General features: G+C 40.7%; 101 protein-coding genes, 1 tRNA gene, 1 pseudogene and 3 riboswitches (2 of these 106 running past the window's edge). Of the genes and pseudogenes, 18 read left to right on the forward strand and 85 right to left on the reverse strand.

Translation table 11 applies throughout. From position 1 onward, the window contains the following. The 3 genes from dnaN to KJS58_RS04520 all read right to left on the reverse strand — a co-directional run. Positions 1–438, reverse strand: the start of a protein-coding gene (gene dnaN / locus KJS58_RS04510) for a DNA polymerase III subunit beta (RefSeq protein WP_213530831.1). Its footprint begins 711 nt before the window's first position; 438 of the gene's 1,149 nt are visible here — the first part of the coding sequence; the start codon lies at positions 436–438; its stop codon lies beyond the left edge, outside the window. Between the two features lie 23 nt (positions 439–461). Beyond that, positions 462–701: a ribbon-helix-helix domain-containing protein gene (locus KJS58_RS04515; RefSeq protein ID WP_213530833.1), complete on the reverse strand. Its 240-nt coding sequence runs from the start codon at positions 699–701 to the stop codon at positions 462–464. Between the two features lie 170 nt (positions 702–871). Then, the gene (locus tag KJS58_RS04520) at positions 872–1,420 is read right to left on the reverse strand and encodes a C40 family peptidase (RefSeq protein WP_213530835.1); all 549 of its coding nucleotides are present in this window, start codon (positions 1,418–1,420) and stop codon (positions 872–874) included. A 95-nt stretch (positions 1,421–1,515) separates the two neighbouring features. Here KJS58_RS04520 and KJS58_RS04525 point away from each other — a divergent pair, with 95 nt between their 5' ends. Further along, positions 1,516–2,430: a phosphatidate cytidylyltransferase gene (locus KJS58_RS04525; protein ID WP_213530837.1), complete on the forward strand. Its 915-nt coding sequence runs from the start codon at positions 1,516–1,518 to the stop codon at positions 2,428–2,430. A 46-nt stretch (positions 2,431–2,476) separates the two neighbouring features. On the opposite strand, the gene KJS58_RS04530 is transcribed toward KJS58_RS04525, so the two are convergent. Continuing rightward, on the reverse strand, positions 2,477–3,304 hold the full coding sequence (locus tag KJS58_RS04530) for a hypothetical protein (protein WP_213530840.1): 828 nt from the start codon (positions 3,302–3,304) through the stop codon (positions 2,477–2,479). A gap of 202 nt (positions 3,305–3,506) precedes the next feature. On the opposite strand from KJS58_RS04530, the pseudogene KJS58_RS04535 reads away from it, so the two are divergent. Continuing rightward, positions 3,507–4,213, forward strand: a pseudogene (locus KJS58_RS04535) (Dph6-related ATP pyrophosphatase). 61 nt (positions 4,214–4,274) lie between these two features. On the opposite strand, the gene KJS58_RS04540 reads toward KJS58_RS04535, so the two are convergent. Beyond that, complete coding sequence (locus KJS58_RS04540; RefSeq protein WP_213530844.1) at positions 4,275–8,771, reverse strand: NPCBM/NEW2 domain-containing protein; 4,497 nt, start codon at positions 8,769–8,771, stop codon at positions 4,275–4,277. 157 nt (positions 8,772–8,928) lie between these two features. After that, a riboswitch (cyclic di-GMP riboswitch) is annotated at positions 8,929–9,012 on the reverse strand. Between the two features lie 315 nt (positions 9,013–9,327). On the opposite strand from KJS58_RS04540, the gene KJS58_RS04545 reads away from it, so the two are divergent. Further along, positions 9,328–10,773: a DEAD/DEAH box helicase gene (locus KJS58_RS04545; protein WP_213530846.1), complete on the forward strand. Its 1,446-nt coding sequence runs from the start codon at positions 9,328–9,330 to the stop codon at positions 10,771–10,773. Here the strand turns inward: KJS58_RS04545 and KJS58_RS04550 are convergent. The 6 genes from KJS58_RS04550 to KJS58_RS04575 all read right to left on the reverse strand — a co-directional run bounded on the left by KJS58_RS04550 (position 10,662) and on the right by KJS58_RS04575 (position 19,248). Beyond that, the gene (locus KJS58_RS04550) at positions 10,662–12,107 is read right to left on the reverse strand and encodes an ATP-binding protein (protein WP_213530848.1); all 1,446 of its coding nucleotides are present in this window, start codon (positions 12,105–12,107) and stop codon (positions 10,662–10,664) included. The two genes, KJS58_RS04545 and KJS58_RS04550, sit on opposite strands and share 112 nt — an antisense overlap. Before the next feature lie 192 nt (positions 12,108–12,299). Further along, positions 12,300–13,421: an SGNH/GDSL hydrolase family protein gene (locus tag KJS58_RS04555; RefSeq protein ID WP_213530850.1), complete on the reverse strand. Its 1,122-nt coding sequence runs from the start codon at positions 13,419–13,421 to the stop codon at positions 12,300–12,302. Positions 13,422–13,534: 113 nt separating this feature from the next. Then, complete coding sequence (locus KJS58_RS04560; protein WP_213530852.1) at positions 13,535–15,094, reverse strand: tetratricopeptide repeat protein; 1,560 nt, start codon at positions 15,092–15,094, stop codon at positions 13,535–13,537. A gap of 195 nt (positions 15,095–15,289) precedes the next feature. Then, positions 15,290–16,765, reverse strand: coding sequence for a protein adenylyltransferase SelO (locus tag KJS58_RS04565; RefSeq protein ID WP_213531069.1), 1,476 nt, complete (start codon positions 16,763–16,765; stop codon positions 15,290–15,292). Positions 16,766–17,128: 363 nt separating this feature from the next. Further along, entirely contained in the window at positions 17,129–17,905 is a 777-nt protein-coding gene (locus tag KJS58_RS04570; RefSeq protein ID WP_213530854.1) for a 3-hydroxybutyrate dehydrogenase, read from the reverse strand. 56 nt (positions 17,906–17,961) lie between these two features. Continuing rightward, positions 17,962–19,248: a GntP family permease gene (locus KJS58_RS04575; RefSeq protein ID WP_213530856.1), complete on the reverse strand. Its 1,287-nt coding sequence runs from the start codon at positions 19,246–19,248 to the stop codon at positions 17,962–17,964. Between the two features lie 198 nt (positions 19,249–19,446). Between KJS58_RS04575 and KJS58_RS04580 the strand changes: the two genes are divergently transcribed. Beyond that, on the forward strand, positions 19,447–20,325 hold the full coding sequence (locus KJS58_RS04580; RefSeq protein WP_213530858.1) for a LysR family transcriptional regulator: 879 nt from the start codon (positions 19,447–19,449) through the stop codon (positions 20,323–20,325). A 110-nt stretch (positions 20,326–20,435) separates the two neighbouring features. Here KJS58_RS04580 and KJS58_RS04585 read toward each other — a convergent pair whose 3' ends face one another. Both KJS58_RS04585 and KJS58_RS04590 read right to left on the reverse strand, forming a co-directional pair. Next, positions 20,436–20,855: a MarR family winged helix-turn-helix transcriptional regulator gene (locus KJS58_RS04585; RefSeq protein WP_213530860.1), complete on the reverse strand. Its 420-nt coding sequence runs from the start codon at positions 20,853–20,855 to the stop codon at positions 20,436–20,438. Positions 20,856–20,924: 69 nt separating this feature from the next. Beyond that, complete coding sequence (locus tag KJS58_RS04590) at positions 20,925–21,659, reverse strand: SDR family NAD(P)-dependent oxidoreductase (protein WP_213530862.1); 735 nt, start codon at positions 21,657–21,659, stop codon at positions 20,925–20,927. Between the two features lie 202 nt (positions 21,660–21,861). Further along, positions 21,862–21,962: riboswitch (purine riboswitch) on the forward strand. Between the two features lie 211 nt (positions 21,963–22,173). Between KJS58_RS04590 and KJS58_RS04595 the strand changes: the two genes are divergently transcribed. Together KJS58_RS04595 and KJS58_RS04600 are read left to right on the forward strand one after the other, a co-directional pair. Continuing rightward, positions 22,174–23,373, forward strand: coding sequence for a NupC/NupG family nucleoside CNT transporter (locus KJS58_RS04595; RefSeq protein WP_213530864.1), 1,200 nt, complete (start codon positions 22,174–22,176; stop codon positions 23,371–23,373). A gap of 39 nt (positions 23,374–23,412) precedes the next feature. Continuing rightward, positions 23,413–23,934, forward strand: coding sequence for a cupin domain-containing protein (locus KJS58_RS04600; protein WP_213530866.1), 522 nt, complete (start codon positions 23,413–23,415; stop codon positions 23,932–23,934). Positions 23,935–24,215: 281 nt separating this feature from the next. Here the strand turns inward: KJS58_RS04600 and KJS58_RS04605 are convergent, their stop codons facing one another. The 8 genes from KJS58_RS04605 to KJS58_RS04640 form a co-directional block, all read right to left on the reverse strand. After that, complete coding sequence (locus tag KJS58_RS04605; RefSeq protein ID WP_213530868.1) at positions 24,216–25,721, reverse strand: malate:quinone oxidoreductase; 1,506 nt, start codon at positions 25,719–25,721, stop codon at positions 24,216–24,218. A 275-nt stretch (positions 25,722–25,996) separates the two neighbouring features. Continuing rightward, positions 25,997–29,155, reverse strand: a complete 3,159-nt coding sequence (locus KJS58_RS04610) for a glycosyl hydrolase 53 family protein (protein WP_213530870.1) — start codon at positions 29,153–29,155, stop codon at positions 25,997–25,999. 228 nt (positions 29,156–29,383) lie between these two features. After that, entirely contained in the window at positions 29,384–31,117 is a 1,734-nt protein-coding gene (locus KJS58_RS04615; protein WP_213530872.1) for a sensor histidine kinase, read from the reverse strand. Continuing rightward, complete coding sequence (locus KJS58_RS04620; protein WP_213530874.1) at positions 31,114–31,881, reverse strand: response regulator transcription factor; 768 nt, start codon at positions 31,879–31,881, stop codon at positions 31,114–31,116. Before KJS58_RS04620 ends, KJS58_RS04615 begins: the two co-directional genes overlap by 4 nt. Before the next feature lie 100 nt (positions 31,882–31,981). Next, positions 31,982–33,082 (reverse strand): peptide-methionine (R)-S-oxide reductase MsrB, encoded by a 1,101-nt coding sequence (gene msrB, locus KJS58_RS04625; protein ID WP_306433054.1) that lies wholly within the window; start codon positions 33,080–33,082, stop codon positions 31,982–31,984. 29 nt (positions 33,083–33,111) lie between these two features. Beyond that, positions 33,112–33,633, reverse strand: coding sequence for a redoxin family protein (locus tag KJS58_RS04630; RefSeq protein WP_213530878.1), 522 nt, complete (start codon positions 33,631–33,633; stop codon positions 33,112–33,114). A 14-nt stretch (positions 33,634–33,647) separates the two neighbouring features. Then, positions 33,648–34,367 (reverse strand): cytochrome c biogenesis CcdA family protein, encoded by a 720-nt coding sequence (locus tag KJS58_RS04635; RefSeq protein ID WP_249716891.1) that lies wholly within the window; start codon positions 34,365–34,367, stop codon positions 33,648–33,650. Positions 34,368–34,526: 159 nt separating this feature from the next. Continuing rightward, positions 34,527–36,257, reverse strand: coding sequence for a methyl-accepting chemotaxis protein (locus KJS58_RS04640; RefSeq protein WP_213530880.1), 1,731 nt, complete (start codon positions 36,255–36,257; stop codon positions 34,527–34,529). Between the two features lie 384 nt (positions 36,258–36,641). On the opposite strand from KJS58_RS04640, the gene KJS58_RS04645 reads away from it, so the two are divergent. After that, positions 36,642–37,244 carry a DUF2238 domain-containing protein gene (locus KJS58_RS04645; RefSeq protein ID WP_213530882.1) on the forward strand — a complete coding sequence of 201 codons (603 nt, stop codon included), beginning with the start codon at positions 36,642–36,644 and terminating at the stop codon, positions 37,242–37,244. A 118-nt stretch (positions 37,245–37,362) separates the two neighbouring features. Here the strand turns inward: KJS58_RS04645 and KJS58_RS04650 are convergent, their stop codons facing one another. The 5 genes from KJS58_RS04650 to KJS58_RS04670 all read right to left on the reverse strand — a co-directional run bounded on the left by KJS58_RS04650 (position 37,363) and on the right by KJS58_RS04670 (position 44,216). Next, complete coding sequence (locus KJS58_RS04650) at positions 37,363–37,782, reverse strand: DUF3237 family protein (RefSeq protein ID WP_249716893.1); 420 nt, start codon at positions 37,780–37,782, stop codon at positions 37,363–37,365. A gap of 1 nt (position 37,783) precedes the next feature. Further along, positions 37,784–39,133, reverse strand: coding sequence for an amino acid permease (locus tag KJS58_RS04655; protein WP_213530884.1), 1,350 nt, complete (start codon positions 39,131–39,133; stop codon positions 37,784–37,786). Positions 39,134–39,293: 160 nt separating this feature from the next. After that, positions 39,294–39,375: riboswitch (glycine riboswitch) on the reverse strand. A gap of 247 nt (positions 39,376–39,622) precedes the next feature. Then, positions 39,623–41,818, reverse strand: coding sequence for an alpha-galactosidase (locus tag KJS58_RS04660; protein WP_213530886.1), 2,196 nt, complete (start codon positions 41,816–41,818; stop codon positions 39,623–39,625). A gap of 73 nt (positions 41,819–41,891) precedes the next feature. Continuing rightward, on the reverse strand, positions 41,892–42,917 hold the full coding sequence (locus KJS58_RS04665) for a LacI family DNA-binding transcriptional regulator (protein ID WP_213530888.1): 1,026 nt from the start codon (positions 42,915–42,917) through the stop codon (positions 41,892–41,894). A 66-nt stretch (positions 42,918–42,983) separates the two neighbouring features. Continuing rightward, complete coding sequence (locus KJS58_RS04670; protein ID WP_213530890.1) at positions 42,984–44,216, reverse strand: MFS transporter; 1,233 nt, start codon at positions 44,214–44,216, stop codon at positions 42,984–42,986. A 456-nt stretch (positions 44,217–44,672) separates the two neighbouring features. Between KJS58_RS04670 and KJS58_RS04675 the strand changes: the two genes are divergently transcribed. Next, positions 44,673–45,563, forward strand: coding sequence for a hypothetical protein (locus KJS58_RS04675; protein WP_213530892.1), 891 nt, complete (start codon positions 44,673–44,675; stop codon positions 45,561–45,563). Between the two features lie 92 nt (positions 45,564–45,655). On the opposite strand, the gene KJS58_RS04680 is transcribed toward KJS58_RS04675, so the two are convergent. The 8 genes from KJS58_RS04680 to KJS58_RS04715 all read right to left on the reverse strand — a co-directional run bounded on the left by KJS58_RS04680 (position 45,656) and on the right by KJS58_RS04715 (position 54,874). Further along, positions 45,656–46,363, reverse strand: coding sequence for a polyphosphate polymerase domain-containing protein (locus KJS58_RS04680; protein WP_213530894.1), 708 nt, complete (start codon positions 46,361–46,363; stop codon positions 45,656–45,658). Positions 46,364–46,386: 23 nt separating this feature from the next. Next, on the reverse strand, positions 46,387–47,787 hold the full coding sequence (locus KJS58_RS04685; RefSeq protein WP_213530896.1) for a glycosyltransferase family 2 protein: 1,401 nt from the start codon (positions 47,785–47,787) through the stop codon (positions 46,387–46,389). Continuing rightward, on the reverse strand, positions 47,756–48,940 hold the full coding sequence (locus KJS58_RS04690; RefSeq protein WP_213530898.1) for a HEAT repeat domain-containing protein: 1,185 nt from the start codon (positions 48,938–48,940) through the stop codon (positions 47,756–47,758). The genes KJS58_RS04685 and KJS58_RS04690 overlap by 32 nt, the downstream gene beginning before the upstream one ends. Before the next feature lie 12 nt (positions 48,941–48,952). Beyond that, on the reverse strand, positions 48,953–51,016 hold the full coding sequence (locus tag KJS58_RS04695; protein WP_213530900.1) for a hypothetical protein: 2,064 nt from the start codon (positions 51,014–51,016) through the stop codon (positions 48,953–48,955). A 92-nt stretch (positions 51,017–51,108) separates the two neighbouring features. Next, positions 51,109–52,575 (reverse strand): CotH kinase family protein, encoded by a 1,467-nt coding sequence (locus KJS58_RS04700; RefSeq protein WP_213530902.1) that lies wholly within the window; start codon positions 52,573–52,575, stop codon positions 51,109–51,111. Positions 52,576–52,586: 11 nt separating this feature from the next. After that, a complete protein-coding gene (locus KJS58_RS04705) occupies positions 52,587–53,258 on the reverse strand; it encodes a DUF4956 domain-containing protein (protein ID WP_213530904.1) in 672 nt (223 codons plus the stop codon). A gap of 277 nt (positions 53,259–53,535) precedes the next feature. Continuing rightward, positions 53,536–54,117: a DapH/DapD/GlmU-related protein gene (locus KJS58_RS04710; RefSeq protein WP_213530906.1), complete on the reverse strand. Its 582-nt coding sequence runs from the start codon at positions 54,115–54,117 to the stop codon at positions 53,536–53,538. Positions 54,118–54,139: 22 nt separating this feature from the next. After that, positions 54,140–54,874 (reverse strand): SDR family oxidoreductase, encoded by a 735-nt coding sequence (locus KJS58_RS04715; RefSeq protein WP_213530908.1) that lies wholly within the window; start codon positions 54,872–54,874, stop codon positions 54,140–54,142. Between the two features lie 300 nt (positions 54,875–55,174). Here KJS58_RS04715 and KJS58_RS04720 point away from each other — a divergent pair, with 300 nt between their 5' ends. Further along, on the forward strand, positions 55,175–55,930 hold the full coding sequence (locus KJS58_RS04720) for an SDR family NAD(P)-dependent oxidoreductase (protein ID WP_213530910.1): 756 nt from the start codon (positions 55,175–55,177) through the stop codon (positions 55,928–55,930). Between the two features lie 85 nt (positions 55,931–56,015). Here KJS58_RS04720 and KJS58_RS04725 read toward each other — a convergent pair whose 3' ends face one another. The 3 genes from KJS58_RS04725 to KJS58_RS04735 all read right to left on the reverse strand — a co-directional run bounded on the left by KJS58_RS04725 (position 56,016) and on the right by KJS58_RS04735 (position 58,498). After that, positions 56,016–56,723 (reverse strand): DNA alkylation repair protein, encoded by a 708-nt coding sequence (locus tag KJS58_RS04725; protein ID WP_213530912.1) that lies wholly within the window; start codon positions 56,721–56,723, stop codon positions 56,016–56,018. A 48-nt stretch (positions 56,724–56,771) separates the two neighbouring features. Further along, positions 56,772–57,755 carry an alpha/beta hydrolase gene (locus KJS58_RS04730; RefSeq protein WP_213530914.1) on the reverse strand — a complete coding sequence of 328 codons (984 nt, stop codon included), beginning with the start codon at positions 57,753–57,755 and terminating at the stop codon, positions 56,772–56,774. A gap of 197 nt (positions 57,756–57,952) precedes the next feature. Further along, complete coding sequence (locus KJS58_RS04735; RefSeq protein WP_213530916.1) at positions 57,953–58,498, reverse strand: 50S ribosomal protein L25; 546 nt, start codon at positions 58,496–58,498, stop codon at positions 57,953–57,955. A 320-nt stretch (positions 58,499–58,818) separates the two neighbouring features. Here KJS58_RS04735 and KJS58_RS04740 point away from each other — a divergent pair, with 320 nt between their 5' ends. After that, on the forward strand, positions 58,819–59,331 hold the full coding sequence (locus KJS58_RS04740; RefSeq protein WP_213530918.1) for a DUF421 domain-containing protein: 513 nt from the start codon (positions 58,819–58,821) through the stop codon (positions 59,329–59,331). Positions 59,332–59,610: 279 nt separating this feature from the next. Here KJS58_RS04740 and KJS58_RS04745 read toward each other — a convergent pair whose 3' ends face one another. The 3 genes from KJS58_RS04745 to KJS58_RS04755 all read right to left on the reverse strand — a co-directional run bounded on the left by KJS58_RS04745 (position 59,611) and on the right by KJS58_RS04755 (position 62,527). Beyond that, a complete protein-coding gene (locus KJS58_RS04745) occupies positions 59,611–60,708 on the reverse strand; it encodes a hypothetical protein (protein WP_213530920.1) in 1,098 nt (365 codons plus the stop codon). Between the two features lie 405 nt (positions 60,709–61,113). Next, complete coding sequence (locus KJS58_RS04750) at positions 61,114–61,737, reverse strand: NAD(P)-dependent oxidoreductase (protein WP_213530922.1); 624 nt, start codon at positions 61,735–61,737, stop codon at positions 61,114–61,116. 106 nt (positions 61,738–61,843) lie between these two features. Next, positions 61,844–62,527 carry a TetR/AcrR family transcriptional regulator gene (locus KJS58_RS04755; protein ID WP_213530924.1) on the reverse strand — a complete coding sequence of 228 codons (684 nt, stop codon included), beginning with the start codon at positions 62,525–62,527 and terminating at the stop codon, positions 61,844–61,846. Positions 62,528–62,657: 130 nt separating this feature from the next. Here KJS58_RS04755 and KJS58_RS04760 point away from each other — a divergent pair, with 130 nt between their 5' ends. Beyond that, positions 62,658–64,010 (forward strand): MATE family efflux transporter, encoded by a 1,353-nt coding sequence (locus tag KJS58_RS04760; protein ID WP_213531075.1) that lies wholly within the window; start codon positions 62,658–62,660, stop codon positions 64,008–64,010. Positions 64,011–64,254: 244 nt separating this feature from the next. On the opposite strand, the gene KJS58_RS04765 is transcribed toward KJS58_RS04760, so the two are convergent. From KJS58_RS04765 to KJS58_RS04780, 4 genes are all read right to left on the reverse strand, one after another. Then, on the reverse strand, positions 64,255–64,626 hold the full coding sequence (locus KJS58_RS04765; RefSeq protein WP_213530926.1) for a hypothetical protein: 372 nt from the start codon (positions 64,624–64,626) through the stop codon (positions 64,255–64,257). A gap of 61 nt (positions 64,627–64,687) precedes the next feature. Beyond that, on the reverse strand, positions 64,688–65,167 hold the full coding sequence (gene rlmH, locus KJS58_RS04770) for a 23S rRNA (pseudouridine(1915)-N(3))-methyltransferase RlmH (RefSeq protein ID WP_213530928.1): 480 nt from the start codon (positions 65,165–65,167) through the stop codon (positions 64,688–64,690). Between the two features lie 187 nt (positions 65,168–65,354). Then, positions 65,355–65,522: a CxxH/CxxC protein gene (locus KJS58_RS04775; RefSeq protein ID WP_160035581.1), complete on the reverse strand. Its 168-nt coding sequence runs from the start codon at positions 65,520–65,522 to the stop codon at positions 65,355–65,357. Between the two features lie 290 nt (positions 65,523–65,812). Further along, positions 65,813–67,060, reverse strand: a complete 1,248-nt coding sequence (locus KJS58_RS04780) for a S1C family serine protease (protein WP_213530930.1) — start codon at positions 67,058–67,060, stop codon at positions 65,813–65,815. Positions 67,061–67,529: 469 nt separating this feature from the next. On the opposite strand from KJS58_RS04780, the gene KJS58_RS04785 reads away from it, so the two are divergent. Then, the gene (locus KJS58_RS04785) at positions 67,530–67,736 is read left to right on the forward strand and encodes a hypothetical protein (protein ID WP_191802428.1); all 207 of its coding nucleotides are present in this window, start codon (positions 67,530–67,532) and stop codon (positions 67,734–67,736) included. Here KJS58_RS04785 and KJS58_RS04790 read toward each other — a convergent pair. The 25 genes from KJS58_RS04790 to rpsF all read right to left on the reverse strand — a co-directional run bounded on the left by KJS58_RS04790 (position 67,705) and on the right by rpsF (position 94,314). Then, the gene (locus KJS58_RS04790; RefSeq protein WP_213530932.1) at positions 67,705–68,511 is read right to left on the reverse strand and encodes an MBL fold metallo-hydrolase; all 807 of its coding nucleotides are present in this window, start codon (positions 68,509–68,511) and stop codon (positions 67,705–67,707) included. The two genes, KJS58_RS04785 and KJS58_RS04790, sit on opposite strands and share 32 nt — an antisense overlap. 6 nt (positions 68,512–68,517) lie before the next feature. Then, positions 68,518–69,264, reverse strand: coding sequence for a two-component system regulatory protein YycI (gene yycI / locus KJS58_RS04795; protein WP_213530934.1), 747 nt, complete (start codon positions 69,262–69,264; stop codon positions 68,518–68,520). Positions 69,265–69,324: 60 nt separating this feature from the next. After that, on the reverse strand, positions 69,325–70,608 hold the full coding sequence (locus KJS58_RS04800) for a YycH family regulatory protein (protein ID WP_213530936.1): 1,284 nt from the start codon (positions 70,606–70,608) through the stop codon (positions 69,325–69,327). Continuing rightward, a complete protein-coding gene (walK, locus tag KJS58_RS04805; RefSeq protein WP_213530938.1) occupies positions 70,605–72,431 on the reverse strand; it encodes a cell wall metabolism sensor histidine kinase WalK in 1,827 nt (608 codons plus the stop codon). Before walK ends, KJS58_RS04800 begins: the two co-directional genes overlap by 4 nt. Then, entirely contained in the window at positions 72,432–73,157 is a 726-nt protein-coding gene (yycF, locus tag KJS58_RS04810) for a response regulator YycF (RefSeq protein WP_213530939.1), read from the reverse strand. Positions 73,158–73,327: 170 nt separating this feature from the next. After that, entirely contained in the window at positions 73,328–74,809 is a 1,482-nt protein-coding gene (locus tag KJS58_RS04815) for a peptidoglycan DD-metalloendopeptidase family protein (protein WP_213530940.1), read from the reverse strand. 246 nt (positions 74,810–75,055) lie between these two features. Then, positions 75,056–75,652 (reverse strand): hypothetical protein, encoded by a 597-nt coding sequence (locus tag KJS58_RS04820; RefSeq protein ID WP_213530941.1) that lies wholly within the window; start codon positions 75,650–75,652, stop codon positions 75,056–75,058. 274 nt (positions 75,653–75,926) lie between these two features. Beyond that, complete coding sequence (locus tag KJS58_RS04825) at positions 75,927–77,213, reverse strand: adenylosuccinate synthase (protein WP_213530942.1); 1,287 nt, start codon at positions 77,211–77,213, stop codon at positions 75,927–75,929. Positions 77,214–77,576: 363 nt separating this feature from the next. Continuing rightward, entirely contained in the window at positions 77,577–78,938 is a 1,362-nt protein-coding gene (gene dnaB, locus KJS58_RS04830; protein ID WP_160035559.1) for a replicative DNA helicase, read from the reverse strand. 1 nt (position 78,939) lies between these two features. Then, the gene (rplI, locus tag KJS58_RS04835; RefSeq protein WP_213530943.1) at positions 78,940–79,383 is read right to left on the reverse strand and encodes a 50S ribosomal protein L9; all 444 of its coding nucleotides are present in this window, start codon (positions 79,381–79,383) and stop codon (positions 78,940–78,942) included. Further along, entirely contained in the window at positions 79,380–81,371 is a 1,992-nt protein-coding gene (locus KJS58_RS04840) for a DHH family phosphoesterase (protein WP_213530944.1), read from the reverse strand. The genes rplI and KJS58_RS04840 overlap by 4 nt, the downstream gene beginning before the upstream one ends. An 11-nt stretch (positions 81,372–81,382) precedes the next feature. After that, positions 81,383–82,303 carry a DUF2232 domain-containing protein gene (locus KJS58_RS04845; protein WP_213530945.1) on the reverse strand — a complete coding sequence of 307 codons (921 nt, stop codon included), beginning with the start codon at positions 82,301–82,303 and terminating at the stop codon, positions 81,383–81,385. A 6-nt stretch (positions 82,304–82,309) separates the two neighbouring features. Beyond that, entirely contained in the window at positions 82,310–82,612 is a 303-nt protein-coding gene (locus KJS58_RS04850; RefSeq protein WP_213531077.1) for a MazG-like family protein, read from the reverse strand. 119 nt (positions 82,613–82,731) lie between these two features. Continuing rightward, on the reverse strand, positions 82,732–83,163 hold the full coding sequence (locus KJS58_RS04855; RefSeq protein ID WP_160035551.1) for a CBS domain-containing protein: 432 nt from the start codon (positions 83,161–83,163) through the stop codon (positions 82,732–82,734). Positions 83,164–83,323: 160 nt separating this feature from the next. Beyond that, positions 83,324–84,364 (reverse strand): LCP family protein, encoded by a 1,041-nt coding sequence (locus KJS58_RS04860; protein ID WP_213530947.1) that lies wholly within the window; start codon positions 84,362–84,364, stop codon positions 83,324–83,326. Between the two features lie 281 nt (positions 84,365–84,645). Continuing rightward, positions 84,646–85,581 (reverse strand): D-alanyl-D-alanine carboxypeptidase family protein, encoded by a 936-nt coding sequence (locus tag KJS58_RS04865; RefSeq protein WP_213530949.1) that lies wholly within the window; start codon positions 85,579–85,581, stop codon positions 84,646–84,648. A 350-nt stretch (positions 85,582–85,931) separates the two neighbouring features. Then, entirely contained in the window at positions 85,932–86,897 is a 966-nt protein-coding gene (locus KJS58_RS04870; RefSeq protein WP_213530951.1) for an ABC transporter ATP-binding protein, read from the reverse strand. After that, complete coding sequence (locus KJS58_RS04875) at positions 86,894–87,871, reverse strand: ABC transporter ATP-binding protein (protein WP_191802398.1); 978 nt, start codon at positions 87,869–87,871, stop codon at positions 86,894–86,896. The genes KJS58_RS04870 and KJS58_RS04875 overlap by 4 nt, the downstream gene beginning before the upstream one ends. Positions 87,872–87,882: 11 nt before the next feature. Further along, positions 87,883–88,806: an oligopeptide ABC transporter permease gene (gene opp4C, locus KJS58_RS04880; protein WP_213530953.1), complete on the reverse strand. Its 924-nt coding sequence runs from the start codon at positions 88,804–88,806 to the stop codon at positions 87,883–87,885. 12 nt (positions 88,807–88,818) lie between these two features. Next, positions 88,819–89,781: an ABC transporter permease gene (locus KJS58_RS04885; protein WP_191802394.1), complete on the reverse strand. Its 963-nt coding sequence runs from the start codon at positions 89,779–89,781 to the stop codon at positions 88,819–88,821. 75 nt (positions 89,782–89,856) lie between these two features. Continuing rightward, on the reverse strand, positions 89,857–91,599 hold the full coding sequence (locus KJS58_RS04890) for an ABC transporter substrate-binding protein (RefSeq protein WP_213530955.1): 1,743 nt from the start codon (positions 91,597–91,599) through the stop codon (positions 89,857–89,859). A 795-nt stretch (positions 91,600–92,394) separates the two neighbouring features. Beyond that, a complete protein-coding gene (locus tag KJS58_RS25605) occupies positions 92,395–93,018 on the reverse strand; it encodes a M15 family metallopeptidase (RefSeq protein ID WP_283771239.1) in 624 nt (207 codons plus the stop codon). Positions 93,019–93,203: 185 nt separating this feature from the next. Further along, positions 93,204–93,473 (reverse strand): 30S ribosomal protein S18, encoded by a 270-nt coding sequence (gene rpsR, locus KJS58_RS04900; RefSeq protein ID WP_160035535.1) that lies wholly within the window; start codon positions 93,471–93,473, stop codon positions 93,204–93,206. A gap of 19 nt (positions 93,474–93,492) precedes the next feature. Further along, positions 93,493–93,978, reverse strand: a complete 486-nt coding sequence (gene ssb, locus KJS58_RS04905) for a single-stranded DNA-binding protein (protein ID WP_213530957.1) — start codon at positions 93,976–93,978, stop codon at positions 93,493–93,495. 51 nt (positions 93,979–94,029) lie between these two features. After that, on the reverse strand, positions 94,030–94,314 hold the full coding sequence (gene rpsF / locus KJS58_RS04910) for a 30S ribosomal protein S6 (RefSeq protein WP_160035531.1): 285 nt from the start codon (positions 94,312–94,314) through the stop codon (positions 94,030–94,032). 200 nt (positions 94,315–94,514) lie between these two features. Here rpsF and KJS58_RS04915 point away from each other — a divergent pair, with 200 nt between their 5' ends. Next, positions 94,515–94,709, forward strand: a complete 195-nt coding sequence (locus KJS58_RS04915; RefSeq protein ID WP_213530959.1) for a YjzC family protein — start codon at positions 94,515–94,517, stop codon at positions 94,707–94,709. A gap of 461 nt (positions 94,710–95,170) precedes the next feature. Here the strand turns inward: KJS58_RS04915 and KJS58_RS04920 are convergent. The 4 genes from KJS58_RS04920 to KJS58_RS04935 all read right to left on the reverse strand — a co-directional run bounded on the left by KJS58_RS04920 (position 95,171) and on the right by KJS58_RS04935 (position 96,788). Next, positions 95,171–95,262 (reverse strand) — tRNA-Ser (locus KJS58_RS04920). Positions 95,263–95,327: 65 nt separating this feature from the next. Then, positions 95,328–95,537: a DUF951 domain-containing protein gene (locus KJS58_RS04925; protein WP_191802385.1), complete on the reverse strand. Its 210-nt coding sequence runs from the start codon at positions 95,535–95,537 to the stop codon at positions 95,328–95,330. Continuing rightward, positions 95,527–96,495, reverse strand: coding sequence for a mechanosensitive ion channel family protein (locus KJS58_RS04930; RefSeq protein ID WP_213531081.1), 969 nt, complete (start codon positions 96,493–96,495; stop codon positions 95,527–95,529). Before KJS58_RS04930 ends, KJS58_RS04925 begins: the two co-directional genes overlap by 11 nt. A gap of 44 nt (positions 96,496–96,539) precedes the next feature. Beyond that, entirely contained in the window at positions 96,540–96,788 is a 249-nt protein-coding gene (locus KJS58_RS04935) for a putative Se/S carrier protein (RefSeq protein ID WP_213530961.1), read from the reverse strand. A gap of 107 nt (positions 96,789–96,895) precedes the next feature. Here KJS58_RS04935 and yyaC point away from each other — a divergent pair, with 107 nt between their 5' ends. Next, a complete protein-coding gene (gene yyaC, locus KJS58_RS04940; protein ID WP_213530963.1) occupies positions 96,896–97,504 on the forward strand; it encodes a spore protease YyaC in 609 nt (202 codons plus the stop codon). Here yyaC and KJS58_RS04945 read toward each other — a convergent pair. The 12 genes from KJS58_RS04945 to rpmH all read right to left on the reverse strand — a co-directional run bounded on the left by KJS58_RS04945 (position 97,476) and on the right by rpmH (position 108,992). Next, complete coding sequence (locus KJS58_RS04945; protein ID WP_213530965.1) at positions 97,476–97,976, reverse strand: DUF4446 family protein; 501 nt, start codon at positions 97,974–97,976, stop codon at positions 97,476–97,478. The genes yyaC and KJS58_RS04945 overlap by 29 nt on opposite strands. A 24-nt stretch (positions 97,977–98,000) precedes the next feature. Then, positions 98,001–99,155 carry an aminotransferase class V-fold PLP-dependent enzyme gene (locus KJS58_RS04950; RefSeq protein WP_213530967.1) on the reverse strand — a complete coding sequence of 385 codons (1,155 nt, stop codon included), beginning with the start codon at positions 99,153–99,155 and terminating at the stop codon, positions 98,001–98,003. A 156-nt stretch (positions 99,156–99,311) separates the two neighbouring features. Continuing rightward, positions 99,312–100,154 carry a ParB/RepB/Spo0J family partition protein gene (locus KJS58_RS04955; RefSeq protein WP_213530969.1) on the reverse strand — a complete coding sequence of 281 codons (843 nt, stop codon included), beginning with the start codon at positions 100,152–100,154 and terminating at the stop codon, positions 99,312–99,314. After that, positions 100,147–100,908: a ParA family protein gene (locus KJS58_RS04960; protein ID WP_213530971.1), complete on the reverse strand. Its 762-nt coding sequence runs from the start codon at positions 100,906–100,908 to the stop codon at positions 100,147–100,149. The genes KJS58_RS04955 and KJS58_RS04960 overlap by 8 nt, the downstream gene beginning before the upstream one ends. Positions 100,909–101,021: 113 nt before the next feature. Continuing rightward, complete coding sequence (noc, locus tag KJS58_RS04965; RefSeq protein WP_213530973.1) at positions 101,022–101,840, reverse strand: nucleoid occlusion protein; 819 nt, start codon at positions 101,838–101,840, stop codon at positions 101,022–101,024. A 377-nt stretch (positions 101,841–102,217) separates the two neighbouring features. Next, entirely contained in the window at positions 102,218–102,943 is a 726-nt protein-coding gene (rsmG, locus tag KJS58_RS04970) for a 16S rRNA (guanine(527)-N(7))-methyltransferase RsmG (RefSeq protein WP_213530975.1), read from the reverse strand. Between the two features lie 2 nt (positions 102,944–102,945). Then, positions 102,946–104,832 (reverse strand): tRNA uridine-5-carboxymethylaminomethyl(34) synthesis enzyme MnmG, encoded by a 1,887-nt coding sequence (mnmG, locus tag KJS58_RS04975; RefSeq protein WP_213530977.1) that lies wholly within the window; start codon positions 104,830–104,832, stop codon positions 102,946–102,948. A 229-nt stretch (positions 104,833–105,061) separates the two neighbouring features. Then, positions 105,062–106,438 (reverse strand): tRNA uridine-5-carboxymethylaminomethyl(34) synthesis GTPase MnmE, encoded by a 1,377-nt coding sequence (gene mnmE / locus KJS58_RS04980; protein ID WP_213530979.1) that lies wholly within the window; start codon positions 106,436–106,438, stop codon positions 105,062–105,064. 150 nt (positions 106,439–106,588) lie between these two features. Next, positions 106,589–107,317, reverse strand: coding sequence for an RNA-binding cell elongation regulator Jag/EloR (jag, locus tag KJS58_RS04985; RefSeq protein ID WP_213530981.1), 729 nt, complete (start codon positions 107,315–107,317; stop codon positions 106,589–106,591). Positions 107,318–107,380: 63 nt separating this feature from the next. Further along, on the reverse strand, positions 107,381–108,268 hold the full coding sequence (locus KJS58_RS04990; protein ID WP_213530983.1) for a YidC/Oxa1 family membrane protein insertase: 888 nt from the start codon (positions 108,266–108,268) through the stop codon (positions 107,381–107,383). Positions 108,269–108,337: 69 nt separating this feature from the next. Then, positions 108,338–108,694, reverse strand: coding sequence for a ribonuclease P protein component (gene rnpA, locus KJS58_RS04995; RefSeq protein WP_213530985.1), 357 nt, complete (start codon positions 108,692–108,694; stop codon positions 108,338–108,340). Positions 108,695–108,857: 163 nt separating this feature from the next. Further along, positions 108,858–108,992: a 50S ribosomal protein L34 gene (gene rpmH / locus KJS58_RS05000; RefSeq protein WP_091159838.1), complete on the reverse strand. Its 135-nt coding sequence runs from the start codon at positions 108,990–108,992 to the stop codon at positions 108,858–108,860. A gap of 591 nt (positions 108,993–109,583) precedes the next feature. Between rpmH and KJS58_RS05005 the strand changes: the two genes are divergently transcribed. The 4 genes from KJS58_RS05005 to dnaA all read left to right on the forward strand — a co-directional run. Beyond that, a complete protein-coding gene (locus KJS58_RS05005) occupies positions 109,584–110,252 on the forward strand; it encodes a GntR family transcriptional regulator (protein ID WP_213530987.1) in 669 nt (222 codons plus the stop codon). 312 nt (positions 110,253–110,564) lie between these two features. After that, on the forward strand, positions 110,565–111,926 hold the full coding sequence (locus KJS58_RS05010) for a GntP family permease (RefSeq protein WP_213530989.1): 1,362 nt from the start codon (positions 110,565–110,567) through the stop codon (positions 111,924–111,926). Between the two features lie 55 nt (positions 111,927–111,981). After that, positions 111,982–113,529: a gluconokinase gene (gntK, locus tag KJS58_RS05015; RefSeq protein WP_213530991.1), complete on the forward strand. Its 1,548-nt coding sequence runs from the start codon at positions 111,982–111,984 to the stop codon at positions 113,527–113,529. A 596-nt stretch (positions 113,530–114,125) separates the two neighbouring features. After that, positions 114,126–115,343: the 5' portion of a chromosomal replication initiator protein DnaA gene (gene dnaA / locus KJS58_RS05020; RefSeq protein ID WP_160035495.1), read on the forward strand. It continues 129 nt past the right edge of the window; 1,218 of the gene's 1,347 nt are visible here — the first part of the coding sequence; the start codon lies at positions 114,126–114,128; its stop codon lies beyond the right edge, outside the window.

Genomic DNA, 115,343 nt, shown 5'->3' on the forward strand with positions numbered 1-115,343 from the left:
AAGAGATTTGTTAGATACAAAGAACCTAGTCTTATCGTCACCTGCATTGTGCCGTAGTAAAGGAAAACATTCTGCCGATTCTGTCCCCCTTATACGAAAATGGGCTTTATTCGAAGAAATTATAAGAGTCGATTTATCACTCGCCTTTAACGTAACGAGCCCTGTACCTAGCTTCCGTATAACTTCGTATAAGTACATCGCTGGAACCATTATGCTTCCTGTCTGCTCTATGGAACAGATGCGATCATCACGGTCTCCAATAATAACCGTATGTTCAAAGATGAAAGTGGAGTTGCTTGCTGTAAATGTAAGTTGATCCTTATTAGCCTGAATATGTACACCTGGGATTCCCAGCATCGTATCTTGAGATACCGCTCTCATGACAAGCCGAAGTGCTTGGTACAATTCCTCCCGTTCTACTACCAGAAGCACATTCATCACCTCAGCCTCTCTAAACTATGTTATTTAGATAAAAAATACTGCTCCATCATGGTGCGTATCGCTTCTGATTTAGATAATTCTAATTCTGCACAATGTTTTTCGAACTGCTCCCACATTTCCTCCGTTAAGGTCAGCGATACCTTTTTGGTTACACCTATACTTTTTCGTCCTGCACCTTCACGAAGCCCGCCTTTGGTAAAAAGAAATCCTAGCTGACCTTCTTTATTTGAAACGCCTACTTTAATATTGTCATCGGTCAAATCTATCCCCCCCTAAAATTGAATTAAGTAACTTAAATCATATGCATAATTCAATCATATCACTACTCTAATCTATTTACAATATTTTCAAGTCGGTAGAGGCATAAATAAAAGAGACCTCTTCTAAGAGATCCCTTTCGCTGCTGTATTTTCAGATCATTTCTTCGCTCTCACACTTCATACTCAGGTTCATACTCACTGAGCTTTCCTTCGTAGATCAGTTTCATGCGATCGCTTTGCCGGAAATCATCGGGGGTGACGAGTGCAGGCAGCTTATCCCATATTTTTATCCCGGATCGTTGCAGGATCTCTGCCACAAACTGTGAGCAAAAGTAAGAGTTACTGAATTCCACAGGTTCTTTGAGCGCAATGCCGATCACTCCAAGAATGTTATATAAATACTTCTCGCGTTTCTGGATAAATACTTGCAGGACCCGCTTCATCTTCTCCACTTCACGTTCCGTCACCTTTAGCTCATAGATAACACATGTCGTATTCGGATATTTACTGAATGTGCCTGTCTTCAGATTCTCTTTTACAAAGCCGCCATTCAAGGGATTATTCGGGTTCTTCCTCCCAAAACTATACATCTCCGAAAGCTCTCGGTTAAAAGAGATGGAGGCATGATTGTAAGGTGCTCTTGTGTACGTTTGAATGATCTGTGTAAACAATGTTCCTGTATTGGTAAGTAAGATAAAGATAGATGGATTCGATGCCATTACGAAATTTCCCCTTATCAAATGTGAAGGTTTCCCTCATAATAACATATGATTCTTTTAATGGAATTTTACTTCAAGTTAAGTTGGTGATTTTCGTGAACCGTTCGTTTCTTACCATTGTCCTTATCTTTGCAGCCTTACTGGCCATACAACTCGTCTATTATTTGGTCGACAAATATGAGAAAAGCAAAGATTATACCGCTATTGGCACACGTCTTAAAACGTGGTGGGGTATGTTTTTTATCTTCTGTTTAGCTACCCTTTTTAACCCGGTGGTGTCTCTCCTATCTCTGATGGCCCTCTGCTTCTTCACACTAAAAGAATACTTTTCCATGATCCGCACGAGAAAAGCAGACCGCCGGCTGTTTTTATGGGCTTACTTGTCCATCCCGGTACAGTTTTACTGGATCTATATCGGGTGGTACGGCATGTTCATTGTCTTTATACCGATCTATGTGTTCTTGTTCATTCCGCTGCCACGCCTCATTAACAAAGGAACCGTTGGTTTCTTACGCAGTGTTAGTTCGACCCAGTGGGGACTCATGTTAATGGTGTTCGGTCTGAGTCACCTCGCGTACTTCCAGTTTGCTACTCCGGAATATGGAGCAGGACTGGTGTTATTTCTTGTTGTGCTCACCCAGCTGAATGATGTCGTCCACTATTTAGCATCGATTTATTTTGGTAAACGGAAAGTGGTTCCTACCGCGAACCCTTATTTAACCTGGGAAGGTTTTGCCTTCGCGTTTGTCGTAACTACTCTGGTCTCATACTTCATCCATCCTTACCTCACACCGCTCGGTGTCACGTTTGGTGTGATTTCAGGTATGCTAATCAGCCTCAGCGGGTTCTTCGGCAGTTTGACCGTTTCCGTGCTCAAAAGAGATTTGCTCATCGGAGATGATAACAAGTTTCAAGCGCTCAAGAAGAGCTACCTTAGCCGGGTCGATAGTTTAACCTATACCTCACCGGTCTTATTTCATTTCATTCGATATTTCTTTGACTTTATGTAAGTCTATTTTCATTTTCCGAGATGATATTGTAGGCTCCATCTATTGTTTAGTAACTAGTGAACAAAGCAACAACCAGAATGAGTAACCAGATAAAAAAGGTCGATCCACATATGATGATTTCAAAAAAATGAAGTCGCATTACTTTATAATCACTCTGTTTGGCTTGGCGAATCCCTAAGAAGTCACCATGCTGAAAAATATAAATAAAACCACAAGCAAAAACGAAACCACCCGTTATAAATGTCCCTGAAGGTAAACTCATCACATAGTAGGGATTCCCGCTTGTCTCTAAGCCCAAGGTAAATCCAAATTGCTTAGATAATAAAAAGGTGAACACAATCAGAGTGAACAGAATCAGCGGTATACTAAAGGGATGTGTTCGGTAATCAATTCGTTTCAGTAGATCTTGAACTCTACGACTTTTCGGTTCAAGATCCGCCGTTACTTGATCTTCCGTTTCCTCTTGCACAATCTCCAAAAACCAATAACCGGTCATCCCTATGAAAATAACAGGATTCAGCAGGCGTATTGCCAACCCAAAATCATAAATAGCAAGGAGAATAAAGAAGACAAGCAAAATTAAAAATGCTCTATTTGCTAATTTCTCACCATCTGCCCATACTTTTTGGAGAAAAACTCGGTGATTCTTACCTCCTTCTGCTTTGCTGTTTATTCCATTCGGAGTCACCTGCCGCTGTCCAAACAGAATGATCAGATGAGCAGCCAAAGTTAAGCTAAGTCCGAGAATAAGGTAGATGAACGCTTCTGCCGGATACGTAACATATGTATCGTAATGTTCCACAATCCAGAGACCATCCACAACGATACAGGTGAGTCCAATGAACAAGATATAAGGAGCTGCCCTTCTAATCATGCTTCTTCACCCCCTTATGCTTCATCATAATAAATTCGTATATGTTAACATACTAGAATGATATGAAATGTAAGGATTCCAATTCATATCATATATTGTATTATGAGGAAATTCTAGCATAGACAAGCTTATTCTCAAGCCCACTTGTTATAACGTGATAGAATCTAACACATAGAATAGAAATCAAGAGAGGACGAGCACGGTGGAGGAAATAAAAGATTGGAAAAACGGTGCAGTCGGTCGCCCCTTTATTGCCTCGTTTAGCGGCGGCAAAGACAGCGTTCTAGCTCTGTATAAAGGCATGAAAACAGGCAGAGCTATTGGGCTCATTGTCATGTTAGAAGAGGAGGGAAAACGATCCCGATCTCACGGCATGCCTCCCACGCTTATTCAAGCTCAAGCTGAATCGATTGGACTACCGGTATTTACGGCTGCTGCAAGCTGGGAAGGGTACGAATCTGCATTTATGGGACTCCTTATACAAGCTAAGAATCAAGGAGCAGAAGTGCTGGTCACAGGAGATTTAGATGTGCCTGCTCATGGTTGTTGGCATGAGAAAGTGACGCAAAATGCGGGTTTAGGGCTTGGGATGCCGTTATGGGAGATGGACCACAAGGAGGCGGTGAAAGAATTCATCGACCTTGGCTTTACTACCATTGTAGTTACGGTCAATTTATCTTTAGGCATGCGAGAAGAGGATTTAGGAAGAACCTTAACTCATGACTATATAAAAGAACTGGAGGCCCGCGGTATTGACCCATGCGGGGAAGGTGGAGAGTTTCACACCACGGTAATTGACGGCCCTATATTCAAGCAACCTATTCCTGTGCGAAAATGTGCGATTCGTAAAGAAGGCGTATATGCCTTTTACCATTAGAGCTCAATAAAGCTGTAGAGTTCAATTCATAAATACTGCAAAAAATAAGAGCACCCTGCGGGGTGCTCTGGGTGCTCTTTTTTTTGAATTACCTTACTTACTATTATTGATGATATACATTAATTGTACCAGGCTGCCCTCTACTTTGTAGGCCACTACAAACGTATAGTATCCCTTCTCTTCATTCGTTAAATCAAAGGTGAATTTTTCAGGGGATTGCGACCATTCACTAACATCAAGCGCTGTCTCTTTGAATGTTTTATTGTTTCGAATTACTGCTGTTTCAGGGATTACTTTATTACCATCTATCCCTGTAACGAGATTATCCACTTCAACAACAGGTCCATTTAATTGTGCTACTTCCACGTATTGAGGATCCAGAGTGAAGTTATTGAGTTTCACCAAGCCGCCGAGCGGAGAGTAATCTGTGACTTCATTTCCACTGATATTAAGGGTCTCCAGATTTATGGCATACTCTAATCCTTCAAGAGAACGAACTCGATCTCTTCCCCCAGGCACACAGGTTAATGAAGTAAGATGATACATATCACCTAGTGTTAATTCCCCGGTAACGCCTAACATTTTCTTAATCGTGTCACTTAAATAGCTGTCTTTTACCGTTATGACTTGAGTGAGGTCTATTCGTGTTAAACCTTCTTTTGCGCTCTTCAAAGCTGCTATCGCTGCTTCAACTTCATTTTGAGTAGCTCCCTGATTAGCGAGGACCTCTTCTGCTCTAGTCAAACTGGATGCAAATACCTGGGTGCTCTCTGGAGTATACCCTTCTAAAGAAACCGCTTTTGCTTCTTGGATTGCTTGTTCAAGCTCATCCGTAAACAAGCGATTGGCATTAGCAAAATGCAGCTTCGTATCTCCCCAAGTTGCATGGTCAGACCCATTTCCATTTCCACCGTCAGTAACGACTAACCTAAGTTCTTTTGCTCCATTAATATCAACTTGAGCGAATTTCTGTGGAGCTTTTGAATTCATGATCCCGCTGTCAAATTTCTTCTCTCCATCTACAAACACCTCGAAGCTGATGGAACCTACTGAGCCATACATCTGACGATCCACCCCGACAAAAGAGGTGAAGTAATCAAAATTCTTATCCGTTAGATCATACACAATAGTGGAATTAGAGTGTGCACCAATGCCTCTTGTGTAGGAAACTTCGCTGCTATTCTCATCCGTCAATCGTAACGCCTTCGCACTAATAGAGATATCTTTCAACGGTGCTGTATAACTATTCTGCGTGGAACTCCAGTCGTAATCGGTTAGATACGTATAATCTTCCATGTCCACAACAGCTATGGTTCTTGTCTTCATCGCCGTATTGCCATCACGATCGGTTACCGTGTAAGTAATCGGATATTCTCCCGCTCTATGAAAGTTAACTTTATCTTCTCCTGTAACGATGACCTCAGAAGTTATATCACCATCTTCTGCGTCAACAGCTGAATACTCGGCACGAATTGCAATTTCTTGACCTACTATAGTAGATACCGATTTAGGTATGGAAAGCTCAGGTGCACTTGAATCCGTTGTAAATTTAGCATCAGCCCATACGGTATGGTCTTGTGCATTACCATCACCTGCATCCGATGTTACAAGTTTCACCTTTTTCGCTCCTGTAACCGGTATTTTTATGAATTTATGCTCTGTGCTTGCTTTCATTACATCACTGGAAAATTTCTTCTCACCATCTACGTAAACCTCAAATATTGCTGATGCCCTTGTTCTATCCATTGCGTAATCAAGGCCGATATAACTTTCGAAGAAATCATACCCTTTACCTTCCAAATCGTATACTACCTCAGAGTTAGCATGTACTCCGATGCCTTTTGCGTATGTCGCTGCAAGCCCCTGTCTGAGAAGAGTAATTGCATTACCGCCTGGCGCTGTATCTTTTTTGAACTGACCATAACCTACTTTAGTCGATTCGGCAGTCAGATCAGAAACATACTCCAAGTTACTCGTTACGATAACATTCGCTGCTTTCGTCAAAGTCGTTCCTTCGCTCTGAACTTCGTACACAACTTCATAGCTTCCTTTTTTCGTAACATCAACATTGCTTGATTTAATAACGACTTCACTTGTAATCTCTTTTCCTTGATAATTTACGGCTTTTACATAACCCATTGGATCAAACGTTTGGTTTAATTTCAGGGTTACATGCTCTTCTACTGATAGTTTAGGCTGAAATGCATTACATTCAATCGGGTTTAATGAGTTCAGCTTTTTATCATATACAATAATCTGATAGGTATGGTTGACGCTTGTATCTACATTTGAATCAATGAATTGACTTGTGCTTGTGAAACCAACCAGGATATCATCTCTATAAATTTCATAACCCAAGATATCATTCTGATATTTCTCATCTATACCCATGTTTAAGGTGTTCGTCTTAGCTGAAGCATTTACAGCAATACTGACCTGCACTGAATCCGATGCATCTTTATTTTCAATTCCTGTTCCTTCATATTGAAGGACCGAATTGTTTAAGTACCAAAGTTTCTTAGGTTCTGGATACTTAGCTGTCTTTACTCTAGTCTCATCTGTAACAGTGAAACCATGTCTAGCAAAATGACTGCTAACGTCATAGCCCAGTAGTTCAGAAGAAAATTCCACATAATACTGCTGTTTAGAAATATCTCCGTTTGTAAGAGAAACCTTCCGTTCACGGTACATCTTGGACAGTTCGCTCCAGTATCCTGGATGAGCAAGCTCCAATTGCCAGTAAGCACCGAGCTGTGCAGCAAGCCCTTGCTCACTCATCACCACTTTATTTTCTTCAATTACGTAGCTATAGATCGTTTCAAAAGGAATCCGATTATCAATTGCATAACTAGGATTCATGTTGTGGGCTTCTACTGACATCAACATGGATACCATATTGTTGGTCACTTCCCCATACTCACGTTCTCCTATTGCAAGACGGTGTCCGATTTCATGGTTAAGTCCCCACCCTGGAGCCACCTTACTGAAATCAGACAGCATTAATGCGACAGTTCCATTTTGAATTCCCGTATGATCACCGGCTGCATACATCGCGCCATAAGGCTGCATCAGACGGATATTTTCACGCATCAATTTTGGATCGTTCGTCTCACTGCTTCCATCGAGACCATAAGTATTAAAAATCTGACTCATCCATACGTCATAACCAGTTACTGTATCCATTGGGTTATTGCCTTTAGTAATAAACTGGTTATAAGCCTCAGCAGCCGTCCCTGTAAAAATTACATGGTCGCTGACCATCTCCACAACATCGACTACTTGGCGATCAGCCACATTAGGATGTGCTGCTTTATCCTCATCGAGTCTTTCTTTATAAGCGATCAGCTCGCCTTTAAACTGTTCTGGATCTGTATCCGAAGTCATCATCGGAATCTTTTCTACACCTTCAAAACGAAGTACTGGAGCTTCTCCCTGCTCTTCAGGTGTATAGGGATTAACAATATAGATTGTGCCGCCTTTCGTAACACTGCGGGAATAGGAGCTTGTCGCAATTTCGGGTACGGTTATTGTATTTTTCCCTGGCTTAAGCTGTACACCTTTGGCCCAACTCGACCAGGAACCTTCTTGCTGTGTGAAGACTAAGGAAGGGACTTTGGCAGCTGACTCTACCTCCAAATAGACATGGATCGTATCCCCAGGTGTAGCTGTGAATCCGGTTGGCTGGTTGTTAGTACCAAAGCTCATTCGTAAGTTTTGCTGTGCATGCTTTCTCATATCGCCGCGCTGTTCAGCCTTTATTAGTGCACTCTGCAAATCCACTTCTCCACTAACTAGCTTTCTAGCTAAGCCGAGCTGATCTTTAAAAGCAGCGTATAATGGGTGCCCATTTGCTTCTTGCTCAAGTTGATTCAATTTGTCTATTTGATTATATTCGGGTGCAACCCTACTCATCGTACCATCGGTAAAAAGGTTACCCATGGCATCTCTAACCTTATCTTCTTTATAAAAAGAAAATTCAGCTGCACTTGCCCAGTTTTGATTTGCTTTTTTGTATACAAATTTCATTCTCTTAAACGCGGTTGGGGCAAATTTAATTTCTACGATGTTCCCCGTGGAACCTATGTATTCCCCTGTAGTTACTAATGTGAAATTGCTTCCTTCATCTGTAGTCGATCCATAAATCTCAAATTCTTGCGCAAACCCTTTACCTTTAGCGCCGTCCTGTCTAGCTGCATATACGATCCGATCTAACGTAGTTATTTCACCCAGCCGAAAAACAACCTCATTCGTAAACGTTGCACTATTTGGTTTTCCGGTTTCCCATTGAGTACTCATATCTCCATCTATTGCTTTATTGATTTGAGAATTAGGGTAGTTTCCGCCATTACTTGTGATGGAGGCAATGTTCGCGTTGTCCATTTTATAAACACGATTGTACGTATGTAGTAAATCTTGCCCATATAAATCAAAAGGAACTACCGCTGCTTTGCTTACTGAACCAACCTCACTTTGTGCTGCGCTTTTTGCTAGATTAGAATTTTGCACTTCACTTGCCATAACATAACTCGTCTCACTTAACACGCTGAGAAGCATTGCCGCTGATGCAGCGATTGCTATCATTTTCTTCATACTCTCTACCTCCTGATGTGATGTGCGTACTTCTCCAACCCTTAAAACTTGCACAAAAAAAGCTACCCTTAAAGAGCAACTTATACGCATCTAAAAAAGCATAAGAAATAAACTCTGCATTCTTATACATTCTTATATCAAAAAGCGAAATACACTCTTTGGCAGCTGGCTGACAATAGTTTTGGCCGTAGTCCCTATAGCTTTGCGTCCCTATGTTTCCATAGGTTTGCCTATTAAGTTTTGGTCTTACAAAAGAAAATATGTACGGTTCTCTTTTATTATCGGAACGGATCGTATGATTTCCATATAGGTCATTAACATTAAATTTTTTTGAAATATGCAGGGTATTTGTATGTTATCCCTGTAACTTTTCATTCTTATGGACTATGACGATCAAAAGTTTATATGACTCTAGTTCTGTTTCTTATGCAAGACTGACATTTGCGTGAAATTAGAGAGAAATCAAACAATAGAGTATACTGGATAAGTACAGGTTAGATTAGAGACAAAATTCTATATGTATATGAATTGAAATATAGTGCAGAAGAGGTTGAGAATGAGTCAGAAGCAATTTACAGATTACCCTTTAGGTGAAGAAATTATAAGAGCACTTCATAGCTTAGGTTATGAAACGCCAACAGAAGTACAATCGGAAGTCATTCCTGTCGTACTTCAAAATAAAGATTTGGTAGCCAGATCACAAACAGGCAGCGGTAAAACCGCATCCTACGGTATTCCCCTTTGCGAGCAAGTAGAATGGAACGAAAATAAGCCGCAGGCTCTCATTCTGACACCAACTCGCGAACTTGCCCTGCAGGTGACGGAAGATATCACGAATATTGGCCGCTTCAAACGGATCAAAGCTACCCCGCTTTATGGGAAACATCCGTTTCATATGCAGAAAGCTGAATTAAAACAACGGACTCACATGGTGGTCGGTACACCTGGACGCGTACTTGATCATATTGAACGAGGAACACTTGCGCTAGAAAGAATCGCTTATCTCGTTATTGATGAAGCCGATGAAATGCTGAACATGGGCTTTATTGAACAAGTTCAGTCCATCATTCAGGCACTGCCGAAGGATCGAGTTACGATGTTATTCTCCGCTACTTTCCCAGAAGATGTAGCCAAGCTATCTCGTAAGTATATGAACAGTCCCACCGAAATTGAAATTAAAGCAACCGGGATTACCACATCAACGATTGAACATGCTCTTATTCAGGTACAAGAGGGAGACAAACTCGCTCTGCTGGAAAATGTACTTGTAACCGAGAACCCAGACAGCTGTATTATTTTCTGCCGTACTCAAGAGCATGTCGATTCCTTGTTCAGAGAACTTGCTGATCTCGAATATCCATGCGATCGGATTCACGGCGGTATGGAACAAGAAGAACGGTTTGAAGTGATGAACGCTTTCAGAAGAGGACAATTCCGTTACCTGATTGCTACAGATGTAGCAGCTAGAGGGATTGATATTTCGAATATTACACATGTTATTAACTACGACATTCCGCTGGAAAAAGAGAGTTATGTTCACCGTACAGGGCGTACAGGGCGTGCAGGAAAGACAGGAAAAGCGATTACCTTCGTTACTCCTAGAGACGGCAGACGATTAGCGGATATTGAGTCCTATATTGGGTTTGAGATTCCTAAGATCAAAGCTCCTTCCGAAGAGGCCGCCAATCTTCGCAGAGAAGAATTCGAACGAAAATTACATGTTCGTACCGAACTTAAGAAGAATAAGCGTGAGCTGTTAAACGAACAGATCATGAAGCTCAACTTCAATGGCGGCAAGAAGAAAAAGTTCAGAGCGGTAGACTTCGTGGGAACCATTGCGAAATTAGATGGAATCACTGCGGACGATATTGGTATTATTACCATTCATGATCATGTAACGGATGTGGAAATTCTGAATGGCAAAGGACCGTTAGTGCTTGAGATGATGAAGAATACAACCATAAAAGGAAAGCAATTGAAAGTCCGTAAAGGAAACAAATAGAGCTTTAGCCATATAAAAAGACGAGAGAAAACGCGCTGCTGTAGCGTTCCTTTCGTCTTTTTATATTGATTATCCATTTCAAAAGTCTCTGCGGTTGATGCGGGTATCGTTAATAGAAAGGTAGTTCCCTTGCCCTTTTCACTATGTACCTCAATGTTACCCTTCACCTTATTCAAGGTACTGTAAACCATCAGCATTCCAAGACCGGTTCCTTCTTCTTTCGTCGAATAACTAGGCTTATACAGGCGCGTAATTTCTTCATTAGTCATGCCATTTCCCGTGTCTTCAATTCGGACCATAATATTCTGTTTCTTTTCCGAGATGTCGATGGAAAGTGTACCGCCGCCCTTTTCTGTCATGGCATGAATCCCATTTTTGTATAGATTAATAAGGCACTGCGTGATTTGATTCCGGTCATAATGTGCCTTTAATGTGTTATTAAATGTAAGCCTCACATCGACCTTATGTAACAAGGCATAGGGCATAATCATTTCGTGGGTGTAATCTACCTCTTCTCTCATGTTGGAATAAACCATATTCTCCGATTGTGGTTTAGCAAAAGAGAGATAATCACTGACAATCTTCTCTGCCCGCTTCAGTTCCAGCAAAGATAAATTAATATATCTTCTTTCTTGCTCTGTTATGGTTTTGGATTTCGCTAATAATTGCAAGAACCCATTGGTTACCGTAAGCGGATTTCTTATTTCATGAGACACGCTAGCCGCCAGCTCACTGGCAACATTTAATTTTTCTGAGTAAAGGATTCGGTCGCGTCCCTTAATATTCGTAATTATTTTCTCGATAAGAATCATAATGATCAGCATCATCACAATATGTGTCCCTAATGCATTGATAACCAGCACCCAGAACTTATGATCTAAATCTCCGATAATACAGCCTAAGATGATAAGATAACATCCCATCGTTAAGAAAGAAAAAAGAGTTGCAGCTATAATGCGGCCTCTCGATTCCAATCGATTAAACGTCTTACTGAATAGCGGAATCAGAATCAGCACACCAGTAGAAAAAAGAAAGGAATGAAGCATACCTTCTCCTCCCACATAGAGTCGAAAAATATTTAGCAGAACATACAAAGGAAAGACATTCTTGTACCCACCGAATAAAGCAACAATAATAAAAGGGATATATCGCAGATCAAAAATAAAGCCGGTTTCTAAGCGAATCGGCATGATGATACAAAGACTCATGGTTACTGCCGAGAGAGCCACAAAAACGTAACGATTGTTACAAAAGGGCCTGTTTTCAAAAAAGATCAAAAATAAGAGGACGGGAAAGAGTAAAAACAAGAAATTAAGCAGCAAGATTTGAAACAAGCGTTACCTCCTCTTCTAACCTTTACTATAAAAGATATTAGTTGTAATATTTTTGGATTAATTTAGCACATGCACTAATTTATTATTATAAGTAAATTCGAATCTGCTGACTATATAATGCACGCCATTTCACCCATCCAATTTTATACAATTGAGAAAAGCATCCGTGAGGATGCTTTTTAGTTAAAATCTTTATAGGAGATTTCGGATATAAGCGGATAACTCTTCAGCGGCTTTTTCATGAGCAGTTGCTCCTGGGTGGCTTCGAGCGCCCATTGTTTCTTCTGTCATATTTGGCAGTTGGAAAATAGAGACGTTCTGATCTCCTGTTTTCTGCTTAAATGCATCAACCGCTCGGTATATGGCTGGCATCATCGGTATCCCTAACATTCCGTAAGCCCATACGATCTTTGCCTGTTTGTTATACTTTCTAATCTTCATGAGAAAACGCACCGAGGCATCCTCAAAGGATTGTAAATCTTCCTCATGAAAGGAACCATCCTCATGCAATCGTTGTTTATGGATCTCTCCCGTTACTTCATCCTTCCATTCAGGAGAATAGAATGCTCCACCATCGTTCGTGCCGAGATTCACCACTACAACATCCGGTTGCCATGATTCAAAATCATTTTCCTCAAAGGCTCCTAAAGCTTCATTTTTCTTCCCCGTGAGAATGCCGCATACTTTCTCATAATAATCGGGCATATTTGCACGCGGATTATTATCCCAACTTGTAAGAACACCCCATCCGCTTTGAGAGAGAATCCGGTAATCCGCTTGTAACTTACTTGCCGTCATCGTGCTGTAATTGTGAATTGCACTGCACCACATCGGGATCCAGTCCTCTTCGGTTCTCGCACCAATGGCTCCTTCTCCCGATGTAATGCTGTCCCCAATAAATTCAATTTTGTACGGTTTCTCTTCCACAGGCAGAAAATCGCCGTCAGACTTCACGGCGTGAATCTGCAATGAATTACCGGGATCTCCACTCATCGCTTGCATATCTCTCACAATGCGCACATTTTTCACAACATCTTTATTCATCCCTCTAAATACACAAATAAAGCTTCTTCCCGCTGTTATCATTTGTCTGCTTACAGGAACCGAGTTAATCAGAATACTGATCCAAGGCTCATATGTATCGTAATCTGCCTCTACTTCTACCCATAATTCTGATCCTCTGACATTGAATTCAACTGCACTTCCTGTCCAGAATAACGTGAGCGGAGAAAGCCGTCCTGTCGTTCTCCCGTGAACTTTCAAATTTCCGATTTCAGATAAGGGATGTAATTCTAGTTTAGCTAGCGTCTCCATGTATATATCCTCCTAAACATTCCTCTTTATTTATATACATTTCGCCGGATGTAAAATATACCCTTTTAAATAGCAAAAGACAGATCCAAAAAGGACCTGTCTTTTCAAAAAATCTATTGATCAAACCCTTGCAATAAGGCTAAAGCTTCTTCATGATCTGGTTCAAGTTCTAACAGTTTTCTGAGGTAATGAAGTGCTTCTTCAATCATTTCTAACTCAAAGCAGCAAATGGCTAAACAATAGAAGACGGTAGATACGATCTCTTCCTCATCTTCGCTTAACTCGATCGATATTTCTAAGTAATGTTTGGACTCTTCATACATCTCCATCTCGAACAATACTAATCCTGCATCCAGCGCTAAGTCGTAGCGCTGTTCCATCACATAGTACGATGACCACATGATCTCTATACCTCTATTGATATCCAGCAGTTCTTCATCTCTTGCCTCCGGCAGCAGACTGCTAATCTGTTTTGCACTCTGAATGAAGAATTCTGCATCGTATCCACCGAGACGCCAGAAGCTTAAAATTTGCTGCATTCCCATGCTGTCTATTCTTTGATCGACCCATTCTTTCATACTGTAAAATTCATCTGGACCAAACCGCTCAATAAACCGGCGATAAGCCAGCCTTGTATTTGAATATTCCTTTGGATGATCCAGCTTAAGAATACATCCCACATTAATATTACGATAGTGGTGCGGAGAGAATAATGCCTCGGCTCCTCTCTGTTCAAAAACTTGCTGAAGTGCATGATAATTAGCCGTTAATGAAAAACTTCCGTGCATTATGAGTTCCGGCGGTTCTGAGAATCTCCAGTAGTCGAGTAAATGCTCCCCTTTATCCGCCGTAATTAATACAAAACCTTCCTGTGACAACTGATTCAAACGTTCTAAACAAGTGAGTCCCGCAGCAGGAAATAAAATATGCGATTCTTCTAATTCTTCTTGATAAACAGCAATGACATCACGATAAGGATAAGCTTCCTGCTCATACTCAGGTGCTCTTCTATGTTCATAACGCAAAGATATTTGATCTAATACTTCAGACGGTTTCAGTGTATCCATATGTTCAGGATATTCCACAAAAACATCAGCTTCATATATTTTTCCATCCTGAATATAAAGTAATTCCTGAGGAATTCCGCAGAAGAAGTAGTTAGCCACAACCAGTAAAGGTTGTTTAACATCTCCTTTACTAATGGTGATGCCTGCCATTACTAGGTTCAGTTCCGTGTCCTGAACAGCATCAAATTTTGCAAAATCAAGTACACCATCCTGAATAAAAGATTGCAGTGCCGGATGCTCTTTCCAAGCGAGTACATTACTCATGGCAAGATCCGTCATTACATAGCGGAATGGCGGCAGTGATATCCCTGCATAGTCCCTGAGTTTATATAACTCGAGAAGTACATGGTAAGCAAGACGTCCTGCTCCAGCTCCCAGCTCTACGATCGTAACCGGTTCTGTGATATGACCTTGAGTGGCCCGATCTTGGAGAAAGCCAAATATCATTTCTGCATAAGCAGTAGCAATCATCGGATTACTCGTTATATATTGAGGGACCTGGTCATTATTCCATGCCTTCATTCCCTTTTCCTCATAATAAGCTCGCGATAAGTCCCATATTGGTGCTTCGCTAAAGCGGTAACGTTGTTTTTTGTTCTCTATCATTTCCATTGTATCCTGCTCTCTACCCGTTATTTATTGCTTTGTATCATGCATCTTTCTTCTTACTCTATCATACTCTTTTTTTCCTTCTGTCACGAATTCTACAGCAAAACAGGATACATTCCCATCTAACATGCGGGTCACATATCCTGTTTCCTTAAGCTTCATATGATGATCGTACTGTCTTGGTGTTTACCGTCAGGTCCCGCAATAGGTCCGGTACGGTACAGCTGATTTCGGCGGAAGTGCAGCAAATTCAGCTTGTTCAGTTGTATAAGCATAAGGGTCTTTAAGAACATCTAGCAGCTGCTCCATAACGCTGTAGTCTGCTTGATTTACTGCTGCCTCTAATGCAGCTTCTACCCGGTGGTTACGAGGAATCACGGCAGGATTACTGCGGCGCATCAGCTCATAGGCTTCAGCCTTTTCTTCTGGTTGTCTGTCTAGTCTTGCCTGCCACTGCTCAAACCAAGAATTGAATTCGTCACTTCCGTACATGGCCACATCTTCAGGCTGCTGCAAAGTTAGAGAACGGAATGTGTTGGTGTAATCGGCATCTTGCTTGTACATCATCGTAAGCAGATCTTCAATCAGGGTTTCATCCTCCTGCTCTTCCGTATATAACCCTAATTTTGCTCTCATTCCCGCCAGCCAGTGCTGACGATATAACTTAGGAAATTCAGCTAGTACATCCTGGGCTAGACTCACCGCCTGCTCCGTATCCTCATGCAGCAAAGGTAATAAGGCTTCTGCTAATCTTGTGAGATTCCATCCCGCAATACTTGGTTGATTTCCATATGCATACCGTCCCTCCCGATCAATGGAACTAAATACAGTTGCCGGGTCATAATCATCCAAGAATGCACAAGGACCATAATCAATGGTCTCTCCGCTGATCGTCATATTATCGGTATTCATCACTCCATGAATAAAGCCGACTAACTGCCATTTACTTATAAGAAGGGCCTGTCGTTGAATTACTTCCTGAAGCAGACGGAGATACGGGTTCTTTGCATCAGCTGAATCTGGAAAATGTCTTTGTAAAGCGTAGTCGGCCAAGGATTTTAGATCCTCTTTCGTCCCCCAATTCGCAGCATACTGAAATGTTCCTACACGCAGATGGCTTGCTGCTACTCTGGTTAGAATAGCGCCCGGCAGATAGGTTTCACGAATAATCAGCTCGCCTGTCTTCACCACAGCAAGACTACGGGTTGTCGGGATTCCAAGACCATGCATCGCTTCACTAATGATATACTCACGCAGCATAGGTCCAAGCGATGCCCGGCCGTCTCCCTGTCTTGAATATGGCGTTCTGCCTGATCCCTTCAGCTGGATATCAAATCTCTCACCTGATGGTGTAACCTGCTCCCCGATGAGCACAGCTCGTCCATCCCCAAGCATGTTGAAATACCCAAACTGGTGACCTGCATAAGCTTGAGCGAGCGGGTAAGCTCCCTCTGGGATCTCGTTACCTGCGAGTAGGTTCGCACCTTGATCACTATTCAGCACCTGTTCATTTAGTCCAAGAGACTTCGCTAATTCATCATTAAATACAACCAAATGTGGTGAACGTACCAGTTCAGGGTCTTGGCGGGTATAGAATATTTGAGGCAGACGAGAGTAACTGTTGTCATAATTCCAGCCTGCGTCTGAGGTTTCTTTTTTATTCATGATTACATCTCCCTCTTTTGGCCTGTAGAACACTTCTTGTTTTGTAGTATACCCTTTCCACCCATTTCTTGCTTATCAAGCAAATAATCTACTGTTCTTTTACCCTCGGCTTTAAAGCTCCACTGAACTGGTACGGGAGCTTCACCATTCTCAGTTCCTGCTATGTTCCAATCCCCTCGCTTTCATACACTTCTTCCTATTTGCCAATTCACCAAAGAATTCGAAAGGACATATATCCCTTATTATCTTACCGAAACGGTAACAGTATGGTTAAAAAAACAAAAGGGAACCTTTCTATCAACAGCTTTCAATTGACAGAAAGGTTTCCCTTATATTCTATGGTCTATCTTCTATTTTTACCCTTTATTATTGAACAGTATAACCACCGTCAATAACTACTGCTTGACCTGTAACACTCTTCGCCTTATCACTTGCCAAGAACAAAGCATAATCTGCAATTTCACTAACATCTAACAAACGTTTTTGTGGAACGAGAGGAAGAAGAACTTCGGATAGCACATCCTCAAGAGGCACATTACGCGTTTTAGCTAGATCTGCCATCTGTCCACGAACAAGTGGAGTATCTACATATCCTGGTGCAATCGCGTTTACAGTAATACCATGCTCAGCACCTTCCAATGCTGCTACTTTTGTCAAACCAATAACCCCGTGTTTGGCACTGTTGTAAGCTGCTTTTCCTGCAAATCCAATGAGACCATTAATAGAAGCGATGTTGATAATACGTCCAAAACCTTGTTCTTTCATAATTGGGAAGACGTGTTTAGTAAGTATAAACGGAGCGGTAAGCATGATTTTTTGCATCAATTCAAATTTTTCAGTTGGGAATTCCTCAATCGGTGCTACGTGCTGCAAACCAGCATTGTTAATTACGATATCTACACGCCCATACGTATTTTTCGTTTCAGTAATTAGATTTTGAAGATCTTCTTCTTTCGTTACATCGGCTTTGATACCGATTGCTTCATAACCCAGTTGTCTTAGTGATTCAGCTGATTCTTGCAGCATCTCGTTATTAATGTCCGACAGTACAACTTTCGCTCCATCTGCAGCAAAGTATTTCCCGATTTCAAATCCAATTCCACGAGCCGACCCTGTAATAATAGCAACTTTATTCTTAACCATAATAAAAACCTCCATGTAATTTTAATAGTATGTTTGGTGTCTTCTTTAACAAATTTTCAAACAATCCCCATTCCACCGAGTATAATTCCGACGATTACTGCAATAGTAGGTATTAATAGAGCTACCATGAATACATCTTTGTATGTTTCTTTATGAGACAAGCCTGTAACAGCAACAAGTGTTAGTAGAGCTCCGTTATTAGGTAGAATAGATGCACCCGAAGCAACGGCAGCCATTCTATGGAATACATCTGGGCTAATTCCTGTTGTTTGAGAAAGATTATAGAATGTATCCCCCATTGTACTCAGTGCAATCCCCATCCCGCCAGAAGCAGAACCTGTGATAATAGACATGATTTGAACAGCGAGCGATTGAGCAATTAATGGATTGTCTGAAACATTAAGAAGCCAATTCGTAATGCTATCAAATGCTGGTACAATAGCGATAACAGCTCCAAAACCAACTGCAGCACTCGTGTTTAAAATAGCCATTACAGACCCTTTTGCTCCTTCGTTAATGGAGAACACAAACTTTTTATAATCCTTTATGTTAATAAGCATGATGCTTAGGACACCCAATATTAAAGCGTATACAGGCTCCAATTTCACAACGTTCAGTAGTATAACTACTACAAAAAGAGGAACCAACGATACCAGCCAATTCGGCGTTTTTTCATTTTCTTGCTTCTCGTTTGATGCGACGACACTAGGTTCAGTGAACCCTTCGCCCTTAGCAGAGAGCTTTTTCTCTCGGAATGACAACCAAAGATATCCACCAACGGCCATGATTAAAGTAGTGACTATACCAATGATCGGCCCTGCAGTAGGCGTTGTATGAAAGTAATCTATAGGAATCAAGTTTTGAATTTGTGGCGTTCCCGGCATGGATGTCATGGTGAAGGTAAAAGCTCCAAGAGCAAATGTCGGAACAAGTAACTTTCTCGTCACATTGGCTTCACGGAATAACTCAAGAGCAATCGGATAGACTGCAAATACAACGACGAACAAGCTAACTCCACCATAGGTTAATAAAGCGGAAGCAATGAGTACGCCAAGAATAGCTCTCTTTTTCCCAATTAATTGGGTTACTTTTTGAGCAACAGCCTTAGCTGCTCCTGTTTCTTCCATCAACTTCCCGAAAATTGCTCCCAATAGGAAGATCGGGAACCAGCTTTGCACGAAACCAACCAATCCACCCATATAGGTTCCTGTATATGCATCTAATACATCTAACCCACTCATTAATGCTACGACTCCGGCAGCTATGGGAGCTACCCAAATAATGGACCATCCCAGATAAGCTAAAGCCATCAACAGGATTAAACCAACAACAATACTTAACATTTGAATTCACCTTTTTTTCAATTGGAATATAAACCTTTATTTGTTACCCGATTTTATGTGTTATGTACTATACTGTAACCATCTTATTAAAGGTAACCAGGTAACTTAAAGTAAGTTTACATCCAGAACTATCATTTGTAAAATGAATAAATTGAATAAAAAGTATGCCAATAACGAATAAATAGGAGTTACTACAACATGGAATTAAGAGATCTAAAATCATTTATGGAGGTTGCTAAATATAAAAGCTTTACGAGTGCCGCCGAGCACTCATACTTAACCCAACCTTCTTTAAGTAAAGCAGTCAAAAAACTTGAAAAAGAACTCGATGTGGAACTTTTTGACCGTTCGACTAGACATTTATATCTGACAGATGCAGGACAAATTGTATACCAGCAAAGTCAGAAGGCGTTTTCTGCATTATCTGAGTTAAATGTTCTTCTAGATGATCTTAGAAATATTGCTGTCGGTGATATCAAGATCGGGGTACCGCCGCTGATTGGCACTTTATTTTTTCCGGAAATCGCAAAAATTTTTACTACGCGTTACCCAAATGTTTCTCTAGAGTTATTTGAACATGGAGCAAAGCTTATTGAGCGACTTATCGAAGATGCGCAGATTGATGTGGGGATTATTGTATTGCCGGCGAATGAAGAGAAGTTTCATATCTATCCGTTTATTCAAGATGAATTCTATGTATTTCTCCATAAGGATCACAGACTATCTCATAGAACATCTATTTCTTTGAATGAGTTAGCTGAAGAGAAATTTATTTTATTCAAAAAAGACTTTACTCTACACAATTACATTATTCAGGCCTGTCAGAGGGAAGGATTCACTCCTAAAGTCTCATATCGAAGTTCACAGTGGGACTTAATTATTGAACTCGTATCTTCTCAGCTAGGCATCACCCTGCTTCCTAAATCAATTTATGATAAACAAAGTAACGATAATATCAAGATCGTACGATTAGAAAACCCAACGCTTTACTGGAATCTTGGAGTAATCACAAAAAAAGATGCCTACCATTCCTACGCATTAAAGAAATTTGTAAATATGTTAGTAGAAGGATACTAAAGGGAAGCGCTATCATTTTATTATTTCGAAATATTCTTTCAGGGGAATTGAAATACAAGAAAATACAAAGGTTTACAGTATATTACTGAGGGGTAAATGAGGTTCTAGCATTACTCTTCACTATTTAGCTTTCGATATAGACTAATTAATTGCTCCCGTTCTTGCTCTGTTAACTTCTTAAATAGATTCATACGCAGTTTCTCACCTGCTTGGGTTGCTCTATTCAAGACATCTATACCATCGTCTGTAATATCTAAATAAATCACTCGACGATCGCTCTCATGCGTCAATCGATTAGCGAACTTCCTCTTTACCAATTTATCTGATAAATAACTGAGCGTAGGAGGAGTAAGTCCCAATGTTTTTGCAATGTCCGACGGCCGGCTTTTTCCATTCATTTTTAAATGACCGAGCACAATAATCTGCGAAATACCAAGGTCTTCGTTAAATGTTTTATTCCACTCAATAATTAATTGATTGGTTACCTTATCCATACTATGTATAAGTTCAAAAAAGGGTTGTCTTTCCATAAAATCCTCCTTGGTTATACATGACAGCTCTTAAATAAAGATGTAAGAGCTGTCACACTGGTTACTATATTATTGAGCAGAGAATCCACCATCAATAACTAACTCAGCACCTGAGATATAAGAAGAATCATCAGAAGCCAGGAACAGAGCAGCTTGTGCAATATCGCTAGGTTGACCCAAACGTTGCAGCGGAGTTGCTTGTACCAAACGATCTAACAAATCTTTTGAAGTACTCAAGTTTTTAGTCATTGGCGTTTCAATGATTCCTGGGAACAAAGCGTTTACGCGAATACCTTGACGTCCAAAAGTCGTAGCTGCTGCTTTAGATAAAGCACGTACGGAACCTTTGGATGCAGAGTAATGGTTAAATCCTTGACCGATGAGTGCTGTGTAAGAAGAGATATTAATGATCGAACCTTTCTTTTGAGCAGCCATGTAAGGAGTTACATGTTTCATACCTGCAAATGGTCCAAAACCATTAATGGAAAGCATTTTTTGCCAATCTTCTTCGTTGATCTCTGCGAAAGGTTTCTCAGAAGAGATACCTGCATTGTTAACAAGGATATCAATTTTGCCAAAGCGATCATTTACTTCTTTAGCTAGTTCTTTCCAACTTTCATCAGAAGCAACATTTAATTTCAATCCATATACATTTTCTTTTTGGCTTGCTTTTTCCAGCGCTGCCTCATTGATATCTGCAGCAATGACGATTGCACCTTCTTGTACGAAAAGATCCACCATGGACTCTCCAATACCAGAAGCACCACCCGTGATAATCGCTACTTTATTATCTAATTTGCCCATTTTAAAAGCCTCCTATAACCCAAATATTTATCTTTATATTCAATATTTAGACGTCTAAATATTAACTATCTAAACTTTACCAGAGAATCTGAGAGAAAGCAATGGGAAATGTAAGGGGATACAATGCAGAATGTCACTATAATTAATTAAACTTGTTTATTAATTTTTAATATTTTGCTATAATTCACCCAGACATTAAAATTATAAATTAATAATTTTCTCTCATATAATCGCAGGGATATGGCCTGCAAGTTTCTACCGAGCCCCATAAAGGTTTCGACTATGAGCAGTGATATGTATTGGTGTTTCATTCTCTTATATATATTTTAGGAGTCTGATTTTGTGCAGAAACCCAGGAACTATTATCTACTCGTGGAAGAGTATGGTAGTTTCTGGGTTTATTTGTTTTATTATACAAATAAAGATAATGCCGGGCGTTAATTTCTCCCTTTTATTTTCAGAGAAAAATATTTTAATGTTACAATCTTAGATCATCAGAAGGAGCAAAACCAAAATGTATTTATTGATAAACCTCGTTGGAATTATTGTCTTATTAGGGCTAAGCTATCTTTTGTCATTCAATAAAAGGGAAATCACCTTTAAGCCCATTATCATCCTGTTCATGCTGCAATTAGCTACAACTTGGTTTATGTTATCGACCGATATTGGTGGGCAAGTGATCACCTGGATCTCTGACTTCTTCTTATGGTTAATTGATAGTTCCATGTCTGGGGTAAATTTTGTGTTCGGAGATTTTGCTCCTCTTGACGGATCTGCTTATACGTTCTTTATGAATGTGCTCATGCCGATTATCTTTGTTGTTGTATTTTTTGATATCCTAACCCATTATGGTATTTTGCCAGCTCTGATTAATGCGGTCGGTTGGGCATTCTCCAAAATAGCAAAAACGCCGCGTTTCGAAAGTTTCTATTCAATACAAGTTATGTTTCTTGGGAATAATGAGGCTTTGGCCGTAACACGTACTCAGCTCAATAAAATGAGTGACAAACGGCTGCTAACCGTTGCAATGATAAGTATGTCCTGTGTTAGTGCACCGATGCTAAGTTCCTACTTGCAGCTGCTAGACGCTAAATATGTACTGACTGCCATTCCACTGAATGCAATTGGCGCACTTATCATCACCTCTATCATTAATCCGTATCGTGTTACGGCTGAAGAGGATATTGTATATACTCCATCCAAAGAGGAAAAAGGTAATTTCTTCGATATGATCTCAAAAAGTATGATGACAGGCGGTAAACTCGCATTGATTATTGCGGTCATGCTTATTGGTTTTGTCTCCCTGATTACCGCAATCAACACGATTTTGGGATTATTTCATGATCAGCTCACGCTTCAAAATATCTTTGGTGTCATCTTCTCACCAATTAGCTTCTTAATGGGTGTAGATTTCTCACAGATCTTCACTGTAGGTCAATTAATGGGCGAGAAAATTGTTTTGAATGAATTTGTTGCTATGACGAGTTTAAGTGAATTTATGTCCAGCTTAACTCCACATACAGAAGCAGTCATTTCTACGTTTCTTGTATCTTTCTGTAACTTTACAACGATTGGTATTATTCTTGGGAGTATGCAGGCCCTGTTCGGAGATGTAAGAGCAAAATTTATATCCAAATATACATGGCTGCTGTTAGCAAGCGGTATGCTCGTATCCAGTTTAACGGCAATGGTTGTTGGGCTGTTTGTTTGGTAAAATGAAAAATAGTACAGATCTTATAGGAGGTATACAGCTATGCAAGGACAAGATGCGCAGTATTATGTATCCAAGCTGGGACTCGAACCACATCCAGAGGGCGGATATTATAAAAGAACTTTTGAATCTCAAGAACAGACTTCAGATCAAGAACTGAGTGTAAATTTTGAAGGAACTAGAAAGCTTTATACTAGTATCTACTTTCTCCTCGGTTCCAATGATATCTCTCATTTCCATCGTTTGAAATCAGATGAGCTATGGTACTATCATGCAGGAAGTCCGCTTACGATTCATGTCATTGATGAGAATGGTGAATATAAAGCGCACAAATTAGGAATTAATTTGGAGCAAGGCGAAGTTCCTCAAATTCTCGTTCCTAAAAATTCAATCTTCGGTTCCTCTGTGATGGACGAAGATACCTTCTCTCTCGTTGGATGCATGGTTTCACCTGGATTTGAATTCCGAGATTTTGAAATGTTTACACAAGATCAGCTCTTGGCTACATACCCTGAGCATAAAGAAATCATCATGAAGCTAGCTTATGAGGTACTCCCAGAGTAGGTATTCCTTATAATGGTTTCATAATAAACACCTTTAGTTAAAAGATGGGCACCAAGCCGATCCTTTAATAAAAGGTGTTTTTTTCTTAGGAATATTTATATCAAGTTTCTTCTATCTAGAACGGCGTATGTCGATTTTATCAAAGTAGAGACCCGCTAACCAAATAAGACCTTAATATATAACAACAGGCATCGTTCTCCGCTTCTTAGCGGGAACGATGTTTGTGCATGATTTGATCGAACCGATTTATTTACTCTGTAGAGCCTTATATGAAGCAGATACTACTTGATGGACGATTGCAATTCACCATTGTTTAGACCAAGTGTCCGTGCAGTGGAAGTGTGAATTTGACGGATGAGATCAGGGTTTTTCATTAAAGACATTCCGTAGGAAGGAATCATTTCTTTTAATTTCGGTTTCCAATTGTTCAGATGCTCAGGGAAACATTTCTCAATAACTTCAAGCATAACAGGAACAGCGGTAGAAGCCCCTGGAGAAGCACCCAGTAAAGCGGCAATTGAGCCATCGGAGGCACTTACCACTTCGGTACCAAATTGCAGTGTTCCTTTGCCTCCAGCCTCGGTATCTTTAATGACCTGGACGCGTTGCCCCGATACAAGCAAATCCCAATCTTCGCTTTTGGCATCCGGAATGAATTCTCGGAGCTCTTCCATCCGTTTTTCTTTGGATAACATCACTTGTTGAATGAGGTATTTTGTTAAAGACATATTTTTAGCTCCAGCTGCGAGCATCGTGAGTACATTGTTTGGTTTTACTGAACCGATCAAATCGAACATAGATCCAGTTTTTAAAAATTTTGGCGAGAAGCCGGCAAAAGGCCCAAAAAGTAATGATTTTTTATTATCGATAAATCTTGTATCCAGATGCGGAACTGACATGGGTGGTGCACCCACTTTCGCTTTGCCATACACTTTAGCATGATGTTTTGCGATAACTTCTGGGTTGTTACATACCATGAATAGTCCGCTGATTGGGAAGCCGCCAATATGTTTGCCTTCGGGAATCCCTGACTTTTGTAGTAATGGAAGACTGCCGCCGCCGCCGCCAACAAAAACAAACTTAGCTGTATGGCGCTCGACCTGACCGCTGCCATTTCGTACTTTTAGTTCCCACGATCCGTTACTGTTTCGTTTTATATCTTCGACACTATGTTTATATTTGATATCAACGTTTTTGTTCTTTAAGTGGCCAAATAACATGCGCGTTAAAGCGCCAAAGTTCACATCCGTACCCGTTTCCATCTTTGTGGCAGCAATAGGCTCATTTGTTTTGCGATCTTTCATAATAAGCGGAATCCATTCCTCTAATTTCTTCGGATCACTGGAAAATTCCATACCTTGAAACAGAGGATTGCCTATCATTGTATCATAACGTTTTTTCAAAAATGCTACATCTTTTTCGCCATGTACTAGACTGATATGGGGTAATGGCATAATAAAATCATGCGGATTGCGAATCAAATTACTTTTTACTAGATAAGACCAAAACTGCATAGAGACTTGAAACTGTTCATTCACATTTACTGCTTTATTAATATCGATCGAGCCGTCTGCTTTTTCAGTTGTGTAGTTAAGCTCACAGAGTGCGGCATGACCCGTTCCTGCATTGTTCCACTCGTTAGAGCTTTCCTCACCTGCACTTGCTAACTTTTCAAATACTTTAATGTTCCAGTTCGGTACTAATTCTTTTAGCAATGTCCCTAAAGTCGCACTCATGATTCCAGCACCAATTAAGATTACGTCTGTTTCGGTTTGTCTGTTGCTCATAATTACCGTCCTTATACGCTAGTATTTGAAGAAAAGATGTATGCGCTATCATGCACGGGATAATACAGCCTTTTTGCACACCTTTTCTAGATGAATTAAACCTACACCTAGCATATCACTATTTTATCTACTTTTAAATAATAGAAAACTGTGTAAATTTTACTGGTTGTTAGGATTATAATTCCATTAAGAATATAAAGAATACGGCACAGTGGATGTCATCCCTGTACCGTATCTTAACGTACACCGAAGGTGAACGTTCTACCTCTATTCTTTTACTTCTTTATCATATCCTGAGTAGAATTATGACTCACTGTGGCTTCTTCAATATCTTGCGAGGCCCAGTGATCTAGTGACACATCAGACCACGATGAAGCAGTGATGCCGGATAGCGGTCCTCTTTTTAATACTCTATTGATTAGAGTTACCGCCTCTGCTCGGCTTAGATACTGATTCGGTCCAAAACTTCCATCCGGCATTCCTTTCATATAACCTGTCTTTTGTACCAAGGCTATATTTTGTTCTGACCAATGACCTTTGGTATCCATGAATGGTGAAGAGGAATCTCCACTCAAATCCATCCAGCGCACCACAACTGCAGCCATCTCTGCTCTAGTTATCATCTTATTCGGTCCAAAGGTTCCGTTTCTATATCCTGTCATTAAACCTGCTGAAGTCACTTCATGTATCTCTTTTGCTGCCCAGCCGAGATCATCCGTATAATTTATCGCTTGAGCGGTTACCTCTTGTCCTGCATGAAGCCTTGATAAAACTGTGGCCATTTCCGCTCTAGTCATCGCTTGATCAGGTTTAAAGGTTCCATCCGGATATCCTGTCATATACGGTTGATGTACATCAGGCTGTGAATCTGCAGGCGGAGCAGGATTCTCAGGAGTTGGAGCTGGATTAGCAGGAGTCTCTGGCTGAGACTGCCCTCCTCCAGGACTCTCCGGCGTTGTTCCCGTGCCTGAATCAGGAACGGATCCCACCTCTTTTACATAGCCCAGATAAAAATCATCCATGGTTCCCCAAGCACCGCCGCCTGCTTTGATATTCGCTCCGATTGTAATGGTTCCATCGGTAACTAAAATGTTCTGAATCTCTGGATTTCTCCACTGCGTCCATCCATCTACTTCTGTAGCCACTTTCACTTCTTTACCGCCGGATATAGCAAAAAGATTCATATCGGAACTAGACGCATCGCCTCCTTGTATAAACATAGAGAGATTATAATAGCCGGATTTCAGTCCCGATATTGTCTGCTCCACTCTGAAATCCACTGCTTCTGCTGAGTAGAAATGCAGAGAATAGCTGCCCGATTTTGCATCTGTAACTTTATCCTGATATTTCGTATGCGGCTCTCTTCCTTCTCCATATGTGATTTTCCACATACTCCGGTCATCACTCTCGAAGCTTCCATTACTGGCGTGATTCTCTTTCTTAATTTCAAGAATAGCTTTTACTGTCATTCCACCTTCTGCCGTTCCACTGATCACATAACTGCCTGCACCTTTACTTTCGGCTTGTTCCAGCTCACTTTGATTCCACACAACCGATAACGTCCTTGTACTTCCATCATTGTAAGTAACATTTACAACGGTCGGCAAAGTGATCTTCTCTCCTGCAATCGCCGTCACAGCTACATCCTTAACTTCATCAATGGCAACGGGAGCAACAGCCCCTGTATCGACATATTTGAACACATTCAGTGAAGGAAGCGGATGTCCATCAAAATCAAATAGTGCCTGGTTATCGACGGCACTTCCGCCGTACCATTTTCCTGCATCATCAGGATCATATTCTTTTGAATAGCTGGATGCCCAGCCCGATCCATGCTCTTCCCATTTGATTTTATTCTGCTCCAAGCTTTCTTTCGGACCTACCGGAAGCCACGCAGGTTCCCAGTAGAAAACACCGATTCCTGCCTCACCAACATCCGCCACTGCTTGGATAACGTCTCTAACGGAATTGGCCTGACCTTGTGGAGTAATGGAATAGTTTAATGTTTGACCAGAGCCCGGTGCCGTATTTCCATGTCCGTCACCATCTTCTTTCGTATATGCATAAGAAGTTTCTGCAACCATGACTTTTTTTCCATAGGTATCGGCAACTTGATTTAAAACCGAAGTTAAGTTACTCAGTGTACCGTGCCAGAATGGATAATAGGAGCTCGCAAACACATCATAGTCCACTTCGTTTTGCTTTAATTCTTTTGCATATGAATCATACCTGCCCGATGCCTCTGGATTCGCAAAATGCAGAGCGACCAGAATATTCGAATCAATCTCTCGAACTGCACGGCTTCCCTCATTAAACAACTCACTCATCTTTGTCCAATCTGATTCACCAACAAATTGCCCATTGGTTTCATTACCGATCTGCACCATGCCAATATCAATGCCTTGGTTGATCATTTCTTGCAAGCTATCCTTTGTATATTCATACAGTTTAGTCTTCTTCTCTTCAAAACTTAAATTTGCCCATGCCTTAGGTGTATGCTGTTTGGCAGGATCGGCCCAAAAGTCAGAATAATGGAAGTCCACCAGTAGCTTCATCTCATTTTCAGTAGCCCTTTTACCGATTTTAATCGCAGTGTCCAGATCATTATTACCGCCGCCATAACCTTTACCCGCGGAATCAAATGGATTGTTCCATACACGTACCCGAATATAATTGACTCCTGCTTCTTTTAACGTTGTAAATATGTCCTGTTCAATGCCCTTCTCACTATAGAACTTTACTCCGCTTTTTTCTAAAGAAATAATGCTGGAGATATCAACACCCTTAATAAAATCAGGTGAGAGTCCTTCCACCTTTTTCACAAAAATATTTGCATCTACCGGCCGGGTTATATCGGTACTTACTTGCTTCAGTTCAAAATGGTCTACATATCCCCATGCACCTGGAGCGCCGCTTATATTGGCCCCAATGACAAAATCAGAAGTATCTTGTTCTAGGACAAATTTCAGGCTAGCTGTTCCCCAAGTATCAAATCCCGTGGTAGAAACTGCTGCTGACTTATCATTTCCCGCAAATAGTTCAACGCTTCCCGCCGCCTTATCAGCTCCGCCCATCGACTTCAATGACAGCTCATAAGTTCCTGCTGGAAGGGACTTAATTGACTGTTTTAACGTGACAAGTTGGGTATTAGTAGCCTTTGTATTATCAATCCAGTATTTAAATGCATACTCCCCTTCTTCAGCTGTGATCGAGGAATCATCGGCATACGCGAAACGTTCGATAACCACTTGATCCCACAATTCCGTTTCCACCGTCCAAGACTTGTCCTTCCAAAAATCAGATTCAAATCCCCCGTTCTTGATATATGTACTGTTTACATCTTCCGCCTTCGCTGTCCCCATGTTGAACGAAAACGTGCTTAACACCAAGATCAATACCATGAATAAAGATATCTGTTTTTCTTTTCTTCTCATGTTTAGACCACCCTTTAACCCTTTTTTTCACTACAAAAGCGACTTTCTCCTCTTGTAAGCACTTACATCTAAATATACAAGAGAACATATGGCGGGTAACGTATGTAAATGAAATATTTTGTATCCTTATGCAAGCATTCGTCTCACATGAGCCACTCCTGACAAACGGCAAAAAGCCGTTCCCTTTTTAAAGAGAACGACCTTTCGCAATGAATATATAAGTTCATTTCAATCCAGTGTCTTTGATATTACGATACGTACAGTTGTCCCATTATGATCTGAATGGATGTTTACTCCATACTTCGGGCCGTAATACAACTGAATACGCTCATCCACGTTTTTAATTCCGACACCCCCAAGTTTTGTCGATTGATTCACTCGATTTTGCACAAGTAGGTCTTTATCAAATCCCTCTCCATTATCCCGAACTGTAAAAATAACCTGGTCCCCATCCGTTTCTGCACGAACCTCGATTACACCTTGGCGATCCAGCCCCCGTATCCCGTGATACAGTGCATTTTCAACAATCGGCTGTAAGATAATCTTAGGCATCTGCACTCTTAATAAGGATGGGTCACAATCAATGGTATATACAAGCCCATCGCCGTAACGTTCTTTTTGAATAAATAGATACTGCCTTACATGATCAAGTTCATTCTCTACTGTAGTCAGCTCATTGCCTCCGCTTAAAGATAAACGGAAAAATTGTGCCAACGCTTTCGTCATTTCAATGACCTTCTCACTATCATTAAACTCAGCCATCCACACGATGGTATCAAGCGTATTATAGAGAAAATGGGGATTAATCTGACTATGCAGAGTACTGATTTCCAAGCGCCGTAAATCCTTTTCTTTGTCCGTAATCTCCTGCATTAGTTTTCTGATCTCCATCATCATACCGTTAAAGTGCCGAGAAAGGCTCTGCGCTTCATAACATCCTCTGCTATCAACCTTTATCTCTGTAAGTCCTTTTTCAATATCTTGCATGGCTCGCTCTAATTTACGAAAAGGTGTGGTGATCCTGCCTGTAAAAAGAACCACACTGACGGTGGCGATGATGAGAAATCCAAAGCCGAAGAGGACGAAAATGTTAAATAGTTTGTTTTTAATTGCTGTCAGTTCATCTTGGGATGATACCCCTGCAAAAATCCAGTCTGCGTTCCGTAAAGAATACAAATGTGTAAAGGTCTGCTCGGTCTGATCATATGCTGCTGGATCTAGAGCAATTTCATACAGTTCCTGCTGTTTGATTTCATTTTGAAAATAAGCAGGATCTTCATGATATACGACCTCATGGTTGGCATTTAAAATAAAGGAAAAGCCCGCATGTCCTAAATCTAAATTCTCCAGGTAGTCTTCGATTACTTTATACTGAACATCAATGAGAAGAACACCGATATTTCTGCCCTGTTCATTTTTAATTTCACGGCTGAGCGAGATGACCCAGTTATCTTTATCCATACTAAAATCCTGCATGCGCGCCGAAGTGAGAACAGGAACGTTCCCATTATCAATGGCAGATACATACCACGCTTCTTTCATCATGTTGCTCGACATACTCATCGATAAACCCGATTCATTCGAGATAATTTGCCCGTCCTTACTGACCATGACAATCGACTCAATGAACGGATCTGTAGCTATGGAGGTATCAATCATGCTAAGAATCTTTTCTTTATCTGCTTGCTGCCGATCTGTACTTGAAAAATAATCGACAAGCTGCGGATTCTCCGCAAGCAACCGCGAGAGAGCTTTTAGCCGGTCAATATACAAATCAATGTACATTCCGCTCTGTTCCACTGCATTCTCCGTATTCGTTGTTGCTTCTTTCTGAACAATGGATGCAATACTAAAGTATAAAATAATTCCGATAAACAGCAGGGTCAGCACACTTGCAACAATATAGTGGAGAGCAATTTGAACGCGCAGTTTCTTAAAAACATAGAAGCGTGACATCCTCATTCCCGTGCCTTTTCCCGGAATTGGTTAGGGGATAGCATAAACTTTCGTTTGAATGAGGCACTCAGATAGTTCGGATCTTCAAAACCAACCGCATCTGCAATTTCATAAACCCGCATATGAGTGCTAAGCAGCAGAATCTTGGCGCGTTCTAGGCGCATGGTTACCATGTACTCTTGAAAGGTTTGACCGTACAGACGTTTAAAAAGACTGCTGAGGTAGGAAGTGCTGAGAGCCAGCTGTTTTGCTAGATATGTTAAGGAAAAATCCTTATTCGCAATATTGTCTTCAATCTCTTTTTGTATTTTCACTTTATAACCCGTATCGTCTGCTGTATCTGTATTCTTCTTCAAATCTTGTACAAGTCGCGATACCTCTATGTATTTGTCCGCTTGTTGTCTTTTTTCAATGAGTTTCTTTAGCATTTGCTCAATATCTTTTTTAGAAACGGGCTTTAGTACATAATCATCCACACCTGCTTTTAAAGCAGAAACTGCGTAATCAAAATAATCATAGCCTGTCACCAGGGCAATTTTTACGTCTGGTTTTAGACTCTTAACCGCAATGGCAAAATCAAGCCCATTCATCTTCGGCATATTAATATCAGCTAAGATAAAATCAGGTTCGTGTTGTTTGAAAATATCTAGCGCAGCTTCCCCGTTTGAGGCTTCAAATACCTCAGAGATGGACAATGCTTCAAAATCAACAAAGGAACGAATTCCTCGAATGATGATGGGTTCATCATCAACTAGAAGTAGTTTATACATTGTCTCCTCCTTCTTAAGGCTTGGACCATATGTCCATCGCAAAGAAGATGGCTTTCACCATCTCCCTTGTTCACCTTATATATATTGTACAATACTGTATCTATTTTGTAAGATGTTCCAAATATCCATAACCGGCCGCTTCCATATCTGCTTGCGGGATAAAAGTAATGGAGGCACTGTTAATACAATAACGCAGGCCCCCACGGTCCTCTGGTCCGTCTTCAAATACATGACCTAAATGGCTGTTTCCCGTACGGCTTCTTACTTCGGTGCGAATCATGTTATAACTGGTGTCTTCATATTCAAGCACAACTGCCGGATCGATCGGTTTCGTAAAGCTCGGCCATCCGCACATCGAGTCATACTTATCTGCAGATGAGAATAAAGGCTCGCCTGTTACTACATCCACGTAAATCCCTGGTTCGTAGTTATCCCAATAAACATTTGAGAATGCTCGTTCTGTTCCTTTCCCTTGCGTAACTTCATACTGTTCATCCGTGAGTTTTGCTTTAATCTCTTCCTCACTTGGCTTTGGATATAGAGCCGGGTCGATCAGAGAAGGAATCTCCTGATTTTCTAATGAATCAAACTCAACGTGGCAGTATCCGTCTGGATTCTTCTCTAGATAATCTTGGTGATATTCTTCTGCAAGTGTATAACTGGTCAGCTTCTCAACTTCCGTAACAATGGGATCATCATAACGTTCTTGTTCCGCTGCCATGACTTTATCTATCACTTTTCTATCTTCCTCATTTATATAATAAATACCTGTACGGTATTGCTCTCCGCGATCGTTTCCTTGCTGATTTAGAATCGTTGGATCAATGATTTTAAAATAATAAGTTAGCAGCTTCTCTAAATCAACGCGCTCTGGATCATACGTAACATGAACGGTTTCCGCATATCCTGTATTACCGCGAATCACCTGCTCATAAGTGGGATTCTCCGTATGACCATTGGCATAACCAGATGTCACATCATAGACCCCGTACACACGGGCCATATAAGCTTCGACTCCCCAGAAGCAGCCGCCAGCCAGCCAAATCTCCTCTAGATTATTCTCATCAAAAGCTAAATTTACATTTGGATTCTCCGGGTACTTTGAGTCTGCCTTCAGAGATAAACCCGATCCGCTCGTTGCTTTTACTGTTCCGCATCCTGCGATTACAATAACCAGTCCCAAAAGCAGAAACCATCCCATCTTCTTCATTCGTCTTCACAGCCTTTCCTTTACTTTATTGATGCGAATTTTTCGATGATTTGTTCGTTACCTGCATGACCGGGCAGGGTTTGAATGAGCTTTCCATCCGAGTCAATATACGCAGACGTTGGATATCCACGAACCCCAAATTCATCGGCTACTTTACCGCCTTCATCAAGCAACACCGTTGTATTCGCTGCTTCTTCCACACCACTGAACCATTTTTTAAAAGCCCCTGTTTCTTTTTCATTCTTATAGCCTGGAGAAACAATCGTTAAGACAACAAAATCTTCATCGTTCTTTGCGAGTAGGTCTACCTCTTCAAGACCTGCTAAGCAGATCGAGCACCAGGATGCCCAGAACTTCACATATACTTTTTTTCCTGCATAGTCGGATAAGCTGTGAGTCTTGCCGTTAGTGTCAGTTAAAGTGAAATTGGGTGCTTCTGCACTTGCAGTCCCCCCTGCTTCTGTTGCCTTCGTTCCAGATGAACATGCAGCAAGCAAGGAGATCATGGTTACTGCGAGCAGAATAAGTATCATCTTTTTCATTGTTTTCACTCCTCTTACTGCGGGATCAGTGTAGTAAACCAGTTTAGATTATTGGTCATAAGGAACAGACCCATAATAATAATGATGACACCGCCAGCAATCTTCATTTTGTTCATATGCTTATTTAATTTTTTTACCTTACGCAGCAAAACATCGGAAAATAAAGCTAGAACTAAAAACGGAATAAGTAAGCCAAGTGCATAGATGAACATAAGGAATGCTCCGTATAATGCCTGACCTTCATTTGCAGATAAGCCTAGTACGGCACCTAAAATAGGTCCAATACATGGAGTCCAACCGATACTAAACGTAAATCCTAATAAATAAGTACCAACGAGATCACGCTTTTCACTTCGATTCATCTGTACTTTTTTCTCACGATTTAAAATATTAACCTGAAACAAACCCACTTGATGTAATCCAAGCAATACCACAATGGCACCACAGACAACGATAAACCAGCTTGTATTCAGTACAGCACCCAGAAAGCCCGCTCCAAAGCCGAGTATAATAAAACTGGTGGATAAGCCGGCTACAAAAATAAACGTTTTCAGCAACAAATGAAGGTTCAGCTTTCCCTTAGACAGCGAGCCCCTGCTATTTGTTGTTTGTCCCTGTTCATTCGTAGATAGAATGGAGATATATACAGGAAGCAACGGTACTATACACGGAGAGAAAAAGGACAATAAACCTGCAATGAAGACAGAGCTTAAAACCAGCTGTTCAATAGCCAACAGGAACACCTCCTTTATACTTGCTTCATTCATATTACAAGTATTTTCCTGTTTATGACATAGAATGAGATGTTGTAAATCTTGAAAATGATCATGTATATATCCCGAAAAACACGAAAAACGCCAGATACGGAGAGACCGTATTCTGACGCTTATCCATTATACTTTGAATTTTCCTACGAGTTCTTGCAAGTCCTCCGCCATCGTAGACAGTGAAGCAGCAGATGCTGTTATCTCTTCCATGGAAGCTAACTGCTCTTCCGTCGATGCAGCAAGATTCTGCGATTCAGCAGCCACTGTCTTCGAGCCATCAGATATAAGTCCTATGGAGTGAACGACCTGCTCTGTACTTACTGATATTTGCTGAGAAGCTGCCGAGATTTCCTGGACTTGATTAGAAACCTCTTCTATATTTTGCTTAATCACCTCAAATAAATCGCCCGTCTTATGAACAACCCCAATTCCATCGCTGACTTCCTTCACACCTGCTTCTGTGGTCTCCACTACATGATGTGTCCGCTCTTTAATTGTTGTTACGAGCTCTGTTATTTGTCCTGCCGACTGCGATGATTGTTCCGCTAATTTTCTTACTTCATCAGCAACCACTGCGAAACCTCGCCCATGTTCACCTGCCCTAGCCGCTTCGATCGCTGCGTTTAGGGATAACAGATTCGTCTGAGCAGCAATTTCTGATATCACTTCAATGATCATTTCTATTTTTTCTGATTGTTCTTCCATGTCCGTCACGGCATCCACTAAGTTGTTCATGGTGAGCTGGATGGACTCCATCTGGGATACCGTCAATTGTATGGACTGGTTACCTTCAATAGCCTTGCTTGCCGTCTCCATCGTGAGCGAGGAGGTCATTTGTGCATTAGAAGCAATTTGCTGAACACCAGATGACATTTCATGAATCGCCTGAAGACTTTCATCTACACTACGGGATTGCATTTGAGCATTGCTCGATACTTCTTGGATCGTTATTGTAATCGATTCGGATGCTTGACTCGACTGCTCTGAACTTGCCGTTAACTCTTCAGACGAGGATGCTACATGCTCTGAACTAATACTGATTTGGCGGACTAAATCCTGTAGATTATCTCTCATTTGATGAAAGGAACTCGCCAAAGTTCGGATCTCATCTTTACTTTTCACTTTGACATCTTCGATTGCTAGATTTCCAAGCGCAATCTGCTCAGCAGCTGAGGTGATTGCCACTACAGGCCTCGATATAGAACGTGAACAGAAATATCCAATAAGGATAGATACAATAAATGCAAAAACACTAACGTTCCTAACATTGGTTACGGCTTTTCTGACTAACACGGAGCTTTTTTCGCTTGCTTCATTCATCGATTTCATTTGGTCACTTGCCAGTTGATCGACTACAGGGTCAAGGTTAGTTCCTAATGGAAATACATCACTCATGAAGTACTCCGTTATTTGTTCTGAAGATGCATTCTCCCCTATCATCTGAATCAATTGGTCATTCTTTTCTTTAAATTCATCATTTCCTTCTTGGAGCTGCTGTAATGTTGCTTTAAACTCTGGGATATGAGTTAAATTTATGGTATCTGCAATCAGTTGGGTTGCTGTATTGTATTCATTTGTTAATTTTTCTAAAAACTCAGTGTCCTTCGTAACAATATAAGCTCTGATCAAACTATTTTCCTTCGAAATTTGCACTTGAACTTTTAAGATATTTGATAATATAACTGCTCTTCTATCTATTAAATCTGTATATTTACTATCAAGTGTCGTTAGATATAAAGTCGATATAAATCCAGTAACACCCAATAATAGAGCTACAACTAAAAAACAACTAATTAACTTTCTGCTAAGGGTCATTCTATATTTAAACTTGTTTCTAAACCTACTCACAAATCCCATATCATTACACTCCTTTATGAATTCACCTATCTTTTTAACAGCAAAAAAGCCACTCATTTAACTACACGAGATGGTTGAATAGGACCTTTTTCATTTTTCAGCTGAATTTATTGCTATGTAAAATATGAAGCCCTCCTACTTGTCCAATTTGTTCTAAACATTTCAATTTCTCAATACATTTTATATCGGCATCCTATGTCCATGGATGAATAGGTGACATCCCTTTGTTAGTTTGTAAAGTTAGTTTGTAAAATAGCTTATATTCTCCATAGCTTCTATAAAATATGTGAAGAATAATGACTGTGTATGAGGCAACTTTGATCTGGTGATAATACATTTGTTAAGATAGTTACTTACTATCATATAAGTCAGAAAGGAACTTCGATGCGAGAAATGCGAGATCGTTCTAGAACTCATAAGTTTCATTACATTTTTGAATTGGTGTTGTTCGTTATATGTGGAGTATCGGTTATCTACTTTGCTATGGTTGGCGCTTATGACAAGACCTTTCAAGCGGGTCTTATTATTTTTGTTCTGTTATTTTTAAGAGGAATAATGAAGTGGACCAAAACGAAGTTGCCTCCTGCACTGTACTTGTCAGTGCTGATCTTTATCACCATTACGATGATGCTTGCCAATCTCTTCGGTATGTATGGCGTCATTCCTTATTTGGACAAAATTGAACATCTGCTGTCTGGCGTTATTCTATTCTTCGTTGGCCAGTTCATCGTGAATAAGATGGTAAAGCGTAAAGGGATGAATAGCTTGCCCACCAACATTATCATTTGGTTCTCTTTATTCTTTGCTGTTGCCATGGCTGGAATGTGGGAAATCTATGAGTTTTCCGTGGATCATCTATTCAGGCTCAATTCTCAAAATGGCAGTTTGACGGATACGATGTGGGATATCATCTGCGGAACGGTTGGTGCTGGCGTTACTTCCCTCTATTTAATGACTAAACACGTAAAAACAGACAAGGTGCATTAACATCACGCACTAAGCCTATAAAAAGAACTTATAGAAAAGACCTCTTTTCTGCGACTCAGTCATGCACTTCGCTGACTTCATTCAACAAAAAAGAGGTCTCACTATGGGAAGTTTCAGTTTAGACCCACCTGTATATCTTAATATCTACCCCGATTTGGGTTGGAAAACCTTCTGCTACAAATACTTCATTATTCAAATAAGACAGTGCTTTACTGTTCGTTATTAATTTAGGATAGGTTTGAAACAAAGATTCCTTCTCATTTTTATGAAAGTTTCCATTATTCTCAATATAAATCTGACAGGTTTCTCCCGTATAATCCTGGCCGTGAAGCATGTATCTAGCAGATAGACTGTGGCTGCCGGACTTACTGATGATCTGAGTATCCACTCCTCCGTCTAATACTTTCCCTTGAAACAGATCCCCTTTTACTTGGCCTGTAAAAGAAATCATAATTACGGTATCTCCATCATTATTCTGAAGCTCGGCTGACTTATCAATCTTAACTTGTACGGTGAATACCTCTTCCCATGTCAGCATATTAGTCCGCAGTCCCCTTCTTTTTCAAAGTGTACAGAATATATAACAAAACAAACCATAGAGGAGTTAATAGTAATGCCGGACGTGTTTCATCCGCAAACAGCATAATAACGAGAATAAATGCAAAGAGTGCTAAGACAACATAATTCACAAAAGGTGTGAACGGTGCTTTAAACTTTGATTTTGCATGTAACTCAGGCTGTGTTTTCTTATATTTGATATGACATATGAGAAGTACACCCCAGACCCAAATAAAACAGATGGCGCTAATTGTGGTGACGACCCCAAAAGCTTGTTCTGGAATCAGCTTGCTAAGCAAAGCTCCCACAGATAGGACAAGCGTTGATACCAATAATCCGTTTCTGGGTACATGATGTTTATTTAGTTTAGAGAAAAAGGAAGGTGCCTGCTTATTGCCTCCTAAACTATATAAGATTCGGCTGGTTGAGAACATCCCGCTATTACAAGCAGAAGCAGCGGAAGTTAATACAACAAAGTTAATCACTCCTGCGGCAATGGGAATCCCAACTAAACTAAATGTTTTAACAAAAGGGCTTTCGGCTGCGCTAAGCTCTGTCCAAGGACTAATGCATAATAGGGCAATAATCGCACCAACGTAGAAAAACAAAATTCGTAAAGGTATTTTATTAATGGCCGATGGAATATTTTTTTCTGGATTCGATGTTTCCGCAGCCGATACACCGACTAGCTCCACGCCGACAAAGGCAAACACAACCATTTGAAACGAAAGTAAGAACCCAGATATTCCGTGTGGAAAAATTCCGCCATGCTCCCAAATATTTTTTACCGTAACCATTCCTGTATCTGTTTTAAATCCAATCACGAGCAAGATAACGCCAATCCCAATTAAAGCAAGAATGGTGACTACCTTAATGAGTGCAAACCAAAATTCGAGTTCCCCAAAGTTCTTCACCGTTAACAGATTGAGCCCTAATAAGATAATTAAGCAGATCATTTCGGGTACCCACTGGGGAATATCAAACCAGTATTGTACATACACCCCAACCGCAATCACATCCGCCATAGCGGTCATGATCCAGCAGAACCAATAAGTCCATCCTGTTACAAATGCTGCCCGCGGACCAAGATAATCTTCGGCAATATCCGTAAAAGACTGATAACCCGCTTTAGATAACAGCAGTTCTCCCAGTGCTCTCATTACAAAAAAAATGGCGATACCTATGATTAGATAAGCAATGATGATGGAGGGGCCTGCCAGTTGTATCGCTTTACCAGATCCTAAAAATAATCCAGTACCAATCGTTCCGCCGATCGCGATGAGCTGTACATGGCGATTCTCTAAACCCCTCTGTAACTCTTGTTGTGCCATACGTATCTCTCCCTTACCGTCCTAAAGATTCTTTACATCCAACTGAAAATAAAAATGAAAATAAAAAAAGAGATCGGATATTCTCCAATCTCTCAAGGTCATTAAAAGTAATAAATAAGCTTTGTTACTATACATAAATATGTATAACAAATAAGTTATTTAGTACTCTTCTGTCCTTTTGCCTGAGATTGTGAACCCTTCGGCGCCATGAACGATTTCATGGTCTCTCCAGAAGCTGCTCCTGCTATAGTGTGATCCATAGCAATCATAGCCTGCTAGTTATTCAATTTTTTAAGTGTGTTCACTCTTTTAAATATGTTCCCAATATTAATCACAGTAAAATACTTTGTCAATGACATTCACACAACTGTAAAACCCGTACATCGATCGTTATTGTCCGGTTTTCGGTTCTCCCTACGAATCTCAGTACCTCATCAACAAAAAAAGGAGGCAAGAGATTCTATCTCTTGCCTCCTTCTCCATAAAGAACTACACCGCTTTTAAATGCCAAACTAAGCTTTGGAAGTCCCCTTTTATCTCAACGGGAATATGCAAACCAGCATACATTAATTCATCCCCGCCGAATACTTCACCATCTCCAGCTAGTGCATACTGTTTCGCAGGATCGATTCCTTTTAGTCTTAAGAAGGTGCTAGGTGCAGCTGCCTCATCTAAAACACGGAAATAGAATACAATGGCTTCTGACTTATCTTTATTCGTGAACAGCCAAGACGTAATATTACCTTCAAAAGGACTTTCCAGTCGATAGAAGTCTCCAAATTGAATTAATCCACGGATTTCTTTGTAATTGGAAACTTGCTCTTTGACAATCTCCTTCTCCTCATCCGTCATTTGAGTCAAATCAAGCTCATACCCCAAATTACCGGATATAGCTACATCTCCTCGCATTTTCAGGGAAGTGATTCGGTGCACTTGATGATTGGGAACAGCCGAAACATGAGCCCCCATTGAAATAATCGGATATACAAGACTTGTACCGTATTGAATTTTCAGTCTGGATATCGCGTCTGTATTATCGGAAGTCCACGTCTGCGGCATATAATACAGGATTCCTGGATCAAATCTTCCACCGCCGCCGGAGCAGCTTTCAAATAAGATGTTCGGGAAGGAAGACGTGATGGCATCCATTACTTTATATAGACCCAGCATATAACGGTGTGCAGTCTCTCTTTGCCGATCTGCCGGAAGAAGAGCCGAACCAATTTCCGTCATGTGTCGGTTCATATCCCATTTCACATACGAAATGGGAGCACTCGCCAAGATGTCGCAAACCCGTTTCGTAATTTCTTCACACACATCATCTCTCGAAAAATCGAGTACAAGCTGTCTGCGGCTTTCCGAACGGCTACGATTAGGTACATGAAGACACCAATCAGGGTGATCACGATACAGGTCGCTGTCAACAGAGATCATCTCCGGTTCAAACCACAGCCCAAACTGCATACCTATATTGTTTACACTCTCTGCAAGATGATCAAGACCTTCAGGGAGCTTATTGCGATCAACAAACCAGTCTCCCAGCGAGGTAGTATCATCATCGCGCTTGCCAAACCAGCCGTCATCAAGAACGAATAATTCAATCCCTAAGTCTTGTCCTACTTTAGCAATATCCATAATCTTCTCTGCATTGAAATCAAAATAAGTAGCTTCCCAGTTATTGACTAATATCGGACGTTCTTTGTCCCGGTAAGTACCCCTAACTAGACGGGTACGATATAACTCATGGAATGTTCGAGACATTCCGCCAAGCCCTTCGGATGAATACACCATAACAACCTCAGGAGTTTGGAAGCTATCGCCGTTCTCCAGTTTCCAACTAAAATCAAATGGATTAATCCCCATCGTTACACGCGTATTTCTAAATTGATCCACCTCAGCCTGAGCTAGAAAGTTCCCGCTATAGACAAAGTTAAATCCATATACTTCTCCATGATCTTCAGTTGCATCTTTTCTGAGAAGCGCCATAAACGGATTATGTTGATGACTGCTTGCCCCTCTTGTACTTTCCACAGACTGGATTCCATGACGCAGCGGCTGACGTGCAATATGTCTTTCTTTTACGTGAGCGCCATGCAGGTGTAAAAAGTCGAATTCGGCATCTCGAAAATCAACGGATGAGCTTAGTGCACTGAGTAATTTGATAGAATGAGCTCCTTCATTCACAAAACGGACAGACCGAGTTATCACATTGAATTGTTCAAAGACGGTATAAGTTAAAAACACCTTCAGACCAATCAACGAATCCTCCATGAGGATCTCAAGAGTTTCTGCCTCATCCTCTTGTTCAACATAGGTGGAAGGAAGCCCCTCTAGCGGCGCTTTTCCTTTACTAATTTTATGATCAACATACCGTAAGTCTGTAATGGTTGAGCCATTACCCAGTTGAACTTGGTAAGCAGGCTTTCTAAAATCTGTATTCCCATACTGCGGATATTCCTGCGGCAATGTATCCAGAGAAAACGTACGATCATGTCTATGATCATAAGGATTTCCCGAGAATCCCCGGTCTACATATTGAATAGCATTAGAATGCCGGTAGTCGCTAACACCTCTGCCCCAGTAATAATGTGCAAGGTATCCATCACGTAATACACCCATTACATAGCTGGTATCTTTAGCCCTCAAATGGAAGGTCTTATTTTCAGAATTATAATGAATTCCCATTGTAATAAAACAACTCCTATTTCAATTTGATTGCTCCTTTATAACCGTGCCTATAATAGGTCAATTGATCTTTCTAGCGTGTTTTTGGTTTAACACTATCTCGAATGACCAACTCCGCAGGAAGGATTACCTTTAGTGGAATGGTTCTTCCTTTTAAACGATCATAAAGAAGTTTCACTGCTGTTTTTCCCATTTCATCACCGTACACTTTTACGGTGGATAACGGAGGATTCATATACGCCGCAGCTTCGATATCGTCATAACTAAATATAGATACATCTTCAGGAACCCTGATATCTGCTTCATGGAGCGCCCGAAGCACTCCCACTGCTGTAGGATCACTTCCGACAACAATCGCACTTGGCAGATCATTCATTTCAATTAGCTGTTTCGTTAACGTATATCCGCTCGCTGTACTCCACTCACCGATCAGGACTTTCTCCGGATTATATAATCCTTTTTCCTTCATCGCTTTTTCAAAAGTACTCTGTCTGGTATCTTCTTTATCGCTCGTCTTAAACTTGCTGACGCCAAAAATTTCTCCTTTTCCGCCGATATAAGCAATATCGGTATGCCCAAGTTCGAGTAAGTAAGAAATAACGAGCTCTGTAGCGCCTTCAAAATCAGAGATCACAACATCCACGTTTGTATCTTTTGGTAAATAGTCAACAGCGATTATATGGTTGTTATGAGCATAAACTTCTTTTAAATCCGCGATATCTACATCTCCGATGACAATTAATCCATCTAACCCGCTTACACTATCAGCTGTGATTTGACTTTTCCCAACGATCATCGTGGAAACGATACGCAAGGGATACTGATTACAGGCATCTTCTGCCCCAAGTCGAATGGACTGAAAATAGGGATCAATCGTTTCATCATTCAACATAATGACGCCAATGTTGTAGGCTTCTTCCTGTTTTTTCACCTTCACACTCTTTTTTCGTAACGGTTTATAATCTAACTCATCAACGATAGCCAAAACCCTTTTTCTCGTTTCATCAGATACGGAAAGGGACGGATCGTTATTCAATATTCTTGAAACGGTAGCAGTAGAAACTTGGGAATGTCTTGCTATATCTTTAATAGTTACCATGGTATCACCTATACTTTTTAAGTTAATTTTACTTAAATATCATACCATGAATATTAACGTAAGAGACTAGGAAAGACTTACTTCACCCAGTTTCGCCCTCTTCTCTCCAGACAGCGTAAATATAGATACAAGAGTAAAGACGAGTGCAACCGTACCTAAGAGCAGGTAAGCGCTTTTAAACCCGACAGTATCGTACATATTACCAGCGATGGTGGATAAGAAGATGGCTCCTACTTGCTTTGAAAACTGGAAGCCAATCAAATAAATGGTTGCCGATAATCTCATATCAAAATTAGCTGAAATGTATTTAAATACACCCACAAGTAAAATAGGCACTTCTGCGGCATGCATTAATTTTAATAGACTGATCGCAACAGGGCCGTCTGCAATACTGGAACCCAGTATTCTGAATGACATAATAAATCCAGCATAGATTAGTGCTTGTTTTGCACCAAACTTATTGATGATAAATGGTGCGAGAACCATGACGATCGCTTCAAGGAATACTTGGAGAGTGACAAGGTTTCCAAACACCTCCGTACCCTGACCTTCTGATGAGAAGAAGTGGGTAAAGTAGACTGGAAATTGCTGATCATATACATCATAAATACAGCCAACACCAAGGACATAGATTACAAAAAACCAGAACTTCTTGTTTTTAAAGAGAGAAACCGTTGATACTTTAGGTGCTGAGGGCTGATTCTCGTTATAGAGCGCTTCAGAATTGTTTCCGCCCATTTTTGCAAAGCTTAATACGAGCGCTAATAAAATCGCTGCAATGGAACAAATCCAAAAAATAATATTTGGATTAGTGGCAAATAAATGACCGGTTACAAAGGTACTAATTGCAGCACCGATATTACCAAACACTCTGACGCGACCATACTCAAAATTATTTACATGGCTGACTTTTTCAATGTATGCTTCGATTACTCCTACCCCGCCATTAAAAATAGCACCAAGGTAAGCGCCTCCAACGATGGCAGCAAGAATGATATTGGTTTTAAGTAAAGCAGGGAAGAGATAGACGAAGAAAGGACCAATCAAAACTAACAGTCCTACGAAAACCCATAATAAATTTTTCTTTAGTCCCAATCGATCTGAAATAATTCCAAAAAACGGTTGATAGCAAATGGCTGCGATGGAGATTGCAGAAAAGACAATTCCTGTACTTGTAGAGCTTAATCCCCCTACTTGTGACAACCACAAAGATAAAAACATATTACATGCAGCCCAAACAAAGAAATACAGTAAAAAGAAACATCCAAATAGCCAATAGTTCTTATTAAGCGTCTTCATTTCAATCCTTCTTTCATCTTTTTTCAAGAAAGCAGTAAAACGATTACATAAAGCGATTACATAAATAACTAGTTATCTTAATGTTGTTTTAGTAAATTTAGTGTATCAAAAAAGTTGTAAAACTACAATAGAAGACTTTTTTTATTCATAATCTCTAAAAAAAGCGGATATTTTATGATTTATCTTATATTATCTCAGTAAAATTAGTTAATATATCAATCTGTTTTACTAAAACAAGGTGTGAAGCAAGCTAAGCTAAATACTTTTAAATTATAAATAGAGATATAAAAAAGGCCTATGTTTGCACCCTACCTCTTCCATTAGGTGCACACAAAAGCCTTATCATACCTTATCTTACCTATATTATTTATTCACAAAATTTTACCGACACAGAAAAACTATTTTCCGGGATAATAGTCAATGGACATTTCCATATACTCATCATTATTAAAGAAGGTGTTTTTTATTAGTTCTTTTAAATCTAAAATTTGTATTCTGTCTGTTGTTTTAATCATATTCTTTATTGCAGCACTAGGTAAATGGCTTTTAAACAAGGATGCTACATCCTATTCAACATGGCTTTGGGATACTTCTGTTATAGAGACGGATATGGAGCGTACGGTGGAGTCCATTCATAACATGAACATTGATTCTGTTTATTTACAGTACTCTTCAAAGGTCAGCAACGAAACCTATAGAAACTTTATTTCTTCATTGCAAAAAGAAGGGGTAGATGTATATGCATTAGATGGTGCACCTGACTGGGGTATTACAGACCATGAAAGTAAAGATCAGTTTCTGGATTGGTTTCATAACTACCAAGCAGATGCGCCTCTTCATGAGCAATTTAAAGGTATACATCTGGATATCGAGCCTTACTTGTTAGAAAACTGGGAAGCAAACCAGGAGGAAATCATCTACCAGTTTCAAACCCTCCTCTTGCAACTAAAGAATTTCGCTGAAAATAGGAACACAAGCTTAGGAGTGGATATCCCTTTTTGGTTTGATGAGATACCCTTTGATAATAAATACGGACAAGGTTACCTATCACAGTGGCTGATACAAAATACAGATGAAACTACGATCATGGCATATCGAAATTTTGCAGAAGGCAAAAACGGGATTATCGACATCAGCACACAGGAAGTGGACTGGGCCGAGCAAGAAAATAAGAAAATAACAATTGCCCTTGAAACTGAAAAAACTCCTGAAGAACATATCTCGTTTTATAATAAAAATAAACACACCCTTGATTCCGAGATTAAACATGTACAGGACCATTACAAGGGCCGTATAGCGGGAATCGCTATTCATTCCTTCGAGAGTATGAAAAAGCGATCGCAATAAATCCCTAACCTACGTATCTGAGGAATATAAAAAAATGGTGTCTAAAAGAAAGAACAACTCCTTCTTAAGACACCATTTTTATACTCTGATTCTTATGACATGTAACTCTCAAAAAAGCCCCGTGATAAACTATATTTACTAACGGATTGCTGCTTAACATCACATCTTCCTAGGATGTCACTAAGCCACCGATATAAAAATTTATTATATTTCACTTCTAGAACTTTTGTGTCGAAATCAAATAGCGGATACAGAATCGTATCTGGGTTAAAAAAATCTAAATCAATCTCATTGCTGCGGATCTCTGAATCGAGCGTGATCCGAATATCATTGGTCGGATGTATAAATGCTTTTCTTCGATATTCAATGATAACTGCAGGACGATAATGATCAATTTTCATAATATTATAAATAGTATTCGCTGCCTTACTATTATATTTTAATAAAACATCGTAATCACATTCTATTAATCTTTGGGCATCTTCGCGATCAATAACGACACTATCTTTTCTTTGCGCTGTGCCAAATTTCCGTTTAATCTCTAACTTTACCTTTGGATGATTCACATCATACGTTCTTATTCTAATTTTTTTGCGATTTTCTATTCCATCTACTCGTTCATAGAAATCCTTATGATAAGGGGTATCAAAATATAAAGAACGAATGAGGTATCCAAAAGCTTTATTGTTTTTATCGGGGATAAGAACATCATTCAACACGCTTGATAACTCAGCATACTGAAAAGAATTGATCACATACTTCATTTCTTTTCTTGATACATTCAAAGTTGTTTCACTCATTAGTAAGAAATCCTTTCGTTCCCTTATTCCATTGAAACACGCTCCATATTTCCCCACTTGTGCTTTCCTTTTCGTGTACCCACAAAAGCACCAATTCGAAATAGGGAACACATTTGTCTATAACCGATACATTCAAATACCGATACAGCAAGAAGTTTAAATACAGCTTTTAGAGACAGAGAATCACTAAATAAATAATGACAGAAAATAATTGAAATCCAGGATGCGACAATATTAAACACCATATAAAAAATCAAAAAGAAAATAAGGAATTCCAGATTAATCATATGAAAGAAAAAGGATAAAGTAACCGTCAATATCCCGAGAATCTCTAATATAGGGGTTATATACTCGAATAAAACGAAATACGGATAAGAAATCATACCCACCGTTCCATACATCGGACGAAAGAACATAAAGGAGTGAGAAAAGAGCGCTTGTCCCATGCCTATATGCCAGCGTCTCCTTTGCGATTTCAGCACTGATATTTTCTCAGGGACTTGCGTCCAACAGATCGCATCGGGTACATATTCAATATGATAAGGGAGGTTATTTTTTCGATAATAACAGTGCAGCTTTACAATCAAATCCATATCTTCGCCCATTACATCTGTGGTATATCCCCCCACTTTGATTACTGCTTTTTTATTATATAGACCGAATGCTCCAGAAATAATTAAATTTGAATTCAGTCCATTCATTGCTACACGTGACATCAGAAACACACGGAAGTATTCAATCATTTGGAACATAACAAGCCATTTTTTGGGTGGATCAATCTTTACAATTCTACCATCTTTAATCGTGGCCTGATTTGCAACTTTAATATTACCTCCAACTGCAACGACATCATCACTTTCCAGGAATGGTACCACAATTTTCTCCAAAGAATCGTACTGTAAGATAGAATCAGCATCCATACATATAAACAGAGGATATCTACTTACATTAATTCCGGTATTAAGAGCATCGCTCTTTCCCCCATTTTGTTTATCTACAAGTACAAGTCGCTTTCCTTCAACATCACCTTCGTAAATACGATTGATATCTTTGCAGTCTATTTGTTTATGAATAGGGCGTTTCACTTCTTTTAACTCAAAGTGGTCCAGCACTTTTTGCATGGTGGAGTCTTTCGAGCCATCATTAACAATGATAATCTCAACTTTTGGATACCTTAAGTGTAATAAAGAGGTGATAGAACTTATAATCGTTACCTCCTCATTGTAGGCAGGAACAATAATAGAAATAGGGATATAATTCTCCCTATTATTAAGCTCTGAGTAACCCATATGGCTTTTCTTTATAAAAAAGTCATCAAGATGAAAGGAAGCCACCATGGTATTTAAAAACACATAAGTCGCATATAGAAACATATAGACCAAGAAAAAGAAATTAATGAACAAGATGATTTGTTTTAAATCCATTACTTCTCTCCTCCTTTTCCACGTTCTCGATCTGGAAGCAGGCTAATTTAACTTGATCATTATCAGAGTTGATTAGACCTTTGGAATAGAGAGTGTAAATCATGATATCTCTAGCAAAAGTGTCCTTTTCAGAAATGACTTTTCTGATGGAACTATCCTTATTAAAAATGTTCTCTTCTTCCAAGTGAAAGAGGGTAAAAGCACAATTGTACCGCACGAACCAATTCGCATCTTTTATATATTCATTGAGTAATGTAATCGTTTCTTCACATGGATATAAACCAATAGCCCTAGCACACACGGCTCTAATTTCGTAGTGTTTACTTTTGAATTTTTCAACAATAAATGGGTATGCCTCTTGTTTATGAACGACTCCAAAATACCGGATTCCAGCAATGATTATTTCTTTATCACTAGATGCCTCAATGAATTGTAGAATCTCATCAGCATATTCACTGATTCTACGGTTTGTAAAATGGTCCAAGATACCCCGCTTTATTTTTGGGCAGAATTCGGCCATATGACTAGCTAAAGATTTATTTAACTCTTGCATATCCCCACAAAAACTACCCATAAAATCGACAATCACTTTATTATTAAAATACAATTTCCCTTTTGAGATTCTGCGATATGCCTCAATAATGGCATCCACATTTCCTGTATTTCTAAGGACTCGGAGTGCATTATTCCTCACATATAGCGAAGGATCATCTAGACTTTCTAGTGCGAATTTGGTAACCTCTTCCGAATTCATATAATATTCAGCACACAAATATAAGACATAGCTCTTTCGATACTTATTGTGCACGATGCGATTGTTATTTAACATTTGGAAATCAATAATAAGAGCGACCAACTGATGCAGCTTCTCAGTTAAACCATCCTGTTTCACTCTGGCAAAATAAATAGAATTAAATGCCTGAAGGCCTGCCTTGGTTTGAACCTTTTTCCGCAGATCTACCATTTCATTTTCTGAAATGATAGATCCACTTTGTGATTCTAAATACTTGTCAACAATCGGCTGCATTTCAATTTCCAATTGGCTGACTTTTCTATGGTCCATTCCTTGTTTCACTTTTGAAAAAACAAGATATAAAATAACAAGAAGTAAAATAACCAAGAAAAAAATAATAGAGAAGTATATCAGATCCATATTCGTCCTTTCTTAAGAGTCTTCTACATTTTCAAAATAGGCTTGAAGCACTTCATAAGATTTTTTAGTTCTTTCCTGATAGTGAATGTCATTATTTTTTAAACGTATATAGCTAGGAGAAGTAACTTTCGTTATTTGCCCATCGCTCTCCGTTACAACCTGTACCCCGATTTGATCTATTTTTACTTTGGCATTGATTCCATCCTTATAAAAATCTCCTAATGCTGTCCCACCAATCGGGTCAATCACATTAATTAACAGCCACGGAATTCGAAGTTCTATCACATCTTCTTTTACATAAAAATCGGCTAGTGAATTATATTGATCAGAATCATAATCTGAGTTTCCAAATACAAGTGTGCCTGTTTCCATATATTTCGGCGGTACTTTCTCCATCGTTCCGTCATTCTGAAATACATTCCGTGTTAATAGATAGATTGGATCAAATATATCTGTATTTTCGTTAGGGATCGTTGTCATTTTATCCACGATATTAGAGTAGTACTTATAACGAAAATCAAAAATATTGTACCGAGAATGAACCTGAATATCTGAATCGTTTTTCCCTTGTATTCTTGCAACGAAATCAGCATTCATATCAAACATCCCATCATATCCTTCATAGTTCTCAGTACCCATCGATGGGTTAACATCAATAGCTATACGCAGATGATCCTTCGTAAAATGAAATTTGTCCTTTTGAATCATCAGATATAAATAGCTGGAGTCATATTTGGCGTACAATTGTCCATTTTCATTATCGTATAGTAAGTTTTCTTTACTCCAATCCGTGGTGATCCCATCCACTTTAACAGCCTGCTCATCGCTTGGAACAAACTGCATAATTCCAAAATGTTGTTCACTCGATTGTACGTCTAACCAATTTTCTGTATTATCTATGTTTTTTATATGACGTGTATTCCAGGTTCTGCTTCGCTGCCACTCATCCTGCCAATTATATACAATGGCCCCAGCATATTGATTTTGATAAATATCATCGAGCAACTCTGTTAAATACTCGCCCTGTTCCTCTTCGGTCACTCCTCCACGACTGTAATGATTATATTCATCTTCTTTGGACATGGCCCTAGAAGTAGATAATCCAATACTCGTAATTACAATCGGTTTCTGGTGAATGCTTTTTAATTGTTGTAAATAACCTTCAAAGGATCCTTCCTTTTCTGAGGGGAGAGAATTTTCTAAGCTAATGTTTAGAAAGTCGGTATCGTTTGGTGATGCCTGATAACTAGCAAAAATTCCAGTATGAAAATCATTTGTTACCTTGAGTTTCTCAATATTTAATTCCGTATTACGAAACACACTGGATTGTGCCGAATGTATAATAGGGTCAAGCTCAGTGGTGTTTAAGAAGGAAACCAATCGCTGCTGATTATATTTTTCAGTTTCATATTGGACCGTATAATCGAGTGCCTCAGCCATTATATATTCAAACCCATTTAGAGAATCGGCCGTAACATATCTCCCCGCATAAGTTGTATGCTCTTGATCCCTTTTATTCATAATTTTTATTAACGTAGGGTCCCACGAGTTACCGATAACGTAGCCTAATACATAAGGAGAAACATCATTTGCATACCATTTACTTGTAAAAATATCTTTATTCCACATCATCTTTCTGCCATGGACAACATCAATGGTATTTTTAATATTTGCTCGTAACTGTTTCGATATTTCTTCACTCGTTTGTTTATATTCACCATCAATTACATCTTCATCTATAGGAATATCATGAATGATATATATAGGATTTTGATTATTCTTATTAAATTCGTAAACTGCATTATACAAAGCGGGTGACTGAATAGAAGGAATTCGAATGGTGTTGACATTCATCTTGCTGATTTGATCTAGCCAAGCACTCATTTTCTCTTCCAGTTCGTCTGAACTTAGTTGCTCTTTATTAGGTAGACTGTCACTTAAAGATATCCCTTTTATTAAAAAGGCACTCCATTTTTCACCATTATAATGTTCAATCTGATCTTCCCCGACCCTTACTGCATAATGAACACCATTTTCTTCAGTCGAGTTTTTAAAAGCACTCTTTTTAAAATGCAAACCACCTGAAAAAAACAAATATATCAATAACATGATGATCAATATCATACTAGAGACAATTAGCATAAATTTACGCAAGTTACATCAATCCCTTACAAATCACTCTCGTTCATTCTGTATAAGATAGCTGTATTTTGATCAATCCAGCTTGCCCGTTTCGCAATATAGTCTTTCATTTGTTGAATCTCTTTTTCATACTCTTCTGCTTGCGAAGTAGTACCGTTCCATTTCGCATGATTTCGCTGGATCGCATCTCCCAGTTCTTCAACCGCACGATCTATCAAATCATATAAGTATTCTTCTGATAATACATTCTTTCGAAGGAACTGATATCTTTCTATATACGTATCAACAAAATAAGGATCCTTAAAAAGCTGATCAAACCAAGTGGTGTTGAACATTTTAAATCCTTCTGCACTAGAATATGGGGAATTTTGAGGTAAACCGAGGATCAAATCAAAATCCCAAACCGGTCCTGCATGTAGACGACCACCTATATCTCTGTAAAAATATGTACTTACATCACCACCATCCACATTATTAAAAAAGTCGTTAATGATCGCATAATCTACAAAGGACTTCACATCAATGTATTTTCGATATCCGCTTCTTTTGTTAGTAAAGTCACGAGAATACAAGGTCAATTCAAAATCATTAATATAGTCATCTATGATTTGTTTTTGGTTGTCCGTAATTCGTGCCTTGCCAGGATACACATACGTAAGTCTACTTCTTTTCTTGACTGTACCATCTGCACTTACAATTTGGTCTGTTAAGACACTACTCCATAAACTGTCTATAACAGGCTCTCCTACTTTAATCTTGTCCCTAGCAATGATAAAGCTCGTGTCTGTGTAACGCTCATCGGTTTTTGTTATATTCACCCGATCAGAACTACGTGTGATTTTCTCCATCAGCATATATACACCACGGTAGCTTACATCGTTGATCTCATTTGTTTGATCATCAAGGATGTACACTTCAACAAACCGTGTTTCGGGTGCAAATGCCATGATTTCACCCGAAACTTGGTAAGCTAAATGATTTCGAATCAGGGAACTGTCTGCGGAAACCCCATTTAATACCCACTCATTATCTTTGGGCATATTTAATAGGGATACATCTTTTTCTCCCCCGGTCTCATTCATAAATTTTAGAGAGAACTGTTTTTTGGGATTAATGCGTGAAGATTGTCCTCTGATACCAATCTCCACCTTTTCTTTCATTGCTGGTTTTGTTTGCGGATCCATACAGGTGGTTCCATCAGAATTAACATCATATAAGGCGAAATCCACATTATACCTATCCGTCTTTTCATTGATTGAAGAATCCGATATGGTTTCAATATTTTGACCATCGGTATCAATAATAACAACCGGTAAATTGTGATCTCCTTCACATGAATGTACATCAGGATTTGAGGTTGCCTTTTTCTCGGAATTTTCGTTTCCATATTCAGAAGTGTAGGTCAATCGAGGAATTGCAACAATAAAACTAGCAATCAATAATATGACCATAATGAACAACAACGTTTTTCTTCCATTATTTCTTTTGTTCATATGTCATACACCTATTCTAGTGTTTCTCCATTTTGAGAAACGACGTTAATTGAAATAACACCTTTAATCTTTTTCATATATTCATATTCCTTTGTTGAAGCATTGCCTTTTAGCTTGATTTGATAAACAAGTTCAACAAATTGGTCATTTACCGTTTCTGAACGTAATTTATAACCTCTGCACACTTTAAACATATGCGCTCTTATATTTTCTAAAGATTCGTCTATATTTTCAGAGCGGATAATAATTAAATAACGTTCATCACTTCCAATACCATAGTTAAAAACAAAGCATACTAAGGAGATGATAACTGTCCCGATAATAGTAATCGCTAAACTGCCTGAACCTGCTCCTAATCCGATAGCAATGGTCCAGAAGATATACGCTGTATCACGTGGATCTTTAACCGCCGTACGAAAACGAACAATAGAAAGCGCCCCGACCATCCCTAAGGATAGAGCGATATTTCCGCCAATAATGCTCATAATTACGGTTGTAATTAATGTTAGCATAATGAGAGAAATATTAAATTTCTTACTATACAGAATGCTTCCATAAGTGAACCGATATGTAATAAATACGATTAAACTCAGTGCTAATGCGACTAACGTATTCCCGAGTAGCTGCGTAGTCGTAACATCAGCGGTACTACCATACAAAAGTTCATATAACGCATCTTTCATCAATCACAACTCCAAACAATAAAAATTAATTAACAATAGACCGGTGTAAACTACCAATCCTTTATAACTAGTAGTTAAGATAGCATCATCAATAAATGTCGTCAAGAATAGAGAATGCAAATGAAAAACGATGTGAAATTCGATGTAAAATATACACAAAAATACTGCTGATATCCTTATATCAGCAGTATTTTTACTGGTTGAGATTATTGAAAATTGTCTGGGTAAATCAATTTCATATATCGTTCCGATTAAAGCAACAAAAAGTATGATGAAATTAATTTAGATTTGTATCTATTTTCTTAATTACTTTTGCCGGCACTCCTGCAACAACCGTGTTTTTGGGCACATCCTTAGTAACAACGGCTCCCGCGGCAACCACAGCATTGTCCCCAATCGTTACCCCGGGTAATATCGTTGCGCTCGACCCAATCCATACATTTTCTCCAATCACAACAGGAGAAGGATACGTTCCATTTCTTGTTTCTATAGATAATCCATGATTCAGGGTAGCAATGGTGACGTTCATACCGATCAGTGAACCATCCCCTATTCTAATCCCGCCTCGATCTTGAAACGAACATCCCGTGTTAAAAAACACGTTTTTTCCAATGGTGATATTTTTGCCGAAGTCTGTATAAAACGGTGGAAAACACGTAAAAGATGAATCTACTTCCGTACCTGTCAGTTCACGAAAAATCTCTACAATTTCTTCTTTCGAGTGGTAGGACGTATTCAACTTCATGGTTACCCTTTGGGCTTCGTAGCTGCACTCTATTAATAGCCCATGCAATTCTTTATCGCTGGCTAAAATGGGTTTGCCTTCCTTACAAAATTCGATGAAAGCTTTCATATCCATAGCTGAACCCACCTGACCTTTATTATACTTCTTGTTTTGTTGGACGAATAATCATATCACTAACCGATACTCTCTCCGGTGTATCAATAACATAAGCGACTGCTTGCGCAATATCCTCTGCAGATAGACCCCATTCCTTTTGGGCTTTATGTAACTCTTCTCCCACTTTTTTATCGCTTATTGTCTTGTAAAGCTCTGTCTCGACGGCTCCTGGTGAAATAATGGTCGATTTGATATTGTTTTCCCGTTGCTCTTGTCGTAGTCCTTCCATAATTGCTCTTACAGCAAATTTCGTACCGCAGTATACGGCAGAATCCGGATAGACAACATGGCCAGCTACTGAATCAGTTGAGATAATATGTCCTGATCCTTGTTCAACCATTCGAGGCAGGGCAGCGGCAATTCCATTTAGTACGCCCATTACATTGATATCGAGCATCTTTTTCCACTCATCACGTTTTGTCTCAATTAGTGGTGCCGTCGGCATGATCCCTGCATTATTAAAAAGCACATCGATTCTGCCAAATTCGGTAAGGGCTAAATCAATAACCTGCTGTACGTCATCATAATTTGAGACATCCGCTTTTTTATAGACAATGGATGCATCAGGAAGAGATTCTTTGATTCTCTTTAGATTTTCCTCTCTACGTGCTGCTAATACTAATTTAGCGCCTTTATTCGCCAATATTTTTGCGGTTGCTTCTCCAATCCCACTAGACGCCCCCATGATAATAATCACCTTGTCTTGTATAGCCATCTATAATTCCTCCCTCATCCATTTAACCGTTTTCAATAAAATCATAGGATGATAGGAACTAAATATCCAATGCCTATATAAAATAAACTCTTATGCTTTTTAGGCATACCAACAGAGAAACAAAGGATTACTCTCACAATATTTGACATAAGCGTATGGGCAGCGTTATTGTTGTGGAATATACAACTTTATAAAAGTAAGTGTATTTTAAGATTTCGAATAAAGTGGATATCATTTATGTTGAGAGATAAGGCATCTTTTTTTATGAAAACCTTATTTCTACAAAAGGAGACGACAACGATGAGAAAACTGGAAGGAAAAATCGCCATCATTACAGGAGCAGCCGGTGGTATTGGTAAAGGAATAGCAACTGCCTATGTTAAAGAAGGAGCAACCGTAGCCATTATCGATTTGAATGCGGAAGCTGGGGAGCTAACAATTAAAGAATTGCAAGAATATGCTCCTGAATCTATCTTTATTGAAGCGAATCTAACAGAACATGATAAATTAGCTGATATCGTTAAAATGATAGCTGAAAAATTCGGAAAAATTGATATCTTAGTCAATAATGCACACGCCTCCCGAATGAATTCGATTGCAGATACAACACAGCAAGATTTCGATTTATCTTTTGGAACCGGTTTCTACCCAACATTCTACTTGATGCAAGCCGCACTTCCTTATTTAAAAGAAACAAAAGGCAATATCATCAACTTTGCTTCCGGTGCTGGTATTAATGGGGACGTTAATCAAGTGTCATACGCAGTTGCAAAAGAAGCCATTCGTGCAGCTACTCGCGTAGCGGCAAATGAATTTGGTCCATTCGGTATCAATGTGAACATCATTGCACCGATCGCAAAATCGCCTGGATTGATTGAGTGGGCAGAAGAGAACCCTGAGTACTATCAAGGCATGCTTGCTAAGATCCCGATGAGAAGACTTGGCGAACTCGAAAATGATATCGGACGAGTAGCGGTATTCTTGGCAAGTGAGGATTCTGCTTATATTACAGGTCAGACTATTATGGTCGATGGCGGATCTATTAAATTACGTTAATTATCATCGGTGGCGGATCCTCTGCCCAATAATATGTGAAAAGACAGTCCTCAAACGTAATGAGGGCTGTCTTCTTATTAGAACACTAGCACCTTACATATTTTCGTTTAAAACCGAGTTGCCCCTTATCTATCGCCTTTTGCAGATTAACAGAAGCATCCAAAAGCTTGGTTTTATTGTTGTTACCATTAACCTCCACCGGTCCTACTTCCTTCGCGATTGTGACCGCCTTCTCATGAAGAGGCAGATAGGATACTCCCACAGTATAAATGAAATTGTTCATCGCATATTTTGTACGTTCAGGTGCATCATGAATGGTGCTTGCCACAAGATCCAACATAGCAGCTATTTTCTCTTCCGAAAATTCACCATCTGGACGATTGCCGAGCAGCCAACAGTAGCAGCTCCACCCTGCCGACATTTTTAGCTCTACATCGCTTGCAATCCACCTATCAGCAACTTCTTGTGCAATATCCGTTTCTGCCAAAGTTACGGCGACTACATAATCCGATAGCATATAAAAATAAGCTCGGTCTATCCAACGCTCAAAGTCCTTCTCCGTCATCACTTTAGGATCAGCAATCATCCCTGCAAAATACATAGCATCGTAATTTCCTGTAGCATAAAGTTCCTCAGCCAATGGCTGGTTACGTTTTATTTTTCTAAAGAGCGGCTTCATCGCTCCTGTCGCCACACCAAAAAGCGGTTCGTGCGCACCATTCGACTGATATATTTTCTTGGTTCGTTCCTTGCCGAGAGCTTCAAGCTCTTGCATGACCATTTCTAGATCCATTGTCCGCACTTCCTTTTTTAAAGGTTTATATGATTGTATATGTTCCATTCAGACTCTGTCCGTTGGCTGCTTCGCAAAATAATGCTTCACCGCATATTTGAATGCGTTGATGTAAAAGGAATGAGCCTCCCTGCTCACTTGCGCTTTCGGATGGATGATATCAAAGCCATGATAACAGCCTTGGAACATTTTAAATTCGACCGGTACTCCAGCACTCCGCAGGTTTTCTACATATTGAATAGTTTCATCCCTGAACGGTTCGATGTCTCCAACAAAAGTAACGGTTGGCGGCAAATTGCTGTAATCCGTTGCCCTTGCGGCAGCTGCATATGGAGGCACATCTCCACCGTATAACTTCCCAAGGTACAGCTTCCATGCCCACAGATTATAATCAGAATTCCAGATTGGCGCATGATTAGCTTTGGCAGATTCGGTATCCATTCGGTCATCGATCATCGGATAGATCGGCATTTGAAAAGCGATACTGACCTCTTCCTGGTCTCTTGCGTACAACGTAAGAGCAGCCGTAAGTCCGCCACCTGCGCTTTCTCCTCCAACCATCAGCTGGTCTTCTCTTATACCGAGCTCCTTGGCATGACTTTTCATCCACAAAAGCGTGTCGTAACAGTCATCCAGTGCAGCAGGATATGGGGCTTCAATGGATAGACGGTAATCGGGTGCAACAACAACACACGGACTGGCATGGATTAGTCGTTTGTACGCTCCACCAAACATCTCCGGGATGCCCATTGCATAGCCACCGCCGTGAATCCAAAGAACGCCAGGTACTTGGCTAGTGTCTCCAAGCGGCTTATAGATCCGAATTCGCAGCTTCGAGCCGTCTCTTCGCGTTATCCACTCTTCGCTGCAATGAAGACCCTCGATGTTCTTTCCCGCTGATCGATCCGATCGCTTCTTCAATTTATACATCGCCTTCTGCCATTTCTGTTCACTCTTCGATTTCATCAGTGAATCGAACAGCTTTCCTCTGAATCGCAGTTGCTTATCGATCATATCGGTCGTCACTTTCATCTTATCACCTCTTTTTTCGATTTCATGCAATATAGAACTCCGGAATCAAAAGACTATATTAAACACTATAGACCACTTGAAGACATAAATAAAAATGAGCCCGGTATAATTACCGGACTCATTTCATCAAACTGCTTGATACATATTATATCTAGCTATTTAAAGACACTTCACAGATGAAAACAGCTTCATAGACATTAAGGCTTCGACACCGATACAAGGAGTTCGTTATCACCGGAGATAACTGTCACTTCAGGCGGTAGAACCAGGTCTTTCACGAAGAGCGTTTCTCCGATTTCCATCGCGCTGATGTCCAGCTCAACTATAGACGGCAGGTCTTTCGGTAGTGCCTCCACTTCCACATACGGGTCTTGGATTTGCACAACTCCACCCCACTTCGCTCCGGCAGGAATACCTATGATCTTGACCCCTAGCTTCGTCCGAATGATCTCATCGGTTTGAACAAGCTGAAAATCGACATGCAAAGGTGCACGGGTTACTGGGTTCCGTTGAAGATCTTCCAACAGAACGATAAACGAATGATCGCCTTCGATCTTCAGTTCAATAAATCCAGAAGCCCCCTTCTTTATCCACTTTTCAAATTGTTTGGTGCATATATGAATAATTTGATTGTCTGCGTTTTTCCCGAATACAACCCCTGGCAAACGCCCCTCCCGACGTAAATTACGTAGTCCAGAAGGATTCAATTGCGGACGTCTTTCTGTATGAATGTATGTAGCCATGCTCTACCTCTCCTTTTCAATGAGTGATCTTAGCGCGCATTAATAGCAGCCGTCGAACCGCCCCTGAGTGGGGACCAATAGAGAAACACAGCATCACGACCTCCATCCTTTTTCGGGTAGATAGTAATACATTAATGTAAAAAACCCACAAATATAGACGAAAGCACTCCGCTCTGGGTGAGTGGAATGCCTATGGGTTTCACCAACCATACCATATATTGTTATTAATGTCGATGAATTACTATTCTATAATACATTGTTCCATCACATGGGATCCAGGGTAATAACTTAAATAATACTCATCTATAAAGGAGATTGTAATGTTTTTTAATACTTGGATGGATCTGTTTCGAGTTGTTATTATCGGTATTATAAGTTATATCTCGCTTATTCTTATGGTAAGACTGTCTGGCAAACGAGCGCTTTCTCAAATGAACGCTTTTGATTTTACCGTTTCGGTTGCGCTCGGTTCCATTCTCTCTTCGGTAGTCTTAAATAAGCAAATATCCTTGAGTGAAGGTTTAACCGCCTTGGCTCTGCTGATTGGAATGCAGTTTCTGTTATCACAGCTTTCTTTAAGAAAACCTTGGTTTCGTGAAATGCTGACATCAGACCCTCAATTACTGTGTTACAAAGGCGTTTATATCAGAAGCGCTATGAAAAAAGCAAGAATCAACAGAGAGGATATTTACCAAGCTGCCAGGAACCAAGGTATTCAAACTATGGATGAGGTAAGCTTCGTTGTTCTTGAAAGCAATGGGAAGCTATCCATTATTTCTTCATCAAACGAATCCCGAGCCGATTTGCTAGATGACCTGGGTGAGGAATCTTAAGACGGGAACAGCGCAGATTTCGCTAGTTTAGTACAGTAATAAGACATTTAACATGCAATACAAAAACGGTAATAAGATCTTCTTACCTCAATACACGTCATGAAGGTGTCCTTCCCTCTTGCAGTTTAGCTCGGACACCTTTCTCTCTATTTTGTATCGTAATAATACGACCTACCATTTGCTAGCCTATAACTGAAATAAAGATGAAAAAAAAGGTAAGACTCTGAGCTCCAGTTCTTTGGAGTCAGAGTCTTATTCCGTCTGCATAAATAGTATGGATTATTGAACCTCTTTAAACGTACTAGCAGCATTGATGAACATGTCGCGTTTTTCATCCATCCGATTTTGAAGAGTCCAAAATAACAATTGAGTAAAGTTACCGTCGGTTTCTACAAGTGTGATCAGATAGCTAATTTTAATTTTGTCGATTTCCCCACTTAGCTCGAATTGTACAGCTGGCTGTCCATTGACCTCAATTTCCTTAGGTTCTGTTAGAGTGGCATTCAATAATGCTTGAGACATGGAGTCAGTAACCGCTGTAGAATAATCAGTCAAAGTAAAGTTATCGGCAAAAGTATCCTTACCCTCACGGAGAACCATCATATATTCTTCTTGTTGCATACGTGATGCTTGAATGTCAGCATCAGGAGACAGCTCAAGTTCGTATGACATAGAAGCAGGAATCGTAATCTCTGCCTTCTTGTCATCGCTCGTCATGGTGGTTACTTCTGTATTCTGATCGTCTTTGTTGTTAGGATCTGTAGATTCAGGGGGCGAAGTAGATGTAGATGCTGGAGTTGTTGGTGTTTCCTTTAATACCTTAAATGATTCAATCGCCTGTAAAAGCTCTTCTTTGTTAGCTTCAAATTTAGATTGTGTAGACCATGTAATAATTTGATAGAAAGAGCCGCCCTTTTCAAGTAAAGCTACTAAATAATGGACTTTCACCTTCTGCGCCTCACCGGTAATTTCAAATAGCTGAGCTTCAGTAGAATCCACATTTATTGTTTTGTTGTTAGATTCCTCCGCATTTGTTATAGACAAGTCAATGTTATTCATAAATATAGCTTTGAAATCATCTAATGTAGCACCGTCCGCCATATTCGATTTCAGAAGAGAATTTACTATTGCATACTTTTCATTTTTTCTTTCGGAAACTGCCAGAATGGCCTGTTCATTAAGAGCTGGGTCCTCTACCCATACCTCATCCAAAGTTAACTGGACTTGCCCGTCTTTAGAAGTAAAAATTTTTCCCTCTTTGCCACCACTGGATGTATTACTTCCGTTGTTACTTGAATTACAGGCTGAAATAAAAAGAACAGTTAACAGCAAAATAATGAGTACCTTGCCGGTACTACGTTTACTTTGTTTTCTCAATTTGTTCTCTCCTCTTCCTTATGTATAATAAGTTACTCTTAAACCTGTTATTGATTTTCGAATCACATATATGGGTTTTTCGTAAAAAAATGTAACTTCCTGACTTTATTGCGGAACTGCCATCTGTCTGAAAGCCGAGTATAATTTCGACAACAATACAGCAGAATCCAGTCCAAGTTATTGTAATTGCAGGTAATGGATTCGACTAGACCATTATATTAACTGCAACACGTATTTATACAGAATAAATTTTTTGTTTACTTAGATGCGGTTCACCGCGGCGTAACCGACTTGCGATGGCAATCAGCATTTGCAGTCAGCTCTGGGTGACCCAGCAGGACCTTTTCGTCCTGAGCCATACGGGTCTTCCGCTACTTCTCGAAGTCAGTAGAATTTTGTTGCTTTCTAAGTAGCAATTCCAATCGATGTGTTTTCATATTCTGCATTAGCTAATGCTTTGAGAATAAAATGTGCCACGTCAGCACGTGGTATTGATCTTGAGTTCTTTGGTACACTCGTCGTAGATTCTCTGTACTTTCCTGAAAGGGGACGATTGGTTAAGCCCAAGGGTTTCACAATGGTGTAGTTCAGTCCATGCGCTTCAATATAATCCGTAGCAGCCCTGTGATCTGCTAGAGTATTCTTAAGCATTCTCATGATCAGTTTCCCGCTTATCCCTGGTAGTTCTTTATGAATTCCTGCAGATGCGGTGTAGACGATTCGTTTCACATCATGTTCCTGCATGCCAGTGACAATATTTTTCGCCATCTCTTGGAGATCCGTTGATTTTTTCATCCCTTGATTAGAGCCTAAGCATGACACGACCGCATCATGACCAGCAATTGCTGCTGCGACTTCTGCTTGGTTGAAAGCATCTCCTTTTATAATTTTTAAATTATCGTGTGTAACTTCCAGCTTTGTTGGTGTTGGTGTCCGTACAAATGCTGTTACCTCAAAGCCATTCTCTACTGCCTGCTTCACGACAGACTGACCTACACCGCCCGTTGCTCCGAAAACAATAATTTTCATAGCCCTTCACCTTTCTTTCCGATCATTTTTTACACTTCTTGATAATATCAAAGTAAATCTTAATTGAAAACCGCTATCCAGTAGCCGGATGAGCGGTTTTTGCATTCTACTTCTCCTGCTCTTTTATCACCTGCTCAATCCCGAGAAGAATCAGCTTTAATCCGAAATCAAACGCACGATCCGTCCCCATCAGCTTGAACAGCCCATTTGTGAACATGCTCCGAAATAGTCCTGCTTCCGCTTCGCTCATGGAGTCCAGAAGACGGATCATCTCCTCACCCGGAAGTGGCTTCTGTTCCTTAAGGATGGCGGTGACATTGCGCTCATGCTGGTAATCATCTAGAACGAAGTAGTAAACATAGTTCGCAAGCGTAGTAACCACTTGTATTTTCTCCTCTTGCTCAAGCGGTGTCGATTCTACACAAAGAAGCATGCGGTTGGTGTAACGAATGATGTCCGGTTCATGGGGCAGCGTCATCATCATAAGCTGCGTAGAGCAGGGATAGCGGCTAAGCACGCTCCGTACTGTTACTGCAAGCGCAGTCAGCTGTTCCTTCCAATCCCCTTCAGAGTGAAACTCCTCCAGAATTATTTTAGATACCTGGTTAGCTAAACGCTGGTAGAGATCCTGTTTGCCCTTGAAATACCAGTACAGAGAGGGAGCCTGAATCCCTAGCCTGTCGGCTAATCGTCTCATACTGAATTTCTCAATTCCCTCCTCTCCTAAGAGATCCCACGAGGCTTCCAAAATCTTATCTTCCGAAATTTGAGGCTGTTGCTTTTTTTTCATTGATATCCGCCCTTTTATCTAACAGTGTAAGTTTATGCTTTACAGATTCATAAGTTCATGATACCATCTAACACTGTTAGACTCAAACTAACACTGTTAGATAATCATGAAAAAGAAAGAAGTGATCCACATGGATGCAGAAAACCTCCATTATTTCGAAAAAGCACCGGTTGCAAAAGCCGTAGCTCACTTTGCAGTACCGATGATGCTAGGCACGTCAATGAGTGTCATCTATTCCATCTTGAATGCCTACTTCCTTGGTACGCTCCACAATACTGCCGTGTTAACCGCTCTCGCATTAACCTTACCGTTATTCGCGATCATTATGGCGCTAGGCAACCTGATTGGGGTGGGCAGCGGTACGTTCATCTCCCGTTTGCTAGGAGAGAAAAAATATGATGAGGTAAAACATGTATCTTCATTCGCTTTTTACAGCAGCTTAGTTCTCGGTCTTATCATGATGGCTGTCGGCCTCCCGTTAATTGATTCCATTGTTCAAGGATTAGGGGCAACACCCGAATCCTTCCGATTTACGAAGGACTATGTCACAGTTATGCTTATCGGCTCACCATTCGTCGTATTGTTCTTTACACTGGAAAATATCGTACGCTCAGAAGGTGCAGCAATCACGTCGATGATCGGTATGATTCTCAGTGTTGTCGTAAATATTATCCTCGACGCGCTAGTCATTTTCGTCTTCCATTGGGGCATAATCGGCGTTGCATCCGCTACAGTCGTCTCCAACTTGGTTGCGAGTGTATTCTACGCCTTCCATATGGGATACAAGAGTCAATTTTTAACGATATCCGTAAACTGGTTCAAGGCTACCAAGGACATTCTAGGCAATGTATTCAAAATTGGAACTCCTGTCTTTATTATGAGTATCTTCATGGGTGCAATGTCGCTCATCTTTAACCATTTTCTTGTCGAATATGGTGATATGGCCGTAGCAGCATACGGAATTTCATCTCGTTTATTGCAATTGCCTGAGTTTATACTGATGGGATTATGCGAGGGAGTCGTGCCGCTTATTGCCTTCTCTTTTACAGCGAATAAATTACGCATGAAGCAGACGATTGGATTCACGTTCAAAGCCATTATGGGGTTAGCCGTCGTGTTCGGCATCATCGTCTATTTCATTTCCGATAACCTAATTGGTTTATTTACGAATGACCCGCAATTAATTGAAATGGGCAGCTACATTCTGCATGTAACATTCTTATCCTTATTCGTTTCAGGAATGACCACGTTATTTATGGGGATCTTCCAGGCAACAGCGCAAGGAACTGCAGCATTTATTATGTCAATTATTCAAGGAATTACTCTGATTCCTGTGCTCTATATAGCCAATCATATGAATGGCTTTCACGGAGTGGTCTGGTCGCTTGTCATTGCAGATACTGTCGCATTCCTTGTTGGTGCCATCATGATGTATGTTTTGCGGAACAAATTACAGCCTGATTTGGATAGCTTAGTACAGTAAAAAACATAGAACATGCAAAAAGGCAGAATCAGTTTACTCCCTGATCCTGCCTTCAATTTATTTTTAATAGCTTGGTTTCCCCGGTTCGTAAAACCTCAGATAAAGGAAGCCTATAACTCTCCCTCAAGAAACTTGATGAGGTACATTTCAGACTGCTTGAGGAAATATGCCGTGTTTTTAACATCGATTATATCTTCCTTCTATTGATTCAGATTCCTCAGTTACTAGCTCTGTAAATCCTAGACTACTTTTTCTCTTCTTCTTGTAAGGTGGCTGTCCCGCCTATTAAACAGGTAATCTCAATATCATCAATGTCTATCATCTTATCTTTCTGTGCATCATAGTACTCCCCAAATAGAAATAATGACTCCCTTTTTCTATTCAATAAATAAGGAAAAATTTCTTCACAAAATTCTGTAACACTTTTAAACATACTCTCCGGTGCAATCCCCGATTCATCGATAACCAACACTTCTTTGTGTTCAATAAGAGCAGGGTTGCGATTTAAATGGTACAGTTGAAAAGAGGTACCCTTGCGATACACTTCATAAATTGGAATTTCTATATTTTCAATAAAATCTCCATCCGTATATTTCAAGGTAAACTTTACGGCCATCTTCATTCTCCTTTCAACACGAATGCTAATTTTAGATTTAGCAGTGGTATTCCATTTCGCCCTACTTATGATACGGTTCCCCGCGGTTAATCTTCACCGCGCGGTAAATCTGCTCCACGAGCACAAGACGCATGAGCTGATGCGGTAAAGTCATTCGCCCGAAGCTCAGACGCTGTTGTGCACGGCGAAGCACCGCATTCGACAACCCATTGCTACCGCCAATCACAAAGACGATATGACTTGTCCCATAAGTACCGAGCTTATCGATCTCCGCAGCTAAATCTTCCGAACTCCACAGCTGACCATCCAGTGCTAACGCAATCACGTGGGCATCCCCTTTAATATGACCAAGGATCTTCTCACCCTCACGGTCCTTCACATTCTGAATCTCCGCATCACTCATGTTTTCGGGTGCTTTTTCATCCGGAACTTCAATCACCTGGAACTTGATATAAGGAGCAAGACGTTTTGCATACTCCTGGATGCCCTGCACTAGATACTTTTCTTTTAATTTCCCTACACTAATAATTTGAATAAACATATTCTACATACCTCCTATATAACACGGCTATTCACCGTTATGTACTAACATCCACGCTTAATTTATACCTTTGCTCATCTTCTTAATCCACTTACCATCTACGTTATATATACAAACAAAAAGAGCGCAAACCTCACGCTCTCCCCATGTTTACTATTCAACTATATCCGTGCGAAGCATGAACCTCTTATACGACTAGGAACTCCGCGTTGTTATCACATTCTGAGCACTTTACCGGCGGGTCCCAGTCGGAGAATTCGGTTTCTTTCAAATCTACAATATCGGGTGCATCCTCGAATTCATCAACAAACTGGTCAATGGCATGCTCCACATGATCTTTACATACGGTGTACATTCACTCAAGCATCCTTTCTGTCTTTACCCTTCTTACGGCTGTGTCCTTATGCCTTGAGGCAAACGCCCTCACATCTGGACATGCTCCTTCTCTTGTTCTACCATACCTGCGCGTGAAAAGAAACCCTTTATCCTTTTTCTCCCCTAACAATTGGGTAGAATAGGACTTTTCATCGTGACCTTTGCTGCTGCCTGTGTTTAGCCTTCCCAGATCGAGTAACCCGCCATGCATGATGAGCAAATAAAAAACGGCTTCCACCTGCCTGGGGAAAACCGTTTTTCGCTTTGGTGCTATTCATTAGGTTTATCTGTAAGCTTAGTGGAAACTTCCGTCAGCTTCCCATCACGATAAAACTTTATTTTGAGTTCCTCGCCAATTTTCTTCTTCTCATACAGGTGTTTACGCAGATCGAGTGTTGATTTAATTTTCTTTCCATCGAACTCCACAATGACGTCATTCATCTTAAGTCCCGCTTCGTCCGCTGGACCGGATGATTCGAGCACGATCACGCCTTCCTCAACGGAATCAGGCAGCTTCATCTCTTCCCGCTGTTCTTTATCGAGCGGAGCGTAGGGGCTGGTTAAATCTACGGTGTAGACACCGAGATAAGGACGAGATACTTTTCCATCCACCATCAGATCATCGACAATCGTCATCACATCATGCGTTGGAATTGCAAATCCAAGCCCTTCTACACCAGTATCCGCAATCTTCATCGTATTAATACCAACCAAATTCCCCTCTAAATCAACCAGAGCACCACCGCTGTTCCCTTCATTAATGGCAGCATCCGTCTGAATGACAGACTGTTCCCAGTCATAGACTCCATCCTGGTTAATAGAGACCGGAATCTGACGATCAATATAGCTTACAATCCCTCTTGTCATCGTACCGCCAAGTCCTAATGGGTTTCCGATGGCAAGTACGGTCTGACCTCGGCGCAGTTTGGTAGAATCTCCGAGCTCCACTGCTGTATTAATTCCACTGCTATCAATGGACAGCACAGCAATATCACTGATTCGGTCTTTACCGATCAGTTCTGCTTCCTTAGATACACCATCTACAGTTACAGCTTCTAGGTTCTCCCCACGATCGACAACATGATGATTGGTCATGATATATGCCTTTTTACCTTCAATTTTAAAAATAACGCCCGACCCTAAAGCCGAATCCGAAATTTTAGAACCTTCAACGTCTTTATGGCTCACAATACTTACTACAGCCGGACGAACCTTATCTCCCGCTTGCATGATTTGTGTCTCGTAAGAGTCAGTCCCTCCGCTTGCATAAGAACTTTGTCCGGCAAAAGCCATTTGTGTATCTCCTGGATATACAATCCACGCAAATAAAGTCACAGATACAATGGCGCTGATCACCGAGCTGATTACAGCAACCTGAATCGTTGAAAACGTGGAAGATTCCGTATTCTTTACTGTTTTCGGCCACCATCTTTTGCGGCTGACTCTAATTCGGTTTGGAAGATTTCCGGTCCGTTTTGATACTTTGGTGGAATAAAACTCATCGTCAAACAATCCCATTGGATTCTCTCCCCTCGTATCACTTGCATCAAGACCGTTTACTGCCTTAATACGTGCTTATTTCTCTGTTCACATGAATTATTATCTATAAAAATTGCTACAGGTCTCATATCTTCTCTACTATAGTTAACACATATGAAACGAAAAAGTTTCGAAAAAAGGGTAAGAAATCAGTCTCTATTACATATATCACCATCATTTTACCGCTTTAAGCGCGGCAACGTAAATGGATTATAAACCTCATTTTTTGACCACACAAGCCGAAAAAACAAGGTCTTTATTCCCATTTTTATACCAAAATGAAACTCCATAAAAAAGCTTTTCTAGCATAGCATGACCCTTACTCCTCAAGAAACAGGAAAAAACAGGAATGTTTTTGCCCCTGTCTGACTACAATACAATTAAGAGCTTACTAGACTCGCTGAAAGTTTCATATAATTCGCTGCCCAAATCAGAAGGAGGTATCATGATGAATCGTGTATACACGGCTATGGAAGAGGTCGGTCTTGCCGCCAAATTAGCGGATCTCAAAGAAGAGCATTACCGCAACACGCTTGCGTTAAGTACCATCATTGAGCTGCTTATCGAAAAAAACATCCTTACCCGGGAAGAGGTAGAAAAAAAAGCTGCCGACCTCGACAGCTTTATGGAGAACTCACCTTATCCCACGGTGTAGGCCGGTCATAATACGTCTCACAAAGTTGGAATTCGCTATCCTTATAGAAACATCCTCGTTCTTCCATTGCATTTCGTACCGTAAGTTTGGCGAGTTCCATCATATTATGATCACGGCTCAGATGAGCCAAATATACACGTTTCGTAATTCCATTCATCAGTTCGCTAAGGGCAGCACCTGCTGCTTCATTAGACAGGTGACCAAGGTCGCCCATAATCCGTCTTTTGGTATTCCATGGGTATCGTCCCATTCGCAGCATATCAATATCATGATTGGCCTCTAATACCATGACATCTGCATCTGAGATCGCATCGCGAACTTTATCACTCATGTAGCCAAGATCGGTTGCCACACTAAGTTTTTCTTTCCCATCATAGAAAGAGTAACCTACAGGCTCTGCTGCATCATGAGAAATACCAAACGACTCCACGCGAAGTGATTTAAACTCTGTTACCTCTCCGCTCTCCAAAATTCGAATATTTTCCTCAGCGATTTTACCAATCGATTTGTGCATCGCTTTCCATGTGTTCGTGTTCGCATAGATCGGTAAATTATATTTCCGCGCTACCGCACCAAGACCCCGAATATGGTCTGAATGTTCATGTGTAACTAAAATTCCGTCCAGTTGTGACCCCAGCATGTCCCGCTCTAGCATGAGTTCATCGATTCGCTTCGCACTGAGTCCTGCATCTATTAATAAAGCCGTATCATCATTACGAACGACCGTCGCATTCCCTGTCGAACCACTCGACAACACGGTAAAACGTATCCCCATAACTCATTACTCCTCCGGTTTTTCTGTCTTCGGACTAATCACCTCTCCGCTGATGCCCTGAACATAATAGGTCTGCCCGCCTTCGAGCACAAATCTCCACGCAGGGGCTGCCACTTGGCTGTCCGAGTTAAACTCCTCACCATAATATCCAAGCGTGATATCCTGTACGACCGCTTCATTCGGTAAAAAGAGCTCGACCAGCGTGCCAAGTGCCTTGGAAGCCGGAAGCACTTGTTGTTCTTCTTCGAATGTTGACATCTCAATCGGTGATTGCCGGTAAGCTGTTATTTTCTGATTTGAATAATATAACTCTAAATTCACGTGAAAAAGAGGCCATTTTTGCTCCGCAAGCGGATGTAAAATAAATCGGTCTGAAGCATCCAGATTCGCAAGCGGGTCCAGTTTATACTGGTCGATATCTGGAATTGTCTTTTTCAGCGCAGCCGCCATCTCTTTTTCAGAGAATACAAGTTTACTATCAATAGGCTGATCAAGCTGCACGATTCCCGCTGCCTTGTCCCCATTAAGATATCGATAGGTCAGCTTTGGCATAACAGGTGTGTCGCTTGGAATGGGCGCAAGAATCTGAATTCCCTTCTCTTCCATCAGTCGCTGTGTACTGTCACCAAGAGAAGTATAATCAAGACTTGAGCCGGCCGATTCCCGTGCATCCACCCACAACTGATAACCTAGAACCAGGTTCAGCAGCAGAAAAGCATATATTAATACATTCTTGGCACGGCCAAAGTCCATCTTTTCACCTCATTTCATTATAGACCACCTGTGCAGGCCAGTCCAAGGGTTAACCACTTTTTACTTCGTCTCCAGCATCCTTACTTCCCCTGTACTCAGTTTAACAGTCCACACAGGGACAAGTTTCATTCCTGCCTCCGTTGGCAGTGGATGATAAGCGGGGTATACACTAACCACATCCGTATCTCCAGCGGCTTCTTTGATCTGCTGTTCCAGTTCTTCCCCATAAGGAAGCTCTACCATCTGCTTATCGATCTCTTCTCCCTCTCTTAAATAGAGCAGGGAACGTTCGTAAGTAGCGACAGACTCTTTCTGCACATCAAGATATATATGCTCAAATCCATACTGCGGCAGATCCAGGATCTGATAGCTGTCATAATAGGGAAGCAAATTGATCTCCGTACTTTGATTCTCCGTATTCATTGTAAGCCGGTAGGTCCCGTTAAAACCGCCATATTGATTCACAAAATCAACCGCTGCAAGCACGTCCTTCGTCCGGTCTACTTCACTCGTCAGCACAGCCGCAGGGTCATTATAACTGATCCAGCGCTGGTTATATTTCACCTGCAAACTTCGCTTGCTGTCTGTATAAATTTCCGATCCATCTTTCTCCTGAATATTTCGCGTCATACTTGGGTCAAAGAATAGACTGCGCTGCATTTGTTCTACCGTATACTGACCTGTTGGAATCTCTACTTGGAGTACTTCGAGCGGTTCTTCTGGAATATAGTATCCGGCCTCAGTTAGCTGATAAGGAGTCCAGCCCGTCCCAAAATCAACATGCTGCAATACATCCTGTACCGTTAAATCCACATCCGACGCCTCATAAACGACATCCCCCCGCGCGCTGAAGAACAGAGCGTGTACCTTCGGGTCCTTATCGGTAGTATAGATCCAAATCTTATGAATCGTTTCCGCCTGAAAAAGAGAATCCGGATCAAGCTGCATAACTCGCTGCAATAGGGATACAGGTATACCGCCATCAAATGACAGCTCAATGCCCGGATGCTTCTTCTTCAGTTCCTCCCAATCCGCAGAATCTACGCTCTGCCTTTCAAAATTTCCAAAATTACGGCCTTGGAGCCGTGAATAGATGAGCTGATAGAAGGTGGATTCCGGATAAAAAATCGTATGCTTATCCTTTCCCATATGAATAATCATCTGATCAGGAAATAATAGATTCTCCACTCGCTTTTCCTGACCCATATTCTCGGTCTTGATGTAGTTTGATTCACTATTCACGATGGAGTAACTTCCGGGCAGACGGTAAATAAGAAAATAGCTCTGAACAAGACTGGCTGTGATCAGCAGTACTAATACCGTGTTTTTCAGACCTTCCTTCATGAATAGCCCCTCTCTTCCTGTACAAGAGGCAGAATGAACGTAACTCTTGTTCCTTTTCCAAACTCAGACTCAAGTTCAATGTCCCCGCCATGTGCTTTGACGATTTCCCGGGCAATCGATAAACCGAGCCCCGTACCGCCCATACTGCGGGCTCTTCCCTTTTCAACACGATAGAATCTTTCGAAGATACGTTCAATATCTTTTTTAGGAATGCCGATCCCGGTATCCTCAACCGATATAGCTACCCCTTTTTCTACAAGGGAAGCAGCCAAGGTGACACTTCCTCCCTCATTTGAGTATTTGAGGGCATTGGATACCAGATTATCGAGAAGCTGATCGATCTGATCCCGATCCATGGGTACTTCCAGAACTCCCCGCTCTACAATAACTGCAATACTCATCTGCTTCTGCTGCATCTGGAATGAGAAGCGATCCGCCACCTCTTCCAGTACATCGATGATTGGAGTAAGCTGCTTACGCAGAGGGGCTTCACTAGAATCAAGCCTTGACAGATGAAGGAGATCGGTAACCAGTCTGATCATCCGCTCCGTTTCATTTTGGATTACCCCAACAAAACGTCCTCCTAGTTCAGGATCTTCAATCGCTCCATTATCGAGTGCTTCTGCATAGCTTTTAATCGTTGTCAGCGGAGTTCTCAGCTCATGGGACACATTGGCCACGAACTCACGCCGTGATGCTTCCAGCTCTTCCTGTTCCGTCACATCCTGAAGCACAATAATGGTGCCTGTTCCGCCATGCCCTCGCCGATGGACAGGGGTGAACGTCACACGAATCACGAGTGATCCATCCTGACCATGGGGATGAATTTGCAAAAGCGTAGAAGCTGTAATGCCGCTCAGCATCGTCTCCGCTTCCTCCACATCAAGTCCGAGCAGGACAGCAAAATGCCTTCCGGTCATTGCAGATTCTTCGACGCCCAGCATGAGACTGGCACGTTTATTCACTAGAATAATACGTCCAAGTTCGTCCGTAGCGACAACCCCGTCACTCATATTAGCAAGAATAGAGGACAGCTTTTCTTTTTCCTCTTCGTTCTCAGATAGTGCCGTTCGTAAACGGCTTGTCATATAATTAAAAGCTTTACTAAGCTGCCCGATCTCATCGGTTCCATGCACTGGCATTTTGGTGCGGAAATCCCCTTCCGCCACGGCATTTGCCTTTCGTGTTAGTTCCTTGATCGGGGCCGTAATGGTATGTGATAGAATGACACCGAGCACAGCAGTTAGACCAAGCGCGATCATGACTCCGGATATAAAAATATTATTGATCCGCTCCATTGTTGTGTATAATTCGTTCATCGAAGCCGCAATATAGACAGCACCGACGATTTTCCCTCCGGAGGAGACAGGCTTGGCTACTACTTTTTTACGTACATTATCTTCATCAATCACATTTTCTTCATTATCCCGAATCCCTTGCAGTGCACGGCTGACCACGGTTTGTGTATTTTTACGGCCTATGTAATTGTTGTGCGAGCTAAGGGTTGTCGTCAGTACACGACCACTTGCATCAAGTACTTGAATCTCTGCACCGCTAATATTAAAAAGGTTATTAACCAGTGTCCCTAGACTTTCGGTTCGTTCTTCACCGGCATCACCGTCTCCGGTTACGAGTGTCTCCGCTACAAGTACAGACAGCATTTCTGCACGTGCATGCAAATCTTCTGTAAAATTGCTGGTCAGCGACGTTTTCATCGCACTAACAAAGTAGACACCAATCAGCTGCATTGCTACCAGAATGAGAAGTACGTATACAATAATCAGTTTGGCTTGGACAGTACGAAAAAAAGAAGTCCACTTCATCTACAAAACTCCGCTCTTTGAACCTCGAATCAAATAACCAAGTCCCCTGCGTGTCACAATTGTTTCCGGTTTGCTTGGATTTTCTTCAATCTTCTCTCTCAGGCGCCGAATCGTCACATCCACTGTCCGCACATCACCAAAATATTCAAACCCCCATACCGCCTGCAGCAAATGTTCTCTCGTCATCACTTTGCCTGCATTTTTGGCCATATAATAGAGCAGTTCATATTCGCGGTGGGTCAGATCAAGCGCTGCTCCGCCTTTGTAAGCCGTATACATATCTGTATCAAAATAAAGATCATGTAACTTCAGCCCCTGCGGTTCTTCTGCCGAAGATGAGGAATCCACTTGAATTTGTGGTTTTTGTTGTCTGCGCATCTGCGCTTTTACCCGGGCCAGTAGCTCTCTTGTGCTAAATGGTTTCGTGACATAATCGTCCGCTCCCAGTTCAAGTCCTAACACTTTATCAATCTCCGAATCTTTAGCCGTCAGCATAATAATGCGGGTTTCAAGCTGCGCTCTTACTTCCCGGCAGACATCCATTCCGTCCTTACCTGGGAGCATTAAATCCAGCAAAATTAAATCCGGTTGTTCAGACAATGCAAGTTCTACAGCCTGTATGCCGTCAAAGGCACAAGTAACCTGATATCCCTCTTTCTCCAGGTTAAATTTAAGGATATCTGCGATTGGTTGTTCATCATCCACTACGAGAATCTTTCCTTGCATACAATCGCTCCGCTCCAACGTTTATTTTGTGAAAAAGACCTCGGTCTCGTTTATCTGCTTAATACGATCTATTTTAACACACCTAAACCGGCAGATTCACTAGGTGAAAAGGTCTCCTTTCTCACATAAAAAAGCATGATCTGTCTCTATACAGACCATGCTTTCCTATTTTACGGCAGATATTTCATTGGATTCTGCGCAACACTGTCTTTTTTAATCTCAAAATGAAGGTGTGTACCTGTCGAGCGACCGGTATTTCCCATCACACCGATGATTTCACCTTTCTCAACAATCTGGCCTACTTTCACATCGATGCTGTTTAAGTGTCCATACACGGTTTCGTAGCCATTACGGTGATTAATAATAATGACGTTACCATACCCGCTTTGCTGTCCGGCAAAAGTAACGACTCCCTCGTCTGATGCTTTAATCGAACGATCTCCGACAAGGTCAATTCCTTTGTGCTGTCTTCCCCATCGTTGTCCAAAACTGCTGCTTATGACCGCATTCGATACGGGCCAGGTAAACACACCACTGCCTTCCCCGGTAACTTTCGTTCCCTGTATTACAATCTCAGTTACCGAAGCTTCCAATACTTCTTGTCCAAGCCATTCTTCTTTAACGACTTCGCCATTCTCTTTGGTAATCCGGTAGCTCATTTGTTTTCGTCCTGTTTTCCCTTCACGGACTACTTTGGTTACTCCTGATTTAAGCTCGTCGCTTTTGCGAACCTCTACCTGTGGTTCGGTAATGACTTCTTCAACCACATGTTCTACCGTTGTTACCGTAAGTGCTGTTCTCAGTGCAAGTAGATTGATCTGTTGTCCGACCTTAATGAAGTCATTTTTAATGTCTGGGTTAAGGGAACGAATCTCAGCTAGTGTCATTTGGTGAGTCTTAGCTATGGAGGATAAGGTGTCGCCTTCCTTAACCTGATAAGGAAACTCTTCTTCCACTCCTTCGGTAAGAAGCTTTATTGCTTCCTCTTCTGTTAACACTTTATTTGGGTCAGCTGTCACTTCTTCAACTGCTACTTCTTCCTTAAGCTGTATAGAAGCGAGTGTAACCTGCTCTTCTTTGGCCTTCGATGTCTCTTCTTCTGACGAAGTAAAAGCAGCGACCGATTTCACTTTTAACCCCGTATCTAAAGACTCAGCCTTTGCCTCCGCCGGAATATACATATCTTTTACGCGCTCCAGAATCTGATCCGCTGTTTCCTGATCTTTTACAATCGCGATCACTTTGTCTCCTATTTTAAGTTCAGCGCCTTCTGCATAAGCCGTAATCATTCCATCTAGCTTAGCTAGCGTTTCTTCTGTGGTGATGCTTACCGGCTTACTCGTACGGATCTTCTCAAGCGAGATCGCCTCTGTATTCAGCTTCATAGTAACATCGGGATATTTCTTCTCATATTCCTGTTTCTTCTGATCGTATAGCGAGAGCAGCTCTTCTTCACTAGATAAGGTACCAATCAGTTCATCCTTCACATATACGTTGTAATACGGAGTCGTGAGTAACTGATGACCTGCAAATCCTACAGATATCATCATAAAAAAACCTGCTGCAGTAAGCAAAAACCATTTGCGCGGTTTCATAAAAATCTTTTTAGTTATGGAAACCGATGTATTCGTGTTGTCTTTCGAACTGCTCATGATTCTCTCCTTTATTCTTACACGCCTTAGGTATGATGGTTATTGTCACCGGTGTATTATTTGTTATTTATGACATACTTATGAGTCATTTCATTCAATTTCATAGCTGAACTTCATATTTGTGTAAAAGTGTCAAAATTTTAACCTTTTATACACTTGTATACTCTACCACAGGTTTTCCTTCTCTAGCAACACGGGAAAACATGCCAAAAACCCGCGACAAGCGCGGGTTTCCTGAACTTTCCTCTATTGTTCTGGCGTCAATATGGCCATAAGCTGCTTATACTCATCTTCCGTAAGGTACTTCGCTATCACCTGTTCCATATCTTGCAGTTCTTGTTCTGTAATGCCGTTTTCCATATTACTCGCTATCAATTGCATCTCATCGGTTGGTATTTTGTTCATCAACAAATCAAAAACCTCTGTCTTTTCTTCATTCGGAATGGTGTCCTTATATTCAGCCATAGCATCTTGTGACATAACCACAGGGTCCTTTGTTTCTTCTGGATTTTCCGTACCTTCATCAGGACTTTCCGCTAAATCAGGGGCTGAATCCTTCCCACCACTCAAACTTTCAGGTGAGTTACTGCTCTGTTTTTTCGCTGTGTCATCAAGTGTTTTTTTCTGCTCCTCTGTACTTTCACTCGTATTGCTAGAGTTCATTCCTAAAGCACCTTGAAAAATAGAAGTTAGGCCTGTCGGTTGTCCCTCCCATGCGATATTAAAACTAGATAGCAGAGATTCTACATAAGATTGCACAATAAGTCCTGTTGTCAGCAATGTAAGTGTGCTTACCAGCATGACCGTTATTACTATTTTTCCGCACCATTTCAGCCATCTCATGATTAAAGGCCTCCTACTGATCAATTCACTTTCCTCCCTGCCCCTCTTTAGAGAAGTAGGAATCATAGAAGTGTATAAAATCAGTATTGACGCATGTGGCTCTATTCTATCCTTATTTTTTTATATTTTACTAGGGATAAGAATAAGTTTTACTTCGAGCACAAAAAAGCCCTCGACTTCACACCTACCTAATTAAAGGTAGATGGAAGACAAGGGCATCTATTTAGATTATCGACTCTCCCCAATTAGAGGCAAGTCCATGTTCTATTTTATATTATTCGTAAATTGGCAGAATCTGATTGGTTTGCTCACGGTTACGACCTACGGAAAAAATAGCAATTGGAATTCCTGTCAGTTCAGACACACGGGTTACATAATTGCGTGTATTTTCGGGAAGGTCTTCTAATTTCTTAGCTGATGTAATATCTTCGCTCCAGCCTGGCATCTCTTCATATACGGCTTCACATTCAGCCAACATTTTCAGGCTAGCCGGATAATGAGTAATGAATTCACCGCGATATTTGTATCCTACGCAGATTTTTACAGTATCAAGACCTGTAAGCACATCTAAAGAGTTCAAGGATAAGCCAGTGATTCCGCTGACACGGCGCGCATGACGTACAACAACACTATCGAACCAGCCCACACGGCGTGCACGACCTGTTACCGTACCATACTCATGACCTTTTTCACGAATATAGTCGCCGACTTCGTTATTAAGTTCGGTTGGGAAAGGTCCATCGCCAACACGAGTTGTATACGATTTAGCAACACCAATAACCTCTTTAATCTTAGATGGTCCAACGCCTGAACCAATACATACACCGCCTGCAGACGGGTTAGAAGAGGTTACGTATGGATAGGTACCTTGGTCGATATCGAGCATTACCCCTTGTGCACCTTCAAACAATACCCGTTTATTCTCATCAATAGCATTGTTAAGAACAACGGATGTATCGGTCACATAAGGACGAATAAATTCAGCATACTCGAGGTATTGCTTCAGAATTTCTTCTACATCAAGCGGCTCTGCACCGTACACTTGCTGAATTACTTGGTTTTTCTCTTTGACCATATGACGCAGTTTCAGTTCAAATTCCTCTGCATCCATGAGGTCCGCAATTCGGATCCCGTTACGAGCTGCTTTGTCCATGTAAGCCGGACCGATCCCTTTACGCGTCGTACCAATTTTATTTGGACCTTTACGCTCTTCCTCAAGTTCATCGAGAACCATATGATATGGCAAGATGACATGAGCACGATCACTAATAACTAAGTTCTTCGTAGAGAATCCATTATCATGTATATACGTAATTTCTTTAATTAGCGCCTCCGGGTTTACAACCATACCGTTCCCAATGACACATGTTTTATCTTCATAGAAAACACCGGATGGAATTAAGCTGAGCTTATATTTCTTATCGTCAATCAGGATTGTATGACCTGCATTATTACCTCCTTGGTAGCGAGCTACAACTTCCGCACTTTCCGCCAAATAATCGGTAATTTTGCCTTTGCCTTCGTCTCCCCATTGTGTCCCCACAACGACTACTGTTGACATATTCATTCCCCCGTAAATGTAAATTACAAACTTTGTTTATTATATTCACTTGGCATTGGTGTCTTCATTCATAGTATTCGTAGCTGTCCATGAACAATTCATAAAACGTCAGAGTAGTAAAAAACCTGCGTTACTTCATTCTTCACGTTACAGATCATTAAATCTGTACGCTTGCTGCTAAAAGCAGCAATTCAAGTTTACCAGTCGCCCAAAGCAAAGTCAAACATAAAAACGAACAATTATACATAACTTAAATATATTGTTCGGGAATAGGAGTGGTTGTCCAAAAAAAATCCACTGTCCAGTGCAAAATAACACTAGTCAGTGGATCTCTTATCCATCTATCTTACAAATCCAAATGGATTACCCAGCAAAGGCATCCGCATGAACTCGCTCATAGTTTACGAACTTATTAAAGTTTTTCAAGAATACGAGTTCAACGGTTCCCACCGGACCATTACGCTGTTTAGCAATAATGATCTCGATAATATTTTTCTTCTCAGTATCCTGATTATAGTAATCATCACGATACAAAAAGGCAACAATATCAGCATCTTGCTCGATGGAACCTGATTCACGAAGGTCACTCATCATCGGACGTTTATCCTGCCGCTGCTCTACACCACGGCTAAGCTGCGAGAGCGCAATAACAGGAACGTCTAGTTCACGAGCAATTTGCTTTAGTGTACGAGAGATTTCGGATACTTCCTGCTGACGGTTCTCGCCGCTCTTGCCGCGCCCCTGAATCAGCTGGAGGTAATCGATCACAATCATACCGAGGCCCTTTTCCTTTTTAAGACGGCGACATTTAGCCCGAATATCCGCAACGGTGATTCCTGGTGTATCATCAATGTAAATCTCTGCTTCTGATAAAGCAGCAATCCCCATTGTCAGCTTGGACCAATCGTCGTCACCTTTAAACTCCCCGTTACGCATGACATTCGCATCGAGGTTAGCTTCTGCACAGATCATCCGCTGTACCAGCTGAGCGGCTGACATCTCGAGACTAAAGATAGCTACCGTCTCATTTGCTCTTACCGCTACGTTCTGTGCGATGTTGAGGGCAAATGCCGTCTTCCCTACAGAAGGACGTGCCGCAACGATGATGAGGTCATTTCGCTGAAAACCACTCGTCATTTTGTCCAAATCCACAAAGCCGGAAGGAATCCCTGTTGTATTCCCCTTGTTCTGATAAAGGGTCTCTACTTTATCAAACACTTCCATGAGCACATCTCTAATGGCGATAAAGCCGCTGCTAGAACGGCGATTGGAAATCTCAAGGATTTTCCGTTCGGCATCACTAAGCATTCCTGACACATCTTCTCCGCCAGCATACCCTTCACTTACAATGGTAGTCGCTGTTCGAATCAGTCTGCGGAGCATCGATTTTTCTTCAATAATCTGCGCATAATAATCCACGTTAGCCGCTGTTGGAACAGCTTGAGCCAATTTTGCAAGGTAACTTACCCCGCCGATATCCTCAAGCTGCCCTTTATCCTGCATAAGCGAGGTGAGCGTAATAAGGTCAATTGGCTGGTTATCTTCACTAAGCTGAATCATGGATTCATAGATTAACTGATGAGACTTGTCGTAGAAATCTTCAGTCGATACCCGCTCCATAGCGGTAATCAAAGCCTCTGCTTGTAAAAGAATAGCACCTAGAACGGCCTGCTCTGCTTCAAGGTTTTGCGGTGGAACCCGGTCGAAATAAATCTCGCCGCCCATCTTATTCCTCCGTCACTTGGACCTTGAGCGTGGCTTTGACATCCGGATGGAGTTTGACACTCATCTTTGTAACCCCAAGGGTACGAATCGGTTCATCCAGCTCGATTTTCCGTTTATCAATCTTATAACCTTGCTTGCCCAGTGCTTCCGCGATCTGTTTGCTTGTAATGGCACCAAACAATTTACCGCCTTCACCCGCTTTTGCTTTCAGTTCCACCGTTAAAGTCTCCAGCTTTTTACCGAGTGCTACAGCTTCTTCTTTTTCTTGCTGTTTACGTTTCTCTTCCGCAGCATTTTGGTTTTCCAAAACTTTTACATTACCTTCTGTTGCCGGACGTGCAAGTCCTCTTGGCAGCAAGAAGTTTGATGCGTAACCTTCAGACACCTCTTTAACTTGACCTTTTTTCCCTTGACCTTTTACATCTTTTATAAAAATGACTTTCATTCGAACAACCCCTCTTCCTTCTCGATTTCAGAAAGTACATCTAACAAACGTGATTCTGCCTCTTTAATCGGCATGTCTAGCTGAACAGCTGCATTCGTTAAATGACCGCCGCCTCCAAGTCGTTCCATAACAACTTGAACATTCATTTTACCAAGAGAACGGGCACTGATGCCAATTAATCCATCCGGACGTTCACTAACAACGAAAGAAGCAACGACATCGGTCATATTAAGTAATGAGTCTGCCACCTGTGCAATGAGCAGCTGTGAAATAATCTGTCCTTCTTCCGTAACAGCTACTGCAATATGCCCATGAATCATTTTAGCATGTTTTATGATTTCTGCTTTCGCAATATATTCCTGGAGATCCTCTTTGAGCAAACGTTGCACTAGAATGGAATCCGCACCAGATCGTCTTAAGTAACCTGCGGCCTCAAACGTTCTTGAACCTGTATGCATTGCAAAATGTTTCGTATCCACCGTGATACCTGCCAGCAGTGCCGTGGCTTCAAGTGGTCTGAGCTGTAATTTATCATGAATATACTGTAATAGTTCTGTGACGAGTTCAGCGGCTGAGGAGGCATACGGCTCCAAATAGATCAGCACTGCGTCATTAATAAATTCTTCTCCTCTGCGGTGATGGTCGACCACCACTACACGAGAAGCCTCTTGTACAAGTCTAGGTTCGATCGTCATGGATGCTTTGTGTGTATCGACGACGACAAGCAAACTGTGCTCTGTGATCATCTGCTGCGCTTCTTCCGATGTAATAAACGAAGCACCGATCTCCTCGTCCTTATACACCTGATCCATTAAGCGTTCAATCGAAGGATTGGATTCATCGAGCACAATGTATGCATCCACATGATATAGATTAGCAGCTTTCCATATCCCAATGGAAGCGCCGATCGCATCCATATCTGGGATTTTGTGCCCCATAATGAAGACCTGGTCACTTTCTTGCATGAGATCACGCAGCGCATGAGCAATAACCCTTGCTCTCACACGGGTTCTTTTTTCTACGGCATTCGTTTTTCCGCCATAAAAAGAAAGTCGCTGACCCGCTTTAACTGCTGCCTGATCCCCGCCCCGCCCAAGCGCCATATCCAGACTCGATTGAGCGAGTTCCCCAAGTTCACGTATACTGTCCGAACCGTAGGCAAGGCCAATACTGAGCGTCATCGGAACTTTTAAATCTGCTGTCATCTCCCGAATATCATCGAGAATAATAAAACGGCTCATCTCAAGATCCTGCAAGGAGTTATGGTTCAGGATCATTAAATAACGTTCTGATGATAACCGTCTCAGATAGATATTGAAGTCCTTTGCCCAGGAAGTAATCTCACTTGCTGCACGAGCGATTAAAGCAGTGCGCTGCTGGTCATCCATTCCTTGAGACGCTTCATCCAGATTATCCAACATGATAATACCAAGCGCTATTTTTTCTTTCTCATATTTATCCCGAAGTGTTGCAAGTTCAGTTGTCTCATAAATGTAGATCAGTCGCTCTTCTGGATAATGTCTTAGATCATATACTTGTTCATTCATCCGATATTCAAATTGAATATCATGAGGATGATCCTTATGATGATCTTTCTTTTCTTTCACCTTAAAGGGAAGCTGTGGAAAAAGGGTCATCAGATCATTGCCGATCAGCGTTTTTTCGCCAAACATACGGGAGACAAAGCGATTATTCCACTCTATAGAGCGGTCCTCGCTGTATAGTACAATCCCAAGCGGCAAGTTACTGACAACTTCTCCTTCTACCCTTTTAATGCGTAAGTTCAATCCGCCAATATATTGATTCAGTTCTCTCCTGAAATCAAGTTCAGCTTTGACCATTACGAAACCAAGAATCGCCACAAGGACAAGACAAACAAGACCAAGCGGCCAATTATAGGCAACGAGAAATGCATCCAGAATGAGTAATAGAGCAAACGCCCAGACGGTCTGGTATCCGTGCCAGCGTTTTAAAAGAAATTTAGGCATTAAAATTCATCCTATCGTTTTGGTCTGGAAATGGCTTCACGGAGTGGAAAAGCAAGGTCAATAATCCCGATAATCCGCATGGGTCCAATCAGAACCGTCGCTACTGCAAGCAAGAAGGGCAGTATAGGATGCCATTTTTTTGTATGAGCAACATAGAAGAAGAAGCCGACGGCTTGAATCATAAAACAGAAATTAATCAGCGGAACGAAATTAAGAGCAATCATCGTCATAAAGCTAGATCCCGAGCCATCTGCAACAAGTTGTAGAATAATACCTATAAAATAATACCAAATTAAAGCTTTTGGTAATCTCCACTCTCGTGCGGGCTTTAGTCTTGGTACATGAACGCCAAGTCGACTAAGCACCGGACGAGCAATAGCATGTGTTATGGATGCCATAATAAAGGAAGTGACAATCAGAGCAAACGGAATCATCTGTACCGTTGTCGTTTTAATACGCTCTGCCATTTCTTCATCTATCACGAGTCCATTGGTGAGTGCATTGTTACCACCGGCTTCGGTCACCGGAGTGAGTGTGAGTGTAACTACATCCTTCATATATCCTTGAAAATCAAACTGAAAAATGGTGGTGCTAATCAGCAGCAACAACAAAAATTCAGCAAGGATCGTACCCGTACCCGCCATAAGTGTATTCAGTGCCGGCTTTTTATTTTTGTAGAAATGTCCCATTACAATCGCTGGTATCAAAAAGAAGATTGATAACAGCAAATAAAAAGGCTCTACAATGAAAGCAATCAGAGCCACGGGGATAATGTGCCAGCAGAAAGCTTTTAAGCTCAGTGAGCTATACAGAATCACCCCAGGCAAAATAATTAAAAATACACTAATAGCTGTCAGCGGCGGAGTCAGTAATGATAACAAAAGCACAAGATATACTAAACTCCATATAGCTGTTGACCAGCGAAATTTCAAATGTTTTCACCTCTTACGCATATGATCTTCGAGAGCAGAAATATCTTTATACCAGTCTTCAAGCTGGTGACCTTCCTGTTTGTGTTTTTTCAGCTTCTCGATGAGCAGATCATCCATATCTTTAAAAGAAATCCCAAGCCTTCTCCCCAGGATGTAACTGCTCATGATGAGACTTGCAAGACTATCGCTGATTCGCGCTGTGCTTCCTTCCCAAAGCGCTTTAAACAAACGTGACACTTGATCCAGCATTTCAGTTTTAAGCCATTCAATCACTTTCGCGCGTTTCGCTACATCCAGTTCTTTTGGCATGCTCATGATCGTCACACTCCCGTGAAAAGCTTTATTCTCCATTATAGCATAAAAGGGAATATCCATAAAAAGGACTGCTCGGAATCTCCTGTATCAATAATGAGACCTTTTCCTCTATTTTAACCTGAATTCGTATTAAGCGATTCTTTCTCCACCATATTTTCACAATATTCAATAATTTGACTGCGACGTACAATCCCGATAAACCGATCCATATCATCGACGACCGGTACGAAGTTTTGCGCTTTTGCGAGATTAATTAAGTCACCCATGTTCGCATTAATGGAAACCGGTTTTATATTTACTCGGAGGGGCACATCCTTAAGGTAAAATTTTGAAGCGTTTTCAAATGTAATCTCTCCCTTGGAATTCTTCATATGCCATAGAAGATCTCCCTCTGTTACCGTACCTTTATACTTTCCGTCTTTGGTCAAAATAGGGACTGCAGTAAAGCGGTGATATTCCATCCGTTCAAGGGTCTGTCTCAGCGTTGCATCCGAGGTAACTGTTGCTACCTCCTGTTTGGGCAGCAAGAAAAAAGCAATATTCATAACTAAACACTTCCTCCTTATGTTAAGGCAATAGTTAAGTATTTGTATCTCTTACATATTGCGGGTTTACTTCTTACTTACTACCATTATATTCTCATAACACAACAAAATCAGCACCAGACTTAAAGAAATAATCGTCCAGTGCTGATCTTCTGTCCACCTATTCTGTATCTTCACTCTTTATATCGTCCGTGTTCGGTTTCATTAACGTCTCTGCAGTCGTATTTGGATCGAGCCAGTTATTAATCAGCTCTTTAGCATACGCCAGATAATCTTCATCTACGTCATCATAGAAGATTCCATTCTTTCTTACCCCTTCACCCATAATAGTGAAACTAGAAATTTCAGGGTTGCTCTGCGTAAGAACTTGTTTAGCTAGGTCGATAATAAAAGAAGGCTGCATATTGGTTTGGAAGTTATCTCCCATAATATCAAACAGTTTAGGTATATTCGAAATTTGGCTAAGACTCAGCATTTTGTTGGCAACTGCATTTAAAAAGATCTGCTGACGCTTTGTCCGGTTGAAGTCACTGTCTTCGCGATAACGAATGTAATAAAGTGCTTCCTCTCCACTATACAGCGGCTTACCGCCTTCAATCGTAAACTGTACGTGATTTGGATTTTTGTTGACGATATCTTCTTCAATCGGAAGTTCAATACCGCCAATTGCGTCGACAACTTCCTGAATGGCTGTAAAGTTAACCGTTGCATAGTAATCAATTTCCTTCTCTAGGAAATTTTCTACGGTGTTAATTGACATTTCCTCTTCCCCAAAGGCAAAAGCATGAGTGAGTTTATCATAATCATCTTCACCGTCATTGTTTGAATCATGCCCTATAATTTGTACATACGTATCCCGGGGAATCGAGACAAGCAGGACTTTTGATTCTTTAGGACGAACCACCGAATAAATAACGGTATCCGAACGACCTCGCGTTTTCTCATAGGGCCTTGCATCCGTTCCTAGTAATAGAACAGAGAATGGTTTCTCTTGATATACTATAGGCTCGGCATTAGCTTCCCCTCTATATGATCTTTCAAGCTGATTTTTAATTGTATCTGATAAGAACAAATCAAATGCTGCAAGAGCTATTTTTTGTCTAAAAGGATAGGCTACCGCGACTAATACAACAAGGGTTACAAGCGTGATCAGTAAACCCTTTTTTTTATTGCGTTGCTTTCTTCTTGATCTAGATCTCATTGGTTCATTCCTTCTCTTAGTATGGGGACAACAAATCCTATTTTCTATTTTAGTAGGCATTGGAGGTCACAGGAGACAAATAATTCGTAATGATTCTTTCTAAATAAAAATGCCTCACTTTATAATGTCCTATTATTTTTTATCGTGCAACTTGTACATTTTGCTATATTACCATATTAATCTGTATGACGGCACCATGCAAATTGTCATATTTCTCCGTTTTTTGTAACCTTTTTGGTTTATTTCTAGGAAATAGAGAAGAGGTTTCAAAACAATTTGAATTAAATAGAGGGTCTTTGAATAACTTGAAGCCATGTTGAAGCCCAGTTTTGTGTCCACTCTTTTGCACTATAGGAGTGAGCAAATCCATAGTCAAACAATTGTTTAGCTTCTTCAAAACGCTGTTCTTTAGTTTCTGCTCCCATTACAATAGCAATCAATCGTTGGCCGTTCTTTTTCACCGTACTTGATAAGCAATATCCTGCATCTTTTGTATATCCTGTTTTAAGACCGTCTGCACCGCTGTATGCATATGGACCCTTTACATTGTCCAGCATCCAGTTTGTATTGCTCATATATAACCCTTTGTTTCTTAATTCAACTTGAGTCTGGCTTGAAAGTTTTAAAATTTCAGGATGTTGTTTAATGAGGTGAGCGGACAATTTTGCGACATCTTTTGCCGTCATATAATTTTCAGAGGGGCCGCCAGATAAAGATGAAGAACCCGTCGCATTATTATATTTTGTATGTACGGACAGTCCAATGGACTTCGCTCTTATATTCATTTCTTCTACAAAACGTTCCTCAGAGCCAAACGCATGCTCTGCAAGGGCAATCGTTGCATCATTCGCCGAATAAACGGAGATTACCTTGAATAGTTCGTTGACTGTAAATTGATCATTTTCATTTAGGGATACATTAATACCAGCTGCTTTAGCAGCATGTTTGCTGATCTTTACGGTGTCATTCCCAGAAATATGTCCTGCATCCATTTCGTCCAGGATGATAAGCTGAGTCATTAATTTTGATAAGCTTGCTGCAGGTAAGGGATGATCTCCATTAGAACTAACAATGACTTCACCTGAAGAAGCGTCCATGAGCAGGGCGGCACTAGATTGAATAGATGGTTTTCCTACTAAGCTTTCTGGCCTTACACCTATAAATATGACAGCGATGAGAACAACCAGTGTACTGCTTCGTAGGATCCATTTCTTCATCTCTATTCCCCCGTTCTTCAAATTTGATTCAAAATTCGTATCTACTATATGTAATTAAAATTTATTTACCGACTAAAATAACTGTCTCTATTACTCTATTAAACCAATCTATATATATAGACGTAAGAAATGTGGATTTTGTCTGCATTTCTTTATATTTTTTTCAAAAAAATATTTTTTCGTTCACTAAATAAATCTTTAGCCGGCATTCATAACAAAAAAGCACAGCTTTTCACACGGCATTAGTGTAAAAAAACTGCGCTCAACATTCAATTAGAAACAATCATTGCAAAACACCGTTCATGAGTGTAGGACCCCAATCCATAACTCCACTCGTATTTTAAAGTCACTTATGCATAGTGACATGCAACGTAGTGATCTGAACCTACATTACGGTACTCCGGAATCTCTTGCTTACAACGATCCGAAGCAATAGGACAGCGAGTATGAAATTTACAACCTGAAGGTGGATTTGCTGGACTCGGGATATCACCCTTAAGGACAATGCGTTCTCTTTTCAGCGTTGGATCTGGAATAGGTACTGCTGATAGCAGAGCCTTTGTATAGGGATGAAGCGGATTGCGGAACAATTCATCCTTACTAGCCATTTCTACCATGGAACCAAGGTACATAACACCAATTCTTGTACAGAGATGCTCTACTACACTGAGATCATGAGAGATAAACAAATACGTCAGCTGTTTTTCAGCTTGCAAATCACTAAGCAAGTTGATGATCTGAGCCTGAATGGATACATCAAGTGCAGAAACCGGCTCATCTGCCACAATAAAGTCTGGGTTCAGAATCAGTGCACGTGCGATTCCAATCCGCTGACGCTGCCCGCCTGAGAATTCATGCGGATACCGATCATAATGATACGCAGAAAGACCGCATATACGCAAAGTTTCTTCTACGGTAGCTCGTACCATCTTTTTAGGAATCAGCTTATGATCCAGCAGTGCTTCACCAATCGCATCGCCTACTTTGATCCGAGGATTCAGTGAACTGAAAGGATCTTGAAATACAATCTGCATTTCCGGCCGAATCGAGCGAAGCTTCTCTTTAGATAACTTGTGAAGATCCTGTCCTTTAAAAATAACCTTACCCGACGTTTTATCATTCAGTCTAAGAATGGTTCGGCCAATGGTACTCTTACCACAGCCAGACTCTCCTACAAGTCCGAATGACTCTCCTTTATAGATGGTAAACGATACATCATCTACTGCTTTTACATCACCAACACGGCGCTGGAACACACCGCCCGTAATCGGAAAGTATTTCTTTAGATTCTGTACTTCAATCAGCGCTTCTGTCATCGTACCATTGCCTCCTCCTCATAGAGCCAACATGCGACTTTATGTCCTTGTTCATCTTTACGCAGTGGAGGCTCTTTCTCGCGGCATATGCTCATGCAAGACTCACAGCGATCGTGGAAATGACAATTCTGCCCGAGTTCAACTGGGTTTGGCACTTGGCCTGGAATCGAATATAGACGTTCCTGTCTTTGATTGATAATGGGCTTGGCCTTAAGGAGACCCTTTGTATATGGATGCTTCGGTGCTTTGAACAATTCGAATACCGAGGCTTCCTCAATCACTTTGCCTGCATACATAACCACCACGTAATCAGCCATTTCCGCAACGACACCCAGATCATGGGTAATGAGCATGATGGAGGTATTAAATTTTTCTTTAATATCACGCATCAGATCAAGGATCTGTGCTTGAATGGTTACATCAAGTGCAGTCGTAGGCTCATCAGCAATGAGCAGCTTTGGATTACAGCTTAACGCAATGGCGATCATAATCCGCTGACGCATACCACCGCTGAGTTCATGTGGAAATGAGTCTACAATTTTCTCTGGACGAGAAATTCCAACCAGGCTAATCAGTTCAATCGCTCTCTTACGAGCTTTCTTCCTATCGAGCAGCAGGTGAATCATTAGTGGTTCACTGATCTGCTCTCCAATGGTAAGTACAGGGTTTAAGGAAGACATCGGTTCTTGAAAAATAATGGAGATGTCATTACCCCGAATTCGGCCCATATCTCTTTTATTCAGCTTAAGAAGATCTTTACCTTCAAATAAAATCTGTCCCCCGGCCGGATCTACCTCTAATAAACGCATCAGTGACATTGCCGTTACGCTTTTTCCGCATCCAGATTCACCAACGACGCATACGGTTTCGCCTTCGCGAATCGTAAAACTCACGTCATCAACCGCCTTCACGACCCCTGCGGATGTATGAAAATGCGTTTTTAAGTTACGGAATTCTACTAAGTCTTTTGCCATCTTCGCATCTCCTACTTTTTCATTTTAGGATCGAGCGCATCGCGTAGCCCGTCACCAATCAAGTTAATAGATACTACGGTAATCAGAATACACATACCTGGTGGAATCCAGACCCAAGGTCTCTTTCGGAACTCAATCAGTCCATTTGCTTCAGAGATCATATTGCCCCAAGATGGGGTTGGTGGAACAACACCAAGTCCTAGATAACTAAGGGTAGACTCAGATATAATGGCACCTGCGACTCCAAGCGTTGCTGATACGATAATAATTGGAATGGTATTAGGCAGTAGATGTTTAAAAATTTTGCGACGATCACGAAGCCCGAGTGCTTCAGTAGCCTGCATAAATTCCTGCTCTCGCAGCGTCAGAATCTGACCACGGACCAAGCGAGCCAGATACGGCCATGCGAGAATCCCCATAATAAGCATTAGATAATAAATTCGATCCTTAGGATCAACTTTCATATCAGAAAGAACTGCCCCTAAGATAATAAGAAGCGGCAAGGACGGCAAAGACATAAAAATCTCACAAACACGCATAATAATCGTATCCACAACATTTCTGTAAAAACCAGCTAATGCACCCATGATCGAACCTAAAATTACAGTGATTGCAGTAGCAATAATACCTACCATAATAGATACACGTCCTGCTAACATTACACGAAGCAGAATGTCTCTTCCGAGCTTATCAGTCCCTAACCAGTGCTCCGCATACGGAGCTTTATTTTTGTCGATTACCTTGTAATCATTTAAACTATATGGTGAAATCATGGGACCAAATATACAAAGAATGATCATTAGTACTAGAATAAAAAGTCCACCTACAGCAAGCCGATTACGGGTAAAACGGCGTACTGCTACACGCCATGGGGAATCTGGCTGCTTAACTGGAGCTTGAACATTCGTATTTAATGGTGCAGCCTCTATTGACAATGAAATCTCCTCCTACTTTAAACGTATTCTAGGATCAGCAACTCCATAGAGAACATCGGATAGCAAAGTTCCGAGTAATGTAAGAACCGCTAAGAATATAGTGAATCCAAGCATAAATGGATAATCTCTCATCGTAATCGATTCCAGATAAACTTGTCCTACACCAGGCCAAACAAAAATCTTCTCTAATATGATTGCTCCTCCAAATAATCCTGGAAGTTCTAGACCCATTAACGTAATCGCAGGAAGCATTGCATTTCGAAGTGCGTGTTTGAAAATTACCGTTCTTTCCTTCAGACCTTTTGCACGGGCTGTACGAATATAATCCTGACGTATCACCTCAAGCATACTCGTTCTGAAATAACGCGTTAGTGATCCAGTACTGAGCATGGTGAGCACAAGAACAGGCATAAACATATGATTAGCTACATCTAAAATATAATCCCATGTAGAACCTGGCTGGCCTGCGGTTGTCATTCCTCCTACAGGGAATAGTTTTAAATCAACAGCTAGGAACTTAATTAAAACGAGTCCTAAGAAAAAGGAGGGTAGTGACATACATAAGAATACAAAGAGTGTAACAATCTTATCGAAGAATGAATATTGAAATTTGGCTGATAGAACTCCTGTAAAAATAGCTATAATCCAACTAAACATTAGACTGAAAAATGCAATGATAAATGAATTCCACACATAATCTCCAATGACATCAGTAACGGGTCTTTTATGTTGAAGTGAGTCCCCCATATTGCCGGTAATCATATGTCCTACCCATGTAAAGTACCTATCAACGACACCTTTATCGAGACCATATATCTCTCGTAATTGCTGAGCCTTTTCCGCAGTCATATTCGGATTTTGCTGAGCTGTAATATAGTCTCCTGGAATGAGTGCTGTAATTGCAAAAACAATTATGCTGATTCCGATCATCGTCGGAATCATCTGCAGCAGCCTCCGGATAATGTACTGCTTCATAATATTCCTCCCGGATTATAATTGGATAAGCTCAGCTCTTTAATGAGCTGAGCTTATCATAATCATGCAGTTAAATTATTGTGCCAGTTCCGCTTGATAAAGAGAATATGTGAAGTCTTTATAAGGAGTAATCTCAAGTCCAGTTACACGACCATTAACAGCCCAAGCATCTCTTCTTTGGTACATCAGAATATCAGGGATATCTTTGTTAAGTTCTTGGTAAGCCTGTGCGTAGATTTCTTTACGTTTCGCTTGATCAAGTTCTTTTTTACCTTGTTTCATCAACGCATCATAAGCTTCGTTAGAGTATTTCACTCGGTTTTGTGCTCCGCCCGTTGTGTATACTGTTCCATCTGGATCTGGAGTAAGTCCCCATGCCATGAAGAACATATCGAAATCGCCCTTATCTGTTTTATCTAAGATCGCATTGAAATCAAGTTTTTCTGCATTTAACTTAATTCCAAGATCTTGATAGTTAGCGGTCATTATTGGCAAGATAGCATCAACTACTGGGTTTTCAGCAGTACCAGAGAAATCAATTTCAAATTTCTCTCCATCTTTTTCACGAATACCGTCTGCACCTACTGTCCAGCCCGCTTCATCTAACAATGATTTTGCTTTTTCTGTGTCAAATGCATAAGCTTCAATTCCTTCGTCAGTATAAGCCCAAGATTGTTTGGACTGTGGAATATTAATGACGTCTGCAAATTTACCGTAAACAGCTTCTACAATTTCAGCACGATTCAAACCATATACCAATGCTTGACGAACTGCAGGGTCTTTAAATTTTTCTTTTTCATGGTTGATACCTACATATCCATAACCGTTAGTAGGGAAGACATTAATGTTCAAGAAACCATAGGATTGAAGTTCCTCAATGTTATCTTCATTTACAGTTACCATGTCCATATCGATCTCGCCTGTGTTAAGCATAGCAAGTTTAGTTTCATCTGTAGTCGATTTGTAAATTACATTTTTGATTTTCGGTGCACCAGCAAAGTAGTTCTCATTCGCCTCAAATATAACTTGTTGACCTGGTTGGAAGGATTTCATAATATACTGACCCGAACCTAGTGGCTTGTCATTCAATGCTTTTACAGATTCCACGTTACCTTGTTTATAGTCTTTACCGTAGTAAGCTTCTGGAAGGAAAGGAACCGAGCCTAAGAAGTCTTTAGTAAGAGCTGTAACTTCAGTAACTTCTACTTCTACAGTGTTCTCATCTACGATCGTCACGCCAGAGATTTCGCTAGCTTTACCGTCGTAATAGTCTTGTCCGCCTTTAATCTTGTAAGACAATGCATCGGACGGTCCATCATAACTCTTGTCATGAAGAACTTTTAGAGAAAAATAGAAATCATTAACCGTTACTGGTGTTCCATCTGTATAAGTCACACCTGGTTTTAGTTTGAAAGTATATTTCAAACCATCTTCACTAACATCAATGCTGTCTGCTAAATGAAGAGAATATGTTCCATCACCGTTCATGGTTTGGAAGAAATCAAATAGAATAATGTTAACCATATCATCATAAGCAGAATCTTGGAAAAGTGGGTTAAATACACCCTTAGGAGAAGTTACCCCTACAATCAACGTATCTTTACGTTCTGTGGCCGTTGGTGGATTTAATGACATGTCTAATGCTTCAAACAAACCATCGTTTTGTGTAGCATCTTCAGCAGGTGTCTCTGGTGTCTCTGCTGGTGGTGTTGGTGTTTCCCCCGGAGTTGGTTCTGCCGTTTGTCCGCCAGCGCATGCTGCAAGTACCGTTACCAGCATAAGCATGATCACTAGCATTAGCGAAAATCTCTTTCTCATGAAAATCCTCCTCGTAAAATTCATAATGTTTATAAATTATCAGGATAAAATATATGAAAATTATCCATGAATAATTACAGAGTTACTAAGAAAGACTGACCATGATGCTAGGGAAACAAAGTGAGTAGAATTGAAATAATGAGTGGTAAATATAGATGTATATGAATCTATATATGTAGAATATTCTTGATGTGAGGTTTTAAATATAAATAGAATTGGCAGAAATGTAGTACTAGAGATGCATACTTTTAGACCATCGGTCAATAAATGTAATATCATCCTATTAATTGGTATTAAATAATTTATTGTAATGATACGTGTAAATTTTACTAACGTCAATGTTTTTTTACATTTTATTGATATTTAACGTTCATTTTTATTTATTAGGGGTAAGTGCTAATTTTTTGGGCCATATGTGTTGTTTAATAGATGACAGTATATTGTTATATTTCATGAAACCATTGCATATATATAACATATATATTACACATAAAATAAGAAAGGAATATTGGTGTAAGTAAACGTAACGCATTAAAGAGTGAACATCAGGTATGTTTTAGCGTTATCGTTCAGTAGAGGACAACTTTTTGTTGGTGTTAATCAATCGGGGCTAAACAACTTCTTTTTTAGAACTTTTTTCCTATTATACAATTCTACTTCGTTATTTCAAGTGGAATCTGCAATGAATTGTAAACATCTTGTGAAAGATTTCAGAAAATAAAAAAAGGCCCTGCTTTGGCAGGACCAGATATAATATAAGATAAATTACTAATATCTTTTTATGCTATTTTTGATTTAATCTTCACTTGCTTCTAGATCTTTAGCATTTAGTTCATAACCTGGTGGTCTTTTACCGCGCTGCAGCTCAGCTATACTATAGCCAAAATCATACTGAAGATGAGGATAGTCTGGAAAACTGGCCCAATCACCTCCCCATTCAAACCCGAGTTCTTTAGCGATCTCTACAATCTCCATCCAATCTGATTTCCCATTTCCATTTCCATCATAGTCCATATCCCATATTACTTTGTCTGCGGAGACCCTAATCGCAAAATCAATGGCTAGTCCATAATTATGATAAGATTCCCCGCCTCTAGCAGAAGTTACAATTTGCCCTGCTGTGGATCGTCCTTGTTCAAAGAGTTCATCCTGCCTCTCTTCACTCCGGTATCCTTCTGTAATAATGATCTTTATTCCGCTCTTTCTTGCCCGTTCTACTAACTGATTTTGCTTTTCAGCGACAACTGGATGTAATCCAGTTACTTCAAACTGCTCTTCTTCAACCTCTCTAAAAAAAGGAAGGCTCCAATGAATACGGAAAGTGTCCGACTGCGAAATATAATATACAAGTCCCAAGAGCAACAGCATTAACAATAAACGTCCTGAAGTCCCGCGTCTTTGATGTGTTTGCCTTCTCATAACCACTCCTATATTCTATCTATCCTATCATTATATTTCGTGTAATAGGAAGATCACAACGTTGTTCCAACATTCCATAGTTAATAGTCACTTTATATCAATAGAACAGAGAATTGTATGTAATTATTAAACAAAAAAAACAACCTGCTGTAAACAGCAGGTTGTTTCGATCACTGAACCTGAAACTATTCAGTTGTGTACGGAAGCAATGCGATTTGACGGGAGCGTTTGATTGCAATCGTCAGCATGCGTTGGTATTTTGCACTCGTGCCAGTAACACGACGTGGCAAAATTTTTCCGCGTTCACTGATAAATTTACGAAGCAGGTCCGTATCTTTATAGTCAATGTGAGTAATTTTGTTAACAGTGAAGAAACAAACTTTACGACGTTTATTACGGCCACCACGGCGTGCTGGTCTTTTATCGTCTCCGCCTTCTCTTTGTTTGAAGCCCATGCTATTCAGTCCTTCCTAATTAAAATGGCAAATCATCATCCGAAATATCAATCGGTTTACCGTCATCCGAAAAAGGATCCTGATTGTTCCGTGAGAAATTGTTGTTCCCTCGGTTACCGTTGCCGCTGCCTCCGAATGAAGGCTCTTCACGCACAGTTCCACCGCTATTTGTGTTGCCACCATCACGGCTAGATTCCAAGAAACGAACATTATCAGCGATAACTTCAGTAACGTATACACGTTTACCTTCGTTATTCTCATAATTACGTACTTGAATGCGTCCCTCGACGGCTGTTAGACGGCCTTTACGCAAATAATTTGCACAAGTTTCCGCTAGCTGTCTCCAGGTAACGACCGGTATAAAATCAGCTTCCCGTTCTCCACCTTGACTTGTAAACGGACGGTCTACAGCAAGTGTGAATTGAGTCACGGCTACTCCAGCAGGAGTATAACGTAATTCAGGGTCACGGGTTAACCGGCCAATCAGAATGACTCGGTTCAACAATCTAATCCCCTCCTTCTGAGCGTAATTATTACAAAAATCATGTTTTACGGATTAAGCAACATCGTTCGTGATGAGATAACGAATTACTTCGTCAGAAATTTTCATGAGACGTTCCAACTCGGAAACGACAGCTGGTTCAGCGTTGAAGTTAACCAACACATAGTGACCATCACGGAATTTCTTAATCTCATACGCAAGACGGCGTTTACCCAAAACATCATGTTTTGTAATTTCCCCGCCATTGGAGATGATGCCTTGGAATTTTTCGACTGCAGCTTGAACAGCTTCTTGTTCAATATCAGGACGAATAATGTACATCACTTCGTATTTGCGCATAACTATACACCTCCTTATGGACATAAGGCCCTCTAGCTTAGCTGAGAGCAAGGAACGAGAATAAACTCGCACCACTCCAATATAACATTTTCATCATATGAGTGCAAGCACATGTTCTCTTTTACCATCAGATTCCCCAACATGATTGTAATGGAATCTGCACACAATAATTAAGCACTACAATATAAGGAGGGATACGAATGGGTGAAAGAACTGAATTCGAACCAGGAGACAAAGCACCAAATGACGGCGAATATACTGAGGTTGGGGAGGCCAGTTTTCACACAGAGATCAATAACCCCAAACGAGTTAAGCTGAAAAAGGGCGAGGCGTTCCCGGAAACAACGAATAAAGATCGTAAATGGAAGAAGCTTACCAAAGCCCGGGTTCATTAATCATTAATAACTAAACAAAATCATTTGTAACTCACGTTTATTTTTCTCATTACCGGACATAATACAGTTAAGGCAGTGCTCAAGGAGAGGTGTGGTTCCGTTGGATGATTTGAAAACCGAGCCGGACATTCGCTTAGAGGAGGGTCTTGATCGTGGCAAATAGAAGCGGAAGGTAATGTGCGGAAGATGAAATAAATGGATTCAGATGCACTGGTATTGCCTGGCAGTACACCGAGTTTCTTACGAATTGTTACGTGAAGATGTTTTCTTTACCATAACGTACTGCCTTCCGAGAAGGACCCTTTTAGGGTCCTTTTTTGGTTTCTCTAAATTAAGCATCTTCGAAACTAAGCATCTGTAACGAATAGCAGCAAAAATCCACATACACGAAAAAACCTCTTACGTTGTAAACGTAAGAGGTGCGTCCGTATTTTTAGGTTAGGTTCAATCATTTAGTTAAATGGCGGAAAGAGAGGGATTCGAACCCTCGCACGCCGCAAGGCGCCTAACTGATTTCGAGTCAGTCCCCTTATAACCTCTTGGGTACCTTTCCGCAGCAAGATTCATTATATCAAAAAAGTCTTCTAATAGCAAGAAGAGATTGCCCCAGTCTGCTTCTTATTCTGACTGAGGCTCTTCAGATGAGCGAAGTACTTTTTTGAAGTTTTTTTCGAATTTTGCTCTAGGAACAAGCACACTATGCTTACATCCAACACACTTAATACGGATATCCATTCCCATACGTATGATCTCCATCTCATTGCTTCCGCAAGGGTGTGGTTTCTTCATCTGCACGATGTCTCCAAGACCATAAATTTTACGCTCCACCTGATCCATCTCCTGTCTCATCATCTTCCCTTGATGCGGCACTCTCTAACTCAGCCATACGAACGGTTTCTTGATATTCGAGAGCTTCCTTCACATCCATCTGAATGTCACGCTGCACAGCATTGTTCATATTCGGTAGACACTCAGCTACAACACGGATCACATACTCAGATGTTGTCATAGACTGAATCCCAACAACCTCAGGAACAGTCAGTACATTTGTATTACGTTCTGGCAGATCGCGTACAGCCTCTTTTACAAGCCGCATTGCTTCCCCGAGTCGTTCTTCCCCTTTCATCGGAATATCTACAACCGCTCTTGAGTTAGCCATGGAGAAGTTAGTAACTGTGGTAATTCCTCCGTTAGGAATGATATGAACCTCGCCAGTAAAACTAACAATCTTGGTTGTTCTTAGTCCAATCATCTCCACCGTACCTTTTAAGGTCCCTGTTTGAATGACATCACCAACCGCAAATTGATCTTCAAATATAATGAAGAATCCAGTGATCACGTCTTTGACTAAACTTTGTGCACCAAAACCAATGGCGAGTCCAAGTACCCCAGCACTAGCTAACACAGGTCCAAGATTGACACCCATCTGACTAAGAATAAGCAGTACCAGTATAAAGTTACATACCATGGAGACTACATTTTTCAAAAGTTCTCCAACCGTATTTACTCTTCGCGTATTCAGTCTTATTCTTCTATCAGCGTCATTATTCAGTAAAGATCTATCAATAATTCCATGCAGTAATTTAATAGCAATCCGTGTTAAAACAAATACAATAATAATCTGTAACAGTACACCCGCGTAGCCAATCCACATATCTGCGTCGGTGAACCAATTCCATATACCATCTGTAATTTTCTGAACCCAGCTCACGGCTTCCTCAACCGTTTCTTCAACTTTTCCAGTATCTGGTTCTTTCGGTGCATTTGTTGCACCAGTCAATAACATTAACGGCCAATCCACTCTTTATTCACCTCTTTAGTAAACGATCTCTATATAATTTCTATATACCCGGTGCCTTCTTTTCGAAAAATACCGCGTATTTCAACTTTCTCTGTCATGATAACATACTTTACTTTGTCCAGAAATTGCTCAGGGAACTGAATTGATAAAGCACAGCCTGCAGTTATCTCTTTCGGGGTAGGATAGGTATCGATCTCAACTTCCGCATACTCTAGCAGCATTTCTGCATAGATCGCTTGCTGTGTTGAGTCAAAAGCAATCGTAAGCCACGTATCCATTCGAATACTCCTTATCTATGATGGTCTAGTGAATTGAAGTATAAAAACCAGCATTCTTCCATATACTAGTACTACTATTCCAAGCACGAAAGGAAGATAGTGCGACTATGAATCGTAATCCAAAAGCTTTATCTTCACAGGACATGCCTGGCCTGAAAATACCCCATACGGATCCAGGTATTGCATCAGCCATTGTCCACCGCTTACTATTCCATCTATTTCAGGCACCTGCCCATAAAGAAATTGTCATCGTTTGTATTGGAACGGATCGCTCAACAGGGGATTGTCTTGGTCCTCTCGTGGGTACTTCTCTATCCAAGCTAAAGAGTTCCATTTACCACCTATACGGTACACTAGAGGAACCCGTTCATGCAATGAATCTGCAAGATACGCTTGATGTAATTTATTCCACACACGCTGACCCCTATGTCATTGGTATCGATGCCTGTCTTGGACAATCTTCTAGTGTAGGCTGCATCCAAGTATCCGCAGGACCGCTTCGCCCAGGAGCAGGTGTAAATAAAGAATTACCGCCGGTTGGCGATATCCATTTGACGGGTATCGTTAACGTCGGCGGCTTTATGGAGTATTTCGTACTTCAGAATACTCGGCTTAGTCTTGTCGTTCGCATGGCAGAGGTGATCTCCCACAGTTTATATGATGCACTTACAGAATGGCATAAACGTGTTACGCTTCTTGCTGTGCAAGAACAATAGCTTCTTTTTCCTCGTTTGATAAGGAATACGTTGATTCTCCCCCTTTTAGGGGCTTTGCATATACATAAGAACCATCCCGATTATATAACCCTGTTAACACAAGTCCATCGCTCTGTTCATTCAGCATGGCGACAGAGAAACTCAAATCCGTCCCCCGCTCTCCATAAGCATTATAACGTTTTACCCCTATTTTCCCTTGAACTTGATTCAATTTCGTTAGTGCCTTTGTAATTTCATCTTTGTTCTCAGCCTGCATATCCTCAATGGAATCCATCTGAACTTTAAGCTGAAAAAGTAAGGACTCTAAATCTTCCACTCCTGTACTAGACATTAAGTTATCGTAATTTTTACGAAGTCTACGCATTTTTACAGTTTGGACAATCATCATGATTAAAAGAACAAGAACAATTAACAAAATACCAAAAATAATAATAGGCAATTGTTCCAGGATCAGTTCATTCATATCTGTCATTTATTGTTCCTACTCCTCTATTAATTAAGATCTACTGGCAAGATGGTGGACAGCTGCGAGCAGCGCCGACACTTCTGCCTCGGTTGAGTTTACACCAAAACTAGCTCTTACTGCTCCTCGATCTAAAGTTCCTGCACTTTCATGTGCTAGCGGGGTACAGTGATATCCCGAGCGTACTGCGATACTGTATTCCCGGTCAAGCCGGAAAGCTAATTCGGCAGAATCCACGTTTTCTATATTAAAAGATACAAGTCCGCTTCTTGGGCACCCTTTTCTTGGACCAAGAATATGTGCTCCCGGTACCTTTTCTAATCCCTCTATTAGATATTGAGATAATGACCACTCATGTTCATAGATATAATCTATCGTCAAGGATAATACTTGCTCTATTCCTGCCATTAAACCAGCATAACCCACCACATTTGGTGTACCTGATTCATAACGGTCAGGTCTAACCGTCGGTTGGCCTATTACTTCCGATTGGCTGCCTGTCCCTCCGTAAAGCAGTGGCTTCACGTCGAGATCAGGATGAATGTAAAGACCACCTGTTCCTTGCGGCCCAAGCAAACCTTTATGTCCTGGAAAAGCCAACATATCAATACCCATCTTCTCTACATCAATATGCAGCACTCCCGCACTCTGAGCGGCATCGACGAGCAAAGGGATCCCGTATTTCCGAGTAACAGCACTGATTTCTTGCAATGGAAGAATACTTCCTAGCAGATTAGAACTATGAGTTACTGCTACTAATTTGGTATGAGGACGAATTCGGCTCTCGAGCATATCGATAGATATTTGACCTTCATCCGTAAGCGGAAGATAATCCACTTCAATCTGCCCGAGAGATTTTAAGTATTCTAAAGGTCTTCTTACAGAATTATGTTCCATCATTGTTGTAATTACATGATCGCCTGGTTCCAAAATTCCTCTTATAGCTAAATTTAAACTCATTGTAGTATTAGAAGTAAGTACGATATCATTTGGATTATGAATCCTAAACAGCTTTGCAATAGCACGGCGAGTATTAAATAATACCCGACTTGCGTTAACAGACATTTGATGACTTCCCCTGCCTGGGTTTGCGCCTGCTGTTTCCATTGCCTGAATCATCGCTTCTTTTACTGTTTCTGGCTTCGGCCATGAGGTAGCAGCGTGATCCAAATATATGATTTTTTTCATTCCCCTACTCCTCTACAAAAGAAAATGACATATCTTTTCTTCCTACCTGAGGTAAGAGGACGATATGTCATTACACTAAAGACTTACTTACCCATTACCCTCATATTCATGTGTATTGATGATAGGTTAGACATGTAGATCATTCGAGAAGTCCATTTATTGAAGTAATTCTAAAAGTCTCTCTAAATCTTGTTTGCTGTAATAATTTAGTTCGATCTTTCCTTTTTCCTTATGATCCTTAATCTTTACCGTTGTCTTGAAACGATCACGCAGACTTTCCTCAACTGTTTCAATATAAGGGTCTCTTCTCTTCTGCTTAGGCTTAGATTTACTTTCGTTTCCCTTACGATCCAATTGTTGAACAGCTTCTTCAAGTTCTCTAACGCTCCATTGCTTCTGGATACATTCCTCTGCTAGTTCCTTTATTACCTTTTGATCCTTCAGACCAACAATAGCCCTTGCATGGCCCATGGATAATGTTCCACGTGAAACATAATCTTTTACTTCCTCCGGTAAAGTTAACAACCGCAGAAAGTTAGCAATATGAGATCTTGATTTACCAACTTTCATAGACAGTTCTTCTTGAGTTAGAGAAAACTGATCCATAAGACCTTGATAAGCTACAGCCACTTCCATTGCATTTAGGTTTTCACGTTGCAGGTTTTCAATAAGTGCAATTTCCATGACTTGCTGTTCTGAAAAGTTGCGAACTACCGCTGGAACTGTTGATTTACCGCAATATTGAGATGCACGAAAACGCCTCTCACCAGCTATAATTTCATACCCTTTAAGCACACTGCGAACAATAATCGGTTGAATAACTCCGTGCTGGCGAATAGATTCAGCCAGTTCTTTTATGGACTCTTCATCAAATGTTTTTCTAGGCTGATAAGGATTTGCGCGAAGCTGGCTGAGTGGTATCTCCACAACTTTGTCATCATCGTTGATCGAAAGCGAAGGTAGAAGTGCATCCAAGCCTTTACCTAAACGCTTACTCATATGAAATCACTTCCTTTGCCAACTCTAGATAAACTTCAGCTCCTCTTGAGCGAGGATCATACGTAATAATAGACTGTCCATGTGATGGTGCTTCACTAAGTCTAATATTGCGCGGAATAATCGTTCTATAAACTTTTTGTTGAAAATACTTTTTGACTTCTTCTATAACTTGAATCCCTAAGTTAGTGCGAGCATCAAACATTGTAAGCAGCACACCTTCAATTTGGAGAGAAGTATTCAGATGCTTTTGTACAAGCCTAACCGTATTTAGGAGCTGACTTAAACCTTCGAGGGCGTAATATTCACACTGAATTGGAATAATAACAGAATCGGATGCAGTCAGTGAGTTAATTGTAAGCATCCCAAGTGAAGGAGGACAATCAATCAAGATATAGTCATACTCATGTTTAATCATCTGCAGAGATTTCTTCAGACGAACTTCACGAGAAATGGTAGATACAAGTTCAATTTCAGCTCCAGCGAGCTGAATTGTTGCGGGAATCAGATGAAGTCCCGGGATATTCGTTTCGACAATTGCTTCTCTAGGATGTATCTCTTCAATGAGCACATCGTAGATACAATAAGCAACATCTGCTTTATTAACACCCACACCGCTAGTTGTGTTGCCTTGGGGATCTATATCTACAAGAAGTACACGCTTGCCAAGTGAAGCCAATCCTGCACCCAGATTAACAGAAGACGTTGTTTTACCTACTCCGCCCTTCTGGTTTGCTACGGCAATAATCTTTGACACTTTGTTCACCTCAGTATAGGAGTCATTCCTTAGGGGTACGAGATAATAGATATCGGCGCAAAAGCTAGAATGAACTAGATAGAAAAAGCGGCACTTGAGCCGCTGTATGTTCATTATTTACGTTTCGGAATTTGAATTACTATTTCATAATGATCTTCATGATCAGATTCTTTTGTTTTGATGTCGAGGCCCGAGTCTGACACCATATCAATGGATTGTCTAATTGTGTTCAAAGCGAGTCTAACATCTTTTGTAAAAGAAATCCGTTTTGACTTCTTAATCTTAGAAGATTCTTTGTAGAAAGCAACCCTTGCTTCCGTTTGTTTTACATTCAATTCTTTAGTGATGATTTCTTCGAGAATTTTTAATTGGATCTCCAAACGATCTAGGGAAAGTAGTGCTCTCGCATGTCGCTCTGATATTTTCCGTTCCATAAGAGCCAACTTCACTTCTTCAGGTAAATGCAGCAAGCGAATTTTGTTTGCTATTGTGGATTGGCTTTTTCCAAGGCGCTGCGCCAGACTTTCTTGTGTTAACTGGTGCAAGTCAATCAGCTTTTGATATGCCACTGCTTCTTCAATCGCTGTCAGCCCTTCACGCTGTAGATTTTCAATAAGTGCTATTGAAGCTGCTTGGGAATCATTAAATTCACGTACAATAGCAGGGATATGTTCCATGCCCAGTTTCCTAACGGCACGCCAGCGTCTCTCCCCAGCAATGATTTCATATTGGCCGTTCCGAACGCGAACCACAATCGGCTGAATAACGCCATGGGTTTTAATCGTTTGGCATAATTCTTCAATCTTCTCGTCATCAAAAATCGTACGGGGCTGATACGGGCTGCTCACAATTTCGTCGATCGGAATTTGTTTTACTTCTTCCCCGTTACTGCGTTCCGTCAAACCAAACAACTTCGAAAATTGTTCTTTCATTCCGTAGATTACCACCTAAATTCAAAATAGTGCCGCTTTAGGCACTTCATTGACTGTTCTCTCTTCGATTCCGTGTTGCAACTAGGCTAAGCCGTCTTCTTTATGTATAGGATTATGTTCTATGACGTTTAGACTCTATCTGTACGAAGAAACTACTCCCTCTATTCTATCACTTTTTCTTCCATAATCCTATTGTTTGGCAGTGAATTTTATCTCATTTTAAGGAAAATTGACTTCTATCATTTTCATAGTGTTTGTTGCTTTTGAGCCATGTTTTTATACAGTTAAAATATGGTATTATTTCTTCTTCTGGGAAGGTAGATTGCTTGAAAAAAAACAAAAAAAGGGAATGTTTCACGTGAAACATTCCCTTTTTTTTATTTAACAAGTGGTGTCTTTAATGGTGTTCCTGGTTTTCTAGGATACATCTTCGGCGTGTTTGCTATCTTACGGATTAAAATCATATGCCTTGCTGACTCTTCCACGGGTAATTGGAAAGCATGAGTCTCTATGAGTTTACCTTTTAACTCCTTTAAACTGTATGCCGCTTCTGTCAATTCTGCAGTAGGATCGCTACCCTTCATTGCTGCAAACATTCCGTCTTTACGGACAAAAGGTAAACAAAATTCATTAAGTACCGCAAGCCTGGCAACAGCACGAGCAGTAACAAGGTCATAATGATCCCGGTAACCCGCTTTTCTTCCGATTTCCTCGGCTCGCCCATGAATAAGCTCCACATTTTCAAGTCCAAGAGCGTCAACAAGATGCTGTAAAAAATTAATCCGTTTATTCAAAGAATCAATAATCGTCAGCTTCAAATGAGGAAAACAAATCTTCAGCGGAATACCAGGGAAACCAGCTCCAGACCCAATATCCGCAATGGTATTCACTTCGTCCATCCCTACATAGAAAGCAAGTGACACAGAATCATAAAAGTGTTTTGTATATACTTGCTCTCTTTCTGTAATACCGGTTAGATTCATTTTCTCATTCCAAGATACGAGCTCTTTGTAATAAATCTCAAATTGTTCTAACTGCTTCTCGCTAAGCTCAATTTGATGTTTTGCTAAGCGTTCTTGCAATTCCTTCTGTATATGATCCATTGTTACCCCCTAGATGCAGTAACCCGATTATAATGTTCCAAATAAACGAGCAATATCGAAATATCTGCCGGTGTTACACCCGAGATCCGGGAAGCTTGACCGATAGAAATTGGACGAATTTTTTCTAGCTTTTGTTTCGCTTCCATTGCCAGACCATGAATCTCATTGTAATTGATGGTATCTGGAATTTTCTTTTTCTCCATTTTCAGCAGACGTTCTACATGAGTGAGTTGCTTCTCAATATAACCCGCATACTTAATTTGGATTTCCACTTGTTCCTTCATCTCTTCATTTAAATCATAAGGAGAAGGTGAGATTCTCTCGATAAATGAATAATTCACTTCAGGACGTCTCATTAAAGTAAGAAGGGAAATTCCATCTTGCAAAGGTGTTGACTCTATACTTGCTAGAAGTTCATTTACTTCTGATGGGCGAGTACGAGTAGTGCGCAAACGTTCAATCTCCTGTTCTACTTTTTCCTTTTTATTAAGGAATTTAGCATAACGTTCATCCGTCACAAGTCCAATCTCGTGTCCAAGTGGAGTAAGTCTCATGTCTGCATTGTCATGACGCAAAAGCAGTCGATACTCAGCCCGCGAAGTAAGAAGACGGTATGGCTCATTCGTACCTTTCGTCACCAGATCATCAATAAGAACACCAATGTACCCTTGCGAACGATCTAGAACAACCGCTTCTTTCCCTTGTGCTTTACGAGCTGCATTGATTCCGGCCATAATTCCTTGGCCAGCTGCTTCTTCATAACCAGAAGTTCCGTTAATTTGTCCTGCAGTAAACAAACCTGGAAGACGCTTGGTCTCAAGCGAAGGAAGAAGCTGCGTCGGTACCATAGCATCATATTCGATTGCATAGCCGTTACGCATCATCTGTACATTCTCAAGTCCCGGAACGGAGCGCAATACTTCTAATTGTACATCTTCAGGTAAGCTGGTAGACAAACCTTGAACATAATATTCTTTGGTGTTTTTTCCTTCGGGTTCTAGGAAAATTTGATGTTTTGGTTTATCACTAAAACGAACAATCTTGTCTTCAATGGAAGGACAATAACGTGGTCCCGTACCTTCAATCACACCCGAGAACATCGGAGCACGATGCAGGTTATCAGTAATAATCTGATGTGTTTCAGCTGAAGTATACGTTAACCAGCATGGCAATTGTTCATTGTCTGAGCTTTCCGTCTCATAGGAGAAAAACTTAGGAATATCGTCTCCTGGTTGAATTTCTGTTTTACTGAAATCGATGGTATCCTTATGCACCCGAGGTGGAGTCCCTGTCTTGAAACGTACAAGTTCAAAACCAAGCTCTTTAAGATGATCAGATAACTTAATCGAAGGCTGCTGATTGTTTGGCCCGCTCTCATACATCAGTTCACCCATAATTACTTTACCGCGTAAGTAGGTTCCTGTTGTAAGTACAACTGATTTAGCACGGTATTCTGATCCTGTCTGTGTAACGACACCGACACACTCTCCATTTTCCACAATTAAACGCTCTACCATGCCTTGGCGCATCGTAAGATTCGGTTCCATTTCCAACGTTTCTTTCATGGTGTGCTGGTAAGAAAATTTATCTGCCTGCGCTCGAAGCGCATGTACTGCGGGACCTTTACCTGTATTGAGCATTCTCATTTGAATAAATGTTCGGTCTGTATTGCGGCCCATTTCTCCACCTAGGGCGTCAATTTCACGGACTACATGGCCTTTTGCTGGTCCCCCGATCGATGGATTACATGGCATAAATGCGACCATATCCAGATTAATAGTGACCATCAGCGTTTTGCAGCCCATACGAGCGGCGGCAAGAGCTGATTCGACACCAGCATGACCTGCACCAACGACAATAACATCGAATGTACCGCCATCAAATCCCATCGTGCCTTCCTCCTTGTTTCAGGGATAATTCCCTGTAATTTATACTGCTGTATTGAAACGAAATCAGAACCTCACTGTTCTAGATTTCTTATCAAGTTCATTTCCGTGTGCTTATACAAAGCACTAAACTTCATTATATCAAAAAACACGGGGATTCCATAAGAGTTGATTCAAATCATTTGGAATGATAAGGATTATAATGAATCCCGTGAGTCTATAAATAACTTCCTTATTTTCCTAAACAGAACTGGGAGAATATCTGATCAATTAGAGCATCATGCGCAGTATCGCCGACGATCTCACCGAGCTGCTCCCAAGCTAATCTCACATCAATTTGGATCATATCAATCGGAATGAACTGCTCCGCAGCTTCATAAGCATCCTGTAAAGATTGCTTCGCTTTTTTCAGAAGAGAGATATGTCGTACATTACTTACATAAGTTAGATCTGCTGATTCTAATTGCCCGCTAAAGAATAATTTCGATATTGCTTCTTCAAGCAGGTCAATACCTTCTTCCGCTTTTACAGACATCGGTACGATTAATTCTGGATCAATATATCGTTCTAATATGTCCCGGTCAATCTTCGTTGGTAAATCCATTTTATTTAAAATAACAATGGCCTGTCTGCCTTTAATTTGCTCCAAAAGTTCGAGCTCATCCTCATGCAGCGGTTCTCCCGCATTTACTACCATTAGAATCAGATCTGCTTCTGTAAAAGCAGTCCGAGATCGTTCCACACCAATCTTCTCAACAACATCCATTGTTTCCCGAATACCCGCCGTATCCAGCAGTTTTAAAGGAATATTATTGATGGTTACAAACTCTTCAATGACATCGCGAGTTGTCCCTGGAATATCTGTGACAATCGCACGGTTATCTTGAGCCAGTGTATTAAGGAGCGAAGATTTACCTACATTAGGTCTTCCAACGATGGCTGTTGTAATTCCTTCTCTTAATATTTTCCCTTGTTCTGCTGTTTTTAACAGCTTATCGATTTCATTCATAACATGAGACGATTTTTCTTTGATGAATTCAGAAGTGAGTGATTCTACGTCATGCTCTGGATAATCAATATTCACTTCAATATGTGCCATTGTTTCCACAAGTGTATAACGAAGATCACGTATTTTTGCAGAGAGAGCTCCCCCTACTTGTTTTAAAGCAACAGAAAAAGCACGATCTGACTTAGAACGAATGAGATCCATAACACCTTCGGCTTGAGATAAGTCAATTCTTCCATTCAAAAAGGCTCTTTTGGTAAACTCGCCTGGTTCTGCCACTCGGATATCCAGCATAAGCAGTAAATCCATAATTCGTTTAACGGAAATAACACCACCGTGTGAGCTAATCTCTACAACATCTTCTGTTGTGAAGGAACGTGGGGCTCTCATCACTGTGACAAGTACCTCTTCCACTTTTTCTTCTGTCTGTGGGTTGATTATATGTCCATAATGAACGGTATGAGATTCTGCTTGTTCAAGTGGTGTTTTACTTTTTACAATCTTACCTACTTCTTTGATTGCATCTGGACCACTGACCCTAATGACAGCAATCCCCGCTTCGCCTACAGCTGTAGAAATAGCTGCTATTGTATCACTAATCATCTATATCCACCTTCCCGTATCAATGCTTACGATCTATATTCAAGTTATCAAGATTGTTATATTCATTATACGTACCCTGATTACGAAAAAAGCAATGGCTTCTGCACGGGGCAGGAAGCCATTGCGTAATCGCATGAAATCACATTAAGCTTATTTAAGTGTAATTACCACTCTACGGTTAGGCTCTTCGCCCTTGCTAATTGTATTCACCTGACGATGATTCTGAAGTTTAGCATGAATCACTTTGCGTTCCTGGGAAGGCATGGGTTCAAGGACCACTTCTTTTCCCGTGCGAATCACCTGTGAAGCCAATCGGTCTGCAAGTTCTTCGAGTGTCTTGCGGCGTCTTAATCTAAAATTCTCCGCATCGAGAATAATCCGTACGAAACTGCTTGAGTGTTTGTTTGCCACAATATTCGTTAAATATTGCAAAGCATCTAAAGTCTGGCCTCTACGTCCAATAATAAGACCAAGGTCTTCTCCGGTAATATTGAATATCTTACCATCCCTGCTTTTTTTGATCTCAATCTCAACATCAAGACCCATACCCGCAGCTGCTTCTTTCACGAAATTGCTCGCTTCAACATATGGATCTATATCATTAGATATATTGGTATCTAACTCAGTTGATCTTGAAGATGTAAGCTCAGAAGTACGGATCAGAGCAGAATCGGGCTCGTTATGAAAAGATTCTTCTGCCTGTTTTGGCTTAAGTGTCAATTCTACTTTGGCTGGCTTAACACCAATGAGACCTAAAAAACCTCTGGATGGCTGTTCTAAGACGTTTAACGTAACTAAATCTCGACTGACACCAAGTTGTGTCAGTCCTTGATCTACAGCATCTTCTATCGTTTTACCTGTCACAATGACGGTGGTCATATGGAACGCCGTGCCTCCTTTGCCACTTACTGATCTGATAAACCGGACAATGAATTATTTATATTATTTTTTCTTCTTTTTCTTTTTCTTCTTCGCTTGAGATCCTACGCCATTAGTAGTAGCCATTCCAGCTTGTCTCTTTTTAGAGGAGCTCTTTGTTCCTTCAACATTCGTAGCAGCTACAAGCTTGTCGTTGTTGCGATAGAGGAAGAAGTTTTGAATGATGGTATAGATGTTCGAGTAGAACCAGTAGAGCGGCAATGCCGAAGCAAACTGGTAGGACATGATAAACATCAGGATTGGATATACCCAAAGCATAAACTGCATAGGTCCTTGCTGCTGTGATGGATTTTGCTTCATCATGTACCATGTTTGGAAGAACATAGATACGGCAACAAGCACAGGAAGTATAAACAATTTATCTGGGGAACCAAGTTCCATCCATAAGAAAGTGTGCTGATTAATATTTGAGTTATAGAGAATCGAGTTATAAAGAGCGATATAAATAGGCATCTGGATAATCAGAGGCAAACAACCCGCCATCGGATTGACTTTATGCTCTTGGAATAGCTTCATCGTTTCCGCTTGAATTTTTTCAGGGGTATCCTTATATTTCGTTTGGATTTCCTTAATAAGCGGTTGAATCTTTTGCATGTTTCTTGAACTTTTAACTTGTTTAATAGTAAGTGGAAGGATTAACGTACGAACGATAATTACCAGTACGAGAATTGCCAATCCATATTCTCCACCAAACAGCTTAGCTAATGAGTCTAAAGATAATGAGAACCAATAAACAACGTTGCTTTTCCAAAAAGATCCACTGTTTTTGAGGTCTTCTGTGGTAACATGAGTTGTATTAGCAGATGTACAACCCGATAGTACAGCAACTAAAGCAATAACAGCGATCAGGAGAATCCACTTTTTCCCCTTCATTGACTTGAGTCGAGACACTTGATAACCCCTCTCTTAACCTATCCATTCCACCGTAAATAATACCATAAGTAGAAGAACAAAGAAACGCTAATTCGAGCGCCTTTCTGCCTTGAGCAGCGAAGCTTTACGCAAGACATGAAGTATGCTTTTCTCCATCTCTTTGTAGCTCATCGAAACTGCTCCCTTTCTTACGATAAATATGAGATCCATATTTTCAACAATTTCGGCTTCATGATGTCGAATAATTTCTTTAATCATTCTTCGCATGCGATTGCGGACAACCGCATTTCCTATTTTTTTGCTGCAAGATACGCCGACACGAAACTGCTCGACATCCTTGCGACGCAATCCATATACCACAAACTGATAGTTTGCTTGAGACTTACCATAACGGTATACGCGACTAAAGTCGGCACGGTTTCGTAAACGTAATCTTTTATGCAATGATCTCTTCTCCTTGCTAAAACGCGTCTCTATATAATAAACGCATTGTTACATCCTAAATTTAAGTATGGACGATCGTAGGAAGCTATAAACGCTCCCCTATTTAAAATAAAACTTTCTTGTTTAAGAAAAAAAGACCACCGTAGTGGTCTTCATGCACGCATTACGCACTGAGTACTTTTCTGCCTTTAAGACGGCGGGCTGCCAGAACTTTACGGCCGTTTTTCGTGCTCATTCTTTTCCGGAAACCATGGTTCTTCTTACGTTTGCTAACATTCGGTCTAAATGTTGGTCTCATGTATTGCACCCCCTTAAAAGGAATCCTGTACAGATTGAACTACCTAGTAGTACATATAAACTGTTTATTTGCATAGCGCAATCTATAACGATATCTTAATTTAATCATTTTCATCAACACAGAAAATGCCTTTATATATTTAACCACGTACAAGTCAAAAAGTCAACTGAACTACATTATATCCCAAATCCATATCTTTTGATTCATTTGTCCACATTTTTAATAAATGGTTGTATCTTCTCGCAAGTTATACACATGTGGATAGACGGATTTAGTTCATTTCATCTTTTTTCTTCTACTATATGACTGATATATACTTAATTTGAACACCAATTGATAACTGGTGCTTCTATATTAACAGTGATTCAATTTGTTCCTTATGTTTATATGTATAAAATACATGCCCTCTGTTAAAGCAGATCCTTCAACTAATCGTTTACAAAATGTTCACAGTTGAGGTAGGATAGTGGTATCAATAACTTGTATACAAGTATACATGGATGAAGTTTTCCTCATTTATTGCCGACTAACACTATTGTTCGTTATCATGAAGATAAAAGAAGTTTAGTGTATGAATAGGAGAGTTATATGATGCGTTATCCTTCTGCTTGGCTTGAAGGCAATTCTTTAGGAGAGTTAATTGTAAGCGATTTACGTTTGCAAATTATTGATGGTACGATCGCAAGGGGAGAAATCTTATCCGAGAATAAAATTGCTGCTCAGTTTAAAAGTAGTCGTTCCCCTGTGAGAGAAGCGTTTAAAACGCTTTCAAACGAGGGCTTAATTAGCTTAGAGCGGATGGGTGCCGTAGTTCTTGGACTAAGCTCAAAAGATAAGGACGAGCTTTATGATGTAAGGTACCTGATTGAAAGTTTCGTTCAAGAGAATTTAGCGAAGCAACTGCCTTATGATCTGTTAACAAAACTGCAGCAAATCATCGATAAAATGGAACTTGCAATGAGACATTCCGATTTTATTGAATTTGCTTATCTTGATTTCCAGTTTCATGAGACAATTATTATTGAAGCAAATCATTCTCGAATTCTACATCTTTGGAAAAGTATTCGGCAGATTATTATGACGTTGCTTTTACTTACAACCGAAGAGATTTTCTCCCATGGCGAAGAACGTATCAAAGCTGTCATTCAAAAACACCATAAGTTAATGAAAGGTCTTGCATCCAAAGACCCCGAAATCGTAGCAAATGAAGTCAGGATCTACTTTACAGATTCACGACAAACACTGCATAAAACTTTTTAGGAATGTTTTTTAATGCAAATCAATTTCATAATACCTTTAGTTGCTTTCATCAAGACGATATATAGATCAAAATGATTCTATTTGTCTATATAGTTCCAAATTTATCGTTTTTATGAGTTATGAAATTGATTATTCATGCAGCTTATATTCAAGAGACAGGTGCAGAATATGTGCTTTTTCTCTCCTAAAAGTTGTCGACAAGTATACAAATTGGCGATATGTCGAATGACAGAGATTTTTGTAAGCGCACTTATTTCTAAATAGAGGATTCCTCCTCTACTATAAATCCCATCAAAAAGGAGAACATTCATCATGGAAAGCATCTTTGGCCTTAGTCATACAGCAACAATGCTGGTATGGACTCTTCTCACTATCGTATTTTTAGTTGTACTTATTTCCAAATACCGATGGAATCCGTTTGTATCACTTTTGATTGCCGCATTAATTTTGGGCCTTCTCACAGGCATGAATACACAAGATGTTGTAACATCTATTACAAGCGGAGTTGGCGGAACGCTCGGCACGATTGCAATTGTGATCGGGCTGGGTACAATGCTAGGCAAAATGATGGCAGAGTCCGGCGGGGCAGAACGAATCGCCACTACTCTCGTTGATCGTTTTGGATTAAAACGGGTCCACTGGGCCATGATGATTGTTGGTTTTATTGTTGGTATTCCTGTATTTTTTGAAGTTGGTCTGATTCTTCTTATCCCGATTGTATTCACGGTAGCAAGAAAAACAGGTTTATCTATTCTGAAGATTGGGATCCCAATTTTGGCGGGTCTTTCTACTGTACATGGACTTGTCCCTCCTCACCCTGCGCCTATGATTGCTATTGAAGCATTCGGTGCTAACTTAGGACAAACCATTATGTATTCTCTCTTAGTGGGACTGCCGACTGCAGCTATTGCAGGTCCTGTATTTGCTAATTTTATTAGCAAGAGAGTCGATGTAGCTCCGCCAACCGAACTTGCAGAGCAATTTTCATTAAAAAGTGAACGTGAACTTCCTGGTTTCGGTATTACATTGCTTACGATTTTACTGCCTGTTATCCTGATGCTAGCTGGATCCATCGCACTGATTGTAGATCCGGAAGGTGTTCATGGTTTCTCTCATTTTCTAGAGTTTATTGGTAATGAGGTTATCGCCCTTCTTATTTCTGTCGTATTCGCTCTCTTTTCTCTTGGGTTTGCTCGGGGATTCAACAAAAATGAAATTTCCAAGTTTACAAGTGAATGTCTTGCGCCGACTGCAAGCATTATTCTGATCATCGGTGCCGGCGGTGCTTTTAAACAAGTACTTATTAATAGTGGTGTCGGTGCAGCTATTGCAGAACTCGCTACAAGTATGAATATCAATATCATATTATTTGCTTGGCTTGTTGCCGCTCTAATTCGTGTAGCAACAGGATCAGCTACTGTCGCGATGACCACTGCTGCTGGTATTGTTGCTCCTGTCCTCGCACTTTCACCAGGTGCTAGTGTAGAACTTGTGGTTCTCGCTACTGGAGCAGGATCCGTTTTCCTTTCCCATGTGAATGATGCGGGATTTTGGATGATTAAAGAATTTTTCAATATGACGGTACCTCAAACCCTTAAGACATGGTCTGTCATGGAAAGTTTACTTTCTGTCGTCGCACTTGTTCTGATTTTATTGTTAAGTATCGTTATTTAACTGCTACTCTTACCTCTATTATTGGTAATAGCTTATAGAAAGAAGGCCTCCAAATATGAACTCATATATGATCGGCATTGATATTGGAACGACAAGTACAAAAGCAGTGCTTTTCGAGAAAAATGGAATGGTTATAGCAAAGGCGAGTGAGGAGTATCCTCTTCTCACGCCTGTTCCTGACTCGGCTGTTCAGAATCCAGATGAAATCTTGTCTGCTGTAATCCATACGGTCAAAGCGGTGATGTCAGAAAGCGGGATCTTACCAGAGCAGGTTTTGTTCGCCTCTTTTAGCTCTGCTATGCACAGCCTAATTGCTATGGATGCAAGCGGACTTCCTCTGACACCATGTATTACATGGGCGGATAATCGAAGTAATGTATGGGCACGAAAATTAAAAGAAGAACTGAATGGACATGAAATATATCGTAGAACAGGAACACCCATTCATCCCATGTCCCCTTTATCTAAGCTCATCTGGCTAAAAAATGACCAAAAAAGTATTTTTGATCAAGCAGCCAAATTCATATCTATTCGGGAATACGTCACTTTAAGACTGTTCAATCAATATGTTGTAGACCATTCTATTGCTTCCGCTACCGGACTGTTTAATTTGCAGCAGCTGGATTGGGACCAAGAAGCACTGGAAATAGCCGGCATCACTCCCGAACAATTATCTCAGCTTGTTCCTACTACACATGTGCTGACAGGCCTTGATCCTCATTATGCAAAAGAAATGGGACTAAGCCCTTCTACTCCTTTTGTTGTAGGAGCAAGTGATGGTGTACTCTCCAATCTTGGTGTAGGGGCAATCCACCCGGGAGAGGTAGCAGCTACGATCGGTACAAGCGGTGCAATCCGTACCGTTGTAGATAAGCCGGTCACGGATGTAAAGGGCCGTACCTTCTGCTATGCCTTGACTGAGAATCACTGGGTTGTCGGAGGACCTGTGAATAACGGGGGCATGATCTTCCGTTGGGTACGTGATGAAATGGCCGCGTCAGAAGTAGAAACGGCAAAAAGACTTGGAATCAGCTCCTATGATGTACTCACCCGTATTGCTGAGCGAGTAGCCCCAGGAGCAGACGGACTCCTTTTCCACCCCTATTTATCAGGTGAAAGAGCTCCACTGTGGAATCCAGATGCAAAAGGATCCTTCTTCGGTCTTACGCTGCAACATAAGAAAGAACACATGATCCGCGCTGTATTAGAAGGTGTTATTTTTAATCTCTATACCGTTCTGCTTGCCATGAAAGAACAAATGGGACAACCAAGCCGAATTTTAGCTACTGGCGGATTTGCTCGTTCTCCGCTATGGCGGCAAATGATGGCCGATATTTTTGATCAGGAAGTTGTTGTGCCAGAGAGCTTCGAAAGCTCTTGTCTGGGTGCGGTGGTGCTTGGACTATATGCAACAGGCCATGCAGATTCTCTTGAAGTCGTTTCGAGCATGGTTGGAACAACACATGCTCACTCTCCTAATCAAGATCAGGTCGATATCTATCAAGAGCTGCTTCCGATTTTTATCCGTATCTCTCGTAAGCTTACAGAAGAGTATGAGGACCTGGCCAAGTTTCAGCGCAAATATATCTCTACTACCAGCTAAGTTCTCCTTTATTTATATAAAAATCAAGGAGCCGGTCATTTTGACCGGCTCTTTTTTGTCTGTTCGTAAATAAAATGTCGCCACATTTAGTATTGCTGGTTAGGGTCAACTTTCACCCCCATTTACAATTCCTTTTATTACGATTTTCAGTTATCCACAGAGAAAAGAAGCCTCAAGTGACTCTTAATCTTCCCTCTTATCCAACATCAACTGATCATTTATAAGCACAACCTGTGAATAAATGATTTCAGATTTTTAATGATCTTGTCGAAAACTAAACAATTTATAAACAATATGTAGTGTTGTGATTAAAAATTATACACAAGTTATTGAATTTGTGGATAAAATCCTGAGATACGTTGAAATATAAGACTTCTTTTGCTATGATTATATTGCTTTTGGATGTGAATAGATGTTTCAATCCATAATATTATCAACAGCCTGTGGATAAAGTTGTGAACAATTTTCCGTTGTTCCTTCTTTTTTTGTTTAGCGTCCTATGGACATTGGGGATAAATTCTACAATATAAATTTTTTTTCGACATTCCACTCATGGCACTGGGCCACATTTGGAAGATTAAAAGGAGTGACAGTCTGTGGACAGCCATACTTCCGAATTATGGCAGCAAATACTATCGATCATACAAACGAAGCTAAGCAAGCCTAGTTACGACACTTGGTTTAAAGCAACGAAGGCGACGAAACTGACTGACCAAACTATTGTGATTTCAGCGCCAACCACCTTTGCTGTAGAATGGCTGGAAAGCCGCTATACGAAACTTGTCGGTTCGACTGTATACGAACTGCTCGGAAAGCAAGTGGACGTAAAATTTGTTATAGAAGAAGACAAGACGGCTGAGCCGGATCCGCAGCAAGTATTCACTCCTCCTCCAGTAACTCAAGAGGAAGCTGTGTCTCACATGCTTAATCCGAAGTACACTTTTGACACGTTTGTCATTGGCCCTGGCAATAGGTTTGCACATGCAGCCTCACTTGCCGTAGCAGAAGCACCGGCCAAAGCATACAATCCTCTCTTCCTGTACGGTGGAGTTGGACTCGGCAAGACACACCTCATGCATGCCATTGGGCACTACATTTTGGAGCACAACCCCAGTAGTAAGGTTGTTTACCTCTCCTCGGAGAAATTCACGAATGAATTCATTAATTCCATCCGGGACAACCGTGGTGAGAATTTTCGGAATAAATACCGTAACGTAGACATATTGCTGATCGATGATATTCAGTTTTTAGCTGGGAAAGAATCAACACAAGAAGAGTTTTTCCATACGTTCAATGCACTGCATGAAGAACGTAAGCAAATCATTATTTCAAGTGACCGGCCTCCAAAAGAGATCCCAACACTAGAAGAACGATTGCGTTCAAGATTTGAATGGGGACTTATTACGGATATACAGCCTCCGGATTTGGAGACAAGAATAGCCATTTTACGCAAAAAGGCGAGAGCAGAGAATTTGGATATTCCAAACGAAGCCATGATGTATATTGCGAATCAAATCGATACAAACATCAGAGAACTTGAAGGAGCACTAATACGTGTGGTAGCCTACTCTTCTCTAACGAACCAAGATGTCACAACTCATTTAGCTGCAGAAGCTCTAAAGGACATCATTCCGTCAAGTCGGCCTAAAATTATTACGATTCAAGATATTCAGCAGAAAGTTGGAGAATACTACAACTTGAAGATGGAGGATTTTAAGGCGAGAAAACGGACAAAGGCCGTTGCTTTTCCAAGGCAGATTGCCATGTACCTTTCAAGAGAACTGACAGATTATTCTTTACCGAAGATCGGAGAG

The sequence above is a fragment of the Paenibacillus sp. J45TS6 genome (assembly GCF_018403285.1).
In the GTDB taxonomy this organism is placed as follows: domain Bacteria; phylum Bacillota; class Bacilli; order Paenibacillales; family Paenibacillaceae; genus Paenibacillus.

Bases quoted from the DNA above. Each gene is read 5' to 3' on its own strand.
- KJS58_RS04520 (WP_213530835.1), bottom strand. From the start codon at position 1,420: ATGGCATCGAATCCATCTATCTTTATCTTACTTACCAATACAGGAACA.
- KJS58_RS04530 (WP_213530840.1), bottom strand. From the start codon at position 3,304: ATGATTAGAAGGGCAGCTCCTTATATCTTGTTCATTGGACTCACCTGT.
- KJS58_RS04540 (WP_213530844.1), bottom strand. From the start codon at position 8,771: ATGAAGAAAATGATAGCAATCGCTGCATCAGCGGCAATGCTTCTCAGC.
- KJS58_RS04545 (WP_213530846.1), top strand. From the start codon at position 9,328: ATGAGTCAGAAGCAATTTACAGATTACCCTTTAGGTGAAGAAATTATA.
- KJS58_RS04555 (WP_213530850.1), bottom strand. From the start codon at position 13,421: ATGGAGACGCTAGCTAAACTAGAATTACATCCCTTATCTGAAATCGGA.
- KJS58_RS04560 (WP_213530852.1), bottom strand. From the start codon at position 15,094: ATGATAGAGAACAAAAAACAACGTTACCGCTTTAGCGAAGCACCAATA.
- KJS58_RS04570 (WP_213530854.1), bottom strand. From the start codon at position 17,905: ATGGTTAAGAATAAAGTTGCTATTATTACAGGGTCGGCTCGTGGAATT.
- KJS58_RS04575 (WP_213530856.1), bottom strand. From the start codon at position 19,248: ATGTTAAGTATTGTTGTTGGTTTAATCCTGTTGATGGCTTTAGCTTAT.
- KJS58_RS04580 (WP_213530858.1), top strand. From the start codon at position 19,447: ATGGAATTAAGAGATCTAAAATCATTTATGGAGGTTGCTAAATATAAA.
- KJS58_RS04585 (WP_213530860.1), bottom strand. From the start codon at position 20,855: ATGGAAAGACAACCCTTTTTTGAACTTATACATAGTATGGATAAGGTA.
- KJS58_RS04590 (WP_213530862.1), bottom strand. From the start codon at position 21,659: ATGGGCAAATTAGATAATAAAGTAGCGATTATCACGGGTGGTGCTTCT.
- KJS58_RS04595 (WP_213530864.1), top strand. From the start codon at position 22,174: ATGTATTTATTGATAAACCTCGTTGGAATTATTGTCTTATTAGGGCTA.
- KJS58_RS04600 (WP_213530866.1), top strand. From the start codon at position 23,413: ATGCAAGGACAAGATGCGCAGTATTATGTATCCAAGCTGGGACTCGAA.
- KJS58_RS04605 (WP_213530868.1), bottom strand. From the start codon at position 25,721: ATGAGCAACAGACAAACCGAAACAGACGTAATCTTAATTGGTGCTGGA.
- KJS58_RS04610 (WP_213530870.1), bottom strand. From the start codon at position 29,155: ATGAGAAGAAAAGAAAAACAGATATCTTTATTCATGGTATTGATCTTG.
- KJS58_RS04615 (WP_213530872.1), bottom strand. From the start codon at position 31,117: ATGAGGATGTCACGCTTCTATGTTTTTAAGAAACTGCGCGTTCAAATT.
- KJS58_RS04620 (WP_213530874.1), bottom strand. From the start codon at position 31,881: ATGTATAAACTACTTCTAGTTGATGATGAACCCATCATCATTCGAGGA.
- msrB (WP_306433054.1), bottom strand. From the start codon at position 33,082: ATGGGATGGTTTCTGCTTTTGGGACTGGTTATTGTAATCGCAGGATGC.
- KJS58_RS04630 (WP_213530878.1), bottom strand. From the start codon at position 33,633: ATGAAAAAGATGATACTTATTCTGCTCGCAGTAACCATGATCTCCTTG.
- KJS58_RS04640 (WP_213530880.1), bottom strand. From the start codon at position 36,257: ATGGGATTTGTGAGTAGGTTTAGAAACAAGTTTAAATATAGAATGACC.
- KJS58_RS04645 (WP_213530882.1), top strand. From the start codon at position 36,642: ATGCGAGAAATGCGAGATCGTTCTAGAACTCATAAGTTTCATTACATT.
- KJS58_RS04650 (WP_249716893.1), bottom strand. From the start codon at position 37,782: ATGCTGACATGGGAAGAGGTATTCACCGTACAAGTTAAGATTGATAAG.
- KJS58_RS04655 (WP_213530884.1), bottom strand. From the start codon at position 39,133: ATGGCACAACAAGAGTTACAGAGGGGTTTAGAGAATCGCCATGTACAG.
- KJS58_RS04660 (WP_213530886.1), bottom strand. From the start codon at position 41,818: ATGGGAATTCATTATAATTCTGAAAATAAGACCTTCCATTTGAGGGCT.
- KJS58_RS04665 (WP_213530888.1), bottom strand. From the start codon at position 42,917: ATGGTAACTATTAAAGATATAGCAAGACATTCCCAAGTTTCTACTGCT.
- KJS58_RS04670 (WP_213530890.1), bottom strand. From the start codon at position 44,216: ATGAAGACGCTTAATAAGAACTATTGGCTATTTGGATGTTTCTTTTTA.
- KJS58_RS04680 (WP_213530894.1), bottom strand. From the start codon at position 46,363: ATGAGTGAAACAACTTTGAATGTATCAAGAAAAGAAATGAAGTATGTG.
- KJS58_RS04685 (WP_213530896.1), bottom strand. From the start codon at position 47,787: ATGGATTTAAAACAAATCATCTTGTTCATTAATTTCTTTTTCTTGGTC.
- KJS58_RS04690 (WP_213530898.1), bottom strand. From the start codon at position 48,940: ATGGATCTGATATACTTCTCTATTATTTTTTTCTTGGTTATTTTACTT.
- KJS58_RS04700 (WP_213530902.1), bottom strand. From the start codon at position 52,575: ATGAACAAAAGAAATAATGGAAGAAAAACGTTGTTGTTCATTATGGTC.
- KJS58_RS04705 (WP_213530904.1), bottom strand. From the start codon at position 53,258: ATGAAAGATGCGTTATATGAACTTTTGTATGGTAGTACCGCTGATGTT.
- KJS58_RS04710 (WP_213530906.1), bottom strand. From the start codon at position 54,117: ATGGATATGAAAGCTTTCATCGAATTTTGTAAGGAAGGCAAACCCATT.
- KJS58_RS04715 (WP_213530908.1), bottom strand. From the start codon at position 54,874: ATGGCTATACAAGACAAGGTGATTATTATCATGGGGGCGTCTAGTGGG.
- KJS58_RS04720 (WP_213530910.1), top strand. From the start codon at position 55,175: ATGAGAAAACTGGAAGGAAAAATCGCCATCATTACAGGAGCAGCCGGT.
- KJS58_RS04725 (WP_213530912.1), bottom strand. From the start codon at position 56,723: ATGGATCTAGAAATGGTCATGCAAGAGCTTGAAGCTCTCGGCAAGGAA.
- KJS58_RS04730 (WP_213530914.1), bottom strand. From the start codon at position 57,755: ATGAAAGTGACGACCGATATGATCGATAAGCAACTGCGATTCAGAGGA.
- KJS58_RS04735 (WP_213530916.1), bottom strand. From the start codon at position 58,498: ATGGCTACATACATTCATACAGAAAGACGTCCGCAATTGAATCCTTCT.
- KJS58_RS04740 (WP_213530918.1), top strand. From the start codon at position 58,819: ATGTTTTTTAATACTTGGATGGATCTGTTTCGAGTTGTTATTATCGGT.
- KJS58_RS04750 (WP_213530922.1), bottom strand. From the start codon at position 61,737: ATGAAAATTATTGTTTTCGGAGCAACGGGCGGTGTAGGTCAGTCTGTC.
- KJS58_RS04755 (WP_213530924.1), bottom strand. From the start codon at position 62,527: ATGAAAAAAAAGCAACAGCCTCAAATTTCGGAAGATAAGATTTTGGAA.
- KJS58_RS04760 (WP_213531075.1), top strand. From the start codon at position 62,658: ATGGATGCAGAAAACCTCCATTATTTCGAAAAAGCACCGGTTGCAAAA.
- KJS58_RS04765 (WP_213530926.1), bottom strand. From the start codon at position 64,626: ATGGCCGTAAAGTTTACCTTGAAATATACGGATGGAGATTTTATTGAA.
- rlmH (WP_213530928.1), bottom strand. From the start codon at position 65,167: ATGTTTATTCAAATTATTAGTGTAGGGAAATTAAAAGAAAAGTATCTA.
- KJS58_RS04775 (WP_160035581.1), bottom strand. From the start codon at position 65,522: ATGTACACCGTATGTAAAGATCATGTGGAGCATGCCATTGACCAGTTT.
- KJS58_RS04780 (WP_213530930.1), bottom strand. From the start codon at position 67,060: ATGGGATTGTTTGACGATGAGTTTTATTCCACCAAAGTATCAAAACGG.
- KJS58_RS04785 (WP_191802428.1), top strand. From the start codon at position 67,530: ATGAATCGTGTATACACGGCTATGGAAGAGGTCGGTCTTGCCGCCAAA.
- KJS58_RS04790 (WP_213530932.1), bottom strand. From the start codon at position 68,511: ATGGGGATACGTTTTACCGTGTTGTCGAGTGGTTCGACAGGGAATGCG.
- yycI (WP_213530934.1), bottom strand. From the start codon at position 69,264: ATGGACTTTGGCCGTGCCAAGAATGTATTAATATATGCTTTTCTGCTG.
- KJS58_RS04800 (WP_213530936.1), bottom strand. From the start codon at position 70,608: ATGAAGGAAGGTCTGAAAAACACGGTATTAGTACTGCTGATCACAGCC.
- walK (WP_213530938.1), bottom strand. From the start codon at position 72,431: ATGAAGTGGACTTCTTTTTTTCGTACTGTCCAAGCCAAACTGATTATT.
- yycF (WP_213530939.1), bottom strand. From the start codon at position 73,157: ATGCAAGGAAAGATTCTCGTAGTGGATGATGAACAACCAATCGCAGAT.
- KJS58_RS04815 (WP_213530940.1), bottom strand. From the start codon at position 74,809: ATGAGCAGTTCGAAAGACAACACGAATACATCGGTTTCCATAACTAAA.
- KJS58_RS04820 (WP_213530941.1), bottom strand. From the start codon at position 75,652: ATGAGATGGCTGAAATGGTGCGGAAAAATAGTAATAACGGTCATGCTG.
- KJS58_RS04825 (WP_213530942.1), bottom strand. From the start codon at position 77,213: ATGTCAACAGTAGTCGTTGTGGGGACACAATGGGGAGACGAAGGCAAA.
- dnaB (WP_160035559.1), bottom strand. From the start codon at position 78,938: ATGGGCGGCGAGATTTATTTCGACCGGGTTCCACCGCAAAACCTTGAA.
- rplI (WP_213530943.1), bottom strand. From the start codon at position 79,383: ATGAAAGTCATTTTTATAAAAGATGTAAAAGGTCAAGGGAAAAAAGGT.
- KJS58_RS04840 (WP_213530944.1), bottom strand. From the start codon at position 81,371: ATGCCTAAATTTCTTTTAAAACGCTGGCACGGATACCAGACCGTCTGG.
- KJS58_RS04850 (WP_213531077.1), bottom strand. From the start codon at position 82,612: ATGCCAAAAGAACTGGATGTAGCGAAACGCGCGAAAGTGATTGAATGG.
- KJS58_RS04855 (WP_160035551.1), bottom strand. From the start codon at position 83,163: ATGAATATTGCTTTTTTCTTGCTGCCCAAACAGGAGGTAGCAACAGTT.
- KJS58_RS04860 (WP_213530947.1), bottom strand. From the start codon at position 84,364: ATGAGATCTAGATCAAGAAGAAAGCAACGCAATAAAAAAAAGGGTTTA.
- KJS58_RS04865 (WP_213530949.1), bottom strand. From the start codon at position 85,581: ATGAAGAAATGGATCCTACGAAGCAGTACACTGGTTGTTCTCATCGCT.
- KJS58_RS04870 (WP_213530951.1), bottom strand. From the start codon at position 86,897: ATGACAGAAGCGCTGATTGAAGTACAGAATCTAAAGAAATACTTTCCG.
- KJS58_RS04875 (WP_191802398.1), bottom strand. From the start codon at position 87,871: ATGGCAAAAGACTTAGTAGAATTCCGTAACTTAAAAACGCATTTTCAT.
- KJS58_RS04885 (WP_191802394.1), bottom strand. From the start codon at position 89,781: ATGAAGCAGTACATTATCCGGAGGCTGCTGCAGATGATTCCGACGATG.
- KJS58_RS04890 (WP_213530955.1), bottom strand. From the start codon at position 91,599: ATGAGAAAGAGATTTTCGCTAATGCTAGTGATCATGCTTATGCTGGTA.
- KJS58_RS25605 (WP_283771239.1), bottom strand. From the start codon at position 93,018: ATGAGAAGGCAAACACATCAAAGACGCGGGACTTCAGGACGTTTATTG.
- rpsR (WP_160035535.1), bottom strand. From the start codon at position 93,473: ATGGGCTTCAAACAAAGAGAAGGCGGAGACGATAAAAGACCAGCACGC.
- rpsF (WP_160035531.1), bottom strand. From the start codon at position 94,314: ATGCGCAAATACGAAGTGATGTACATTATTCGTCCTGATATTGAACAA.
- KJS58_RS04915 (WP_213530959.1), top strand. From the start codon at position 94,515: ATGGGTGAAAGAACTGAATTCGAACCAGGAGACAAAGCACCAAATGAC.
- KJS58_RS04930 (WP_213531081.1), bottom strand. From the start codon at position 96,495: ATGTTATTGACTGGTGCAACAAATGCACCGAAAGAACCAGATACTGGA.
- KJS58_RS04935 (WP_213530961.1), bottom strand. From the start codon at position 96,788: ATGGATACGTGGCTTACGATTGCTTTTGACTCAACACAGCAAGCGATC.
- yyaC (WP_213530963.1), top strand. From the start codon at position 96,896: ATGAATCGTAATCCAAAAGCTTTATCTTCACAGGACATGCCTGGCCTG.
- KJS58_RS04945 (WP_213530965.1), bottom strand. From the start codon at position 97,976: ATGACAGATATGAATGAACTGATCCTGGAACAATTGCCTATTATTATT.
- KJS58_RS04950 (WP_213530967.1), bottom strand. From the start codon at position 99,155: ATGAAAAAAATCATATATTTGGATCACGCTGCTACCTCATGGCCGAAG.
- KJS58_RS04955 (WP_213530969.1), bottom strand. From the start codon at position 100,154: ATGAGTAAGCGTTTAGGTAAAGGCTTGGATGCACTTCTACCTTCGCTT.
- noc (WP_213530973.1), bottom strand. From the start codon at position 101,840: ATGAAAGAACAATTTTCGAAGTTGTTTGGTTTGACGGAACGCAGTAAC.
- rsmG (WP_213530975.1), bottom strand. From the start codon at position 102,943: ATGGATCATATACAGAAGGAATTGCAAGAACGCTTAGCAAAACATCAA.
- mnmG (WP_213530977.1), bottom strand. From the start codon at position 104,832: ATGGGATTTGATGGCGGTACATTCGATGTTATTGTCGTTGGTGCAGGT.
- mnmE (WP_213530979.1), bottom strand. From the start codon at position 106,438: ATGATTAGTGATACAATAGCAGCTATTTCTACAGCTGTAGGCGAAGCG.
- jag (WP_213530981.1), bottom strand. From the start codon at position 107,317: ATGACCACCGTCATTGTGACAGGTAAAACGATAGAAGATGCTGTAGAT.
- rpmH (WP_091159838.1), bottom strand. From the start codon at position 108,992: ATGAGACCAACATTTAGACCGAATGTTAGCAAACGTAAGAAGAACCAT.
- KJS58_RS05005 (WP_213530987.1), top strand. From the start codon at position 109,584: ATGCGTTATCCTTCTGCTTGGCTTGAAGGCAATTCTTTAGGAGAGTTA.
- KJS58_RS05010 (WP_213530989.1), top strand. From the start codon at position 110,565: ATGGAAAGCATCTTTGGCCTTAGTCATACAGCAACAATGCTGGTATGG.
- gntK (WP_213530991.1), top strand. From the start codon at position 111,982: ATGAACTCATATATGATCGGCATTGATATTGGAACGACAAGTACAAAA.